Genomic DNA, 107,013 nt, shown 5'->3' on the forward strand with positions numbered 1-107,013 from the left:
CTGCAAAAGGCCAGCCTTTGCGCTTGATTAGCATCACTTTCAGTTCCCGAATGGGAAGTGTCTTCGTCACCGTCTTCCGCTCCCGCTTGGTCAAGGTGAACATAACGATATCCGCAGGAACACCATCGGGGGTACGATATTTTTGGGAACTATAAGCACGTGCTGCTTGTTCGTCGCTCTCTGCATTGAAGTGTTCGTAGTTTTCGCTCATGGGCACCACCGACTATTTTCATTTTGATAATTTCATTATGACATAATAATATCTTTTGTCAACCGCGGGATTCATGCGTTACGTTCTCGGACGTGCTATGCGGAATGTCGCCGTAGCCATGCATCCCAACGTGCCTGATACATCACGAACCTCCGATTGAGTCGTAACACTGCGTCCTGCTTGATGCAGTACCGTAGCTGTCACCGTTAACTCCCCTTGTTTCATCGGTGCAAGAAAATGCACGTTCAGATTCGTTGTCACACAGCCGTCCACTTCCATTGCTGCTGTTGCTACCATCCCCATCGCCTGATCCATCAGTGAAGTTAATACACCCCCATGAATAATCCCCATGGAGTTGGTATGATGTTCGCCTGCTGTCAACGCGATCTGTACTTCTTTGCCGTCTCCTTTAATATAACGACAGCCTAGAAATCCCCAGAATCGTCCGTCTCCGTCCCCCACCATTTTGTCCAAAATACTCATTATTCATTTCTCCTTTATTCACTGTACGTATCAAGCTCTCTTGATGTCATGTGCCTTTATCATTAAAAAATCAGCTGCCCCACACAAAATAACCCCACAGCGTGGAGCTTTGCTTGGAATTATATTCCGAGTACTTAGCGATAGTCGCTCCACGTTAACGGTTATATAATGTCAAAAAAGGCGCGGACAGCGTCCGCACCCTTCCGTCATTTAACCGCAACTGGTCGGAGGTGAATCCGTTCCAGCTTCCACATTCACTTTTTCGGAAACCGTTTCCCGGATCACGGAGATCACAAGCTGAAGCAAGTAGTTGATATCGCTCTGGCTCTGCTGGAATTCCGTAACCAATGGAATACTGTCCAGTTCGCTTTGCAGATCGTCAATTTCCTGTTCAATTTTGCTGACCATCTCCACATTTTTGAAGCTTTCAAAAGCAACAATTTCTTTTTGTTTTTTCTTGATCGTTGCTATCAACTGCTGGATGCGCTCATGATCACGAATTTTGGTTTCAGCCTGTTGAAACTGTCTAACTTCCTCACTCGTTCCGAGCATATCAGCCAATTCTTTGGCTTTTCCCATAATGTCGTCGCGTATGACCAGATTGCGCGTATCGTAGGTTGGCATTCCATAATGGTTGTACTGCACTTCTTCCTGCGCCACTGAAATCGCTCCATTCTATGAGATGATATAAGATGAAAACTCAATGTTGCATTAAGCTCAGTCGACTGCTGAGTGACCGCTGCGGTGTCGGATCGTTCTTTTGATCGCTGTTGTCTCCGAATTTTTTCGATTGAGATTGTTCAAGGTTAAAATTCGGAGACAAAGGCGAACGCTTCGCTTCTACAGAATCGATTCCGTCACCTTCGCTACGCTCGGCGTAACCCCGCTAAGTGCAAAAAATCATTCATCCTATTGGTGTGTGTATTACTATTACTGATTGGCAGCTACCGGCTCGGAGAGCAGGTTTCCCCGAATATAAAAAGTCATCGGATCGGTGATTTCCACTTGTACGAATGTACCGATCAATTCTTTGGGTCCTTCAAAATGCACCAGCTTGTTGCTGCGCGTACGTCCTGCCAGAACTTCGGAATTCCGCTTGCTCTCGCCTTCAACGAGCACTTCAACGATTTTGCCGCGTTGCTCTTCATTGCTTCGGTGGCTGTATTCGTTGATCGTTTCGTTCAAGCGCTTCAAACGTTCCTTCTTCACTTCCATCGGTACATTGTCTTCCATCACCGCAGCCGGTGTACCTTCCCGTGGGGAATAAATAAAGGTATAGGCAAAATCATACCCTACTTCACGGACAAGGGAAAGTGTATCTTCAAACTGTTCTTCCGTTTCCCCCGGAAAACCAACAATAATATCCGTTGTCAACACAACATCCGGGATGGCCTTTTTAATTTTGTCAGCCAGCTTCAGATAGTGTTCCCGGTTATACTTGCGGCTCATACGTTTGAGTACTTCCGAACTGCCAGATTGCACCGGAAGATGAATGTGCTCCACCAAATTTCCGCCCTTGGCCAGCACTTCAATCAAGCGATCATCAAAGTCACGTGGGTGACTGGTTGTAAACCGTACTCGCGGAATATCAATTTGGCGAATGGCATCCATCAAGTCACCAAAGCTGTAGTTCAAGTCGGTGAAATCCTTGCCGTACGCATTCACATTTTGACCAAGCAGCGTGATCTCCTTAAAGCCTTGTCGTGCCAAATCCCTAACTTCGGCAATGACATCTTCAGGACGACGGCTGCGTTCTTTGCCCCGCGTAAACGGAACGATGCAATATGTACAGAACTTGTCGCAGCCATACATAATGTTCACCCAGCCGCGCATACCCTCACGTTTCTTCGGCAGGTTCTCAATAATGTCGCCTTCCTTGGACCATACCTCAACAACCATTTCTTTGCTGAACAACGCTTCCTGGATTAGATGTGGCAGTCGATGCACGTTATGTGTACCAAAGATCATATCCACAAATCCATGCTTCTGCATGATTCGGTTGACGACGCCTTCTTCTTGGGACATACACCCGCATACGCCAAGTAACAATCCCGGACGTTCGAGTTTTAGCGTTTTCAGGTGACCAAGCTCACCAAATACTTTATCTTCCGCATTTTCCCGTATGGCACACGTATTGAGCAGGATAATATCAGCTTCTTTGCGATTCTCTGTAGCCTGATATCCCATAGACTCAAGCAGTCCTTTGATAGTCTCCGAGTCATGCTCGTTCATCTGACATCCATACGTATATACAATATAATGTTTGCCTTTCCCTATGTTTTTCAGTTCATCGGGAATTGCATTTTCGTAAAGCACCTGGACGTCTTCCTTGCCCCGCTGTTTCTCCTGACGATGATTGGGTTCCGATTTGATGTTAATCTCACGACCCCGGATTCTTATCTTTTTGCTGAATTCATCTTGCGAAATTACTTTGGCATCGGAGAAATCAAAATATTGGGAGTAATCCTTTTTTGAGCCTTTAGCCATTTCCTTCGGTCACTCCTTACAGCCTCTATTAATAAAAAATCGTTCATTCATCCCTGTTCCACGTGAATTTCTTGCTTGGAACATTAAAAGAGCATTACAGCAAATTATAGCATGAATTGGGCTGTAGTTCCACATCCAAAGCGCATCTCCCTTCGTCTAATCCGAAACATGCCATGCTCAGAAGAACACTCAGAAAATACAAAAACCTGAGCCTTGCCATCAGGGCTGGAATTAACCGGCCCTGTTGGCTGTGCTCAGGTTTATATGTTATTCAGACCGCCCCAATTGGGGGCTGAAGCTATTACATGTAATTAATCGATGATTTCAGCAGTGTCGCCATTACGAGCGCCAGCAGCGTTAGCTTCATCTGTATCAATATGCATGTCCAGTGCGAAAGAATCGGATACACGAGCCAGTACATTTTCCAGTACAAGACCGCGATCTCCGCCGAGGCGAACTTTCAGCATTTGTTTGTCCTCGATACCCCATTTAGCAGCATCAGAAGTATGGAAGTGAATGTGACGAGCAGCAACGATAACACCTTTATCAATCGTTACTTCGCCAGCAGGACCTTTAATTGTGATTCCTGGTGTACCTTCAATGCTTCCAGATTCACGTACAGGTGCTTTAACACCAATCGCAAATGAATCTGTCATGGAGATCTCCAGTTGCGTTTCAGGGCGAACAGGTCCAAGGATACGCACTTTATCAAACTGTCCTTTCGAACCAATTACCGCTACAGTTTCGTTAGCAGCGTATTGGCCAGGCTGGGACAGAGGTTTAAATTCAGTCAGTTCATAACCTTTGCCAAACAAAATTTCAACGTGCTCTTGGGATACATGAATGTGACGGGCAGATACGCCCACAGGTACTGTTTTACTCATTGTAAATTTCACTCCTTGTTTATCTATGGCCTGTACTCAGGCTCTTAACAATCCAATGGTATTATACCCCTTTTTGGAGTGAAATGAAAACGAACTGGTGAAAATTCATGAAATACACTTATTTCCCCATCATTCCACTCCTTTATTTGGAAAACAAGTTTCAATTCAAACCATTCAACGCACACACCAGTTCACTATTTCATGGAATTCCCCTTCATCTGCATCTTCGGATTGCTCTCTGGCAAGTGTTCCCCCAGATAACTCATTGCATTCCCCCACAACCAGCCACGAACCAGATGTTCATCATAATGTTTGAGCAGGATTTCCGTCAGTCTCGGATAATGCCCTGAATGTTCAAGTCTCTGAATATACGTTGAGATTCCATCAAAATCAGAGCCCATCATCAGGTGATGCTGCCCGCCGAGAGAACAGAATTGCTCAATATGAGGCAGCAGATCTTCTATACGTACCTCACCTTCCTGTTTTACAAACCAGGGTACAAAAGTCAATCCGATCCGCCCTTCCCGGGCAATGATAGCCTGAATCTGATCATCTTTCAGATTACGCACATGGGGACATACGCTATAACTGTTGGAGTGGGAGGCGATAAAAGGTCGTTTACTCAAGTCAGCCAATTCCCAAAATCCTTTCTCCGTCAGATGTGACACATCTAACAGCATTCCGATTTCATTACACTGGCACACCAGTTCTTTCCCCTTCTCGGTCAGACCTGCTCCACGCTTCTCCATTACTCCGTCAGCTGCCCAATTGGCATAATTCCACGTTAGTCCAATGATTCGAACGCCCATCTGATAACATAACTCCAGATAGAACAGGTTGCCCTCCAGGCCATCCACACCCTCCAGTGTGATTAATCCCCACGGACCCTCTGTTTGCCCCACCTGAGCCACCTGTTCACGCCATAACAACGTCTGTGTGCCGCCAGGCCGCTCCTGACTTCTCTCTACACGTCTACGATAAATCTCCAACTGCCCCATCACATGTTCAAACTTGCCTCTGCCAAGTACTTCGGGTAAATAGATGGCGAACGCTTGCAACCCTACATTCCCCTCTTTCAAACGTTGCAAGTTCACATCCAGTTGTGGAGCATCTTGGAATGAAAGTGCGGGCTGCATCAAAATTTTGCTCAGTGCATCACAGTGAAAATCAGCTACACGCCAATCAGACATGGACATTGTTAACCCTCCTTCTATATTTTTATGGCAAAAAAAACGCAAAAAAACCTGTCTACATCATCGTAAACAGGTTCAATGCATACTGCATGTATTATCTGGGCTCCACAATCAGCTTAATGGCCGTTCGGTCCTCGCCGTCGATCACAATGTCTGTAAAAGCTGGAATACAAATCAGGTCAACTCCGCTTGGTGCTACAAATCCCCGGGCTATTGCTACCGCTTTGATGGCTTGGTTCAGTGCTCCCGCTCCAATTGCCTGCAGTTCAGCATTTCCACGTTCACGAAGAACCCCTGCAAGAGCGCCGGCTACAGAATTAGGATTGGACTTTGCTGAAACTTTTAATACATCCATGGTAAGTACCTCCCTGGGAATGTTGAAAGTTTGTTTCCACTTACTAGATGTTATTCGCGGGAGGCAAAAAAATTCCTTCTTTTTAGACGGGTTTCCCTGCAAATTGGGACAATACCCCTATTCCATGCGCCACTCGTCCTCCATCAGACGAATTTTTTCGATGCGTGTTGCCGCACCTGTGGCTTCATCAATTTCAACAAAAACACCATGGAAGTGCCATTTGCCATCATCTACAACGAAACGTACAGGTAGCTGGGTGTAGAACTTACGCAGCACGGCCTCACGCTCCATGCCCAATATGCCGTCACGAGGCCCTACCATGCCTGCATCCGTCAAGTAAGCCGTTCCTCCAGGCAAAATCCGATCATCATTACTCTGTACATGCGTATGTGTACCTACAACGAGAGACGCACGTCCATCCAGATGCCATCCCATGGCAATCTTCTCCGACGTCGCTTCAGCATGCATATCGACCAGAATACATTTATGGTCTTGGCGCAGCTCATCTACAATTTCATCAGCTACACGGAATGGACAATCCAGAGCAGGCAGGAACGTTCTTCCTTGCAGATTGACAATCGCCAGCTCTTTCCCTTCGCCTTTGACAACCGTATATCCTCGTCCTGGTGTGCCTGGCGGAAAATTCGCTGGACGAATCATGCGGGGCTCATCATCTATAAAATCAAAAATATCCTTATTGTCCCAAGTATGATTACCAAGTGTAATACCATGTACACCCCAGTTGAAAAACTCATTTGCGATTGCACCGGTAATCCCACGACCTGCTGCCGCATTTTCACCATTCACAATCACTACATGTGGCTTATACTTCGATTTCAGGTACGGTAAATTTTCCTTTAATGCCTTACGTCCCACGTTGCCTACAATGTCACCAATAAACAAAACTTTCATTGATTACTGCCTCCTCAATTCCTGCAAAGTCCTCTTACTTCAAATGTTGAACCTTTGCAGGACTCTATCTCATCTCCATGATGTGTAGTTGCCTTTTAACAGGCTATCAACAGGAAAAGTGGCCCACTACTGCGGCCACTTTTCCGTAATGCTCTATTTTGCGTATTCAACCGCACGGGTTTCCCGGATGACGGTGACTTTGATGTGACCCGGATAGTCGAGTTCATTCTCAATCATCTTCGTGATGTCACGGGCTAAGCGGAAGGCTTCAGCATCATCGATCTTCTCAGGCTGTACCATAACGCGAACTTCACGTCCGGCCTGAATGGCGTACGATTTCTCGACACCTTCGAAGGATTCTGAGATTTCTTCCAGCTTCTCCAGTCGTTTGATATACGTTTCCAGCGTTTCGCGGCGTGCGCCTGGTCTTGCTGCGGAGAGCGCATCTGCTGCGCCAACCAACATGGCAATGACCGAAGTCGCTTCGCAATCTCCGTGATGGGACGCGATACTGTTGATTACAACCGGATGTTCTTTGTATTTCTTCGCCAGTTCCACGCCAATTTCGACGTGTGATCCTTCCACTTCGTGATCCAGCGCTTTACCGATGTCATGCAATAGACCTGCACGTCTTGCCAGAGTTACGTCTTCTCCCAGTTCGCCAGCCATCAGTCCAGCCAGATAAGCGACTTCCATGGAATGTTTCAAGACGTTCTGACCGTAACTTGTACGGAACTTCAACCGGCCCAAAATTTTGATCAGATCCGGATGCAGACCATGCACGCCCACTTCAAAGGTAGCTTGCTCACCGTATTCACGGATGCGCTCATCCACTTCTTTGCGGGATTTCTCAACCATCTCTTCAATCCGTGCCGGGTGAATACGTCCATCAGCCACCAGTTTCTCCAGGGCAGTACGGGCGATTTCACGGCGAATCGGGTCAAAGCCCGACAGAATAACAGCTTCTGGCGTATCATCGATAATGAGGTCAATCCCTGTAAGGGTTTCAAGCGCACGGATGTTACGTCCTTCACGACCGATAATCCGGCCTTTCATTTCTTCATTTGGCAGGGTAACAACAGATACCGTTGTTTCAGCTACGTGATCAGCCGCACAACGTTGGATGGCGAGTGTAATAATCTCGCGGGACTTTTTGTCCGCTTCTTCCTTCGCTTGTTGTTCAATGTCCTTGATCATTTGAGCCGTCTCATGACGAACTTCCTGTTCTACGTTGGACAGTATGATACTGCGTGCGTCTTCCATGGAGAGGTTGGATATACGTTCCAACTCTGTCACCTGGTTTTTGTAAATCATTTCGATCTGCTGCTGAGTCTCATCAATTCGTTTCTCTTTGTTAGCCACTTGCTCTTCTTTACGTTCGAGTGATTCCAATTTTTTATCCAGCGACTCTTCTTTTTGCAACAATCGTCTTTCTTGTCGTTGAATTTCATTCCGACGTTCACGAGTGTCTTTTTCAGCTTCAGCACGAATGCGATGGATTTCATCCTTCGCTTCCAGCACCGTTTCTTTCTTCAGTGCCTCTGCCTCTTTCTTCGCGTTCTCCACGATTTGTACGGCAGCTTGTTCCGCACTAGAGATTTTAGCCTCTGCAAGAGATTTGCGAATAAAATATCCTACTCCGAACCCAATGATTAGCGCGGCCACAACGAGAGCGATCGTGATTGCAGGATTCATACTGTTCACCTCCTCGTTGGTTCCTCCAAGGCATTCCTTGGGTCAATTTGCAGTTTTCAAACCTTACATATGTTTGGGAATAACGAATACTCACGGCGATCCCCCGCCGATTTTCATTTCACATGTACATGTTTCCACGTACTATTCACTGTTTCCAGCGAACCCATAATTAAGAATGGTATAAATCTTAAGAAACCGAAACCGCTTTTTTGGAAGGAAAAAGGGTTGTCCATTTCTTACAGACTCATGTCCATTTTAGTATTTGACGAAAGAAATTGTCAAGAGAATGCAGTATAGAGACTTTAGTCTGCTAATCCCATAACAACGCTTCGTCATCTTCAGAGTCCCCAGCCTCATCTTCTTCAATTAAACAATTCACGACCCGGCGCACCATATCCATTGAAAAACCACGTCTCATTAGGAAGGGAAGCGTTTTATTTTTCTTCTCTTTGACGTCCCCTTTGACCTGATTCCATTTTTTGCGTCCGGCACTCAAGGCAGTCTCAAATTCCGCATCTGTACTAATACCTTCTAGTGCCTCAACAATGAGATCATTGGCAATGCCCTTTTGACGCAGCTCTTGCCTTATCCACAGTTTTCCCTTCCGCTTGCCCTCCATACGCTGTCTTGTCCATTCCTTCGCAAATAGATCATCATCTACCAGCTTCTCTCGCTCAAGTCGATCCAGCGCCTCTTCAATCAAAGGTGCAGCAAACTCCTTCTGACGAAGTTTCTGACTTAATTCATGGCGTGTGCGCGGCTTATGCTCCAAAAAGCGCAGAGACTGTGCATACGTCCGCTGTCGCTCGTCAGCTAGAATGATATCTTCCAAATCCTGCTTCATGAACGTATTGCCTTGAGTCATCCTGTATTTAATCATCACATCTTCAAGAACCGTAATGGAGTGGATGCCAAAAGTGATTCGATAACGAGCTTGCCTGCTCTTCGTTCGTTCTACACGTGTAATAATAAGTTCTTCGTTGTCCGGAAATTGGGATAGGCCGTCCTGTTCTGCTTCTTCATATAAATCCTCGTCATGTTGATCCATTCTTGTCTCCCCTTTGGTCACATTTTATTCTGACTACGCCAAACCCATCTTTACAGAAGACAGAGAACACTAATAATACAAAAGACCGGGAACTCAGCCCGGCCTTTACTCCACAGTTAGCGTGCTAACAGCCCCTGTCCATTGGGACAGGGGCTGTTAGACAGCACGAGTATTCCCACTACAATCCATTATCCAGATTGATCCAAGCTCAATCAGATAAGTTTACGGAGTCCAGTGAGGAACACCCTCAGGGTCCTCCCTACAAGGGAGGTTTTGAGAGATTACTCGTTGATTTCAAACAATTCTTGTTCTTCGGCTGCTTCTTTTTGTTGCTCTTCACTCGTTGGCGCAGGAACTGCAGTAACCAAGTTACTAGCTACACGAATTTTTTGTTCAATGATGTCAGCAATATCTTTATGCTCTTTCATGAACTGCTTTGCGTTCTCACGACCTTGTCCTAAACGCTCGCCTTCGTAGGAGTACCATGCACCACTTTTATTAACGATGTCCAGATCTGTACCAATGTCAATGATACTTCCTTCTCTCGAGATACCCTCACCATACATGATATCCACTTCCGCTTGTTTAAACGGAGGTGCCACTTTGTTTTTCACCACTTTAATACGGGTACGGTTACCAATCATGTCATTGCCTGATTTGATACTCTCAATACGACGCACATCCAGACGTACTGTGGAATAAAACTTCAGAGCACGACCACCAGGTGTTGTTTCCGGGTTACCAAACATAACGCCGACTTTCTCACGAAGCTGGTTAATGAAGATTGCGATTGTTTTGGATTTGCTGATTGCACCAGACAGTTTACGCAGCGCCTGAGACATCAAACGCGCTTGCAAACCAACGTGTGAATCCCCCATTTCGCCTTCAATCTCTGCTTTTGGAACCAATGCAGCTACAGAGTCAATAACGACGATATCTACTGCACCACTGCGTACAAGAGCTTCTGCAATTTCCAGCCCTTGCTCACCCGTATCTGGCTGAGACAGAAGCAATTCATCAATATTAACACCAAGTTTGCTTGCGTATTGTGGGTCAAGAGCATGCTCGGCATCGATAAATGCAGCTTGTCCACCCGCTCTTTGTACTTCAGCGATAGCATGCAATGCTACGGTTGTTTTACCAGAGGATTCAGGTCCATATATTTCAACAATACGGCCTTTAGGCAAGCCGCCTGTTCCTAATGCAATATCCAAAGCCAAGGAACCACTGGGAATAATTTCCACATTCATATGAGTGGACTCACCCAGTTTCATGATGGATCCTTTACCAAATTGCTTCTCTATTTGACGGAGCGCCATATCAAGCGCGGCACGACGGTCTGACAATAAGCTCACACCCTTTACTGTTTATAAGATAATGATACCTTGTTTTAACACGTTTGCCAAGCTTTTTTTCGAACATACATTCGTTTTTTTTGTAAAGGCCGAGGCGCCTCTTCCTCAAGGAAACTTTCCATTAAACAGAAAAAAGAACCGTAAACAAGGCTGTAAAGCCTAATTCTACGGTTCTTCCGTCTTCCTTAATTATACTTGCTTGGAACTGTAAATGCAATCGAAGCTATTAACTAATCAATCCATCGCCACAAGTTTTTGCCATAAGCGATAGAGAATCGCTTTGGCTGAACGAATGCGAACAGTCTCGCGATTACCATTAATACGCAGCTCATGAATTTCCGTCTCTTTTCCACGTTCAGCAAGAGCGATGAAGACAAGTCCGGGTGGCTTGCGTTCCGAATATCCCGGTCCAGCTACACCGGTAACAGCCAAGCCAAAATCAGCATCGCCAATCATGCGGATCTGTTCAGCAAGCACTTTTGCAACCTCTGGACTTACCGCCCCAGGTGCATCTTCACCTTCCAGATAATCATGTGGCACATTCAGCAGCTTTTCTTTAATTTCATTGGAGTAACAAACAATTCCACCTTTGAGCATTGATGCACTTCCGGGTACAGAGGTCAGACTTTGCATGACAAGCCCCCCTGTACAGCTCTCAGCAGCGCTGAGCGTCAGCCCCATGTCAGACATCATGGTTACAATCGTGTACTCTATAGGCACATCCTCGTTCGCGTAGAGATGTTCTGTCAAACGTTCCCGAATCTGAATCTCCATCGCATCCAGCTTCAGCTTCGCCTCTCCCTCACTCGCAGCCTTCGTGGAGACACGTACCGTAACTTCGCCTTCGCTCGCGTAAGGAGCAATCGTAGGGTCTGTCTGCGCATCAATCAGATCCAGTAGCCGATCTTCAAGAGCAGATTCACCAATACCTGCGAATTTGAGCATTCGGGAATAGATCGGCATCTCTTCTGTGAGTACATGCTGGAACAGCCAAGGTTTGACTTCCTGTTCAAACATTGGAATCAGCTCTTTAGGTGGTCCAGGCATCACAACATAATATTTGTCATTGTCAGAAATCGCATTTCCTGCCGCAAGGCCTGTTTCGTTGGCCAGAGGTGTTCCGCCATCAATAACGATCGCCTGACGTCGGTTATTCTCTGTCATGTCCACATTACGATCTCTGAAAAAGCTCTCAATTTTGTCCATAGCCATTCGATCTGTATGCAGTTTTCGGTTAAGAACAGCTGCGAGCGCATCCTTGGTCAGATCATCTTGGGTAGGTCCGATGCCACCGGAAAATAAAATAACGTCTGCACGGCCCTGCGCAATGCGAATAGCTTCACTAAGTCGGTTCAGGTTATCCCCAACCACCGTTTGGAAATATACATCGATCCCCATCGCAGCCAATTCACGGGATAGATATCTGGCATTGGTATTGACGATTTGTCCAAGCAGTAGCTCTGTGCCAACTGCAATGATTTCTGCCTTCATTGAGCATCCTCCTGTACACGTGGTGAGTGATCAAAGGGCAATAGGATAATTTCCTATTGCCCCTGACCCAATGCTTCCTTCATGATTACCTATTTAAGAACAAACCATTATGCTTTTGTTAAATGAAGCAAATTTTTGTTTTTGATAAAGTAATCGATACCCGACCAGATGGTAATAAGCGCTGCTGCCCATACCGCGATAATATCGACGTGAATACCCGTGTATGAAAACGGGAAATTGTTCAACAGCAACAGCACAATCGCCACAATCTGCACTACAGTCTTCAGCTTGCCCCAAGCACTAGCGGCAACAACCGAACCATCCAGCAATGCAATTTGACGCAAGCCGGTAACTGCGAATTCACGACTAATAATCACAACTGCAATCCAGGAATCCAGCTTGCCCATCTCCACAAGCGAGATCAAAACTGCAGTAACCAGCAACTTGTCTGCGAGTGGATCGAGCAGTTTCCCCAGATTGGTAACCATGTTATTTTTCCGCGCAAGGTATCCGTCAATTCCATCTGTGCTTGCGGCGATGATAAAAATAACAGCAGCAATCAGTTGATTATACGGAAGCGACAAGCTTCCAAGCTGCAACGGCTCTGGATAAAATGGAAAATCCACGAGCAGGAACACCATCAAAAAAGGGATTAAGCAAATTCGTGCAAGCGTAATCCGGTTGGGTAAATTCACAAGACGCCCTCCCTCATATCCTCCATTACTCCAAACAATCATCATAATCCCGTTATCATCATCCGGAACATGAAATGTACAGTTTCAATGTCAATCCATATTAACATGATCCTACTATGTAGAAACGCAAAAAATAAAGTCAACCGCTCAAAAGCAAAACCGCTTTAAACGTTCCGGTGACTTCCAGAAGATGTACTGCTTTTCACAAAGTCAGCAAACGATGAGGACTGGACTTGATGCTTGACTGCCAGCAATGCACACTTAGTATAATATACGCCCAATACCGTGTCAAAAAACACTTTTGCTACAAAAAGGCCATATTACTTGAAATTTGTATATTGCAAATCCAGAGGTAGGTTAGCACCATTTAGCAGCTGCATGACAGCTTGCAAATCATTTTTACTCTTACCAGTTACCCGGAGTTGGTCTCCCTGAATCTGACTCTTCACCTTCATCTTGGAATCCCGAATCAGGATATTGATTTTCTTGGCGATGTCCTGATCAATCCCCTGTTTAAAATTCAAACGCTGACGGACTGTACCAGAAGACGCTGGCTCTACCTTTGCGTAATCAATGTTTTTCAATGGTAGACCACGCTTCGCCATTTTGGATTGCAGCACGTCAATGACAGCCTTAAGTTTGGTCTCATCATCAGATACGATCGTTAACGCATCCTTATCCAGTTTCAGGCTGCTCTTGCTGCCCTTGAAGTCATAACGAGTGCCAATTTCCTTCTCGGTTTGTGTAACGGCATTTGTCAGTTCTTGCAAGTCCATTTTGGACACGATATCAAATGAATTTTCTGAACTCAAACCAGTCACCCTTTCAGTTAATCGTATGTTCTGTAACATTATAGAGGATACCTTGAGCAAAAGTCTAATTTCAAGCTGTTATACAAGAAGAAAAAAAGCATTTTTGGCTTCCACTTGAAGTGGCTGCCAAAAATGCTTGCTGGTCCAGCTTCCAACTAATAGCGGCTGCGGTTGGGCTGTCTGAACATATCGAGCACACCCAAAAGTACATGTGCAAGTCCAAAACCCAATATTCCGTAACCCCAAGCACTTGGAGTCAGGTAATAACCCAGGAGGCTGACAATGATCCCTAAACCCGTTACGATCCAGCTGACTGTCACAGCCATCCACCTCACTTCACCAAAAGTTAACTGCAAGTTAAGACACGATTATTGTCTCCTGCAGTTCACCCGTTTATTCGCTACCAGTGTTACCTCCTGTAGCGTCCGTTGATCCATTTTCAACACCTGTGGAAGAAGTAGCACTACTACTGTCTTCACCAAGCTTCAAACGGATCCGATTGGTCGCCTTGCCATCCGTTACAACTTGCCCGCCAACCTCAATCGTGGTCGCTGCAGCGTAACCGGACTTAATATACATGCCTGCACTATCCAGCTCAAAGGTATAGCTGTCACCGTCGGCTGTATTACCATACTCCAACTTCTCTCCACTGGAGTTCTCGCCCTTATACACTTCCAGCCAGCTATGACCTGTGGCTTTGATCGTAACCGTTACAGGTTGTCCTGCACTTCCGTTAACTTTGAAGTTCGTAATATTACCTGATTTCCCATCTTCTGCAACCGTTACAGCAGACGGTGAATTGTCTGTCGGTTCTTCCTGATTTTCTCCCGTCTGTCCGTCCGTTTGGCCATCAGTTTGACCGTCCGTCTGTCCTTCCGTGTCTGTACCGCCACCGTTACCGCCAGCGTCGCCCTCACCAGTACCGTCAGTACCTGAATCTGTCGCAGGCGGATTAGATGCCTGTCCGTTGTCGGCAGGTTGATCCGGTTTGTCCTCAGGCTGTTGTTGACTGTCTGTAATTTTGACCTGATCAAGCCCCGGATTTTCTGACTCATCACCATTGTTATACACCACGTATACATACAACAGTACTACGATCAAAACAGGGAATGTCCACATCAGCGCGACAGACATCCACCGATTACTACGCTCAACCGGACGGCTGGAACGCTTCTGAATAACCGGTTCCATCGTTGCTTCCGTCTCTTCTTCGGGTACGTCTTTTTTGTGTCCCTCCAGCAGCTCATCAGGGTTCAGTCCCACGGTCTCCGCATAGGTTTTGATGAAAGCACGCACATAGAAGCTGCCCGGCAGCACTTTATAGTCTCCTGCTTCTATGGCCTCCAGATACCTCTTGCGAATTTTTGTCATTTCCTGTACATCGTCAAGACTCATCCCTTTTTGCAGCCGGGCCTCCCTTAACTGCTGACCCAGTTCAGACATGCCATCTCCTCCTTATGTTTATCTCTTGAGTTGTTGCTAATCTATTCCATGATTCCGTACGGTTCCTTACAATTCGTCGGTGTAGCTAGCCGTAAACGTATCATAAATAATCTCTTCATTGGGAATGTTACGCAATTCAATAATAATATCAAAATCATTAAAACCATATTCGGATTCCTGTACAAAAATATCCGGATGTTCAATAACTTTGGTGCTAGGCATGGACATAATATCCTGCAACAAATTGTAATGCCGCTCACTGGAACGAATTGTACTTACAATTCCGTCAATGATGAAGACATTGTTCGGGTTCAATTCGTCTTCGGACATTTGACTCCTTATCGTCTGACGAAGAAGTGTGGAGGAAACAAACGTCCATCGCTTCATTGCACATACGCTGCCCGCAATAATAGACTCCGTTTTGCCAACACGAGGCATTCCGCGCAAACCGATGACCTGATTGCCTTCCCTCTTAAATACTTCACCCAAAAAATCCACAAGTAACCCAAGTTCATCTCGTGTAAAACGAAATGTCTTGCGATCATCCGAGTCACGGTCAATGTATCTGCCATGACGCACGGCCAAAATATCCACCAATTTAGGTTGCCGCAAAGCCGATACGGTGATGCTGTTTACTTTGCCAAGCATTTCACCAAGCAAACGGATTTTTTCATCATCATCCGATTCAAGCAGCATGCCTCGAGTTTTGCCTTCAACACCGTTAATGGTCAATATATTCACTTCAAGCATCCCCAGCATAGAGGCAATATCGCCTAACAAACCGGGTCTGTTCTTATGTATTTTATATTCCATGTACCATTGTTTAGATTCCATTTCAACACCCCGTAATGCATTATTCCCCATTATTCGACAGCAACAGAACGTGTCCACTGGACAACAATCTGAGACATCTTCTAAAAATGGGTCACGTTAATGATATATAAAATGAAAATGAATTACAAGAACAGCTCTGTAATCCGTTTGTAATCATTAGAGAAAAGCCCCCTTGCGGGAGCTCTTCATCTGTAATCTTATGCGTTTTGTTTGGCCAATTTGACCATCAGGCACGCAATCGTACGACGCTCATCAGCATCGCCGACATCCCATAACTCTTTCAATGCCCGGTTGGAATGGTTCGCCGGATCGACTTTCTCATCAAGGAAGTCGCCGATTTCATACGCAAGTTTGTTGATGGTTTCTTCACTCATCCCCATCTTCTCTGCTTGCAGTACGCGGTCACCCAGGAACTTCTTCCATGTGTCAAAACTGGAGAGCACTGTTTTTTCTGTTGACATGATAAATCCTCCTTAGATGACGCATGAGATTTAAAATCAACAGTTGTAATATGTGCTTTCGAGGCATTTTATATACGAGCATTTTGAAAATAATCCGGAAGACGACTGCTTCTCAGCAACCTTCACTTGTTTCGTTCACAGCCAGTCAAGTTTTCTTGCTTTTTTACGTTAACCAACCGCCATTTGGACTGATGATCTGCCCATTGATATAACCCGATTCAGGGAGGGCCAGAAAATAAACCAATGATGAGATTTCATCAGGTTGAGCAAGTCTTCCTGCTGGAATTTCCTCTTCCAGCATCTTCAGTTCACTCTGATCCAGATGGTTCAGCATGGATGTCTGAACGGCGCCAGGAGCAACCGCATTTACGGTTACTCCGGAAGGTGCGAGTTCTTTCGCAAGCGCTTTGGTGAATGCATTCACCCCACCCTTGGTTGTGGAATACAGCACCTCACAAGAAGCACCAGACAGTCCCCAGATCGACGATACATTAATGATTCGGCCATACCTTTGGGAGATCATGTGAGGCATCATTTCCTGTGTACACATAAACGTACCTTTGAGGTTAATCGCCATCACTTCATCCCAGATCTCCTCTGTAACATCAGACAACATCCCATAGTGCGAGATTCCTGCGTTGTTCACAAGGATATCTGGCATGAGATTGTGCGACTCCAGCTTCTCACGCATGCGCTCAATCTGTTCCCGGCTGCGAAGATCTGCAGACACGGTCATGATTTTTCCACTGCCCTGTTCCATGCACCGTCTGGCGGCTTCATTCGCTGCTTCATGCGATTTCATATAGTGTATAACAACATTCATTCCCACTCTGGCAAAGCGTTCTGCGATAGCCGCTCCGATGCCACCGCTTGCGCCAGTTACCAGTACAGTCATTTCCCCGATTGCCTTCAATTGTCCCGTTCCCCTCTCCATATCAAGGACTCACGACTAGCGATACAGCCAGATGATCCCACCGAATATGCTCTCTCAGTCTGAGATTTACATCTTCCAGTGTAATCGATTCATAGAGCGGGAGCATATTGAAAAAATCACCGCCACGGAATTGCTGACGTGTAAATTCATGCGCAATGTTCTCCGGAGAATTGAGCATACGCAAATATCCGCCTATTTTCTTTTTGCGTGCACGTTCAAAATCCGTGGATTCGAACCCTTTTTCTACAATGGCATCCACTTCTTCACGTATACGCGCGAGCAGTTGATCCGGGTCTTTTGTATCACCACCAATGGCTGAAAACGCGTATTGCGGCGAACTGTTATACTCATGTCCAAAGCTGTCCGAGATCAGGTCTTCATCGTAGAGCTTCTGAAATAATCGTGTGCTTGAGCCAAACAAAAGATCCATCATCAGCTGCGTTGTCATATCTCGCCGTAACAATTTTTCTCCGGTAAGTCCAACGTCCGTCTCCTTGAATCCAAACAGACATTTGGGCAGTGACACAGCCAGTTTCGCTTCCCGTCTAGCTTCTCCTACCTGCTCAGGCTCCGGCTCGAAGAAACGTTGAATACTCCCCTGTGGCTTATAATCCTTCTGCTCCTGGTTCGAACGAACCATATCAATGACTTCCTGTGGATCTACACCACCCACCACAAACAAGAGCATATTACTCGGGTGATAGAAGGTGTTATAACACTCATACAACATCTCTTTGGTAATTGTACGGATGGATTCCACCGTTCCTGCAATATCGATATGCACCGGATGTTTCTGATACATGGCTTCGATCAATCCAAAATAAACACGCCAATCCGGATTATCAGCATACATGTCAATTTCCTGTCCGATAATGCCTTTTTCCTTTTCCACATTTTGATCCGTGAAGTAAGGATTTTGCACAAAGTCGACTAATGTTTGTATATTTTCATTCACATATTCGGTCGCTGAAAACAAATAAACCGTCTGATCAAAGCTCGTAAACGCATTAGCTGAGGCACCGTGAGACGCAAATGTTGCAAAAATATCGCCAGTTGGTTCTTCAAACATTTTATGCTCCAGAAAATGGGCAATCCCATCCGGAACCTTCACTGCTTCCTGTCCTTCAACCTGAAAATGATTGTCCACCGATCCATACTTGGTTGCAAACGTCGCATACGTTTTCTGGAATCCCGGTTTAGGCAAAATATAGACATGCAGTCCGTTATCCATTACTTCGTAATATAGTGTCTCCTGCAAATGCTCATACCGAATGCTCTCCACCGATTATTCCTCCTTCTCATCCCGCAAGAAATAAATCGTATCCAGGCGGAATTGTTCTGCCGCCTCACGCACATCTTCCTTGCTAATATGTTCTACTTGAGCCAACAGTTCCTCAGCCGTTCTTTCTTTGCCAGACAACTGTCGATTGAAGTCATAAGCGATCATCTCAAAAGCAGAATCCTGCATTTCCTTAAGCAGGTTACGGATCATTGCTTTGGTCTGGGACATTTCCAGATCACTGATTGTACCACTTTTCATATCTTCCAGCTGCTGCTTGATGATGGTGACGGCCTTCTCATAATTAGGGATTTCAATCCCGGATTGAATCGTTGCAATGCCCTTATGTCCGTCATATCGCGAAGACGCGTAATACGCCAGGCTTTCTTTTTCACGAACATTGACAAACAGTTTGGAATGAGGATAACCACCGAGAATCCCGTTGTACATTAGTGCTGCGGCATACTGAGGATCTCCATAAGTGATAGATGTACGGAGTCCCATATTGAGTTTTCCCTGACTCACATTCAGTTGCTCAACAACGGTCTCTACTGCCTTATCTCCTCGAACCGCTGCCTGTGTCTGGTAATCGGAGGAGGACGTTCGATCTACATTGAAATGACGCTGAACAAGGTTCTCCACCTCCTCCAGTGTCGTATCCCCCACCACATACAGATCCATACTCGCCTGTTGCAGCCACTCCTGATAAGACGCCGTCAGTGTGTCAGGCTCAATTCCGGGCAGATCCTTTCGCTCACCCAGTGGGTGAAGACGGTACGGCTCGTTCTTGCACATTTCCTCGATACTGCGTTCAGCGGCATAGCGCATTTTATCATTCACGATGGACTCCAGCTTTTTACGAACAGTCTCTCGCTCTGCTTGTACATAAGACGTCCTGAAATGTCCATTCTCCTGTGCAGGTCGTGTAAGAACCTCTCCAAGGAACGCAAATGAACGATCCAGTAGCTGTTCATCCCCTCCAACAAAGGAATCATTAATGGTATCCATTCGGAACTGTACAATCTGGTAATCCCCGCGTTTATAGACGTCAAAACCAAAACCCGCTCCATACAGATGCTCCAGTTGCTCACGAAATTGCGTTGTTTCCGGATAGGACTCCGTGCCACGTCGCAGAACAAAAGGTGCCAGCGCTACTTTGGTTACTGTATCTTCCCGTAAGGGAACTCCTGCATATAGCGATATAGCAAACGTTTTAAAACGTTTAGTCGGAAGCACATGTATACGAAACTCTCTCTTGTTACCTCGTTCGAATCCTGATGTATTCAAATGTCAAAACCCCTTTACGGCGTCATTTATCATGCAATCGTATTAAGCTAAACGTAACAACCATTTTAACCCATTCAAAAGGCAAGAAGCAACCGAAGTCACGCCTTCTGGTTGCTTCTAACATCATCACATGCAAAAAATATGCTGCCCAATTGTTTTCACCTGTGGACGGGTCCAGATCCATTTAGATGTTGCTGTCTTCGGGTTAAAATAATAGAGACATCCGCCGGATGGATCCCATCCATTCAGGGCCTGTTCAACGGCTTTTTTGGCTTGTGCATTCGGCTCCAGATAGATCTGTCCGTCTGCTACAGCCGTAAATGCACCTGGCTGAAAGATCACGCCAGAAGGCGTATTTGGAAAGCTTGGTGATTTCACGCGATTCATAATTACTGCCGCTACTGCGACTTGACCTTCAAACGGTTCCCCCCGGGCCTCACCATATACTGCGTTAGCCATAATTTTGAGTTCATTCTCTGAGAGACCGAGTGCATTGGCAGATCCCATGTTATCTTGCTCTTTATCTGCCGTATTGTTACTACTATCACTTCCACCTGAAGTTTTTTCTTTGTGCAATGGCGTTTCCGTCGGCGACCATTTGGTTGAAGCATTATACAATTTCAGTTTGGTTTCAGCTCCAACGACACCATCGGCTTTCATACCAAATTCGGATTGAAACCATTTGACGGATTTCAGCGTGCTGTTGCCAAAATTGCTATCGATTTTACCATTGTAAAATCCCAAATACTTGAGCCGGCCTTGAAGCTCATACACATCCTGACCGTAACTTCCATATTTCACAGCGTTGCTGCTGAAAGTAGGCAAGGCTTTCTCTTCAACTTGTGGTGTGCTTTGATTCGAACTTTCGGTTGCTGCATTCTCAGGAAGCAAATAGCGGATTCCCAATGCGGACATCAGCAAAATAGCAGTGAAAAGCCATACGTTCATTTTTCGCATCGACTGAGCTCTACCTTTCTCTTGTGGGATTAACAGAATCGCTAAGGTTATTATGACAAGCCTGCTTGCTTCCTATGCACCAAATCATCCGATCATTGGACATCATGGTAAAACTTCAGTCAAATTGTATGACAAAAGCCCCCAACCATTAAGGTTGAGGGCTCGAATCGCCTGAATATTCATGTGCATTACAAGCTACGAGCTTAATTTGTTTTGTTGGTACTCTTCAAGCGAGACCAATACTTCCCGTGGTTTGCTACCCTCGTAAGGACCAATTACACCCCGGGCTTCCATGGAGTCAATTAAACGCGCTGCACGGGTGTATCCTACTCGCATTCGACGTTGTAGCAGAGAAACAGACGCTTGCTTGGCCTCCAGAATAATCTGTACTGCCTTTTCGTATAACTCGTCCTGTACTTCATCTTCAGCCTGAATAGAGTCATCCACCTCAGGTACGAGGGATTCATCATACTGTGCCTCACCTTGACCACGTACATAATTAACAATATTTTCCACTTCTTCATCACTCATAAAAGCACCTTGTACACGAACCGGTTTCGATGCGCCCATTGGCATGAATAACATGTCTCCGCGACCCAACAGTTTCTCGGCCCCACCCATATCCAGAATGGTTCGAGAATCCACCTGTGAGGATACACCGAAGGCGATACGAGACGGTATGTTGGCTTTGATTACGCCAGTAATAACATCCACAGAAGGCCGCTGTGTAGCAATAATCAGATGGATACCGGCTGCACGAGCCATCTGGGCAAGCCGCGCAATCGCATCTTCAACATCTCCGGCTGCAACCATCATGAGATCTGCAAGCTCATCCACAATGACAACAATATAAGGCAGAACAGCCGCAGGATTATCTTTCATCAGATTATTGTAACCTTCAACGTTACGAGTACCTGATTTGGAGAACAGTTCATATCTTTTCTCCATCTCAACCACGATCTTTTTGAGAGCAAGTGACGCTCTCTTAGGATCAGTTACTACCGGTGCCAGCAAATGGGGAATCCCGTTATATACGTTCAACTCAACCATCTTGGGATCGACCATTAGAAACTTCACTTCATCCGGCTTCGCTTTGTACAATATGCTGGTAATAATTCCGTTAATACACACCGACTTCCCGGAACCTGTAGCACCCGCAACCAACAAATGGGGCATACGAGCCAAGTTACCAATAATCGTCTGTCCCGAGATATCTCGGCCAAATGCAATGGTCACTTTGGATTCTGCATCCTGGAACGTTGCTGTCTCCATTACTTCACGCATCGTTACAACCGATACTTCACCATTAGGTACTTCGATACCAATAGCAGACTTTCCGGGAATCGGTGCTTCCATCCGAATATCTTTTGCCGCCAGAGCCAACGCGATATCATCAGTTAGGCTGACAATTCTGCTGACCTTAACACCAATATCAGGCTGAATTTCATACCTTGTAACGGCAGGGCCCCGGACCACTTCAAGCACTTTGGCGCGAACACCGAAACTCTCCAGTGTAGCTTCCAGCTTGCGTGCTGTCTGCATATAATCCTTCTGGTCACCCGCCTTGCCCCCATTATTTGGCTTGGCAAGGAGACGGAATGATGGCAGCTTGTACGGCTTAGGAGGTGGCGGTGGTGGTTTCACCGGTTGTGTGTCCTGCCCTTCAGGAGTTGGAGTATCTGTTCCCTGCATTACATCATTAGGTACTTCTTCTCCACTCTGAATCTCATCCACAGCATTCAACCCGTTCGTACCCGCATCGGATGCAGACCACTCCGTCTCTACCAGTTCATCCGTTATTTTAATGGCATGCTCGCCCTGTTGTACTACGTTCGAATCGGCCAGATTATCCGGGAAAGGATAAGCATCGTCCAGATCATCTTCAATGCTTGCCTCTTCTGTTCTGACGTGCTCGAAAAAGTCTCGAATGATCGGCGCTGAGTTAGGTTTAGCCTGAACAGGAACACGTGATGAAGCTGATTTGTTCGCTACGTCTTCGGTTGCATCCTGCCACGCCTCTAGATTGTGATCTTGTTCGGCGCGGTATACAATCTGTTCTGTTTCTGCCGAATCGACCTCATCCATTTCACGTCCTGATGTCGCCTGTTCCCGTTTAGCTCCCCATTTTCCGAAAAGTTGGAAGAATATGGGCGATTTTCGTTTTGGCAGATGCTGTTCCTCTAATTCATCCTCATACTCGTCTTCATCATCTTCAACAGGAACAGGTACCACTTTACGAGCATTACCTTTCTTCCTGGCATCAGAAGCTGAAGCAGAACGTGCAGCGGGCCTCGACTCCAGCTTCTTGTACATCGAACTCCCAGCATCCCAGATCTTGGTTCGGAATATTCGCATCAAATCCACATAAGATAGACTCGTAATCAGCATAAAACTGATGATAAACATGACAATCATGATGAGTCTCGCCCCAAGGCTGCCGAACAGCCACAGGAAAAGAGCAAATTGCCCAGCTCCGAGATAACCACCACTGATGTCCTTGTTAAGCATGGAGTCCCTCTCACCTGGCGCAGCAGAGGTTAGCAACTCGGTTTGCATATCATTATGTACCTGCGTAATCACAGCACCAGGCTCAAGCGCACCAACCGGAATGAGCTTCTGGTGCATTGCAGAGACGGTGCTCATCAGGGTTAAGGCAAAGACCAGCAATACCAGTCCTGTTTTGCGTGTGGTCCAGCCACTCGGCCATTTCCGGTGAATCATCACCATGAGACCATAATAAATACCAACAAGTGGAATCGCAAAATAAAACTTACCAAGCATCAGTCCGAACATCTTGGAAAGCGAACGTCCAACGGTGGCTTCACCCGATAATGCTATGACAGCAAGGGTAATAAGCACAATCCCGTAAATTTCATATTTTAAAACGCCGCTAAAACCAGCGCCCTTTTTTTTCCTCTTTTTTCTTCTGGCCAAAATCAGGTCACCCCCAGAAGAATATTATACCATACAAATATAATCCGTACATATGTTCTTTTTCTGCTCAATTTGTCTGAATTCGTCGCGTTATGCTGATCCCAAGTTACCTGAAATCGGAATGGTCGAACCCGGCATATTGGCAGGATTGAGATAGGCTTCAAGCGGACAATCCAGTAAACGCACAATAACGGCTTCATTGTCATTCACAGGCCTCACCTGCATTAACAAACCATTCATTTTGATCTCCCTCGTATCTTCGCCCTCTTTCCACATTCCCGACCAGAGTTGTTCAGGAGGCATCACGGTGTATAATGTCATTGGGTATAACCTCCCGCCTGCAGGGTCTGTCTCTTGTCTCCTATGAGCTGATTTAACTGAGCAATGGCTTGTCCAATTCCGCCTACCGCATCCATCAATCCATATTTCACTGCATCTGCGCTTCCTACAGCTGTACCAATATCCCGATTCAACTCACCAGTCTTAAACATCAGTTCTTTGAACATCTCTTCAGAGATATTCGAATGAGAAGTCACGAATCGAACAACCCGTTCCTGCATTTTCTCCATATACTCAAACGTTTGAGGTACACCAATGACAAGGCCGTTCATCCGAATCGGATGGATCGTCATCGTTGCACTTCCGGCAATCAGGGAATATGTTGAAGCTACAGCAATCGGTACTCCAATGCTATGCCCGCCTCCAATGACCACAGTCACCGTAGGTTTGCTTAGAGAAGCAATCATCTCTGCAATGGCCAGACCCGCCTCTACATCCCCACCTACCGTGTTCAAAATGATCAGAATACCTTCAATACGCTGATTCTGTTCTGCGGCCACCAGCTGTGGAATGATATGCTCATACTTTGTTGTTTTATTTTGTGGCGGCAAAATCAAATGCCCTTCGACCTGTCCAATAATGGTCATACAGAAAATATTCGATTCACCTGCTGGCGACTGTGTCTGCCCAAATTGCTGAATAGTCTCTGTCACGGGTGAGATGGCCTTGTCCTCCTGGATCGGAATCTCCGGTGCTTCAACTTCCGGTTGATTGGATCTTGACGCCTGCTTGCCATTCATACGTTCATTCATTTCAATAATCCCCTTCTCCAGAAACATTTAATGTATTTCCTTAGTATGGGGATTTTTCCAACCGCCTTATACCCGCTATATCAAATTGCTTCACATATTGACCCTATTGCAGATCTTCCTGAAAACGCAAAAAAAGCCCCTTCTCTACGAGGAACCGTCCAATATTACTCGTAGAGAAGGGGCGACTGTGTGCCTGAATATATGTTTTTGTTTAGCCTATATTAAACTTCCATAATGATTGGCAAAATCATCGGTCTACGACGAGTTTGCTCATACAGGAAGCGTCCCAGGGCATCTTTAACATTCGTTTTGAGTGAAGCCCACTCGTTAACGTTCTCACTCATCAACTTCTGCAATGTGCTGCTAACGATCCGGTTGGCCTCATCCAGTAGTCCTTCCGATTCACGTACATACACAAATCCGCGAGAGATGATGTCAGGACCGGAAACAATTTTTCCATCCTGTTTGCTCAGTGTTACCACAACAACAAGGATACCATCTTGTGACAGCAATTTGCGGTCACGAAGTACAATGTTACCCACATCGCCTACACCCAAGCCGTCGATCAACACGTTACCTGCAGTAACTTTACCTGCTCTACGTGCTGCTCCACCTTGAATTTCAATCACTTCACCGATATCCGTGATGAAAATGTTCTCAGGTTCTACCCCTACAGATTCAGCAAGAACCGCGTGGCGACGCTGCATACGGAATTCACCGTGAATTGGCATGAAGAATTTCGGTTTCATCAGGTTGAGCATCAGTTTCAGCTCTTCCTGGCTACCGTGACCAGATACGTGGACGCCACTGTTAGCACCGCTGTAATGCACGTTAGCGCCCAGACGGAACAGTTCATCAATCGTACGGCCTACATATTTTTCATTACCTGGAACCGGTGTTGCTGCGATAATGACGGTGTCACCTGGCAGAATGTCCACTTTACGGTGTGTGGAACGAGCCATACGTGTCAGTGCTGACATTGGCTCTCCTTGACTTCCTGTGCAGAGAATCACGACACGATCAGCTGCCATCTTGCCTACTTCTTCAGGTTCAATGATCATGCCATCCGGAATCTCAAGATAACCCAGTTCTGAAGCAATACCAACCACGTTCACCATGCTGCGTCCGATAACTGCAACTTTACGTCCAGTCACTTCTGCTGCATTGATCACCTGTTGGATACGGTGTACGTTGGAAGCAAATGTCGCTACAACAACACGTTGACTAGCTTTACGGAAGATATCTTCCAGAACGATACCCACATTTTTCTCCGATGGTGTGAATCCAGGTTTCTCAGCGTTCGTACTGTCGGACAACAACGCTAACACGCCATTTGTTCCAATCTGTGCCATACGCTGAAGATCTGCATATTGACCATTGACTGGAGTATGGTCGAATTTGAAGTCACCTGTGTGAACAACTGCACCTTCCGGTGTTTCGACACATACACCTACAGAATCCGGAATACTATGGTTAGTAGCGAAGAACGATGCTTTCAGAACAGATCCAAGTTGGATCTCGGAATCAGCATCAATCAGAATACGTTTTGTTTCACCCAGCAAATTCGCTTCTTTCAACTTGTTTTCTACAAGTCCAAGCGTAAGTCTTGTTCCGTATACAGGAACATTCAGATGTTTGAGAACATATGGCAGACCACCAATGTGATCCTCATGTCCGTGAGTAAGAATGATTCCTCTTACTTTGTCACGGTTCTCAGTCAGGTAAGAAATGTCAGGGATGACAATATCAATACCAAGCATATCTTCTTCCGGGAATTTAAGACCAGCATCTACGACTACAATGTCGTTGGCGTATTGGATGACGTACATATTTTTACCAATCTCGCCTACGCCGCCCAAAGCAAAAATCATCAGTTTATCGTTATTATTTTTCTTAGACAAATGAATCTAAACCTCCTATGGTAGTTGGACGTCGTACCTTATTATTTATTGTAAGTTAAGAAAAGTAGTCCATACATCACATACCCACCTATCGGGATGAATGCAAAAGAACACCTTTATTCACGATATTTGGAAGAAGTTCTTCGAAGTTATTCCCTTTGACCAACAAGTTGGATTTGAAATTTCCTCTTAGCCGTTCCTTCCTTTTTCACCGCAAAGCTACACCACGAAACGATGTCGCTTTCAATTTCAAAAAAATACCGCACCCAGTCACTTGACATCATTATACATGATTAAAAACAAAAAAAACAAGTCACTCTCTCGTTAACCTGTAGGTTTCCCCTTAGCAGTGGAAAAGAAACCTCACATTACTCGTCAAAAAAAGAACCGCAGCCTCTACGAAGAGGAGCGGTTCTTTTGCTGTTCTGAAGGATATTCCCATGATTAATAAAATAGTCCATATACAACCAAAATGCTTACAAATTAAGCAGACCTTTGATATAATCCTGCTCCTCTTTCGTTGGAGGAATAAGGGGCAATCGTACGGAGCCAACGTTCAAACCACGCAATGTCAGCGCATATTTCACCGCTACCGGGTTCGGTAGAGGTTGTGGACAATCAAACAGGCCTTTAAACACAGGGAACAGCTGCTGATGAATCTGAGCAGCCTGAAGAGGTGATCCACCATAGAACAAATCAATCATTTTTTTCATCTCTGCCCCTACAACATGACTGGCCACACTGACAATTCCATGTGCGCCAACCGCAATCGCTGGTAAGCCTGAAGCATCATCACCGGAATAGACTCTGAAATGTTCTGGAGCACTTGCTGCAATCAGCGTAACCTGCTCCATAGACGCACATTCCTTCGTAGCGACGATGTTAGGAATCTGTGCAAGACGAAGCGTTGTCGCTGCTGACAGGCTGGTTACTGTACGCCCAGGCACGTTGTAGAGCATAATTGGCAGCTTGGTGGAGCCTGCAATCGCTTCAAAATGTCTGAACAAGCCTTCTTGGCTAGGTTTGTTGTAATACGGAACAACCAACAATATGCCATCCACTCCGGCACGTTCAGCTTCCTGTGTCAAATGGATGGAATGTGCCGTGTTATTGCTTCCCGTTCCGGCTATAATTTTGCACCGACCGGCCGCATGTTTCACTGCAAATTCGAATAATTGAACTTTCTCAGTATCACTAAGTGTTGGAGACTCCCCTGTTGTTCCAGAAACCACAAGCGTCTCCGACTTTTGATCTACAATCAGATAGTCGATTAGACGTGCCGTTTCCTCCCAATGAATCTCTCCTTGTTCATTGAACGGAGTGACCATTGCTGTAATCAATCTTCCAAAGTCCAATTCGATTCCTCCTTCAAAACAGGTTTGGCTCCTCTAACTTCATTTATTTACAAATGAAGTTCGAATGAGGCGTGAAGTGCCCTCAGGGCCTGAACCATATCTTCTTTTTTTACGAGTACCCAGATCGTTGTATTCGAATCTGCCGATTGCAGGATCTGAATGTCAGCCAGTGTCAAGGACTCCACGATTCGAGCCATGATTCCAGGTACACCATTAATGCCTCCGCCAATGACGGACACTTTGGCACAACCGGACAAGCTTTGTGGCTTGAGACCTATCTCCTGCAATACCTGTATGGCTTTCTCGGAATCACTGTCAAAAACCGTATAGACAACTCCCGAGGGGGTAACATTAATAAAATCAACGCTGATTGAATTCTCAGCCATGGTTTTGAACACTTTTAGTTGCAATCGATCTGCACCACCAGGCACATCCACCGTAATTTGCGTTACATTGCTCACGTAGGCGATGCCTGTTACATAACGGTCAACAATGCCTGTCTGCACATCCTGGAATCCTTCCGGATGCGTAACCAGCGTTCCTTCCGTGTCTGCAAAAGTAGATCTTACGCGCACTGGAATCTGGGATTGCATCGCAATCTCAACCGCACGTGGATGGATTACCTTGGCCCCGTGGTGGGCCATGTTACAGATCTCTGCATAACTCACAACAGTCAGTGGACGTGCATCCTCAACAATTCGCGGATCAGCGGTGAGTATCCCGTTCACATCTGTGTAGATATCCACCATTTCAGCACGTAATGCTGCACCGAGAGCTGTAGCTGACGTATCACTTCCCCCACGACCCAGTGTCGTGAAGTCTCCGTTCTCTGTCTGCCCCTGGAATCCGGTTACAACAACGACACGGCCAAGCTGAAGCTGCTCCAACACACGAACAGGACGGACATCCAATATCCGGGCATTCCCGAAATTGTCGTCCGTCACAAAACCTGCTTGTGCACCGGTCAGCACTGTAGTTGGAATGCCTTCATGTTCGAGTAAACTGCTCAAAGTTGTCGCCGATATGATTTCACCACAGCACAGCAGTAAATCCTTTTCGCGTGCGGATAGTGCGTTTCCGTTCTGTGCAGCCCAGTCCAGCAACGTATCGGTCGCATATGGCTCGCCGCGGCGCCCCATCGCAGACACAACGATGACCAGACTCAATCCTGCTTCAAGTTCACGTTTAACATGACGGAGCACATGCTCTCTCGCCTGAACAGTGGAGAGAGACGTGCCTCCGAATTTCTGTACCATGATACGCATCTTTATTCCTCCATTTGTGTACGCAAGAAGACTGGACACGGGTCAAATCAACAAATGGATCACTCTAGGGAGCGTTCTGATGCGATAATTTCAGCATTTTATACGGCATTCCATGCCGCTCCTTGTTTTTTTGTAATTGTCTGGGACAATCGCAAATCAAAGGTCGCGGTTGTTATCGAGGTCATGACGCATACATTCACAATAGACCTCTCCCGCTCGCTTAACCTGTACTGCCCGCAAGCAGGAATGCCTTATAGACAGGAACGTGGACATAGTAGCTGTTCAATCCAGCATATCGTCCCCCATGATTTTCTTTGTCTCTCGAACCCTTCTTCATTTCTCCAAGCGCATAAACGTCGTCACCAAATCATTGTTCCATCAAGCCTGTGAAGAACGCTCCACAATCATCGGCTGCAACTGTTTGCCCTCAAGAGCACTCCAGCAAGCCTCTGGAATCAATTCCATTTTGGCGACTAACGAGTTTGGTTTTTTCACTGGATCGTCCTGCCCAAATGGCACAAAATACAAGTATTTGGCCACGAGCAATTTGGCGATATTCGCAGCATTCAAGCCCAGACCGTCATTCGTGGAAATCGCGAGCACAAGCGGACGCTGATTGCGCATCTGCGCTTTGGCTGCCATTAGCACTGGACTGTCGGTCATCGCATTAGCCAGCTTGCTTGTTGTATTCCCTGTGCATGGAGCAATAACAAGCACATCAAGCAGCTTGGAAGGCCCTAATGGCTCCGCTTCAACAATTGTAGAAATGATATCATTACCTGTTATATCTTTCAACTGTTTTTGCCAATTTTGCGCCGTACCGAAGCGTGTATCCGTCGTCAGAACCGAATTCGAAATAATCGGAACAACGTTGGCACCTTCAGCCACGAAGCGGCTAATTACCGGCATAACCTCTTCAAACGTACAATGAGAACCCGTAATTGCATAACCTACCGTTTTTCCCTGCCAGTTCATGATTTAACCTCCCGTGCGTTCTGTTCTTCCAAAAGCAAACGGATCAACGCGTCGGCAATAATGCCGCCAGCCGTTTTGGGAGCAACAATGCCGGGGAGGCCTGGCGCAAGTAGCGCTTTGATACCGCGTTTGTCGGCATACCTGAAATCACAGCCGCCAGGAGCGGATGCGAGGTCGATAATGACAGCCTTTTGCGGCATTCTGGACAGGATTTGTGCTGTGATTATCATAGTCGGTATCGTATTAAAAAGCAAGTCAACTTCCCCGGTCTGAGCGGCCAAATCCGTTGTCATGAAAGGCTTCCAGCCCATTATTGTAGCGCGAGCAGCATCCTCTTCCCGCCTGATTCCCACCCGTACATTTGCTCCAAGTCCCTGCAGTGTTTTGGCCATTGTGAATCCTGTTCGACCAATGCCAAGCACAATGCATTCCGAACCATGGATTGTGAAGTCCGTCTCCCGAATAGCTATGGCGATGGCTCCCTCAGCTGTTGGAATAGAGTTGTAAAGTGCAATATCATCACGATCAAGTACTTCAACAAGTCGCAGCCCATTTTCAAGACAAAGTTCGCGCAAGAACGGCTTTGCCATACCTGTGAACACAATACAATGCTCTGGTAATGCTGCAATATGTTCCTTTTTCAAATAGATCGGTGTGTCACTGAATGAAGTACTTACTTTTCCCTGCTCATCGCAACCGACAACAGGCAGTACGAGCACATCTGCGGAAGCAAACACTTCATCCTCCAGTTCCTGGTGCTCGATCCCTGGAATGGAACGTTCTATTTTATCGAAACCCACCACACTTACCGTTGCATCCAGCTCAGCGCACTTTTGAATGACTTCAAGCTGCCGCGCATCTCCGCCCAGGACTACAATCCGGACTCCAGTCAGCATCGGGACGTCACTCCTTTCACCACATGTATGCCTTATCGTATGCAGGGGCCCACAGGGGGGTGAAAACAATAATTGTATTCCACCGTCCGTTTCTCGAATGTAAAAAAGAGCCGCCCCTGTCAGGGACGACTCTAAAGAATAGGTATATTTACGCTGCTTATTTCCCGGTATGACCGAATCCACCTTCGCCACGTACCGTTTCCGAAAGTTCATTCACTTCCGTCAATTCAACCGCAGGCACGGTCTGGAAGACGATCTGTGCGATGCGCTCTCCCCGTACAATCGTGAACGGTTCCTGACCCAGATTAATCAACAGAACTTTAACTTCTCCGCGATAATCCGCATCAATGGTCCCCGGTGTGTTGAGGCAGGTAATTCCATGTTTGAAAGCCAGTCCGCTCCGAGGACGGATCTGTGCTTCCAATCCAGCTGGCATTGCCATCGCAAGTCCGGTAGGAATCAGCGTACGCTGACCCGGCTGCAATACAACGTCTTCCTGAAGTGCAGCTACCACATCAAAGCCGGATGCGAGCTCCGACATTTTTTGAGGCAGTTTAATATCTTCATTGCCCGGCAGTTTCTGTATTTGAACGTAATGCAACAAAATCATCCCTTCTCAATCCAGCGATCGTCTTATCTGAAGCGCCAACCATAGCAAGTGCAAAAGGTTCAGCAAACATCAGATCAAGTACCGCGTTAATATCGTCCATGGTAACTTGCTCAATTTTGGTGATCATCTCATCCAGCGTATGGTGTCTGCCCAGCATGAGCTCGTTTTTACCCAGACGATTCATGCGACTGCCTGTGCTTTCCAAGCTCAGAATCAAGCTGCCTTTCAGCTGTTCTTTTCCTTTACGAAGTTCATCTTCGGACAAGCCGTTTACAGCCAGGTCGCCCAGAACCTCTTTGGTCAGGTCGAGTACTTCTTTGGTCTGTTTCGGTGCTGTACCCGCGTATATCGTGAAAAGTCCGCTGTCTGCATGAGAGCTATGATAGGAATACACGGAGTACGCAAGACCCCGTTTCTCACGAATTTCCTGGAACAGTCTGGAGCTCATGCCTCCACCAATGGCGTTATTCAGAACAACCATAGCGAATTGCAGCGGATCTCCGATTTTACAGCCCGGGAACGAGATACAGATATGATTCTGTTCCGTTTTCTTTTTGTGAAAGAGCTGTCCGCTTTGGAAGGCTGGCATCGTGACTGCTTCCGTTACTCCATTTACATCAAAAGCACCAAAATGCTTTTCCATTAGATCGATTACACTGTCATCAATATTGCCTGCGATACTAATGACCGTGTTCTCAATCGTGTAGTGCTCCTTCATATATGCACGCAAATGGCTGGAATCCATCGCTTTGAGACGTTCTTCCGTACCCAGGATTGGGTATGCGAGTGGATGCTCACCATAGGCGGCCAAGGCCATCAGATCATGAACCATATCATCAGGCGTATCTTCATACATCGAGATTTCTTCCAGAATGACGTTTTTCTCCTTGACCAATTCACCATCATCCATTTTGGAGCGGAAAAACATATCAGACAATACATCAACCGCAATCGGCAAATGTTCATCCAACACTTTAGCATAATAACACGTGTATTCTTTGGAAGTGAATGCATTCACGTTACCGCCAATCGCATCGAACTGATCCGCAATCGCCTTGGCATCATAACGATCTGTCCCCTTGAATAACATGTGTTCAATAAAATGTGATACTCCGTTACTTGCAGGTTGCTCATTGCGCGAACCTGTCTTGACCCATATTCCGAAAGACACAGAACGGCAGGTCGGTATCTGTTCCATGACAACTCTGAGGCCATTGCCCAGCTGAATTTTTTTCATGGTTGGCCCTCCTACATCTCTATAATTGCCTTGATCTCAACCTTGAAATTGAAATCGACATTTGGTTCCAACTTTTTGATATTAACAAAAAAACAACGTTCACTCAACCGCAGAGGTATTTACACGTTCAGAAGACAGCGTCTCACTTACTGTTCCGAGCACCAGACCTTTGGCCCGTATGGATTGAATCATGCCCTTTAAAGCTCCCGAAGAAGCAGCTGTAGGGTGCATTAGTATTAACGTTCCAGCCTCGGTATTTTTAGCGATTTTGGCAACAACGGCATCCGGGCTTGGCTTACGCCAATCCACAGTATCTACTGTCCATAACACAGTGTGCAGTCCCATGGATGAAGCAATGTCAACGGTCTTCTGATTAAAGTCACCGGAAGGCGGAGCAAACCAACGATTCTCTACGCCCAGTGTTTTATGGAGCAGATCCTGGGTTTTGCTAATTTCCAGCTTGGCCCGTTCTGCACTCAATCGACTCATATTAGGGTGAGAATATGCATGATTGGACATCTCATGCCCACGCTTCTGAATTTCTTTGGCCAGTTCAACATTTTTGCTTAACCAACTTCCATCCAGAAAAAAAGTAGCCTTCACTTTCTCGGCATCGAGCGTATCCAGCATCGGTTTAATGTATTCGTCCCCCCACGCCACATTAATCATAAAAGAAACCATCGGTTTGTTTGCATTCCCCCGATAGATCGGATGTGCACCCAAATCCTTAAGCTGGATCTCCGGCTCAATCTGACGGTAGACATACGCTATTTTGGTATTCAACGTTCCACTCAGCGCCTTCCGGTATGTCGCTTCCACATCAATCTCCATGCCATTATAACCAGGAATCGCTTTCCATACCCGATCCACTCTGGCATTTACCGGAGCAATTTTCGTTTCAGCCGCTTTATCCCGAATCGCAGACAACAGCGCATCTTCTCCAGTTGCCTCCTTAAACATGTCAAAAGCATTTTTTGTACCTGGCCCATCACGGATCTCCGTAATGTATGTACGTACACTGCCAACTTGTCCGATCAATATGACCGCAGTCACACCCGCCAGAACAGCCGCCAGCTTTTTGGATTGGTTTCCCACAGCTCCATCCTCCCGCCGTCTTTGTCCCCATCATATGAGGACAAGGGCGAAATTATGAATAGAAAGCCATGGTTCCATTCATGCTTATTATATTTAAACGTTAAAAAAAGAGCCAGAAATTCACATTCTGTCTCTTCATTCAATCTATCCATTTATAACCTGTCGCTTCGGTATCCTAGGATTGAGCCGGAGCTTCAACAGTCAAAACTGCTTTACGGGACAAGTTGATTCGACCTTGTGGGTCAATTTCCGTTACTTTTACCGTAATGGAATCACCGATAGCTACAACATCTTCCACTTTGGCAACACGTTCAGTTGACAGTTGCGAGATGTGTACCAGACCTTCTTTGTTCGGAAGTACTTCAACAAATGCACCGAATTTCTCTACGCGTTTTACTTTGCCGACATAAATCTCGCCGACCAATACTTCGCGCACAATACCTTCGATGATCGCTTTGGCTTTATCATTCATCTCCTGGTTAGAAGAAGCGATAAAGACACGTCCATCCTGTTCAATATCAATTTTAACACCGGTTTCTTCGATGATTTTATTGATAATTTTACCACCTGCACCGATCACATCACGGATTTTGTCCGGATTGATATGCATCGTTGTAATTTTAGGCGCATATTGTGATAACTGCTCACGTGGAGTTTTCAAAATTTCGTTCATTTTGCCCAAAATGTGCATACGACCTTCTTTGGCCTGTGCCAATGCATCAGACAAAATTTGACGATTAATACCATCAATTTTAATGTCCATTTGAATCGCGGTTACGCCTTCTGGTGTTCCTGCTACCTTGAAGTCCATGTCACCCAGGTGATCTTCCATACCCTGAATATCACTCAGAATGGATACATGATCACCATCTTTGATCAGACCCATAGCCACACCCGCAACCGGAGCTTTGATTGGAACACCTGCATCCATCATAGCTAAAGTGCTGGCACAGATACTTGCCTGAGATGATGAGCCGTTGGATTCCAGAACTTCAGATACCAAACGAATCGTGTACGGGAAATCTGTTTCGGAAGGGATCACTTTGGAAAGAGCGCGCTCACCCAGAGCACCATGTCCGATTTCGCGACGACCTGGAGCACGCAATGGGCGCGCTTCACCTACGCTGAATGGCGGGAAGTTATAGTGATGCATGAATCGTTTTGTTTCTTCAAGACTGATTCCGTCCAAAATCTGAACATCACCCAGTGCACCAAGTGTACAAACGCTAAGTGCTTGCGTTTGACCGCGCGTAAACAGTCCTGTACCATGTGCACGTGGCAGCAGAGATGTATCACATTCAATTGGGCGAATTTCAGCAAGTCCACGTCCATCCGGACGAACTTTATCATGCGTGATCAGACGACGCACTTCTTCTTTGACGATATCGTGCAGAACTTCCTTCACGTCTTTGAGCAATTCCGGACTTTCAATATATTTCTCTTCAAAGTGAGCAACGGTTTCGTCATTCACTACATCGATTGCATCTTGACGAGAATGCTTCTCGGCGATTTTAACCGCTTCGACCAGACGAGCGCTGGCGAATTCACGCACACTGCTGTTAACTTCAGCATTAACGGTACGCAACTTAACAGCCATTTTTTCTTTTCCAGCAACTTGCACAAGTTGTTCGATTACAGCAATAATATTTTGGATCTCATCATGTCCAAACATGATTGCTTCGAGCATCACTTCTTCCGGCACTTCGTTTGCTTCGGCCTCAACCATCATGATGGCATTTTTGGTTCCTGCAACGACCAGTTCAATATCACTGACTTCAAGCTGTGCAATCGTTGGGTTAATGATGAACTCGCCATCAATACGTCCAACTTTCACGCCACCAATCGGTCCGCTGAATGGAACATCCGAAATGCTCAATGCTGCTGATGTACCAATCATTGCAGCGATTTGCGGTTCGCAATCCTGATCCACACTCATAACGATATTCAGAACTTGTACATCATTACGGAAGCCTTCAGGGAACAAAGGACGAATCGGACGGTCCGTCAGACGGCTCGAAAGAATCGCTTTCTCACTTGGTCTGCCTTCACGTTTAATAAATCCACCCGGGATTTTACCTACGGCGTACAATCTTTCTTCATAGTTCACCGTTAATGGGAAAAAGTCCAGATCTTTCGGCTCACTTGATGCTGTCACGGTACACAATACCACGGTATCCCCGTATGTTACCTTAACGGCAGCATTAGCCTGCTTGGCCAAACGCCCGGTCTCAAGCGTAAGCTTTCTTCCACCAAGCTGCATTTCAACACGCTGTTCCATGAAACCCCTCCTTTTATTCGTTCCTAATTCAATGGATTCTGCATATTCACAGTATTTCCTGCTTGTCCTGCATTCATTAGCTATGTATGGAACTTTCAACATGCTAACCTGCACAACAAAAGCTCCTCACGGAGCCCCATCTACAAATATATGGCAACATGTTCATCTACAAAACAACCCGGCTGTAAGTTCCGCTTGTCCTTTTAGACAAAAGAATGACGGATAACAGCCAGGTTGGTTTTGAAAACATGTACGATAATTAACGACGCAATCCGAGTTTTTCGATCAGTGCGCTGTAACGTTTAACATCTTTGTTTTTCACGTAAGCCAAAAGCTTACGACGTTGACCTACCATTTTCAAAAGTCCACGACGTGAGTGGTGGTCTTTCTTGTGCGTACGCAAGTGGTCTGTCAAACTTGTGATGTTTTCCGTAAGGATAGCAACTTGCACCTCTGGAGATCCTGTATCGGACTCGTGAGTTTTGTGCTCGTCGATCAGTTGTTGTTTACGTTCTTGAGTCAATGCCATCCTGTTCACCTCCTTCAATATAATCGCCATTAGCCTCGTCACCGCCGGTGAGAGCAAGCAACCAAGCCAAGGTTAATGTTGTCTCATTGGACAACGTAGTACAGTATATCATAATTGCCTAGTTAAAGTAAATGTAAACATGCATTTAATCCTGAACCTTTAAGATAACAAGCGACCGGCAGTTAATGCATCTTCACGAATCTGGCTAATTAATGCATCAATGGAGTCAAACTTTCGTTCTGCACGAATATAGTGAACGAGCTCAACCTTTAGTTCCTGGTCATATAAGTGTCCATCAAAATCAAGCAGATGCACTTCGAACGTAGGTTTCATCCCGCTTTCGTGAAACGTAGGTTTCACACCGAGATTCATTACGCCATGCAGTTCCTGTTCGCCATACTGCACACGAACAGCGTAAACACCCTTCGACGGGGTAACGTAATGATCCGTGAGTTCAAGGTTGGCTGTAGGAAATCCAATCGTTCGTCCACGCTTCTCCCCGTGAATGACGGTTCCTCTGATGCTGTAAGGTCGGCCAAGCCACTGACTGGCCTCATCCATCTCCCCACGCTTCAACAGGCCACGAATAAGAGAACTGCTCACTTTTTCACCATTCAGCAAGAAAGGAGGAACGGTTTCCACCGTCATCTCTCCTTCTCCCAAAGTACGAAGAAGTTGTTCGTCCCCTGCACCCTTGTGACCAAAACGGAAGTCAAAACCCACCACCGCTGTTCTTGTCTGAAGAGGAATCAACAGGTCGTGTACGAATTGTTGCGGCATCAACCGTGAGAAATCTTCATTGAACTCCACCACATAGAGTACATCAACGCCCATTCCTGCCAAGATGTCTTCTTTATCTCTCAAGGGAGTTAAATAACCCTCGTAATCCCCTTTGCGCATAACTTCCTTCGGATGTGGATGAAAGGTCATGACCGCTGCCTGCATGCCCGTTTCCCGCGCAATGCGGACAGCTGATAAAATGACACTTGCATGTCCGAGATGCAGTCCGTCGAATTGACCAATCGCAAGCACTTGGGGCAGTGTGCTCAGCTCAGTCGAATGTAACGTCTGCGGATAGGTTAGCATTACGGTTTTCACAATCATTCACCTGCATTTCACTAGATAGGCCAAGCTTGAGCATCACCACAACTCCAAGCCCGAAACCTCTTTATTCCGGCAAAAAGACTTTAACTGCCCTCACCGTTGGTTTTAGTTCATCCCGTTCAAATATCCCCAGAAACGTACCATCCTGAGCATACAACCGCAATAAACCAGGTTGCTCTACAGGCGGTTCCAGAAGACGCGCAGACAGTTTCTGACCTTGAAGTGCTCCTGTGGCCTGTTCTTCTCCAACCTTGTGAGCCGGAATTGAAGCAATAGCCTCGTCAACAGGAATCAGCGCCTCCGCCAAAGTCCCGTCAGCCATAAGTTGTTCCACTTCTTCAATACGAAGACAACGATCTGCAGAGATACCTGCCGATATCGTACGCTCCAGTTGAACCATGGTCGATGGATATCCGAGTTGCCGGCCAATGTCTACACACAATGTCCGAATATAGGTACCTTTTGAACATAAGGCCCGGAAGGATATATCGGTGGTCTCACCCTGAGTCTCAATCCCTGTAAGTTCGAGCTCATAGATTGTGACCTCACGGCTCTTACGCTCTACCGTCTTACCTTCACGAGCAAGCTCATAAAGACGTTTGCCGTCTACCTTTACCGCAGAATACATAGGTGGTACCTGAGAGATGGTGCCCAGAAACTGCTCAAGCACCTGTTGAACCTGTTCCTGTGTTACTTCCACAGTCGTTTCAGCCCGCTCAGTGACTTCCCCTGTCATATCCTCTGTGTCAGTAGACAGTCCCAATCTGAGCGTAGCCAGATATTCCTTCGGAAGCTCCTGCATGTACTCCACCACACGTGTCGCCCGTCCAAGACAGAGAGGCAGAACGCCTGTAACTTGTGGGTCAAGTGTGCCCGTATGCCCAATGCGCTTCATTTTGAGAATGCGACGCATTTTGGCTACAACATCATGAGAAGTAAATCCCGCCGGTTTATATACCGGTAGTACACCTTCAAATGGCTTTACCATTGTGAATTCACCTGCTTCAGTACTTTTGCGACAATATCATCAAGTCTGCCTTCCAGACGACATCCGGCTGCGAGCACATGCCCGCCTCCGCCAAAGGTCTGTGCTAGTACAGCAACATCAATCTTGCCAGCTGAACGCAAAGAAACCTTGACTGCATTCTCGTTGATGACTTTGAAAAAGATACCAACTTCCACGCCCTGAATGTTGCGCGGATAGTTCACTACCCCTTCAAGATCTTCATTAGCTGCTCCACAAGCCACCATATCATCTGGTGTAATAACAACCCAGGCTATCTTTCCATCATCTGTCATCTGCAGGCTTGATAGTGCCTGATTCAAAATCCGAACTTGCGGAAGAGTCACCTGCTCCAACAAGGTCTGAGCGAGATAGGGTCCATCCACGCCATGTTCAAGCAGTCTGGAGGCCGTTGTCATTACATTTGGGCTGGTGTTGGCATAGCGGAATCCACCTGTATCCGTAAGCAATCCTGTATAAACTGCCGTCGCAACATCTTTATCCCATGTTACTTGGAAGAGGTTAAGAAAATCGAACAAAATTTCAGCCGTTGCAGCAGCATCTGACTTAATGATGTTAACTGTACCATAAGCGCCATTTGTAGGGTGATGATCAATATTCAAAATAACAGCATCTTCTTCGAAATAATGACGTGTCAAACCTACTCTGGCAAAGTCTGCACAATCCACACAGATAACAGCTTTATATTTTCGCTGCGGTGGTTGTTCGGTCATGTTCACAATGTTGTCTGCTTCCCACAAAAATTGCATGCGCCCGGGGATTTCACCTTCATTAATCATCGTGAATGTCTTACCCAGACATGACAGCAGCCAGCCCACCGTTACCGTCGAGCTGACTGCGTCACCGTCCGGCTGTACATGCGACACGACCAGGTAATCATCATGCTCCAGCAGAAATTGCTTTCCGGCCTGGAGCGCCTGTTCATAAGTGTGCATTGCCGTCTCCTCTATTCTGTTACTGGGATTCGTTCTTGTCGGAACCAATATCGCCAAGCAGCTTCTCAATTCGGCTGCCATAAGCGATGGATTCGTCAATCTTGAATATCAACTCGGGAACATGCCGGAACCGGATACGTTTGCCCAGCTCGGAACGCAAAAATCCATTTGCTTTTGCCAGAGCTTTGAGCGTGTTATCTTTTTGTTCCTGCTCACCGAAGACACTCAGATAAACTTTGGCTTGCGACAAGTCTCCTGTCACTTCGACTCCCGTTACCGTAATAAAGCCGATACGTGGATCTTTCAGTTCAGACTGGATGAGCAGACTTATTTCTTTCTTGATCTGCTCGCCCACTCTACCTGTACGAATCTTAGCCATCGTTGTTCACCTCATGCTTCCTTGCTTATCGTTGTACTGTCTCCATAATGAAAGCTTCGATAACGTCGCCTTCTTTGAGATCATTATATTTATCAAGTGTGATACCGCACTCGTAACCTTGTGCTACTTCTTTGGCATCATCTTTATAACGTTTCAGGGAATCCAGCTTACCTTCGTAAAGGACAATGCCATCACGAATCAGGCGTGCTTCCGCAGAACGCGTAATTTTACCCGAGGTAACCATACAACCAGCGATGGTACCCACTTTACTGATGGAGAACGTGCTCCGAACTTCAGCATGACCGATAACTTTTTCTTTGTAGATCGGATCAAGCATACCTTTCATCGCTTGTTCAATTTCTTCGATAACACTGTAGATCACGCGATGCAGACGAATGTCTACTTGCTCTTGATCTGCAGTTGATTTCGCCTGGTTATCAGGACGAACGTTGAAACCGATCACGATAGCATTGGATGCTGCAGCCAAAATGATGTCGGATTCTGTGATTGCACCAGCGCCGCTATGAATGATTTTCACGCGTACACCTTCAACTTCGATCTTCGCAAGAGAACCTTTTAATGCTTCAACCGAACCTTGTACGTCACCTTTGATGATTACGTTCAGATCTTTGATCTCGCCATCTTTGATGTGCTGGAACAGATCGTCCAACGTCACACGAGTATGTGTACCCAGATCGGATTCACGTTGCGTGATCGAACGTTTGTCAGCGATGGAACGCGCTTTGCGCTCATCTTCAAACACCATGAATGGATCTCCCGCACCTGGAACTTCAGTCAGACCTGTGATTTCTACAGGTGTTGAAGGTCCAGCTTCTTTCAATTTGCGACCTTTGTCATTGACCATCGCACGAACACGACCGAAGCAGTTACCTGCAACGAAAGCATCGCCGACTTTCAATGTACCGTGCTGTACGAGGATACGTGCAACTGGGCCACGTCCTTTATCCAGCTCGGCTTCAATCACTGTACCACGGGCACGTTTGTCCGGGTTCGCTTTGTATTCGTTCACTTCTGCAACGAGCAGAATCATTTCAAGCAGACCTTCCAGACCCATTCTTTGTTTCGCTGACACGTTAACAAAGATGGTATCTCCGCCCCACTCTTCCGGAACGAGTTCATAGCTGGTTAATTCTTGTTTCACTTTATCCGGATCAGCGCCCGGCTTGTCAATTTTGTTGACAGCAACGATAATTGGAAGCCCAGCAGCTTTGGCGTGGTTAATCGCCTCAATCGTTTGTGGCATAACACCATCATCCGCAGCTACGACAATAATCGTCATATCCGTAACCTGTGCGCCCCGTGCACGCATCGCTGTAAATGCTTCGTGACCCGGAGTATCCAGGAACGTGATCTTTTTGTTGTTAATCTCAACTTGATATGCACCGATGTGCTGCGTGATTCCGCCTGCTTCACCATCGGATACATTCGTGGAACGAATCGCATCCAGCAATGTTGTTTTACCATGGTCAACGTGCCCCATGATCGTAACTACTGGTGGACGAGCCTGCAAGTCAGCAGCATCATCATTCTCTTCCAGTGTTTCGAAACGGTCATCTTCAAGCACAATCTTCACTTCAACCTCAACACCGAATTCACCTGAAAGCAGAAGGATCGTTTCGATATCAAGCTCTTGGTTGATTGTTGCCATAACACCCATAGCGATGAGCTTTTTGATAACTTCGGAAGCATCCTTATGGAGCAACTTCGCTGTTTCACCAACGGTCATATCACCACGAACGATAATTTTCTTAGGTGTGTTATCAATTTTCTCACGTTGTTGGTACTGTTGCTGATTTCTGTTGCGGTTGTTCTTGCCACCACGGTTACCACGGAAGTTGCCGCCACGGTTGTCATCATAACGACGTCCACCGCCACCGCTGTTCGAGCGGTTACCACTATTGTTGTTGTTGCTGCCTGTAGTACCACCTGGGCCGCTTCTACGTTGACCTTGTCCTTGGCTCTGACCTTGGCCACCACTACGGTTGCCGCCAGTACCGGTGTTTCCACCAGTGTTAGGTCCTGAAGGTCTTGCTTGACCGCCACCACTGCTGTTTGGACGTTGTCCCGTACCTTGCGGACGGGATGCAGTACTGCTTTGTCCACTTTGAGCTGGTCTTGGACGGTTACTTGATTGTCCCCCTTGGCTTGAGCCTTGGGAAGAGTTCGTTCTGTTGCGACTGTCTTGGCCGCTGGGTCTTTGAGTGCCATTGTTATTGTTGGAATTTGGTCTATTGTTCATACCTACCTGCTTTTCCTGTTGTATTTTTGTTTGTACGGGACTACCGGATGGGTTGCTACTAATCGGCGTGTTCACTCCGCCGGCCGGTTTGTTGCTGTCCACTGTTTTGTCACTGCGCACCGCCGAAGTAGCAACTGGTTTTGTATCGTTGCCTTGTTTCGAAGCAGCAGTGGATTTTATATCTTTAAAAAATTGTTCCACCTTACCGACTGAACCATTCTCCATGACACTCATATGATTGTTTACGGGAATTTCCAGCTTTTTAAGAATGGTTATAATTTCTTTACTACTCATATTAAGGGACTTCGCATATTCATAAACTCGCAATTTGTCCTTGTTTTCCTGTTTACTCAATATACTCCACCTCCGACATTATACCGACTTGCTTGGAGATCATTTTTGCAAACCCTCGATCCGTTACTGCAAGAACAACACGCGTATCTTTACCGATACTTGAACCCAGACTATCCCGGTCAAATCCGATCAACAGAGGAACCTTATAAGTTCCGCATTTATCGCGAAATTTCTTTTGTGTATTGGCTGAGGCGTCACCCGCAACAATAACCATTTTAGCTTCGGAAGAACGGATCGCTTTAAGTACAATTTCTTCACCTGTTACAAGTTTACCTGCACGCATAGAGAGTCCCAAATAAGACAGCGTTTTAATATTAGTCATGTTCACGCTCCTGTGCCGCTTTGAATTCATCCTCAACCGCAATGAAGTCAGCTGCTAATTGCTCGTAAATTTCAGGTGAGACTTTGCCTTTTAACGCCCGATCCAAAGCCCGGTTTTTGAGTGCGAGCTTAAAACAGGACTCTTTGCCGCATAAATAGGCACCACGTCCGGATTTTTTGCCAGTCAAATCGATCAGCACTTCATCCTCTGGCGTTTTAACAATGCGAATCAGCTGCTTTTTGGGCATCATTTCTTGGCATGCCACACATTTGCGCAGCGGCACTTTTTTTGGTTTCATACGTCAGCGCCCCCCGTACTTTACTTTAGTCGACGGAGACGGAATCCTGATGCATTTCAGAAGAAGAATCTTTTTCTCTGCCGAATTCCTGTTCCGCCTGGCTCTCGCTCTTAATGTCGATTTTCCAGCCGGTTAATTTGGCTGCTAATCTGGCATTTTGGCCTTTGATACCAATTGCAAGCGACAGTTGATAGTCCGGAACGATAACCCGAGCCATCTTTTCTTCCTCAAATACATGAACTTCCAATACTTTGGAAGGACTCAGTGCATTAGCAACATATTCGTCTACCTGATCGGAGAAACGAACGATGTCGATTTTTTCACCGCGCAGCTCACCCACAATGGTCTGCACGCGTATTCCCTTAGGACCTACACAAGATCCAACTGGATCAACTTCCTCGTTGCGGGAATGAACGGCAATCTTGGAGCGGAACCCTGCTTCGCGAGCGACGGAGCGAATTTCAACTACACCGTCAAAGATCTCAGGCACTTCCAGTTCAAAGAGACGTTTCAAGAGGCCCGGATGGGTACGGGACAAAATGATTTGCGGCCCTTTCGTCGTATTCTCGACCTTGGTGATATACGCCTTAATACGGTCACCATGAACAAACTTCTCGTTCGGCATCAATTCGGTCAGCGGTAAAGCCGCTTCGATTTTGCCCAGATCGATGTAGATATTGCGCAAATCCTGACGCTGCACCACTCCCGTAACGATATCTTCTTCCTTATCTACGAAAGCGTTGTAGATCAGGCCGCGTTCGGCTTCACGAATCCGCTGGGTCACTACCTGTTTGGCAGTTTGTGCGGCGATACGTCCGAAATCACGCGGCGTAACTTCAATCTCCGCAATATCTTCCAGCTGGAAGTGTGGGTTGATTTCTCGTGCAGCAGGCAATGAAATTTCGGTACGTGAATCCAGGACTTCTTCCACGATCAATTTGCGGGCATACACCCGAATAACTCCCGTATTGCGGTTCATGTCAACACGCACATTCTGGGCCGTGTTGAAATTCCGCTTGTAGCTGGAAATTAGTGCAGCCTCGATCGCTTCAAACAGCACATCCTTGCTGATCCCTTTTTCCCGTTCCAATTCATTCATTGCTTCAATAAAATCCGTACTCATGAATGTTGATCCCCCTTTCAAACATGGCATCTCATACGTAAAACGGCGAAAGGCTCTGAACTCATGAGCACCTTGCCGTTATCGTGAGATGTGTCTTTTTCATTAATAAAGTGAACAAGGCACTTAAAACAAAATAGCTAGGCGCGCACTGGCAACCTTATCATAAGAAATGGCATGCTGTTTTTTGCCTGCTTCGATCACGAGTTCCTCGTCATCAAAGGAAAGCAGCTTGCCTTCAAATTCCTTCAATCCGTTCACCGGCTCGTAGGTTGTAACAAAAACATTTTTGCCTACAGCTTTGGTAACGTCCTCAGGTTTTTTCAGTGGACGCTCCGCACCGGGAGAAGACACTTCAAGGAAATAGATGGTTGGTATCGGATCGTTCTCATCCAGCTTGGCGCTCAGCTTTTCGCTGATCAAGACACAATCGTCGATGTCGATGCCACCCTCTTTGTCGACATACACCCGTAAAAACCAGTTGTTGCCTTCTTTGACGTATTCGATGTCAACCAGCTCGAAGCCTTGTTCGTTCAAGTAGGGTTGGATCATTTCTTCCACGGTAGATTTAATGTTCGTTGTGCTCAAAACCAATAACCTCCAACTTAGGTTACACCAGCAAAAATGCACTGGCAGATTATTCAATACCCAAGATTCTTGTATACCAAAGACTAAAGAGTGGGTTTCCCCACTCTTTAGAAATTCGTACTATCTCGTTCACTTCAAAAATTATAACATAGTCTGGTAATAGTGACAAGTAAGCGATGCTTCAGGCAGTTTACTTACTAATGAAGGAAAAATTACGTTCCCCCAACAATCGCTATGGTTAGATCCAAATTCAATCCTAGAAAAGGGAAAGCTGATTGCTCTCTGGCAAGCCACGGAAACATCCCATATTCGACAGGAGTTCAACAATGGTCTTACTTGCTTTCGACTTCTGCTGGAAGTCCTCAACGGATAGAAACTCACCATGATCTCGTGCTGCAGCAATATTGCGAGCAGCATTATCCCCGATTCCTGCCAACGCCGAAAATGGAGGGATTAGTGATTTTCCGTCAACGATGAACTTTGTCGCTTCTGAACGGTATAAGTCAATGGATTTCAGCGAGAATCCGCGTGCTGCCATTTCCAGACCCATTTCCAGGACAGGTAACATGTTTTTCTCTTTTGGAGGTGCCTGGAAACCTAATTGCTCAATTTCCGTAATTTTGCGATAGATCGCGTCATATCCCTGACACATCAGTTCGATATCAATCTCATCAGCCCGAACAGTAAAGTAAGTTGCGTAATATTCAATCGGATGATACAGCTTGAAGAACGCCGTACGTACTGCCGAAATAACATAAGCGGCCGCGTGAGCCTTCGGGAACATGTACTGGATTTTGAGGCATGAATCAATGTACCATTGAGGCACTTTACAATTCTTCATCTCGTCAATCCATTCCTGTGGCAGACCCCGTCCTTTACGAACACTCTCGGTAATCTTAAATGCCAGACTTGCGTCCATTCCCGTTTTATAGATCAGAAATAACATGATATCATCCCGACAACCAATTACCGTCTTAATGTTACACGTTCCGTTCTTAATCAGATCCTGAGCGTTTCCAAGCCATACCCCTGTACCATGGGACAATCCGGAAATCTGCAGTAAATCGGCAAAAGACGTCGGCTGGGATTCAACAAGCATCTGACGTACAAACTTCGTTCCCATCTCCGGCACGCCAAACGTCGCGACTGGCGACCTAATCTGTTCCGGTGTAACACCCAAAGCTTCGGTTGAGTTAAACATGCTCATGACTTTCGGATCATTCATCGGAATGGTTGTTGGATCGACACCTGTCAAATCCTGCAACATCCGCATCATAGTTGGATCATCGTGCCCCAGAATATCAAGTTTCAGCAAGTTTTCTTCAAAAGCATGATAATCAAAGTGTGTCGTTTTCCACTCCGCATTAACGTCGTCAGCCGGAAACTGAACAGGTGTAACGTCTTCGACCTCGATATAATCAGGTACTACGACAATACCACCGGGATGCTGACCAGTACTCCGTTTCACCCCAGTACAGCCAGAGGCCAAACGATTCAATTCAGCTCCACGCCATTTCTTCTGATGATGTTCCTCGTACTTCTTGGCAAAACCAAATGCTGTTTTCTCGGCCACCGTACCGATGGTCCCCGCACGGAAAACACTCTTCTCACTAAATAGTACTTTCGTATAGTTATGAGCATGAGGCTGATAATCACCAGAGAAGTTCAAGTCAATATCGGGAACTTTATCCCCTTTAAATCCAAGGAAGGTCTCAAACGGAATATCCTGGCCTTCTCCTTTAAGTGTGCCACCACAATCCGGACACTCTTTCTCTGGAAGGTCAAATCCACTCCGAACACTGCCGTCCAGGAACCACTCGCTGTGTTTGCATTCTGAATTCACACAAATATAATGAGCAGGTAGTGGATTAACCTCGGATATACCCAAAAATGTAGCAACAACAGAGGAGCCTACCGATCCCCGCGAACCTACGAGATAACCATCCTGATTCGATTTTTTAACCAAGCGTTCCGAGATCAGATAGTTGGCAGAAAAACCATATTTAATAATTGGAATGAGCTCTTTCTCTAGTCGTGCCACGATTACTTCTGGTAATTCCTCGCCATAGATAGACTTGGCAGTGTCATAGCAGGTATTACGGATTTCTTCGTCCGCACCTTCCAGAATTGGAGTAAACAGTTTGTCCGGGAATAACTTAATTTCCTCAAATCGGTCAGATAACTCCACCGTATTTGTAACAACGACTTCGTAAGCTTTATCTTGGCCCAGGAACTGGAACTCTTCCAGCATTTCCTCTGTCGTTCTGAAATGTGCATCCGGTTTACGTTGATCTTTGAGTGGACTAAAACCTGTAATTCCGTGAATGGTGATATCCCGATATAACTTGTCACGCGGTTCCAAATAGTGCACGTTACCTGTGGCTATGACCGGTTTATTAAGTTTTGCGCCTATATCAATGACTTTACGGATCGCTGTTTTGATTTCTTCGGGTGTAGCCACCAACCCTTTATCCACCAAATGCATATACATGGTAAGTGGTTGAATCTCCAATATGTCATAGAACACAGCGATCTCTTCCGCTTCTTCGAGTGATTTGTTAAGCACCGCTTCGAAAAACTCACCTTTTTCACAGCCCGATATAATAACAAGGCCTTCACGCAAATTAATCAGTTTCGATTTGGGAATGCACGGTACCCGCTTGAAATGTTCCGTATGAGAGAGAGATACCAGCTTGTATAGATTTTTCTTACCGACATCATTCAATGCATAGATTCCACAATGGAAAGGTCTTGTATTCGACAAGTCGACACCTACATAATCGTTCAAGCGATCAAGCCTCGTTAACCCTTTCATCTGAGCAGCATCATTTAATAAACCGATCAGTATACCCGCGAGTGCAACCGTATCATCAATGGCACGGTGATGACTTTCGAGTCCAACCTTATATTTATCCGCCATCGTATTCAGACGGTGGTTCTTATTTTTTGGAAATAGCAATCGCGCCAGTTCCAATGTGTCAAGGACTGGGTTAGGAAGTTCTGGCAATCCAATTTGCTTCAGGGAAGCCTGGATAAAGCCCATGTCAAAACGTGCATTATGCGCAACAAGCACACCATCACCAGCAAACTGCACAAAATCACGGATAACAGGCTCCAGTTCAGGTGCGTCTTTTACCATGTCATCATTGATATTAGTCAACTGCTGAATGTTGTAGGGAATGCGTTCATGCGGATTCACAAACGTTGCAAACCGGTCGATTTCTTTGCCATCTTGCATCTTCACTGCTGCAATCTCAATGATTTTGTTCTGTGTTACCGACAGACCTGTGGTCTCGATATCAAATACGATGTATGTTGCTGTTTGGAGATCCAATGGCTGAGGAGCCATTACAACGGCAACAGAGTCATTCACGACATTGGCCTCAAGGCCGTAGATCATTTTAATTCCGTTTTTCTTAGCAGCCTTGGAAGCCTCGGGATATACCTGCACCCCACCATGATCACTCACAGCAATCGCCTTATGTCCCCACTCTGCTGCCATTTTCACGTATTTGTCGATTGAAGTTACAGCATCCATCGTACTCATCGTAGAGTGCAAATGGAACTCCACCCGTTTCTCTGGTGCATTATCTTTGCGAGACGGCGGTGCTTTAACTTCAATCAGATCCGATGGAATCATGGCGAGTTCAGGAATTTGCATAAACCGGTCATATTCTACACGACCACGCACTTTTACCCATTTACCGTTAGCCAACAAACTAAGAATTTTAACGTCCTCTTTTGTTTTGGCAAACATCTTCATTTGCATGGAGTCCGTGAAGTCGGTCAGGTAGAAGGTAAACAACGTATTTCCGTTTCGCAATTCTTTACGATCCAGTCCAAACACCGAACCTTGAAGCGTGACCTTTTTCTCTTCATCCTGGATTTCCTGCATGGGTACTGCTGGCTCCTTGATGTCATAACCCATTTGCAAACGCAGATCACCCTGCTCCTCATCCACCGGGATTTCTGTGTCCACTTCACTCATCATCTTCTCGATGACCTCAAGTTCTTCTACACGTTTTTGGGCCTGGAACTGTTCCATGGCCTCTTTATTACTTCCCACTTCACCCACTTGCATCTTGATGCGAAGAGGTAGATGAAAGTATTTGTCATAGAATTTTGTAATAGCTTGATCAATCTGTTTCTTACGGGCCAATTCCATCGACGTTGCATCACTCATTGTCAGTTGTAGGAGATCCTCTTCACATTCAAAGGTTGTCCGGTTCATCCAACCATTTACAGATGGAATCTCACGGGTAACCCACTCCAGAAACAGATTCCAATATTCACTGACGATATCACCATTTTGTACTTGGTCCGTGTATTTGAAGCCAAATGAAATTTTGGCGATATGATTCATCTTCTCTTGAATATGCAGGCAAAATGTGCGATAGATTGGAGCGGGTACCAACGTATCCTTTGCAATCAGAATATTCCATTCCCGATTACTTCGATTGGTCTCTACTTGTTCAATCCATCCATCCAAAAAATAGGGCTCTAACAGACCAGCCGGAAGCTCTGCCTGTTTCATCAACAACTCAAACCGTTTTCTTTTCTCCTCGAATCCGCTCATCGTGTTCCTCCTTGTACCCCCTTAAAGCATGAAAAGCCCCTGCATTCAAAAATGTCACCGATCCGAACTCGCACCGACTCATTTTATCCGACAGAAGCTCTCCATTCATTACTTAAACGGTGAATAAGTGCTTTTCGTCAAGTGATCCTGACTTAGTATGCTCTTGCAAACACAACCGTGTGTTCTGCCTGTTCACCACAAGCCAGGCACGTATGCTTTTCTTCCGCAGGCTGGAACGGAATGTTCCGGCTTGTTGCACCTGTGACTTCTCTTACTTTATCTTCGCAAGCTTCTGAACCGCACCATCCGGCCAGTGTAAACCCGCGTTTATTTTCCATCAGTTCTTTCATCTCATCGAGTGTATCCACGGAGTAGAAGTTATCCGACATAAATGTGCGAGCACGCTCTAACATATCTACCTGAATCTGTGTCAACATAGCCTGGATCTCTTCTACCAGGTTCGCTTGTTCTACCACTTTCTTCTCACCTGTGATCCGTGATACGAGTACACAAACGCCATTTTCCATATCACGTGGACCAATCTCCAGACGAATCGGAACACCGCGCATCTCGTATTCATTGAATTTCCAACCTGGGCGAACATCGCTGCGATCATCCATTTTCACACGAACTCCAGCTTTTTTCAACTCAGTGAACAACTCATCTGCACGCCCAACAACAGCATCACGCGTTTTCGGAGGTCCAATTGGAATCATGACCACTTGCGTTGGTGCGACTTTAGGAGGAAGTACGAGACCACGGTCATCTCCGTGAACCATAATTAATGCACCGATCAAACGTGTGCTTACTCCCCATGAAGTAGTGTAAGCCAGCTCGAGCACATTATTCCGGCTAAGATACTGGATTTCAAATGCTTTTGCAAAGTTCGTCCCCATATAGTGAGATGTACCTGCTTGTACTGCACGTCCATCCTTCATCATGGCTTCGATCGAGTACGTATCCACCGCACCCGCAAACTTCTCGGACTTGGTTTTCTGACCCACAATTACAGGAATAGCCAAGTATTCCTCAACCACTTCGCGATAAATCTCAAGCATTTTCATCGTTTCTTCACGTGCTTCTTCTTCCGTCTCATGCGCTGTATGACCTTCCTGCCACAGGAACTCAGTTGTGCGAAGGAAAGGCAACGTTCTTTTTTCCCAACGAACTACGTTAGCCCACTGGTTGATCAGTACCGGAAGATCCCGATAAGACTGAATCCACTTGGAATACATGTGACCAATAATCGTTTCGGATGTAGGACGGATTGCCAGACGTTCTTCCAGTTTCTCTCCGCCAGCTTCCGTAACCCATGGTAATTCAGGGTTGAAACCTTCCACGTGCTCTTTTTCCTTTTGAAAGAAGCTCTCAGGAATGAACATCGGGAAGTATGCGTTGCGATGACCCGTTTCCCGGAAACGACGATCCAACTCATCCTTAATATGTTCCCAGATTTCAAATCCGTCTGGTTTGAACACAATACAACCGCGTACGGGTGCATAGTCCATGAGATCAGCTTTTTTGATAACATCAATGTACCAGCGTGAGAAATCCTCACCCTGTGGTGTGATTTCAGTCACAAACTGTTTATCATTTTCCTTTGACATAAGACTCCAGCGTCCTCCCATAACGACTATCTCTGAATGTCCAGAGCATAGTCCAACCGTAATTATCCGTTAATTAAACGTAATATATCATTGTATGTTACTGCCAGCATCAACACAAACAACATCGCAAATCCGATGAAATGCACCATGCCTTCGCGATTGGGATCAACAGGTCTGCCGCGCAGCGCTTCAATTCCCAAAAATACCAGACGGCTGCCGTCCAATGCAGGTATTGGTAGCAGGTTGAAAATCCCAAGGTACAGACTCAAAATTGCTGCCCATCTCGTTAACTGTTCAATCCCTTGTTTAGCAATCTGCCCTGTCACTTCAAATGTACGAACTGGGCCACCAATATCATCCATGTTGAATTGATTGATCAGATGTTTAAAACCTTCAAATATTATTTTGGTTGTATCAACCATGGCCACGCCTGAGACTTTAAATGTCTCTACAAATCCAACAGATCGGGTTGGTAACGTAGGTACGATTCCCACTTTACCGCCCTCTTGTCCTTCTACAGCACGTGGAGTAATCGTTATATTAAACGTATCCGAACCCCGGCGCAGCGTCCATTCCATCGGCTTGTCTTTGGAATCGGCAATCATCGACACCATTTTTTGTGAATCCGTACCAATAACAGTACCATTGATCGTCTCAATAATATCGCCCTTTTGCAGGTTCGCCTGATCGGCTGCCCCACCTTCAAGCACTTCACCAATTTGAAGATTTTTCGGGTTTTCCACCGGAACTCCTGCCATCTGCGCATATACAGCAAACAGCACAAAGGCCAAGATAAAGTTCATCAGAGGTCCCGCAAAAATAGCCAATGCACGCTGTCCAACGGTTTTGCTGCCGAATTGACGATCTTTCGGTGCAATCTGCGTTTGTTTACCACGACTTACCAACATTGCTTGAGGATGAATACGATACTCCTGAATCTCTCCATCTACATCGAGTTGAAGCTTCAGCGCTCTCTCCATATCAATGGAGATGACTTCACCACGTATTACATTTTTACGGTTATCCAACTGATCCAGATAGATCATCTTCACCTGGTCATCCGCTGATCTTACCGCGATGGTCTGTCCTTCCTGGATCTCTACCAGTTCCGGATCTTCCCCTGCCATTCGTGCATATCCACCAAAAGGCAACAAACGCAATGTAAACTGGGTCTCGTTTCTTTTATATGAGAACAATTTGGGACCAAAACCGATCGCAAACTCCCGTACAAGAATACCGGCGCGTTTGGCAAAATAATAATGCCCCCATTCATGAACCGTCACGATGACAAAGAACATGAGCACCGTTAGAAATACCACTTGTATGGTTTCCAATCCCTATCCATCCTCCTTCACGGCACATACCGCAGTCTGTCCCTCTAGATTATCATTATTCTCTGATGCCGCACAAGAGAATCACTTCTTCCAATTTGTTATGAAAAAAGAGATTACAGACTGGCCGCAAGCTTACGGCTCTCCTGATCACAACGCGCGATCTCCTGCAGATCAGGCTCGTCCACATTGTGGTGTGCTTCCAGCACAGAAGCAATAATATCTTCTATTTTAAGGAATGAAATCTCTTTACGCAAGAAACGGGCTACAGCAACCTCGTTGGCTGCATTAAACGCCGTTGTTGCGGTTCCTCCCATTTTACCACACTCATACGCCATTCTTAAACACGGGAACCGTTCCATATCCATCTCACGGAAATGTAATTTCCCAGCTTGAGCAAGAGACAGGCGCTGTGCCGGTGATGGCAAGCGGTCAGGGTAAGTCAGTGCATATTGAATGGGAACTCGCATATCCGGATTCCCCAGTTGTGCGATGATGCTTGTGTCATCAAATTCCACATAGGAATGAATAACACTCTCTGGGTGAAGCAATACATTAATTTGATCATATCGAAGACCAAATAACCAATGTGCTTCAATGACCTCGAGACCCTTGTTAACCATCGTTGCCGAGTCTATCGTAATTTTGGACCCCATTGACCAATTTGGATGTTTAAGCGCATCCTCTATAGTCACGCTCTTCAACTGTTCACGGGTAAGATCACGGAATGATCCACCTGAAGCGGTGAGCGTAATGCCTGCCAAGCGTTCTCTGTTTTCACCATTCAAGCATTGGAATATCGCAGAGTGCTCACTATCAACAGGCAATAAAGAGACTCCTTTTGCAGCCGCTCTTGTCGTGACGATATGACCCGCTGTAACCAATGTCTCCTTGTTGGCCAGTCCGATCTGTTTGCCTGCATCTATGGCAGCAAGTGTTGACTCCAATCCAACACTGCCCACCACCGCTGTAACAACCGTATGCGCATCGGTTCCTGCCGCAACTTCTACGAGTCCTTCTGTGCCATAAAACAGTTGCGTTCCTGCAGGCAGATGTGGAGCTACCTTCTCCGCCAGTTCTTTGGACCCCACTGATACTTTCTTCGGCCGGTAACGTTTGGTTTGTTCGATCAGCAGGTCTGTATTGCCTCCGGCAGCCAGTCCCTCCACTTGAAAGAGTTCTGGATGCATGTCAACTACATCCAGTGTCTGGGTTCCAATGGAACCGGTTGACCCAAGAATCGCAATTTTTTTCATGCTGCACCTCATTTTTAATTATCCAATGCCTACGGCGAACAATGCTGTTATTTCAGACTCATGTTCTTCTTTAGTAGGGCAGTAGCATTAGTATATGTACGAATGGAAAAACAACAATCCAGCTGTCGCACCGATCAAGAATGCCTCCATGCCCAGGGAGAAGACTGCCTGAATCCTTGATATTATATACACGTTTGTATGCAGACTGGATCAAGTCACCCATCTGACCTACAACTGCACAGGCAATTCCGATCACAATCGCTCTCTGCCAGGAAAGCAAACCATCTGATACTAATGCAAAAATAACAGAAGTAACAATTGCAATTACAATGCCACCCAGTGCACCCTCTATAGTCTTGTTTGGACTGATGGAAGGCCACAGTTTGTTTTTACCCATTAGTTTCCCTACAAAATAAGCTCCTGCATCACTGGCCCATATGGAGCCCAGTAACAGGAACGTCCAGAACAACCCATGTTGCAGATGTCTGGATTCTGCAATGTAATAGAAACCGATACCTATATACAACACACCGAGGAAAAGCATGGCCACTGTATTCACGGGAACCTTATTTTTGGTGACAACCGAAGCTGTCATCAGTACAAGCATTACTATCCAGATGACCTGAAATAAGGATAGCGGTCTTGCCTCCCAAAGCATTTCCCAAGGAAACACAATGGCAAACACACCAGCATATCCAATCAGGGCCACACCTGAAAAAGGCATCACCCCGGTCATTTTAACAAATTCATAATAACCGATGAGAGCCATAAGCAATACCAAACCATGGTACCAGGGTCCGCCCAGCATGCAAAAACCTAAAAACAACACACCTGCTATGATTCCTGTCGTTAATCGCTGTTTCAACGGCTTCATCCTCCATCTATTTCAAACCGCCGTAACGCCTTGTTCTGCGCTGATATTCGGCTACTGCTTCAAGCAAATGCTTTTTGCCAAATTCGGGCCAGTATATATCCGTAAACCATAATTCACTGTATGCAAGCTGCCAAAGCATAAAGTTGCTTAATCTCAACTCTCCGCTCGTCCGGATCAGCAGATCCGGATCGGGCATGTCAACCGTTAGCATATGTCTATCAATGAGTTCAGGTGTTATGTCCTCTGCCGATAGTTCCCCCGATTTCACCTGCAGAGCGATCTGTTTAACACAGTCCGTCATTTCACGACGACTTCCATAGTTCATTGCAAAGTTCAAAACGAGACCTGTATTATGTTCCGTAAGACGAATGGCTTCCCGCAAGGCATTAATGGTATGAGAAGGTAAATGTTCCTCTTGACCCATCATGCGAATACGCACATTTTTTTCTATAAGTTCATCCAGCTCTATGGCTAGAAATTCTTGCGGAAGTCGCATCAGAAAATCCACTTCTTCTTTTGGACGCGTCCAGTTTTCTGTCGAAAAAGCGTACATCGTCAGATATTTGATGCCCAGTTCATCCGCCGCGATGGTCGCACGTTTGACCGCCTTCATGCCATTTTGGTGCCCGGCTATACGCGGGAGTCCCAAACGTTTGGCCCATCGTCCATTGCCGTCCATGATGATGGCGACGTGCTGCGGGATATTGTCCTCGGATATAGTCAGCGTTTCCTGCTTGTCAGCCCCATTCCACCACGACCGAACCCGTTTGATCATTCCTGTTCCTCCAAAATCCCTGAAGTTTCTTTATCTGAAGCTTGGAAAAAGAGACAAAACCCCACCGTATTGGAGGGGCTGCGCTTGTCTTACACTTCCATGATTTCTTTTTCTTTGGCAGCGAGTACCTTATCGACTTCAGCAATAAACTTGTCGGTCGATTTTTGGATATCATCCTGATGTCTCCGGGATTCATCCTCGGAAATATCTGACTTTTCCATTTTCTTGATGTCATCATTCGCGTCACGGCGAATGTTACGAATCGCTACTTTACCTTCTTCACCGAACTTCTTCGTCAGCTTAACAAGTTCCGCTCTACGTTCTTCCGTCAATGCCGGAATAGACAAACGGATCATGCTACCATCATTGGCTGGAGTAAGACCCAGATCTGATTTCATGATGGCACGCTCGATGTCACCCATGGAGGATTTGTCCCAAGGCTGAATCATCAATGTACGGGAATCCGGAGTACTGATATTAGCGAGTTGATTCAATGGCGTCATTGCCCCATAATACTCTACCTGAATTCGGTCCAGAAGAGCTGGAGTTGCGCGGCCTGCACGCAAAGTAGCCAGGTCACGACGCAATGCTTGAATTGCTTTTTCCATACGCTCTTCGGCATGTTGTTTAACCGCTTGTGGCATTAATCTACACTCCCTTTAACGATTGTTCCGATACGTTCGCCCAGAACAACACGTTTGATGTTACCTTGTTCCGTAATGGCAAATACGATCAACGGGATGTTGTTGTCCTTACAAAGCGAGGATGCCGTTGAATCCATTACACCAAGGTCTTTGTTAAGAATATCCATGTAAGTCAACTGATCAAATTTCACAGCTGTACTGTCCTTAAACGGATCTGCTGAGTATACACCATCAACTTTATTTTTGGCCATCAAGATAACTTCTGCTTCAATCTCCGCTGCGCGCAGTGCTGCTGTTGTATCCGTGGAAAAGAACGGGTTACCTGTACCTGCTGCAAAAATAACGACCCGGCCTTTCTCCAGATGGCGAATAGCTCTACGACGAATATAAGGCTCTGCAATCTGTTGCATTGCAATAGATGTCTGTACACGCGTAGGCACTTCAATCTGTTCCAAAGCATCCTGCAGTGCCAGCGAGTTCATTACTGTCGCCAGCATACCCATATAATCGGCAGTTGCACGATCGATGCCGTTTTCGCTACCGGCAATTCCACGCCAGATGTTTCCGCCGCCACATACAATAGCAACCTGTACACCAAGTGCAACAACCTCTTTTACCTGTTGGGCAATCGACGAGATCGTATCTGCATCAATACCGTAGCCGTTTTGACCGGAAAGAGACTCTCCGCTGACCTTTAAGACAACACGTTTAAATACTGGCTGTTCCAATTATTCACCCTCCACTTTGAATCGAACACGCTTGGTGTTCAACCAACAAAACTTCTCGCGCATGGCCTCCTACTTAAAAAGAAAGGAACACAGTTGTGTTCCGCTCTTTTAGGAAAAACGTTTAACCGGTAAGGCACTGTTTTCCTGAGATATAAGGGAGTCTACGCTTCGAAGTTTTATCATTCTTATATCTTCGAAAATCAATTCTGCTCGCCGGTTTATAGAAACCGTCTTATTTGTTTACTTGGGACATTACTTCTTCTACGAAGTTGTCTACTTTTTTCTCAAGACCCTCACCCAGTTCGTAACGAACGAAACGACGGATGGAGATGTTTTCACCAATTTGGCTGATTTTTTCATTCAGCAATTGAGAGATCGTTTTGTCTGGATCTTTAACGAAAGTTTGTTCCATCAGGCAGTACTCTTCGTAGTATTTACCGATACGGCCTTCAACCATTTTTTCAATGATTTTCTCTGGTTTGCCTTCGTTAAGAGCTTGAGCTTTCAGGATTTCTTTTTCTTTTTCCAGCTCATCTGTAGGAACTTCTTCGCGTTTAACGAATTTAGGATTAGCTGCAGCGATTTGCATAGCTACATCTTTAACGAAATCCTTAAATTGATCCGTTTTACCAACGAAGTCAGTTTCACAGTTAACTTCAACCAAGACACCAATGCGTCCACCAGCGTGGATGTAAGATTCTACAACGCCTTCAGTTGCTGCACGGCCTGCTTTGCTTGCTGCTGCAGAAAGACCTTTCTCACGCAATAATTCAGCCGCTTTTGTTACATCACCGTTTGCTTCTTCCAGTGCTTTTTTGCAATCGAGCATACCAGCGCCCGTTCTTTCGCGAAGTTCTTTTACTGCACTCGCATTAACTGCCATTATAAATTCCCTCCAACATTAAGTATTGTACGTACACTCTAAAAAAAGGGCAGTGAGAGGTTATCCACCTGCCAACCACCCTTTTAATTTAGTTTATAACATATGTTCGAATCTATTAAGCGGAAGTTTCTTCGCCTTGGTTAGCTTCGATTACAGCATCAGCCATTTTACCTGTCAGCAATTTAACAGCGCGGATCGCGTCGTCATTACCTGGGATAACATAATCGATCTCATCCGGATCGCAGTTAGTATCAACGATACCTACAATTGGGATACCCAATTTGCGAGCTTCCGCAACAGCGATACGCTCTTTGCGTGGATCGATGATGAACAGGGCGCTTGGCAGGCCTTTCATATTTTTAATACCGCCCAAGAATTTCTCCAGACGATCTTTTTCTTTGCGAAGCAAGATTACTTCTTTTTTAGGCAATACAGCGAATGTACCGTCTTCTTCCCAAGCTTCCAACTGTTTCAAACGATCAATACGTTTTTGAATAGTTTGGAAGTTAGTCAGGGTACCGCCGAGCCAGCGTTGGTTAATGTAGAATTGACCAGCACGTTCAGCTTCTTCTTTAACAGAATCTTGAGCTTGTTTCTTAGTGCCCACGAAAAGAATTTTACCATTCTCTCCTGCGATTCCTTTAACGAAATTGTAAGCCTCTTCGACTTTTTTCACCGTTTTTTGCAAATCGATGATATAAATTCCGTTTCTTTCAGTGAAGATATAACGATCCATTTTTGGGTTCCAACGACGAGTTTGGTGACCGAAGTGTACCCCAGCTTCGAGAAGCTGCTTCATGGAGATTACTGCCATCTTCACACACCTCCTAATATGGTTTTTATTGTGTCCTCCGCCGGCATCATTTTTCGCCAAGACTCTCCATAAGGAAAGCACCCTCAACAAAATTAGCACATGCGTGTGTTTTAACACCGTTATCTAATATAGCATAACTGACTGTCCGATGCAACAGTCTTTGAAGCTAAAATCTACTTTTCGTTTTTTGCTAGTATCGAATCATTTTAAACTTGATATGTAACTCAGGCGCTAATTATTATCAGGCTTTGAAAATGTACCGTTTAATACGCAAAAACCGTCTTGTCCGAGCATGCTCAGTTTGACGGTTCTTTCGTAATTTTTGCGATAATGGATTTGAAACTTTCGCCTTTTTCAAGCGCATAGGTACCCACTTGGATTTTGGTATTGATTCGCTCAGCCTTGCCAGCCTTTATGAATGCTTGAGCATCATCTACGATTCCCGCAGTTTTTAAGTTTGCTGCAACGATCGCCAGACTGTTGCCTGAACGTACTTTGAATGATACTGTTGCGCCTTTCGGATTGCTCGGCGTTATAGGTTCTGTTGTTTTCGGCTCAGTTATCTCTTTCTGCCCTTCAACTTCACTTGTAGAAGGCTCTTGTGGCTTCTCAGGCTCTGCAGGTGTTTCCGTAGAGGTTACTGATTCAGGCGGTGTTGCTGTTTCCCCTTGCAACTCACTGCTTTCTTGCTTTTTCTTCTCTACCCACTCAGCTTCTGTGTACAATTCCTCTTCAGAACCGACCACCTTCATATCCAGGCTTTTTGCGGCTGTTTCCAGCTGTTCTTTCGTCATATTGGCGGTCTGCTCAGGGTCAAGATTACTATCAGATAATGCATTTTGTCCTACTATGGCCAGTTGAAGCAAAACTGCACCAATAATCATACCACTCCCCAGACCAATCCATAAGGATCGCTTGTCCATGACTTAGCTTTCCTCCCGTTCTGCCAGTTGCAGTATTAACTGTACCTCACCACGCTGAATGCCTGTCTGCTTGGATATGGCATCCATCGACTTACCTTCAGCATGTAGATTAAAGAGTTCTGCATATCGATCTTTAATCGATTCACGCCCAGGCAAAGATTCGACTTCACTGGTCTGTAGGTCTGCTTCTAACGCCTGCTGGGCCGCCTCTGCTTGTACACTTTTCACGAGTGCTTGTGCTTGCAAACCTTCGGAAGATTGTACGGATACATCACCGGAATGTGGAACAGGTGATGCGACAGCTTCGTTCTTTTTGCTCTGTTCCAGCTGATCCAACCGCTGCTGTAATTCCTGAAGTTGCAATTGCATACGTTGATCAGCTGCTGTCGCTTCTCCCTTCATTTCAGCCACTCGTTGAATAAGAGCATCATTATCATTTTCGATCTCGGTCATGTAGTGTTCAAGCGTAGATTCCATCTCCTGCACCAGTTGATGCCCAGGCTCTTGCGCCTTGTTTTTCCGAGGCATAATATAAGCGTAGGCGATGGCGCAGGCCCCTAATATGACAATAATGATCCATGGTGACAAATTGGGTTCTCTCCTTCTGATTCAACCATCGGTGCGCAAGACTGCATGTCCATAACAACCATTTATTATAAAGACAGATCTATGTGTTTTCCTTTGTACGGGTGCTCTGCAGGTCTGACAATTTCTTGACCCTGAGCAGTCTCCTGTCCATCCGAACCACTCTGCTGATTCCCATCATTGGTATGACCATCACGCACCGAAGTCTGTGAAGTTTCGTCCATTGCTTCACTACGTTGCCTTGCTTCATTTGCTTCTTTCGCCGTTTGCTCTGCCAAAAGATTCTGATCCGTAATCGGTCGCTGCTGGGCTTCACTTTGATAACGTCCCGCTTCGCTTGTTCGTGGTACCGCAATCTGCAACTCCACTGCTTTGAAACTCATACGCTCACCTCACGGTTTCGAATGGATTTCTTCCTGTGCCTGAATGCTGAACTTAATCGTATGGAACCATCGTAATATCCCCATCATGATAATAAAATGAAATTCGACTCACTGGATCTTTAATAAATTTCGTATATCTGCCGATAACTATTTTAGAGCCTCCATAAATCATCTTCAGAATATCAATACGAGCCTTACTTGTATCTTCAAGTGCCTTTTCAATTTCAAAGATACGCATTTTCGTTTCTTCACTTATACGAAGAGCAGATTTCTGCGTAGCATTCAGCTTGATCCGCATCGACATCTTATCTGGACTTAGTTGTCCAGCGGCAGCTAACTGGTCTAACAATGTCAAAGCCTTCTTTGTCTTGTCCAAGGAGTCCATCTGTTCTCTGGCTTCCTTACGCAAATCATTCAGTTCGTTACGCAGCTTCGGAAGCACACCAACTTCAATGGAAGTGACCGTGGACATGCTGTTGCCCACAACACGCGCCGAGACGTTCTGACCAGCCTGAATCGAGCCACCAACGATAAGACCCTTGGTTCCTGCACAGATGACACCATGGCCAGCACGAATATTGGAATGCATAATACTTTGAGAAACCAGCACATCTTCACCGGCATCCACGTTGCCTTCTTGAATGAAAGTACATTTAACATTATGGCCTGCTTGTACCAGTCCTTTGTTATAACCAATAATACCACCGGTAATTTCGATTGAGCCGCCTGCTTCCAGTTCAGCTCCTTCGACACCTCCGACGACCCGAATGTCACCTGCTGCTTTTACTTTAAATCCGGTAAGTACATTGCCTCGTATGACAACTGTGCCTACAAAGTCGATATTACCGTTATTGTAGTCAACATCACCATTGACTTCATAGACCGGAAACACATTCAGTTTGTTACCGTCCGTTTTGGTAACCAGCCCATCCAGTGCAGCATACATCGCAGAACCATCCGGGTTAATCACAACGTTTTTCCCAACTTTAAATCGAACTTCTTTTCCGGGACGATAAGGAATTTCCTCACCCGTTACTGCCCTGCCTGGTATGCCCTCGCCAGGAGCAATTCGCTCCGCAATGATCTGACCACTACGAACATTGTTTAGCCGGGTCACTTCTTTGTAATCGACGGTTCCATCTTCCGATTCCAGCGGTCGTCGTTCGTTCGTATCGTCCATCCCTACCAGGATCTTGATGAATCCATCTGTTCCCTGAATAGGAGCGATACCTTCGGCAATCTTGTATTTATCTTTTAAATAGGTTTCAGGGTTGCTCACAAAAAGTAATAATGCCTCTCGCGATACACCTTGTTTGATGCCCTTGTTCGCCACAAATTGTTCAAGTTCATCAATCGTGCAGGCAAAGCCTTCTTCCTCTTTGGAAAATTCAAGGTAGGCTGTGCATTTGTCGTCCGATAAAACAATGTTTAAACATTGTTCCAAAGCATTCCGTTGTGTCACTCCGGTTCTTCCCCCTTTTAGACTTTCCACTCCCCAAACTCCAATGATATTACTTCTCTCTATTAATCTTTACGCATCAACAAATCTTTCTGTTTGTCCAACGTGCCGCGTAATCGTAATATTGCCTTGGAATGTAACTGGGATATACGAGACGGAGAAAGAGACATAACCTCAGCAATTTCACTAAGAGAAAGATCTTCGTAATACAAGAGTGAAACAACCGTTCTCTCTTTTACCGTCAACTTGTCAAGCCCTTGCACCAAAGCTTCTTTCAAATAAAACTCGTTCACTTTATAATCCGGATTTTTGGCTTTCTCATCCACCATCAAAGACAGACGAGTCTCAGACTCTTCCTCACGAATTGGGTCCTCCAGCGAGCAAAGTGACATGACTGCCACTTCCTGAAGCATATGTTGAAAATCTTTAGTGGATACGTCCAGATATTCGCTCATTTCCTCATCACTAACGGACCTGAGATAACTTTGTTCCAGCTGTTGATAGGCGTCTTCAATTCGCTTGGCCTTCTCCCGCACAGAACGCGGAACCCAATCACCTTGACGGAGTCCGTCAAGAATGGCTCCGCGGACCCTCCATGATGCATAAGTTTCAAATTGCAGACCACGTTCATAGTCGAACTTCTCCAATGCATCAATTAACCCCATAACGCCATTGCTCTCCAAGTCATCCTTGGGAACATTTTTGGGCAAACCAACAGCCAGTCGACCGGATACATAATTTACAATATGAAGATACTTTTCAATCAAAGTTTTCTTGGCTTCAAGATCTCCATGTTCTTTCCACTTTTCCCACAGATCAGAATGGTTCAAATGTGAAGCTTTACGCTCGTTCAATTGCTTTCACCCTCCTTATTTGTCTGTCAGGTGACGAACGGCCTGCGCCAATTCCTCCGGATCCTTGGTCCGGACAAGTTTAGGCGGATCCAAAGGGGCGAATCCCGTTGGAGCTTTCGTCTCAGATGGCGGAAGATCGTCCCCAGATGAAGCGTTCTGTCCACTCTTGAGCAAATCATTCAGCTCTTGTCCATCGTCTTCGATTTTAATGTCCACCTGTGAACCTCTTTGATCTTGAGCACTTGGTGAATCATAACCATACCCATTTCCCTCGATTTGAGGGTTCAGCAGCAATCCCAATCCCCAGCGTAAACCATATGCAAGGACAAACCAGGCTACGAATCCGATCAATCCGCGAATTAAACTGGTCATCAGCACATTGCTGCTGTATGCTACAAAAAAAGTAAGAATAAACCCAACGATGCCTGCTCCAAGATTAATGCGGTAGTTTCCTATCATAGTCTTATAGTTCCTTTACACCCATTTGTACGCTTCGAATAGTCAAAAGTCCAGTTTCACAATCCATCTCAATCGTTCGTCCATAATTCCCACCCGTATCTTCTGCTAGAAGAGGGATATTGAGTTTTTGAAGCCACTCTCGACAAGAATCTGCATTCCTTGGTCCAATGCGCATTGTATCTCCAGCGCCAGCAAAGGCAAACATCTGAGAGCCTCCGGCCATTTTAGACACAATACGTGAGTGAGAAGCGCCCAGTTTTATCATCTTTTCCAAAAGCTCAGGCAACGCCGTATCCGCATATTTCGCAGTGTTCAGTTTCCCTTCACGGGCGATCTCTGAAGTAGGAAGCATGACATGCGCCATTCCAGCCAGCTTCAAATGTGGGTCATACATTGTTAATCCCACACACGAACCCAAGCCAGTCGTACGGATTACACCAGGAAGATGAGCGATGTTTAAATCCGCCATACCGACTTTAACGACGCTTTTGTCCTCAATCATGGCTCAGTGGCACCCCTAGCGATTCAAATATCTTTGCAAAGGATGGTGGATCCGGAATGAGGAAAAACTGACCCTCAACTTGATCTTCACCTTCAAAGAAAGATGTGTCAATCAACAATGCACTGTCACCCATCTCGCCAAATTGCAGCAAGCCATAACTTAGAATGGCACCTGCCATGTCGATGGCAAGTCCAGGGACAGTTGGATACATAGACAACTTCGTGAAATCTGCCAAAGAAGAAAGATAGGATCCAGCCAAAATATTTCCAATCTCGGAAAGCGCTGATTGTTCCATATCTGTAAAAGCGAGTCCTTCTTTCAGATCAAACCCGGCAAGTCTATTCAACAACATTTTAGCAGCCTCTGGTGTCATCATAAAGAAAAGATTTCCCGGTGCTTCGCCTTCTACACGAAGAAACACGGTAACCACGATGCGTTCACCTCCGCCCACTTTTTCGGCAACTTCTTCAAAAGGGAGCATTTGTACTGTAGGTACACCCATGTCAATCGGTCTGTTGAGGAGTTGAGACAACGCCGTTGCGGCGTTGCCTGCTCCAATGTTACCGACCTCTTTGAGCACATCCATCTGGAATACCTCAAATCGGTTGAACATCTCCACGGTACTAGCCCTCAACACTTTCCAGCTGTACAATCTCGCTTTTATTTAATACTTCGTTTAGGTTGAGCATAATCAACAAGCGTGAATTCTCCAATTTAGCAACACCTCGCAGGTATCTCGCTTTGACGCCGCCAACCACTTCTGGTGGGCTATCGATCGCACTGCTCTTGATATCAATAACATCATTAGCAGAATCTACGATAAAGCCAACTTGCATGTCGTCTACACCTACGATAACAATACGAGTCTGATCCGTGTATTCCGTTTCCGGAAGGGAGAAACGACCGCGTAGATCAATGACCGGAATTACAACACCGCGTAGATTAATAACTCCTTTTACAAAGGAAAGTGTCTTGGGAACACGGGTAATTGGCATCATTCGCTCAATCGTCTGAACCTTGTCTACCTCAATACCATACTCTTCGGAACCCAATTTAAAGACGATGACTTTCAACTCTTCTTCCATGTAAAAAACCTCCCTATTAAATGTAAGACTTAGCTCTATGCTTATTTAATAAATGCATTAGGATCAAGAATCAGGGCTACTTGTCCATCTCCGAGAATGGTTGCTCCAGAGATTCCTTCAATAGCGGGAAGATAGGTTCCCATTGATTTGAGAACAATCTCACTTTGTCCAATAAATTCTTCAACAGCTACGGCTGCAAGACGGTCGCCTTTGCGAATCACAACTATTTCTGTTTCTTGCTCATCAGCGTCATTGAAATCCGGAACGGAGAAAACTTCGCTCAAAGACAAGTACGGAATCAGTGACTCACGGAACGTGATCATTTTATTGCCGTGAATATTACGAACTTGCTCACGTTGTACAATGGCCGTCTCTACAATGGAGGACAACGGAACAGCGTATTTCTCTGAACCAAGTCGTACAAGCATTGCAGCAATAATGGATAGAGTCAACGGAAGCTGAACAGAGAAGTTTGTGCCTTTGCCTGGAGTTGAATGAATCGTTACATTACCGCCAAGCGAAGTGATCTTCGATTTTACTACATCCAAGCCAACGCCTCGGCCAGAGATATCCGAGATAATATCAGCAGTACTAAAACCAGGTGCGAACAACAGTTGATTCACTTCATCGTCACTCATCTTGGCACCTTGTTCTTCGGTTACAACACCACGTTTGATCGCGGTTTTCAAAAGCTTGTCGCGATAGATACCTTTACCATCATCTTCAATCTCGATAAATACGTGATTTCCACTGTGGAAGGCGCGCAGGTTTACTGTACCCATCTCTGGTTTACCTGCAGCTACACGCTCTGCAATGGATTCCACACCATGGTCAACCGCGTTACGCAGTAAATGCACAAGCGGATCACCAATCTCATCAATTACCGTACGATCCAGTTCCGTCTCAGCACCTGTAATCACCAGATCGATTTTTTTATCAAGTGTCTTAGCCAAATCACGGATCATACGCGGGAATCGATTAAATACGGTATCTACCGGAACCATACGCAATTTCAGTACAATATTTTGCAAATCTGTGCTAACTCGACTTAAATGAGCTACTGTATCGGATAAATCATTGTTGCCTGTTTCACTGGCCAGTTGTTCCAGACGTGAACGGTCAATCAACAATTCACTGAACAGGTTCATCAATACGTCGAGACGTTCAATATCCACACGAATGGTACGTGAAGGTGCAGCAGCTTGCTTCGGTGCAACTGTTTTAGCTGGTGCCGTTGTCGCTTCTTCTTTGGGTACAGAATTCTTATCCGGCGAAGCAACCACAGCTACAGCTGTTGGTGCGGGTGGCGCTTCAACTGTAGCTGCTACCTGATTGGCCATCTGCTGAAGAGTCTCCTGATCCAGTTGAATGAGCTTCGCACTTTCAATTTCAGAGATACTCATGATGCCTTCTTCCAGTTCGTGCGCCTCTTTAGTTGTTATGTAATACAACGAGAAACTGCGCTCAAACTTCTCCTGCTCAATATCCTGAACGGATGGGTAAGCCTTAACGACTTCACCTGAACGTTCCAGCATATCAAAGACCATATAAGCCCGTACACCTTTTAACTGGCTATGCTCGCTAACAAGCACATCCACGTAGAACACACGATGACCTTCGGCGATCGACTGATCCAGCACTGAATATTGGAATTCATCCAGCTCCACAGCCGAAGAGATTGAAGCGTTAGCCGGCTTGTTTGTTTCTGTAGCAGGTCCATTTCCGTTTGTCATTTCACCATTTTCAATTGCTTGAAGTGAAGCTACGATTGACGACACATCTGCTTTACCTTTTCCACCTTCGGTAATATCCTGAACCATGGTTTCCAAAGCGTCCAGACTCTTGAACATGGTATCAAAAATGTAATCCTGCATTTTCAACTTCTCATTACGAACCAGATCCAATACATTTTCCATTTTATGTGTCAGTGATGCCAAATCTTCAAAGCCCATAGTTGCTGCCATACCCTTCAAGGTATGAGCAGAGCGGAATATAACCTGAACTATACCCAGGTCTTCCGGATTGCCTTCAAGTTGAAGCATGTTTTCGTTAAGCGATTGCAGATGATCATTAGACTCATCAATAAACATGGATAAATATTGGTTCATGTCCATTGTGAGGCACCTCCTCCGTGAGTTACACTCCGTTATTTCACTGCTTGAACAAGTTTAGACGCAATCTCCTGCAATGGCAGAAGATGACGAACGCATTGCAGCTCTACAGCAGAACGCGGCATACCATATACAACACATGTTTCTTCATTCTCGGCAAAGGTTGATGTAACTCCAGCTTCGTATAATCTCTTCATCATACGTGCTCCATCACTTCCCATTCCCGTCAGCAAAACAAGATGCCTTTGTAAAGATGTAAACGGCAGAAGTGACTCAAACATCGTATCCACTGAAGGTCTATGGCCATTCACTGGTTGATCTTCAGTCAGCTTCACGATAAACTTCCCGTCTGCTGTTTTGTTAACTTTCACATGGAATCCGCCGGGTGCTATATAGGCGGTTCCTTTTTTCAGAACCATGCCTTCTTCAGCTTCAACCACATGCAGTGGACTGAATGTATTCAATCGTTGAGCCAGAGAACGTGTGAAATTGGGCGGCATATGCTGCACAATAATGACCGGTGCAGGCAAATCAGCAGGCAACTGCTCAAGCAATGTCTTGAGAGCCCTCGGTCCACCCGTAGAACAACCTATTGCCACAAGTTTGTTGAATGGTCCTTCCAGCCCCCCTCCACCTTTGGGAACAGGATTAGGCTTGATTACATCCTTGGCTTTTGCAGAGGCAGAGGTTGCCGCTATTTGATCAGCTGCCACTCTAGCTGCATTAGGTAGTCGAACTTCCTTTGGAGTCTGTACTGGATTAGCTGACCTCACTGCTTTTTCTGCCTTCGTCTCCGAATTACGCTCAGCCTTTGGCAAAGGCTCCGGTTTATTCTCTACGCGACCTGGTTTTGAAGGTGACAATGGTTCAATTGGTTTCTTTGCTTTGGCCTGAAAGGCTTCAGTCCGCTCTCGAAGAGAACGTTGACTCGTCTCGACAGGTTCGATCGTTTTTTTCACAGGCTCCGCTCGATCCCTGGCCGGCATTTCTTTCTGCACTGGCTGAGTTGGGGGAACAACTGCTCCTCGCAACATGTCTCTATTTTTCATGGATAACTCACGATCAGCTTTTCTTTTGATCTCATTCATCGCAGCACGCATGCGCTCAACCAAGGCTTTACCAACTTGAGCAATATCCTGGTCATGTGAAATAGATGGTTTGCGAATGAAGTCAAATGCCCCGGCTTCAAGCGCCATAATGGTTTCTTTCATGCCTTGTTCATTGATACCAGAGAGCATAATCACAGGAACGAAGGATTCCTTCATAATTGATTTTAATGCATCCAACCCATTCATTTCGGGCATCTCAACGTCCATTGTAATAATATCGGGTTTCAATTCTAGTGATTTTTGAATCGCTTCTCTACCGTTTGATGCCGTTGCCGTAACCTTGAATTCCGAATCCGCTTGGATCAAATCCGTAACAATCTTACGCATAAAAGCGGAATCATCGACAACCAATACTTGATACGCCGCCATGTTGTGTCACCCCTGTTTCCTTTATTCAGAAATCATGTTGTCCGTTTAAGCCACTTATTCATAAATCCCCTGATTCCTGTCAAGGTTCCGGATCCCGGAGTTGCAGGTACAGCCAGATAACGAAGAGCAAGTTTCTCTATATCTTTGGAGGCTTTGGCATTCGGATAAGCCAGACTATAGGGCATTTGCCTTTTAACCGCCTTGACTACCTGGGCGTCTTCTGAAATATACCCAAGCAGCGGAATATCCGTCTGCAAAAACCGCCTCGCCACTCCAGCTATTTTTTCTGCCACCCGTTCCGCTTCTCGTTCGTCTTCCACCCGGTTAACGATCATCCGAAAGGGCGTAGCATTTTCCTGGCCGTGCATAACTTTGACTAAAGCATAAGCATCGGTTATTGAAGTCGGTTCAGGTGTGGTTATAATCAGGCATTCATCGGCAGCACCGATGAACTTCATATTCTCTCTGGAGAGTCCTGCCCCAGTGTCAAAGATGACATAATCCATCTCCTGGGCAATATCCTCGACTTGACTGGCGAAGAACTCCAGATCACGATCAGACAATGAGAACAACTCTTTCATGCCCGATCCTCCAGCAATGTAAGGCAAGCCACTGGCACCCAGTTGTATGATTTCCCTTATGGATTTTTGTCGGTACAACAGGTGGTAAAGATTATAGGAAGAAGACGTACCCATAAGAACATCAATATTAGCCATTCCAATATCGGCATCAAATACAAGTACCTTTTGCCCCAAAGCCTGCAATGCCAAGGCAAAGTTCAGTGTGAAATTGGATTTACCAACACCTCCCTTACCACTGGCCACAGTAATGATTTTCGAGGATCGAATATCTCGCTCAATGCCTTCCAATTCCAATGGCGCGGAGACCATACTTCGAAGTGCAGCTGCCTGATCCTTCATTGTGAGCATTCTCCCAGCAACTGTTTAGACAACGAATCTGCATCTGGCTCCAACAAATCGTCCGGAACATTTTGTCCATTTGCCACATATGCGAGCTTGAGTGGAAAACGGTGCAACAAGTTAAATAGCGGACCGCAGCTCCCAGTCTCATCCATTTTGGTGAAAATCACCTTATCCAGACCATATTTACTGAAATGTTCCGTGATCTGAACCATATCAGCACTTTTGGAAGTCATGCTCATGACCAGAAAGGTTTCGCTATTCTCTACAGGAGCAAGCAAACTTTGCAGTTCCGAAACAAGTAATTCATTTCTGTAGTTTCTACCCGCTGTATCCATAAAGATCAAATCACAATTCTCTAATCGAGAAATGGCACGTTGTGTATCACCGGGCGATTGCACCACCTCAAGTGGAACATTCAGTATAGATGCATACGTTCTAAGCTGTTCTACTGCCGAGATCCGATACGTATCTGATGTAATGAATCCAACTTTACGCTGTTTTTTGAACATTTGTTCAGCAGCCAATTTTGCAATTGTCGTGGTTTTCCCTACACCGGTTGGTCCAGCTACATAGACGATTCGCGTGGTAGGAAGAATGCCTTCTTCAATACGTTGCTCCAAAAAGTGCATGACCTCAAGCTTCACCACTTGTTCTACATCCTGTTCTTTCAATCCATCCTCAGACCATTTTGCTTGAATTGAATCAAACCAGTATTCCCATACTTCAGGCCAAACCTCTTGTTCTGTCAATCGTTCTCGGATCGTATGCAATTCCTCTGGCACAGGGTCCGCAGAAGTACCTTGCTTTGAAAGCCTGGTCACCATCTGTTTAAGATCCTGCAATTCAGTCATCAACTTATCCTGCTGCAGGTCTGAACCTGTTGGCTTCGGACCAGTTGTTGAACCCGAAAAATCCGCCCCTTGCGGTCGCGGTTTATGATCCGTGCTCGAAGAACCTGAGCCGCTGTCTATGTTTGAACCGATATTACGCGATTCAAACACAGACGGCGCAGCCGTAGATTGGTCCTGTACACTTTGATCAGCTGTATTCGTTGTCGCCGACTCATCTGAAGCCGCAACAAACGAACGAGCTGTTTGCCGATAAGCCTCAGGTACAAATGCACGAGGTACAGGTGTAAATTGATTTTGTACTGGCTTTGTTGTTTGCTTGTTTTTTTCCTTATCCACTGCAGCTACAACTTCGATCCGTTTTTTGCGAAACATTCCCATCACACCGCCCACCTTAATCTCTTTGGTGGACAGAATAACGGCATCACTTCCCAGGTCTTTGCGAATTTGAAGCATAGCTTCGGGCATGGTCTCAACAACGTATTGTTTTACTCTCATAAGTTCACCACCCCGATACTTTGAATTTCAACATTCGGCTCCAACTCGCTGTAGGAAAGCACAGGAATGTCCTGCATTGTACGTTCAATAACCTGACGCAGATACATCCGAATGGTTGGAGAAGTTAATACAACAGGTTGTTGACCTGATTGAATCAAACGGTTTACTTGTTCACTGAGCTTCTGATATACACTTTGTGTAGATACAGGGTCTAGCGCAAGATAACTGCCTTGATCCGATTGTTGCACACTTTCAGCAATTTTCTTCTCAAGACCAGGTCCAACCGTGATCACTCGAAGTGTCTCACCTTTCTGTGAGAACTGCTGAGTAATCTGACGTGAGAGGGATTGTCTGACGTATTCAGTCAGCACATCAGGATCCTTCGTATACGTACCATAGTCAGCCAGTGTCTCGAAGATGGTAACCATATCCCGAATAGATATTTTCTCACGCAATAACTTGGCAAGCACTTTCTGCACATCACCAATGGAAAGTAGAGAAGGGATCAGTTCATCCACAAGCGCAGAATAGTTCTCTCTGAGATTATCCACAAGTGCTTTTGTCTCTTGTCTTCCAAGTAACTCATGCGCATGTTTCTTAATCAGTTCCGTCAGATGTGTAGCCACAACGGAAGGCGGATCAACGACCGTATATCCTGCAAGTTCCGCTCTGTCTTTGGTTACTTCATCAATCCATAGTGCTGGAAGTCCAAAAGCAGGCTCCGTCGTTTCAATACCTGTCACAGACTCCTCATCATAGCCAGGACTCATGGCAAGGTAATGATTCAACAACAGTTCTCCGCCACCTACCACATTACCCTTGATTTTGATAACATACTCATTGGGTCTGAGCTGGATATTATCTCGAATCCGTATGACCGGAACGACCAACCCCAGTTCAAGTGCACACTGCCTCCGAATCATAATGATCCGATCCAATAAGTCCCCACCCTGCTGATTATCAGCAAGTGGTATTAAACCATAACCAAATTCAAACTCAATAGGGTCCACCTGAAGCAGGTTAATTACACTTTCAGGACTTCTAACCTCTTCAATCTGCTGTTCTTCTTCCAACTGTTCTTCCGCTACTTGTTTCAAATTCAGATTATTCTGCATACGCCACGCGGCATATGCCAACACACCTGCCAACGGAAGCGTAGTAATAACATGAATTGGTGTGAAGAAACCGAGCATGGCAATAACGAAAGCTACGATATAAATTAGTATTGGATATGTAAACAGTTGCCCCGTAATATCATCTGCCAAGTTTCCTTCTGATGACGCTCTGGTGACGATAAGTCCTGCTGCTGTGGAAATAAGCAGAGCAGGGATTTGGCTTACCAATCCATCTCCGATAGTCAATACAGAGTACGTTGACATTGCATCTGCGAAAGCCATCCCATGCACAGTCATACCGATAATAAATCCACCAATGAGATTGATCAGGAGGATGATAATACTTGCAATTGCGTCACCTTTTACGAATTTACTTGCTCCATCCATCGCTCCATAGAAATCGGCTTCACGTTCAATTTTGGAACGACGCTCACGAGCTTGTTGCTCGTTGATGAGACCCGCATTCAGATCCGCATCAATACTCATTTGTTTACCAGGCATCGCATCGAGGGTGAATCGGGCAGCAACTTCAGCTACACGCTCAGACCCCTTTGTAATAACGATAAACTGAACGACAACGAGGATCAAAAACACGATAAATCCAATCGCAATTTGCCCTCCAGCAATCCAGCTACCAAAGGTAGCAACTACGGCTCCGGCATCCCCATCACCAAGGATTAGCTTGGTTGTCGATATGTTCAGAGCCAGTCGGAATAGTGTAGTGATCAGCAGCAAAGCTGGAAAAATAGAAAACTGTAACGCTTCTTTGCTGTTCATGGCAACAAGCAGGATCATCAGAGCAATTGAAATATTGACGACCAGCAACAAGTCCAACAGCCAGGTTGGGATCGGAAGAATCATCATCAACACAATGCCAATGATACCCGCAAGGACAGCTATATCTTTAATCTTCAATGAATGTACGGCCTCCGATCCCCTTTTATTTCGTTCTGCCCTTTAGTTTATATACATAAGCCAGCACTTCAGCTACCGCTTGAAACAAATCGGCCGGTATAGCGTCACCAATCTCGGCTCTCTGGAACAATGCCCGTGCTAATGGCTTGTTTTCCATCGTAATAACACCGTTTTCTTTGGCAATTTCCTTAATACGCAAGGCGACATAATCCTGACCTTTGGCAATAATCTGCGGTGCTTCCATCTCGGAACCTTCATACTTTAGCGCAACCGCAAAGTGGGTAGGGTTCGTGATGATTACATCCGCATTCGGTACTTCCTGCATCATACGCTGCATAGCCATACGACGCTGGCGTTCCCGGATTTTACCTTTGATCAGCGGATCACCTTCCATTTTTTTGTACTCGTCCTTAATGTCTTGCTTGGACATACGGATCTTCTTCTCATGATCATACTTCTGATACATGTAATCAAATATCGCAAGTATCATCAATGCCGCTGCAATCTTGATACCAAGACTTAAAGTGATCGACGCAGCGAAATGTAAAATAGCATCCAATGAAAAATGAGAAAGTGAAGCAATATCTGACTGGTAGCCCTTAATTGTACTGTAAACGAGATAGCCGATAATCGACATTTTCAAAATGGATTTAGCAAATTCCACTAATGAACGGAGAGAGAAAATATTTTTGAAACCTTTAATCGGGTCCAGTTTCTCAAGTTTTGGCTTCAAACCTTCCCCTACAAGAAGAAAACCAACTTGCATGTAGTTAACGATCAAAGCAACCAGTACCGCACCCAGCAAAACGGGAGCGATCAATAACAAAACTTCAATGCCATAGCGCATCATAAGCGCCATCACATTCTCTCCGTTGATTTCCATACTCAATCGATTGATAAAGATATCTGTAAACAGACGAACTATTCGTTCTTTATAGAAATTGCTGAATACCATCATGATTAAAAACGCGAACAGGAGAATGGATGCGCCAGATAGTTCAGCGCTTTTGACAACCTGTCCTTTTTTTCGTGTATCCTGTCTCTTTTTCGGGGTAGCTTTCTCCGTCTTCTCCCCTGAAAACAACTGGAGGTCGAGTTGAAGTTTCATCCGTGTCTTTTCCTCCGTTTCACTCAGCCGGGCCTTTGTCCAATGGTTCCAAGCAATTTTTCCATCGATCTGAATATCGCTTCGAACAATTGACTAAATACAAAGGAGAAACTGGGAACCAGCAAAAGCAAAATAGCAAGACCAACGAGTAACTTAAGCGGCAACCCAACTGCAAATACATTAAATTGAGGAGCAGTTTTGGCCAAAAAACCCAATCCAACATCCGTCAAAAACAACGCAACTACAATCGGAGCCGACATCTGAAAAGCCAGCATAAATGATTGACCTAAGGTCTGAATCAAAAATTCAGCGATACTTCCATCTGCCAACCGTAGGAAAAACACATTAGATAATGGTACCCACCGGTAACTGTAAACTATCGCATCCAGCAAATAATGGTGTCCATTCATCGTCAGAAACAGAAGCATAGCAAATGCATACTTCAAGTTACCCGTAAGTGGAGCTGAAGCACCTGTCATTGGATCGTATACATTGGCCATACCAAAACCGATCTGTAGATCGATAAAGGTCCCAGCAGTCTGAACAGCCGTCATCAACAGATAAGCCACAAAACCTAAAAGCAGGCCAATTAGAATCTCTCTGATGATCAATAAAACATAGCTCAGATCGGTGGGTACGGTCTGGTCTATTCCGTAGATCAGATAGACAGACAATGTGACAAATGCAGAGATTCCAATTTTAACTGAAGTTGGAACATTTCGAGCCGAAAAAACCGGCGCAGTTACAAAAAATGATGTGATTCGACAAAACATAAGCAGAGCGACAGGGAAACTTTGCAACAATGTCTCCATCTGCTAAAGCCTACCCTATGTATCTGTATAGATTATCGAGAATGTTAAACGTAAAATCGACCAAGATATTCAAGATCCAAGGTCCAAACAAAAGTACTGACAGAAGTACGGCAACAATCTTGGGCACAAAAGCTAATGTTTGTTCCTGAATTTGAGTTGTCGCTTGAAAAATACTGATTGCAAGTCCTACAACCAGAGCTAGTATGAGCATGGGTGCACTGGCCAGCAATGACGTGTATACCGCTTTCCCGGCCAGACCGATAATAAATTCCGAAGTCATGACCGTCCTCCTTTAACTTTCCGGATCAAGTATTAAAACTCAGCAACAGTGACTTGACTACCAGGTACCACCCGTCCACAAGGACAAAGAGCAGTATTTTGAAAGGTAATGAGATCATGACCGGCGGAAGCATCATCATCCCCATTGCCATGAGTGTACTCGCGACAACAATGTCTATAACCAGAAACGGAATAAAAATCATAAACCCCATCTGGAATGCTGTCTTCAACTCACTGATTACATATGCCGGTACCATTACAGTGATTGGAATATCCTGGTAGGTCTTCGGTTGTTCAGTCTGATTGTACTTCATAAACAGCAACAGATCTTTTTCTCTGGTGTGACTAAACATAAATTTCTTTATGGGATCCGCTGCTTTTTCAAGTGCCTCGGTTTGCGTAAGTTCTCCCTGGAGATAGGGCTGAAGCGCTACCTGATTTATGGAAGACAACGTCGGCGACATAATGAAAAGTGTCAGAAATAGCGCCAAACCAACCAGCACCTGATTGGGTGGCATTTGTTGTGTACCCAAAGATGTACGTATAAAACCGAGCACAATCACAATCCGAGTAAAACTGGTCATCAGTACAAGCATTGCTGGAGCAATACTAAGCACCGTAATTAACAGAATGATGGACAGTGAACTCGTGCTTGGTGTCCCTCCGTCACCGTTTCCGATTTGAATATCAATATTCGGAATGGGCTCGGCAAAGGCAACTGTAACAGAAGCTAGACTGATAAGTCCTAGCAAACAACACGCTAACCAAATCTTTTTCTTCATGAATCCCTCGACCGATCTGTAGTATTGTCTTTATCCAGGAGCTTTTCCATCTTCTCTTTACGGTTAGGCATCTGCCGAAGTTTGGATTCAAACATTTCGTGAAAAGAAGTTGTGTCCTCCAGTTCCATTTCCCGCGGCGGTTCTTCTCTACGGAAACGTTTTGTGAGCTTGGCAATGAGAGGTGAGAGATTCCCTTGTTGTGCAGCAGCATCTCTTTCGAAGGAATCAATGATTCTTTGCGCCTCTTCCAGATCTGAAACCTTATCTACCAACTGAATGTCTTCACCTACACCAAGCAGATATACACTTCCACCAATTTCAATAATTTGCAGCGACTTGTTTTGCCCCAGTCCAATCCCGCCCAGGGTACGAATTGTGCCGTGCCGGAACATTTGCTGATTCCGTTTGTTTAAGAACCGGATCAGATAAACAATAAGGACCAGGATGACGGCCAGGACAACAATCACCCATACAAGCTGTAAATAATAATTGGCTCCTGCGTCAGCTGCTTCTGGAAAATCACCCTGAGCCATCATCATGTCTCTTAAACGCCCAGTGTCTTGCTGATCGCTTCGATAACCCGGTCAGATTGGAACGGTTTAACGATAAAGTCTTTAGCACCTGCTTGAATAGCGTCGATTACCATCGCTTGTTGACCCATCGCGGAGCACATAATTACTTTAGCGTTAGCATCAATCTTCTTGATTTCTTTCAAAGCTGCAATGCCGTCCATCTCAGGCATCGTGATATCCATTGTGATCAGATCCGGACGAAGCTCTTTAAATTTCTCAATTGCTTGTGAGCCATCCTGTGCCTCACCAACAACCTCATATCCATTTTTGGACAAAATGTCCCGGATCATCATTCTCATAAATGCTGCGTCGTCTACGACTAAAATTCGGTTTGCCATCTTGATTCAAGTCCTCCCTAAATTGTGCTTATTGTAATTTCTGAATTCGGTCCCATTGGCTAACGATATCTATAACACGAACACCAAAGTTTTCGTCAATAACGACAACTTCTCCCTTGGCGATCAGTTTGTTATTCACCAAAATATCGACAGGTTCCCCGGCTAACTTATCCAGTTCGACAATCGAACCCTGTGACAGTTCCAAAATATCTTTAATTTGCTTCTGGGTCCTCCCTAATTCTACGGTGACCTTAAGGGGAATGTCCATCAATAAATTCAAATTGTTTTCGTCTACCTGACCATACGCCCCATTTTGCAAATTGGCGAATTGAACTGGTTGTACGTTAACATTCCTATTTGGCATTCCACCGTAATGTTGAGGTGTACCATAAGGTTGCTGCGGTGGCATGCCATACGGCTGCTGTGGCGGCATTCCTTGAGGCATACCCATCGGGGCCTGTCCATATCCGTTATAGTCCTGAGCAGGCTGTTGTGGAGCCTGTGGAGCCTGTTGGTGTTGAACGGGTGGCTGCTCCGCCACTGGTGGTGGCGTTGCTGGCACTGCTACTGGTGCAGGTTCAGGTGTTGATGCCACTGGTGCGCTCGCAGTTGACTCCTGAGCGCCTCCAATCAGCATGTCTACCATGCTTTTAGCAAAATGTACTGGGAGCAACTGCATCAGATTGGAATCGATCAGATCCCCGATTAACAAACGAAATGAAACTTGGATAAGGGTCTCATCTGCTGGAAGATTACTTACACCCTCTCCACTCTCCAGATTGAGAATATCGATTCCCGGAGGGGAAATATTCACAAAACGATTAAAAATCGTGGACATTGAGGTTGCAGATGAACCCATCATCTGGTTCATCGCTTCCTGTACCGCACTAATATGGATTTCATTCAGTTCTTCATCGACCGGATTTCCTTCGCCACCCAGCATCAAATCAGCGATGACTTGAGCATCTCTCTTCTTGATAACAAGTGAGTTAATACCTTCGAATCCATCCACATAATTCACATGAACAGCAACATGCGGCTTAGGAAAAGCTTCTTCAAACTGCGTTCGACTAATGATAGAAACTTTAGGTGTTGTAATATCTACTTTGAGGCCTAATAGCGTGGATAAGGCTGTTGCCGCGCTACCAAATGTAATGTTACCAATCTCCCCCAAGGCATCCTGCTCCAGCTCGGTCAAAAAATCATCAACCGTCTTTTCAGCGGGTTCCGAGCTGTTTATCGATTCCGATTGCCTGAGCAAAGCATCGATTTCTTCTTGTGATAAATAATCCTTACTCGTCAAATTCTTCAACTCCTTCGGTGACAATCTTGTCTATTTGCACAGCCACACGGTCTTTGATTGTCCCCGGACTGCCCATGTATTTCAGTTTGTCACCCACTTTAATGGAAAGTCCCTCATCAACTGGTTTGTTCAACGTAATGACATCGCCAACGGACAGACCCAGAAATTCTGCAATTGAAATTCTCGATTCTCCCAATTCCGCAACGATGGGTAACTTGGCTTTGTTCACACGCTCTTTTAGAGCATCATACTCCTCTGGAGCTCTCGTTTTCTTCTCCGAAACAAACCACTGATGAGTTGACAACCGTGACATAATAGGTTCAAGAACGACATGCGGTATACATAGATTGATCATGCCTGTCGTGTCACCAATTTTGGTACTGAGCGAGATCAGAGCAATGGTCTCATTGGGAGATACAATCTGCATAAATTGCGGATTGGTCTCGAGCGCTTCCATCCTTGGGGTAATATCCAACACGGTCTTCCATGCTTCTTGCAAACTTTCAAATGCACGACTGAATATTCGTTCCATGATGGTCGTTTCAATCTCCGTCATGGATGCAATCTTTGTTGGAGCACTCCCGGTTCCACCAAGGAGGCGATCCAACATCGCATATCCCACGTTTGGATGGACTTCCATCACCATTCGCCCCTGTAGTGGCTCCGCTTCAAAAATGTTCAATATCGTCATCTTAGGAATAGAACGGATAAACTCATCATAAGGCAACTGTTCGACCTGAACGACATTGATTTGAACGAACGTCCGCAGTTGGGCTGAAAAATAAGTGGTGAGAAAGCGTGCAAAGTTTTCGTGAATACGAGTCAAGCTTCTAATATGGTCTTTGGAAAAACGCACTGCCCGCTTAAAATCGTACGATCTAATTTTCTTCTGAGTTTCTTCCTTCTTCAATTCTTCTGCGTCCATTTCACCAGAAGAAAGGGCTGCTAATAGGGCGTCAATCTCATTTTGTGATAATACATCCACCATGTTCTCACCCCCTTACAGGTTTACAGCGTGTTCTGTTCATTACATTGGCGCTATAACAACGTCTGAAAAACTAGTGCTTTTCAATTTCGGCTCAGGCAATGCCTCATTAATTAGACCTGTCAGTTTCTCATTGAATTGTTTCATACCCTTGGCCGAACTCAGTTCCTCAGCCTTGGTGTCTGCAAGTGCCTGAATAATAATGGGCTTCACCGTAATGCTTTTGATTTTTTCAAAATCTTCTTTGGCTGTTTTGTCAGATAACCTGAAAGAAAAACTAACCATAATAATACGATCCGGATCGGCCAGATTCGTTTTAATCTGTGCAAGCTCTGACGATACCTCTACAATTTCATCCGCAGTCATTTTTTTTTCTTCAGCAGCTGCCGCTGTATGTGTGTCGTCCTTATTCCCGTTCTGTCCTTGCATAAATACAAACACAACCACCACAATGAGTGTTATCGCCAGCAACATTGTTGCAAGCCAGGGCATCATTTTTTTCATCAGGATTCCTCCGTTTGCTGCACTTTAATAGTGGCTGCTTGAACCCCGATTTCACGGTTGTAATCTTTAATCTTGGAAATAACGTCAGCGGCTTTTTCAAGCACAATCAGTCTCTTTCCAGTTACCAGAGTAATATACGTATCCGGCGTCTCTTCCACAATTTCAACCATCAGCGCATTTAACCACATGGGAGAACCATTTAACCGCGTAACCGAAATCATGCTAAGCCCCCTTAATCAGAGTGGGAGGAGCAAACTCCCCCACGTTTTAAAAATTCATTAATCAGCTATTAACGTTTCAGGTTAACAACTTCCTGAAGTATTTCATCCGACGTTGTAATGATCCGGGAGTTTGCCTGGAATCCACGTTGAGCTACGATCATCTCAGTAAACTCTCCAGTCAGATCCACGTTAGACATTTCGAGCTGTCCTGTGATAATAGAGCCAGTTCCATTTTCGGCATCATTCGCTGTCAAAATTTCAAGCTCACCATCGGGATTAGCATTTGCTGTCATACGGTATAGATTACCGCCGATCTTCTCTAAACCTTCCGGATTGACCACTTTTCCGATACCAAGTTGTGCTCCCGCTTCAACTGTTCCATCCGCCATAGTTTGATTGATCGTACCATCCTGACCAATCGTGAAGGAAACAACATCATCAGGTATCGTGATATTTCCACCACCGTTATCCAGAACAAACAATCCATCCGATGACAAAAGGTTACGTGCAGCATCCACATGGAAATCCCCAGCACGAGTCAGGTAAGGTACTTCCTGATCTTCACTCAAACGTACCAAGAAGAATCCATCTCCATTAATCCGCATATCTGTTGGGTTGTTTGTTGTCATTGGGCTTCCCGCCAAATGTAATGTATCAATAGAGCCTACAGATACACCTAGACCAATTTGTTTTGCATTCACACCACCGGTTGCATCACCAGGTGCAGTCACACCTGAAGTGGTTTGGCTCATAATATCTTTGAACATAACCCGACTACCTTTGAAGCCAACCGTGTTTACGTTCGCAATATTGTTACCAATTACGTCGAGTTTTGTTTGGAAACCCCGCATCCCGGAAACGCCTGAGTACATTGATTTCAACATTTTTAAAAATCCTCCCAGTCTTCATTTGGTTACCGCATCAGTCGGTCAGCGGCATTCCGGCTCCCGAGAAGGGCCAGCCGGTCAAGAAATGATTACGGCACTATCAATCTGAGTGAACACATTATTCTTCATGCTTTCACTATCCATAGCTGTAACCACAGTACGATTTTTGACATTGACGATAAAAGCCATATCCTGCATTAAAATCAATGACTCTTTGGCTCCTTTGGCAGCAGCTTTGTCCAAAGCAGAACCAATCTGTTCCATTTGCTCGGTCTTGAGTTCAATACCACGCTGTTCCAATCGTTTGGCAGCATGATTGCTCAATTTCAGAAGATTATCTTCCAGCACTTTTGCAAAAGGTTTTTCGGGTATAGTCGAAGCTTCTCCCGTTTTGGGTCTTTGAAGCATATTCGGTGTAATCGGGCCTGCGTATAATTGTCCAACCGTTATGCGATCACTCATATCGTTTTCCCGCTATCTTCCGTATCACCCGTTTCAGCGGATGATTCAACTTCCTGGCTCTCGTTCGTTTCAGGAGTTACATCCTGAACGTTCTGTACCGGAGTTTGACTCTCTTCTGCCTGTTTTGGATAATTCACCTGAATGATCTCATCCAGCTTAATCTCGTCGTTGCCCACTTTTGCGTATTGAACGCTATCTCTTACAATGATGGAATCTACAATACCCTGACGAAGAGTTCCGTTATCATCTTTATTAGAAGAAAGCCAACTTACCTCCATGCCAATCATACCGGATACAGCACCAAGGGACTGGTTCAATGTTTTAAGCTGCGTAGAAATATTGACTAGTTGTTCCACTGAGCTGAACTGTGCCATTTGAGCGATAAATTCCTTATCCTCCATTGGCTGCATCGGGTCTTGATTTTGCAGCTGGGTAATCAGGATTTTTAGAAACTGATCTTTACCCAATTCTTTTGTTGCAGCACTTGTGGTTGCTTTATTGGCTGCCGAATAGTTCGGCCAGGTATTATTCATTGAAACATTTTCATTAGCCATTTGCTCACCTCATTTCTGTTTAAGCCTTAGCACTAAACGTATCTCTCTGTAATTCATTTCCTTCGACTTGCTCGCTACGCCAGTTACGCAATTCTTCTTGAATCCCAGCTGTAGCTATAGCATCATCCGATTGTTCCTCACGCTCACGCGAACGGCGTTGTTGCTGAGAGTTACTTCCCGGCTGACGGCCTCCGTCCTGATACATCTGTGATCCGATTGAACTGTTCTGGGTAACCTCAAGTCGTTCCACTTGAATTCCCTGGGCTTGAAGTGAAGAACGCAGCTGCGTCATTTGTTGTTCAAGCATGTCTTTGGCCATCGTATGCTCAGTCATAAACCGTGCAACCAACTGCCCGTTCTGCAAGGTAATTTGAACATCCAATTTACCTAGATGCTCAGGCCGAAGTGAGATGGTCGCCTCGGAAAATCCTTTTTGCTGGACAATATCCAGCTTGTTAACAACAAACTGTGTCATTTCCTTGGCAAACTGTGATGTTTGCATTACAGGTTCAGCCGGTTTTCCTGCTGTAGTACCTGATGAACGCAAGGACAGCTCTCCTGCAGTAATGATGGTGGAGTGTTCCACTTCTCCACCTGCATTTGAAGCAGATGTTGTCTCAGCCTCAGCTTTCACCTGGGTTCCAGAATTCGCCACTGCCGCAACAAGAACTTGTGGTACGACCGAATCCTGTTTGGATGTTTGAAACGAATTACTTGGAGCGACCTGTGCAGTCTGATCCTTAACTGCAGTCAATGTATCCAGTATGGATTTCAGTTCAGTCCATCCTTTGTTACTCGTAGTATCTACTCCAGCCTCTTGAAGCTGACTCTGCAGAGATTGTAACAACTGTTTGAATTCAGGAGCGTTCTTCGCAACGTTTCTCTCAGGATCATTCATTCCAGCTACTAATTGTGTAAGCATATCTTGCAGAACAAACCGTACGGCTGCCGGATGCTGCGACAGTTCAATTGCGGGTACTGTTTTTACGCTTTCCGCTCCGTTCGAAGACTCGTCGGAACCTTCTGCATTAGTACCTGAAGGATTACTTAATTGTGTATACATCTGTTGAATCAGAGTTTGCAAACCTGCAAGTAGAGCTGGGTCATTTTCCAAAGCTTCGTCAAGCACATCCAAGTCCGTGAACAACGAATTCAGTATAGCCGTGATTGATGCCGCTTCTCCTTCTTCACTTGTAGCAAAGGAAAACACCAACGGATTGGCAGTTAAGCTTCCAGTAGCGCTTGAACTATCACCTTCTGTGTTTCCTCCAGATAGCGATTGTGCAAGAGTTTGGAGAAATTCACCACTAGCACCTGCAGCTGAACCTTTCGATTGTGCTCCGGTTGTCTGACCTGCTCCTGTTGCTTTTGCAGATGCTGTGGATGCCATTTGATATACAATCGACATTTATTTTCACCTCCTCTCGGTTATACAGTGTAATCAGCTCTACTTGTTACCCATTAATCTGTTCAAAATTTTTGCAGTTTCAACCGAGTCCTCTGAAGACATGTTCTCAAGCAATTGAGAGCGTGTTGCATCATCTACTGAATTCAGGATGGTCAATGTTTTGTCAGGACTTAACTTGTATGTTTCCAATAATAGCTTGGCACCACTTGAAGCAGACATCGAAGCAAATGTTTGACTAAGCTGGTTTTTATCCAGGTTTTTGCTTGTGGTTGTGGATGCAGTTGAAGTTGCTGCGGTTTCTTTCTTCAATCTGGATTGCAGCGCATCCAGTGCCAGATCCCCGGACGGTTTAGCATCCTTCATCATCATAGTGACATCGGCTGCTGTTTTCGGGTCCATCTTTTCAAGCACCTTGGTCCGAGCAGATGACTGCATGGAATTCAACAACAATACCATTTCCTCATTCGTCATATTTTGCAAAATCGGTGCAGCTTTGCTTGGGCTCATGTCAGCATACATTTTAGCCAAATCTTTGATTTGTTTTTGATAATCAGATTCCGTTTCCGGCGTTGCTGCTGTAGCCGTTTCAGCCGCTTTTTCCGCATCATCCAACTTTTTCTGAAGGTCCGTGGCCTTCTTTGCTTCGGTTGTTGTCGCTTCCTGTGCTGCCTTGAGCTCTGTTTCTTTGGCAGTTACTTGGGATTTCAGCTTTTCGATTGTGGCTTCAGCACTTTCAACCTGCTGCTCACTCTTCTCCAGCTTCTCCTTCTCCGGATCCAGTACAGGATCAGGTACCCATTCCTTGACTACCGGTATCTTGTTGGCGAATTCAAACAAATTATTACGAATATCTACATTAAATAGCGTAAGTAGTACGCCTAGCAGTACTACGGTGAATACAATCGGGATTGAAATCATGAGAAATTTTTCCCAACCGCCTCCCGACTCTTTTTCCATGTCGCTATCATCTTTAACAGCCATCGTTCATTCCTCCTTCACGAGACAACTTCGCGTCCGGCTCACATCAATTCGCGCGTCCGGCTTTGGCAGCGAAGCGTACAGTAGCCATCTCGTCCAGATCGTTCTGTTCCCGGAGGAGCATCTCCTGCTGAAATGTGATCTTGGCCTTGTCTCTCGCTCCAAGCCATACTTTTTCATCAACCATCTTACCGTTCAGAAACGTCTGATTCCGTTGCACATTGACCTGAGCATGTTTAACATCACTGTTTTTGCGTGAAATGCACTCGTCAAGGTGATGTACATAACGCTGCATCTCCTGCAGACTGTTTACAGACGCTGTATTTTCCGTAGCAGATTGGATAATGCCGATCAGATTACTTCTATCATTAAGAAGTTGTATCAGATGTTCTTCCTCCGTCTGAAGTTTACCGATCGCTGTGGATAACATCCACTCTGCCTGTGTTTTTTCATTACTCTTCAGGTCAACAACTTTCTGGAAATGATATCGAAATTTCATCGTTTACCCATTCATCTCCTTGCAAATTCAAGAATCAAACGTTCCTGTACTTCACTTAAAGTGACTTTCTCGTCGACTTTCTGCTTGGTAAAGTTCCATATACTATCAATCTGGTCTATCGATTCATCTATGGCTGCATTTGATCCCCGCTGGTAAGCTCCAATATTGATCAAATCTTCCGATTCTTTGTACACAGCCATCAAACGTTTCATATTATTAACGGCTTCCAACTGCTCTTCCGGAGCAATATCCTTCATAACACGACTTATGCTGGCTAACACATCAATCGCTGGAAAATGACCTTTATTTGCAATGGATCGATTTAACACAATGTGCCCATCCAGAATACCCCTTACCGCATCCGCGATCGGTTCATTCATGTCATCCCCATCGACCAGAACGGTGTAAAAGGCTGTAATCGAACCGGTAGGTCCTGTACCCGCCCGTTCAAGCAGTTTGGGCAAACTTGCAAATACCGATGGCGTATATCCTCTCATTGCCGGAGGTTCACCTACGGCCAGACCAACTTCCCTTTGTGCCATCGCATATCGGGTTACCGAATCCATCATGAGCATCACGTTCATTCCACGATCTCGGAAATACTCTGCAATAGTGGTTGCGATAACCGCTCCCTTAATCCGAATCAGGGCAGGCTGATCTGATGTTGCAACAATAACTACGGAACGTTCCAATCCTTCTGGACCCAGATCCCGTTCGATAAAGTCGCGAACCTCACGTCCACGTTCACCCACAAGCGCGATGACATTGACATCTGCTGCTGTATTGCGAGCAATCATGCCCATCAATGTACTCTTACCAACACCTGAACCGGCGAATATACCTACACGCTGTCCCTTACCTACGGTCAACAGTCCATCGATAGCTCTGACACCGACACTCATGGTTTCAAGTACACGTGGACGATCCATTGGATTAACCGGTGTATTGGATGTGGAGTACATCGGCATTCTGGATGGAAGGAGGGAACCGTCCAGCGGTTGTCCAAGTCCGTCCAGCACTTTACCGAGCAACTCGGAACCCACCTGAACCCCAAGTGGTTTACCTGTACCTACTACATCGCAACCAGGACCGATGGATTGAAGTTCACCCAGTGGCATAAGCAACACTTTGTTATCTCGAAACCCAACGACCTCAGCCTGAAGAGGTTTGGCCGATTTACCAGGATAGATATAACATACGTCACCGATACTTGCATCTGGCCCTTCAGACTCCACCATAAGACCGATGACCTGAGTAACTTTGCCGTTAATACGAACAGGATCGAATTGGCGCAAATGTTCCATATATCGCTGTGAACTAAGAACCTTCATGTTGATTTTTTCGCTCCTCATCCTCAAGTGCTATGCGGACCAGTTCTTTTTTAATCTCAGCAAGCTGTGTATCAATTCTCGCATCTACACTTCCGAACGATGAACGAATGACACATCCCTTATCTTTGACCGTTGAATCAGGCAAAATCTGCAATTCTGCCTGAGAGTCAATGGACAGAGATAATTCTTCACGAGCTGCCTGTACAAATGTAAACTGATCAGGAGCTACACAAAGTGTAATTAAACCCTGCTCCCGTTTACGTGCCAAACTCTGACGAATCAGTTCCAATGTATGATCGGGTTCAATGGTAAGTTGCTTATCAATGACTTTCTCAGCGATCCCGCAAGCGAGCTCCACGAGAAACGGTTCGGCTTCCTGAATGATCTGATCTTTAGCTACATAAGCTTCCTTGAGCACTTCCTGGGCTTCAATCATCATCTTTTCGATCTGCACCTGGAGATCCAGTTCAGCTTGTACTTTGCCTTCTTCAAAACCCTGTTGGAAACCTTGTGAACGAAGCGCTTCGGTCAGATGTTCATCCTGTTGTCGTTGTTCCTGCCACCAGCTGTCGATCTGTTCACGGGCCTCTTGAAGCATGCGCTCTGCCTCTTCTGAAGCTTCACGTACTTGCTTTTCTGCAAACTCCTTGGCATCTTCCAGCATTTCTGCGGTAAGACGTTGTGTTTCTTCGTCCACGCGTGCTTGAAGCGTTTCTGCTTCAGAACCTTCAGCACTATCACCGTATAATTCCGTTTCAGACTCCTCAGCACCACCATAATGATGATGATTTTCAAGCCGTTTACGGTCATCAACGGGTACATACTGGAAAGATTTAATCAAATTAGACAATGATATCATCTCCTCCACCGCGTGCGATAATGATCTCACCGGCTTCTTCCAATCTGCGTATCGTTCCTACGATACGTGTCTGAGCTTCCTCAACATCACGCAATCGCACAGGCCCCATAAACTCCATCTCTTCTTTGAATGTTTCGGACATCCGCTTTGACATGTTCCGGAACACAGCATCCCGAACCTCTTCGCTTGCCACCTTGAGGGCGAGTTGCAAATCTGCGTTGTCGATATCCCGAATAATACGCTGGATCGAACGATCATCCACATTGACGATATCTTCGAATACAAACATGCGTTTTTTGATTTCCTCCGCAAGCTCCGGATCCTGAATCTCGAGCGAGTCCAAGATGGTACGCTCTGTACCCCGATCGACGCCGTTCAGAATCTGAACGATCGATTCGATACCACCCGCATTGGTGTAATCTTGCGTTACGGTAGAAGATAACTTCTGTTCCAGTACCCGCTCCACTTGAGAGATAACTTCTGGCGAAGTACTATCCATAATTGCCACCCGGCGAGCGACTTCTGCCTGTTTCTCTTGTGGCAAGGATGACAGAATCGCCGCAGCCTGTTCAAACTGAAGATAAGACAGAACCAGCGCGATCGTTTGCGGACTTTCATTCTGAATAAAGTTCAAGATTTGATTTGGATCCGCTTTGCGTGCAAAGTCAAACGGTCTGACTTGCAGCGTAGCTGTCAAACGGTTAATGACTTCAAGTGCTTTTGAAGAACCCAGAGCTTTCTCCAGGATTTCTCTCGCATAATTGATACCGCCCTGAGAAATATATTCCTGCGCCAGACAGATCTGGTGAAACTCGGCCATGATCATGTCCTTTTCGGAAGAATCAACCTTGCGAACGTTGGCAATCTCCAACGTAAGTTGCTCAATCTCCTCATCACGCAGATGTTTGAAGATCTGAGCCGATACTTCCGGACCTAATGTAATCAATAAAATTGCTGCTTTTTGTCTCCCAGTCAAACCTTGACTGCTTGCCTTCGCCAATGCGTTCACCTCTATTCGTCAGCCAGCCATGTACGCAGCAGATTGACGAATTCGTCTGGCTTTTTCTTGGCCAAACTCTCCAATTGTTTGCGCACCTGACTTTCGTTCGTTACACTGTCCAGCGTAATGGACGGGAACTCTGTTGCTATTGGAAGAGGAATCTCTTCTTCTTCGACTTCGTTTTGTTTGCGGCGACGGCGTACTAACAAAATAACAACCGCTGCGATCAATGCCGCTATGAGTGCGCCTCCACCCCACATCATCGTTGAGGAAAGCTGGAAACCTGTATTGTCTGCAGAGGCAGTCTGGAATCCTTGTGACATGACTGAAACTTTCTTTGTCAGATCGGCGTCACTTATTACAGTGCCTGAGTCTGCCAGTGAAGCACGAACAATGTTAACCAAAATGTTCTCAATTGCGTCCTGAACCGGTCCCTGTAATTCTGTTTCTCCATTCGGTGGTTCAACTGCAACGTTAATGGTTAAGTCTTTTACAGTATACGGACTGGAAATAATATCCTTGGCAATTCGATTAACATCGTAGTTTATCGTGCTTGATGATTCTTCTGAGGTGGAGTTACCTGTTGCATCAGATGATGGATAACCCGGAACTTCCTCTTGTCCTGTACCAGCAACACCACCTGTTGGGTTGCTTGCGCCAGTGTAGCTCTTTTGAATCTCCTGCACACTGATCTCGATGCCTTTCATATTATCTACATCAACAGGTGTGACCAGATTTTCCTTACGTGTTTCTTTGTCAAAATTAAGCTTGGAGGCTACCAAAACATTAACTTTGTCTTCGCCTACAATCTGGGAAAGGAATTGCTTTACGTTATTACGGACATCGTTTTCAAACTTTTTCTGTAATGCCATGTTCTCTTGAACTTCGGAAGACAACCCGCCACTGCCACCTCGGGCAGTTGGAATCAATTCTGCTTCATCTGTGTTTGTAATTGTGATGTTCTCAACAGGCAGATTAGGAATTGCAGTCTTGACCAAGTTAAAGTAGCCATCTACCGCTTGCTGATTTGGGTGATAACCCGGTTTGAATTGGAGAGCTACCGATGCTGATGCTTTGTCTTGTTCTTCTAAACCAGCAAAAATGTTATCTTTCGGCATATTAACCAGTACTTTAGCATCCTGTATCCCTTGCATCCGCTGAAGTAACTGTTCAACTTCTCCGTTTATAGCGTTGTTGTACTTTACATCAAACTCTTTATCCGTCATCCCGATGGGGGATGATGACTCCTCGAATGACTTATACCCTAATGAACCATTCTGAATAATCCCTTGAGATCCAACATTCACCTTTGCAATTGCAACACTTGTACTCGGTACGGATATGGTCTTGCCATCTGAACTTAATTTGTATGGAATGCTAGATGAATCGAGATAACTGATCACGCCCGCTGAATCACTTGCATTCAAATCTGTAAAAGCAACTTCATATTCCGTTTTGGACAATTGCATCGTGAGTACAACAGCAGCCAAAATCAGGAACAGGAAGGTGGATATAAATAATACTTTTTGCTTTTTGCTAAAACTATTCCAATACTGGAATGCCTTATCCCTGTACTGGGCGATTCTCTCATTCACTCTGTCACCCCATCCGAAACTTTGCTTAGTCTGTCCTTACTCAACCCTGGCCGTTTCATAGGTTGACGATCAGGAGCAGCATCGCAGCTGCTTTGTTGTAATGATCAGCGCTATTATCGAAGCGCAAGTAGGTTATTTTATAACTGCGTTCGCATAACTTCCTGGTATGCTTCGACCACTTTGTTTCGGACTTGAGTTGTGAGTTGTAGACTTAACAAGGCCTGTTCTGAAGCAATCATCACTTGATCCACATTCGCTTTGCCGACCAAAAATTGATTCGACATTTCATGCGATTGAGCCTCCTGTGCTGCGACGGACCCTAATGCATTCTGTAAGTATGTACCGAAGCTCTGAATGGTTTCGGCTGGTGTAGAAGGCTTACTTTCGGTTGCACTCTTCATCTGTAGCGGTTGTATCCCCTGTGTGCTAAACATGTTGTTCTGAATCATTAATGTCCCTCCCCTTCATCCCTGGTTTGTATTTTTCTTATTTTCATTTCAAAGCAGATTATCTTCCAATCTCCAAAGCTTTGGAGATCATCGCTTTGGTTGAATTCAGTGCTGTTACGTTTGCTTCATAGGAACGGGAAGCAGAAATCATGTCGACCATTTCTTTCGCAATATCCACATTAGGCATAAATACATATCCTTCTGCGTTGGCATCCGGATGAGAAGGGTCATACACAGGTTTCAAAGGTGACTGATCCTCGCGAATCTCCGTTACCCTTACCCCATCTCCTGAACCGCTACCTCTCATCTGATTTTGCAGCATCGTACCAAATGACGTTTTATTCGGCTCAAGCACAACCATTTTACGTTTGTAAGGGACCGCTTCACCATTGGATACGCTCGCGCGCGTCGTCTCTGCGTTGGCAATGTTGGAAGATATAACGTCCATCCGCAACCGTTGGGCTGTCAGAGCTGAGCTACTGATGCTAAAACTATTACTAATGTTCAATTTAGGTTATCTCCCTTCCACGCCAACACGCATGATTTTAATTTGTTCGTTCACTTGCTGAATATAAGCGTTATAACGCAACTGATTCTCCGCCAGAAGACTCATTTCTCTGTCGATATCGACATTGTTTTCGTTGTTATTCATAGAGGTTGACTGGTCCATATTAACTACTGGCGTTGGTACGGAAGAGGAAGGACCTATGACAAAATGCCTTGCATCAGTCACTTTACCTTTAAGAACAGGCATATCTCCATTCATTTGCCTTTGCAACATTTCTTCAAAAGAAACGTCCGAGCGCTTGAAATACGGGGTATCGGCATTTGCGATGTTGTCAGCAATCGTTCCTTGCCTGATGTTGGACGCATCGAGTGCACCTTGCAATCTTTTAAAGCTAATATCATTTAAAAGATTCACAATCCCCCTCCTCTCTTTTAGAAGTTATGGAAAAAGATTGAATCTTTTTCCATGAAAATTCTTATTGTTTTTCGACAAAAACATTCGATTTTACACGGTTTTCTAGGACTTAAGTAGAATTAACTCTGATGTTGTCGTATAACATAAGTTTCTTCGAGTTTGGGATATATTACAATAAGAAAAAAGCCCTATCTTTTCTGAAAGACATGGCTTTTTGTGTATTTTCTGCAAATTATGAATTTTTCCGTAAATGTTCGGGCCCAAAACAAAAGTATGTTAATACTCTCCCTTATTGTTCTTAAACATTCTTAAAATTAAAAAAAACTTTCGAGTCTCAACATGAGCGTATAACGCCTGTAATTATGTATATTTTCGAATATTTAATAGTTGATAATGTTAGAATTTTTTGCCGTTACACTAAGGGTTTATGGACAATTTGATAGGTATACATATAAAGCTGTATCTTAATCAATTGACAAGTTATCTTTCAAGAATGAAGAAAATTCCCCTTTCCTACACAACACTTTCTTAACAATTAAGTGGGGTCTATATATTTTAATATCAAGAAAACAATTAGTGGCTTCACACTTTTCTATAATTCATCCTTTTGCGCATTTACGCAACATTTACCAATCTATCGACTAAACCGATGACCAGACTTGGAATAAGGAAAAGTCTTTTATTGGGAATAATTGGATGTGGAAAAGAGGAATAACTACCACTCCGATAGGTTTTAACTTCGATTTCATGCGGCACAAGTCCTAGGTTTTGTCGATCCGTATAACAACCCCACATCTTTTATCGGTTATAACATCGAAATCCTTTAGATAGAAACAAAAATAAACGATATGCGTCAAGTAAGAGGACCCTTGTGATTCGCTAAAGGATTGCTACCCTTTGTCGATCACACAAATGTTCTCTACTCTCGTGCATACCGTTCATTTATAGCATCATTTTAACAACTACATTGCTATCCGCATGTTACAGGATATACTGACTCAGATCACGATCAAGCGCAATATCATTTAATTTCTCCCGGACATACTCCGGAGTAATCACCATACGTTCCAGTGTAAGCTCAGGTGCCTCAAAGGATAAATCCTCCAAAAGCTTTTCAAGAATCGTATGCAATCGACGTGCACCTATATTTTCTGTATTTTGATTGACGGATTCAGCCAATTTGGCAATCTCGCGAATGGCCTCATCCGAGAACTCAATCTCAATATTCTCTGTCCGCAACAGATCAACATACTGCTTGGTCAGTGCATTTTGGGGTTCAGTCAGAATGGATACAAACTCCTCCAGTGTTAGACTGCTTAGTTCCACACGAATCGGGAAGCGTCCCTGAAGCTCAGGAATCAGATCAGAGGGTTTGGCGACGTGGAATGCGCCAGCTGCCATAAACAGAATATAATCCGTTTTGACAGGACCATACTTCGTCATTACTGTAGAGCCCTCTACGATAGGCAGAATGTCACGTTGCACACCCTCACGGGATACATCGGGTCCACTACCGCGTCCTTGACTGGCAACCTTGTCGATTTCATCTATGAAAATGATACCTGTCTGCTCCGCCCGGCGAATGGACTCCTGAGTAACATCATCCATGTCGATCAATTTTCCTGCTTCTTCCTGGATCAACACTTTACGCGCTTCTTTGATGACGAGCTTGCGCTTTTTCGTACGACGAGGTAAGAGGCTACCAAACATCTCCTGCATGTTCATGCCCATCTGATCATTACCTTGTCCAGCAAACATGTCCATCATGTTAGGCGCAGTGTCCTCCACATCAATTTCAATGATGTCATCCTCCAACTTGCCAGATAACAGATCAAACTTGATCTTACGGCGGCGTTCGGCAACCCCAGTGTCCGGTTCTGGCTCATCCTGTTCCTGAACGTTGTTGCCATTATTCCCAAAGATCATCTCAAAGGGATTACGCTGACTTTTGGACTTCGACTGTGAAGGAGCCAAAATATGTACAATTCGCTCATTGGCAGCTTCTTCAGCTTTGTCCTTCACTTTTTCAGTCCGCTCCAGCTTCACCATACGCAGTGATGTCTCAATCAGATCACGCACCATCGATTCAACGTCACGGCCAACGTAACCTACTTCGGTGAACTTGGTAGCTTCCACTTTCACAAATGGCGCACCTACCAGTTTAGCAAGGCGACGGGCGATTTCCGTTTTACCCACACCGGTAGGTCCAATCATCAAGATATTTTTAGGCACAATGTCGTCCTGAGTGTGCTCAGGCAAAAGGCTACGCCGATAACGATTACGAAGGGCTACGGCTACCGATTTTTTAGCTTTCTTTTGACCTACAATATACTTGTCAAGCTCTGCAACAATCTGTCTCGGTGTTAACGCTTGAGTATTCATATTGCTTCCCTCCTACCAGTATGTTGAATTTATTTTTCCTAACAAGGACAAAGAATCCCCTAGACGTCCTGGAGCAGATTACAGAATCATGCTCCACTACGGGAGATTTCTTTGGCTTATAACTCTTCTACAATAATATTATTATTGGTATATACACATAGCTCCGAAGCAATCTGAAGCGATTCACGCGCAATATCTTTTGCTTCCAGGTTTACTGCATGACGTTTCAACGCACGCGCAGCAGATAAGGCGAAGTTTCCACCTGATCCGATAGCAATAACGTCATCATCCGGTTCAATAATCTCCCCGCCGCCTGAAATGAGCAGCATACCTGATTTGTCCATTACAATCAAGAGTGCCTCAAGCTTACGCAAGATCCGATCCTGACGCCAATCCTTGGCAAGCTCTACAGCAGCACGCTGCAAGTTACCATGGTGCTCCTCCAGCTTACCTTCGAATTTTTCAAACAGGGTGATCGCATCCGCCACAGAACCAGCAAAGCCAGCAACAACCTGTCCGCGGTACAAACGTCTTACCTTCTTGGCTGTATTCTTCATCACAACACTTTGGCCCATGGTCACTTGACCATCTCCGGCTATTGCAGCCTTACCATTATGACGAACAGCACAGATCGTTGTAGCATGAAATGACATATCCATGATATCAGCATCCTCCCACGAATAATTTATACGCGTTCCGGAACAGTTAGACCTTCTGCCGCAGCAAAACTAGTAATGCCATCCAGTGCACGCTGTGCAAGAGCTTCATTTTTTTCCTTTTTGTTACGAATCTTTGTTTCAAGCTTCGGCAACAAACCAAAGTTTGCGTTCATTGGTTGGAAATGCTTGAAGTCAGCAGTTGTAATATACTGAGCCATACTGCCAAGTGTTGTTTCTACCGGCAATACCACCAGTTCCTGCCCAAGTGCTACTTTGGCTGCGTTCATGCCGGCAATCAGCCCTGATGCAGCAGATTCCACATATCCTTCTACACCCGTCATCTGACCTGCAAAGAACAGGTTTGGACGCTCTTTAAACTGATACGTCGGAAGAAGCAGTTTAGGAGAGTTAATAAATGTATTACGGTGCATTACGCCATAACGAACGAACTCTGCATTTTCAAGTCCAGGAATAAGGGAAAAGACACGTTTTTGTTCTCCCCATTTCAGATGCGTCTGGAAGCCCACCAAGTTATACAAGGTTCCAGCTGCATTGTCCTGTCTAAGTTGAACAACCGCATGTGGCAACTCTCCTGTATGAGGGTTAACCAGACCTACTGGTTTCATGGGACCAAACAGAGCTGTCTGTTTTCCGCGTTTCATCATCACTTCGATTGGCATACAACCTTCAAAGTAGATTTCTTTCTCAAACTCTTTTAATTGAGCGACTTCAGCAGTAATGAGAGCTTCATAGAAGACATCAAACTCTTCTTCTGTCATCGGACAGTTCAGATATGCCGCTTCGCCTTTATCATAACGGGAAGCCAGATACACCTTATTCATATCAATTGAATCTTTTTCGATGATCGGTGCAGCTGCATCATAGAAGTAGAAATACTCTTCCCCCATAAGTGCCTTGATTTGCTCAGACAATGCAGGTGAAGTCAGTGGCCCCGTTGCAACAACAACGATGCCATCTTCCGGCAGAGAAGTTAGTTCCTCATTCACCACTTCGATGAGCGGATGCTGGTGCAACGTGGATGTAATCTCACCTGAAAATCCATCCCGGTCCACAGCAAGTGCCCCACCTGCGGGAACTGCATGTTTGTCTGCTGCTGACAATACAAGAGAATTGAGCATTCTCATTTCTTCTTTTAGCACACCCACTGCATTCGTCAATCCATTCGCACGCAGCGAGTTGCTACATACCAGTTCTGCAAATTTATCCGTATGATGAGCTGGCGTTTTCACAACAGGTCTCATCTCGTATAATTTAACGCGTACGCCGCGACTTGCAATCTGCCAGGCCGCTTCTGTTCCTGCCAGCCCGGCACCAATAACGGTTACTTGTTGTTCATATGTCAAAATCATTTACCCCCATAAAACAATTTCAAAATTCACTAAAATTGATTCGCATATATATTAATCCGCTGATTCGTCATCCGGTTCATCCACCGGCTCCTGATGATCACATGAAGTACACTGCAATCGTGCTCCCTTTTTGTTCCGCTTTTCAATCATTAGCGATCCGCAACTTGGACATGGTTTGGCTGAAGGTCTGTCCCATGAGACAAAATCACATTCAGGATATTTGTCACAACCGTAGAAAATACGTCCTTTTTTGCTACGACGCTCAACAACATGACCTTCCTTACACTTCGGACAAGTCACGCCGATATCCTTGATAATCGGTTTGGTATTTCGGCAATCAGGGAAGCCAGAGCACGCAAGAAACTTGCCAAAACGTCCGAGTTTATAAACTAGCGGTTTGCCGCACTTCTCACAGATCTCATCCGATACTTCGTCTTCAATCTCGATTTCTTTCATTTCTTCTTCCGCAAACTCAAGGCGTTTCTCAAAAGTTTCATAGAATTCTGCGAGTACTTTGACCCAATCCTCGGAACCTTCCTCCACATGGTCAAGATCACCTTCCATGTTTGCGGTAAACTCTACATTCAGAATTTCCGGGAAAAACTCTTCCATCTGTTCGATGACCAGTTCACCAAGCTCCGTTGGCATGAATTTCTTTTCCTCTATCGCAACATATCCGCGCTTCTGAATGGTCTCCAGTGTTGGCGCATATGTACTCGGACGCCCTATACCCAATTCCTCAAGCGTCTTAACCAACCTTGCCTCCGTATATCGGGGTGGCGGTTGTGTAAAATGCTGTTTTGGCTCAATCTCCTGCTTCTCAAGCACATCTCCACTTTTCAACGGAGGCAGCAGACGATCTTCATCGGTTGTACCATCGTCGTTTCCTTCAACATATACCTTCATGAAACCTTGGAACCGCACCTTCGAACCTGCTGCACGGAAAATGGTGTCCCCCGCAGCAATATCTACAGAGAGTGTATCCAGAATAGCCGAAGACATCTGGCTCGCTACAAAACGTTCCCATACCAGTTTATACAACCGGAATTGATCGCGACTCATGAATGACTTGATTGAGTCAGGGTCACGCAGAATTGAAGTTGGACGAATCGCTTCATGCGCATCCTGAGCATTAGCTGCTTTTTTGGAATAGTTTCGTGGAGTCTCAGGTGCAAATGGCTCACCATACTTACCAACGATATATTCTTTGGCTTCTTCTTGTGCAGATGCCGCAATTCGTGTGGAGTCCGTACGCATATACGTGATGAGACCTACTGTGCCTTCTTTTCCAAGGTCTACACCTTCATATAGTTGTTGGGCGACCGACATCGTCTTGGAAGCTCTGAAATTCAATTTACGCGCCGCTTCTTGTTGTAGAGAGCTCGTCGTAAACGGGGCAGAAGGGTTACGGCTCCGTTCTTTCTCTTTAACTTCCTTGATCGTAAAGTCTGCACCTTCGATCTGTTTCAAGATCGCTTGCACTTCCGCTTCACTGCCCAGCTCTGTTTTGGCCCCGTTCAGTTTATGAAACTTGGCTTCAAACGGATTGCCGTCTGCTGTCAGTTTGGCGGTAATGCTCCAGTATTCTTCCGGCTCAAAATCATCAATTTCATTTTCGCGATCTAAAATGATTTTAACAGCCACGGACTGAACCCGGCCTGCAGACAAACCTTTTTTCACTTTCTTCCATAATAACGGACTAATTTTATATCCAACAAGCCGATCCAGAATACGTCTTGCCTGCTGCGCATTAACCAAATCCATATTGATTTTCCGCGGCGTTTTGAACGCATCTTTGACCGCCTGTTTAGTAATTTCATTAAATACAACCCGACAATCTGCCGTTTCGTCCAGATCCAGAGCATGGGCTAAATGCCATGCAATAGCCTCGCCTTCGCGATCCGGGTCAGCTGCGAGATACACTTTTTTCACTTTCTTTCGTGCATCCTTCAGTTCTTTCAAAATTGAACCTTTGCCGCGAATCGTAATATATTTCGGATTAAAATCATTCTCCACCTCAACGCCGATCTGACTCTTTGGCAAATCGCGAACATGTCCCATCGAAGCTTTCACGATGAACTTGCTGCCTAAATATTTGCCTATCGTCTTCGCCTTTGAGGGCGACTCCACGATTACGAGTGCATCCGCCATAGGTTCATCCTCCTCTCAGTCATGAAACTGTCATGAAACTGTTTCTGTAAGCTTATGCATAGTTAATAACTTCTGCTAATTATATATTTCCACACACTGCGTAGGTTGTAGCTTCGTCATACCCTCGCGTATTTAGTGCCTGGTAATTGGCTAATCTGCTTTTTTATGATTAAAGATAACAGAACTGAATGCAAATGTCCAAAATCCCAACCAAGCAGTTCAACCAGTTGATCCAATGATTGTTCTCCCTGTTCCAACAGATAAATCACGCGTTGTTCATCTGGAGAGAGCTTAACCTCAGCGAATATCCCTCGCCCGGAAGGCTCAGTTGTTTCAGTCGAACGTCCTCTATTGTAAGGAAGTTGTTCTGCATTTGGCAAGCCCAATCGATACTCTTCCAATACATCTGCTGCACAAGTGACCAATTTGGCCCCTTGACGGATAAGATTGTGTGCCCCCCGACTCTTCGGCGATGTAATAGGTCCAGGGACTGCAAATACATCCCTGCCTGCTTCAAGCGCAGCATCTGCTGTAATGAGTGAACCACTGCGAATGTCAGCCTCAACAACCAATGTTCCCAGTGTCAGACCGGCAATGATTCGATTCCGTTCCGGAAATAATCCCTGGCGCGCTCTCGTACCTGGTGGATATTCCGACAAAAGTAGCCCCGTCTCCGCGATTCGCTCAGCGAGACTTGTATTTTCGGGTGGGTATATATTATCAATCCCTGTTCCGAATACTGCAATCGTCTTTCCTTTAGCACGTAGTACTGCATCATGACACACGCTATCAATACCGCGGGCAAGCCCGCTTACAATCGTCAGTCCTGCATTGCATAATTGCTCTGCCAGCTTCTCACCGACTTTGCGCCCATAGACGGTTGGCATACGAGTTCCCACCATTGCAATGGACGAGTTGTGTAGCAAACTTATATCCCCTCGACCATACATTACCCAGGGAGGCTGAACGGTTTCCTTCATTAATATGGGATAATTCTGATCCAGATAAGTAATAACCTCTATCCCCTGATTGTAAACGTGTTCTCTTTGACTCTCAATCCAATCGATAGTAAATTGGCTAGTCAAACGTGCAGCCTGATCTTTGCGCAAGCCTGCTGCGACCCAGTCGCTTTCCCCATAATTCAATAGTTCCGGTAATTCATGTTGTCCCAGAATCAGTTTCGAGATTGTTTTCTTGCCAATGCCCTCCATCTCATGTAACCCAAACAAGATCCATCGTTCTTCCATACCATAAACCTCCCAAAGCGGGAAGAGATCTTCCCTCATATTGTGTGTTAAGTGACCACGGAATGCAAGCGTTTACGCAGACGAGAGACAATTCCTCCCCCTTTTCCCGTAAAAAAAACGCAAAAAAGCAACCCTTCGCCCTGTTCAAGGACAAAAGGTTGCTTACCTTTTCCGTAACCATAATAGTCGGTCTACCAGAAATAAATCATTTCCGAGCCGTTTCTTCTATTATAACGAAAAAGAATTAATGTGTCGTGCACAAATTCAAAATACCGCGTTCCTCAAGTACACTCACCAAAGTCGAACCCATCTCAGCAGGAGTTGGTGCTACTTTGATTCCACATGATTCCAGCTTCGCAATTTTCTCTTTGGCTGTACCTTTACCGCCAGAGATAATAGCTCCAGCATGGCCCATCCGTTTGCCTGGAGGCGCTGTTACGCCACCGATAAAGCCAACAACCGGTTTGGTCATGTTTTCACGTACCCAATCTGCAGCATCCTCTTCAGCTGTACCACCAATCTCACCAATCATGATGACCGCATGAGTCTGTGGATCTTCATTGAACCGTTTGAGGATATCAATGAACTCGGAGCCTTTTACAGGGTCTCCCCCGATTCCTACAGCAGAAGATTGTCCAATGCCACGTGTCGTCAGTTGATGAACGGCTTCATAGGTAAGTGTTCCACTACGGGAAACAACGCCCACGTGCCCTGCCATATGGATATAACCAGGCATGATACCGATTTTACATTCGCCTGGTGTAATGACACCTGGACAGTTTGGTCCGATCAGGACAGTATCTTTACCTTCCATGAAGCGGTCAACCTTGATCATGTCAAGAACCGGAATACCTTCTGTAATACAGATTACGAGGTCCAGCTCAGCATCAACAGCTTCCATAATGGAATCTGCTGCAAATGCAGGAGGAACGTAAATGACGCTCGCTGTTGCGCCTGTAGCTTCCTTCGCTTCCTTCACAGTGTTGAACACCGGCAGACTAGCTACTGTACCGTCTTCCAACGTGATATCCACATTAGTTCCGCCTTTACCCGGTGTAACTCCGCCTACCATCTGGGTTCCGTAGTCCAATGCGCCCTTCGTGTGGAACATTCCCGTTGAACCCGTAATGCCTTGCGTAATGACTTTTGTATTTTTATCGATCAAAATACTCACGTTGCTTCACATCCTTACGGTTATTTTTCAATTCCCGGACAGCTCCGGTACTAAGGAATGAACTTATTTTACGAGGGCAACAATTTTCTGTGCACCATCGGCCATGGAATCAGCAGGAACGATATTCAGGCCAGATTCACCCAGAATACGTTTGCCAAGCTCCACGTTAGTTCCTTCAAGACGAACAACCAGCGGTTTGGTCAGGCCAAGCTGCTTCGCGGCTTCAACAACACCATTGGCGATAACATCACAGCGCATGATGCCACCGAAAATGTTAACAAAGATCCCAGCTACTTTGGCATCGGACAAGATGATCTTAAATGCTTCAGTCACCTTCTCCGTTGTCGCACCGCCCCCAACGTCAAGGAAGTTGGCCGGGTCTCCACCGTAGTATTTGATAATGTCCATCGTTGCCATCGCAAGTCCCGCACCATTGACCATACAGCCGATGTTGCCATCAAGTGCTATGTAGCTGAGGTCGTATTTGGAAGCTTCGATTTCTTTTTCATCCTCTTCATCCAGGTCACGCAGTTCCAAAATGTCTTTGTGACGGAACAGGGCGTTGGAGTCAAAGTTCAATTTCGCATCTAGCGCGATAACGTTTCCATCTCCGGTAACAACGAGAGGATTGATCTCGGCAATAGAGCAATCTTTTTCGACAAATGCAGTGTACAGCGCGAGCATGAACTTAACAGCTTTGTTCACCAGTTCATTCGGAATCTTAATGCTGTAAGCCAGTTTACGGGCCTGGAACACTTGCAATCCAATGGCAGGGTCAATGATTTCTTTGAAAATTTTCTCAGGTGTAGCTTCAGCTACTTCTTCAATCTCAGTACCGCCTTCTTCGGAAGCCATCATAACTACACGGCCCGTGGCACGGTCCACAACAACACCCACATAATACTCTTTGCGGATATCGCATCCTTCTTCAATCAGAAGACGTTTTACTTCTTTTCCTTCTGGTCCAGTCTGGTGTGTTACCAATACTTTGCCCAGAATTTCGGAAGCATAGGCACGAACTTCATCCGTGCTCTTCGCCACTTTTACGCCACCGGCTTTACCCCGGCCACCTGCGTGAATCTGTGCTTTGACAACAGTCACTGAACTGCCCAATGCCTCAGCGGCCGCGACCGCTTCATCTACTGTATAAGCAACCTTTCCGTTTGGAACGGTAACTCCATACTGTTTCAGTAATTCTTTTCCTTGATATTCATGGATATTCATTCTCGAATCCTCCTATCAACATGACTGCAACAAGGCGGGTTGGTAGACTAACGAAAGACAAATGTTGACTATTTTCACTCAAGCCCAATTCATTGTAACACGTTTTTAAAACGCTTTCCTTAAAAAACTAATGGTTAATAGACAGTATTTTGATATGAGTATGATCCCATATTGTGAATGCTTGGGTATATATGGAAAAAAACCTCAGCTAAAAGCTAAGGTTTCCTTGATGTAAAACTCATTTTATTTTTTGGCTGCGTTAGTGTTGGTTTCGTGAACTTTCTCCAGCAACCCTTTGAACTGACCCAGCAATGCTTCAAACTCTGTACTGTTCAAACACGCATCTCCCTGAATGGATTCAGGTATGGACAATGCCTTGTTCCGCAGCTCACGGCCGGAGTCGGTTAATGTAATTAATACTTTTCGTTCATCCTGAGCAGAGCGTTCGCGATTAATAAGTCCTGCTGACTGCAACCGTTTGAGAAGTGGTGTCAACGTTCCCGAATCGAGATAGAGAGCCTCCCCGATCTCCTTAACCGTACATTCTTCACGTTCCCACAATACCATCAGAACCAGATACTGTGAATACGTTACGCCGAGCACCTCCAGATAGGGCTGGTACATCTTCGTAATCTCACGTGAACAAGCATATATGGCAAAGCATAATTGGTTATCCAGCTTCAAACTGTCAGTCTGCATATGTCTTTCTCACCTGCCTATTGTGCATTCTATTCCTTATAAAAAAGGAACTATAAATCTATCTTATCACAAATTAGAAAAAAAACAGAATAATTGAGCACAAATGATTTTACTATTCAATTTAATAATGATAAATTATATTGTGTAAAATATAAATACGAATAGATGACCAGTAAGTACATCTCATAATTCGATAAAAAAAATACATAAGGTCCATGGAATAAAACCGCGTTTTCTCGGGCCAAATTTGAAAATCATAATGAAAGTTTATACGTAACCATTTTCGCCAAAGCTATTCAATGATTTCCTTCCAGAAATAAAATTCAGGGATCAGGAAAGATAACTACAGCAATGATAAGACAGGTTGACTCCATGATTCCTTTTATATAAAATGCTTAATAGAAGCTGAGGAAGCACCTTAATTCGTAGACTGGCCCGTGTTATGCGGAGTCAAGAATCGAGTGAGGTGTTTCTTTGTCATGTACGGAAAATTACACAGTGCGTGTTTATACGGAATTGATGGCGTTCTGATTGAGGTGGAAACCGATTTATCCAATGGTCTGCCACAGACATCCATCATCGGTTTACCGGATTCAGCCATTCGTGAGGCCGTTGAACGTGTCCGTGCAGCGATTAAAAACTGCGGATATCAGTATCCTTTACAGCGGATCACAATTAATCTGGCCCCCGCTGATCTGCGCAAGGAGGGATCTTCCTTTGATCTAGCCATTGCTATTGGTTTACTTATGACAAGCGGCCAGCTTGTACTTCCTCCCCAGGAACGGACACTAGTCGTTGGCGAACTGGCATTGGACGGTTCGATCAGGTCTGTGCCCGGCATTTTATCTATGGTGGATCTGGCCAAACGACAAGGCTTTACGTCCGTGCTCCTGCCTTTGGATAACGTGGAAGAAGCGTCACTGATTCGAGGTATCCAGGTGTTTGGCATTCGTCATTTGCAAGATATCGCACCGGAAAACTTAGATCAATCTGCGAGTTCGGTTGGAGTGCCAAATAAAGCTAGTGCAGGACCGGTCGTATTAAAAAATTATGCTCACCTCGCTGTTCCTATAACAGATAAGACTCAAAGGGTGGCGGATAGAAGGCCGGAACAAACGTTATTTTGCGCAGATGACTATAGCGATGTTCTGGGGCAACATCATGTAAAACGCGCGCTTATGATTGCTGCAGCCGGCATGCATAACATACTGCTCGTTGGACCGCCAGGCACGGGCAAAACGATGTTAATCAAACGTCTGCCTTCCATCCTTCCTCCCTTGTCAGAAGATGAAGCGTTGGAAGTCACCAAAGTATTAAGTGCCGCAGGCAAGTTGAAAGAAGCGCCTCAAGGCCTAATTGCAGACAGACCTTTTCGTTCCCCGCATCACACGATATCCACCTCTGGTCTGATTGGAGGCGGTGGTATCCCAAAACCGGGTGAAGTAAGCCTTGCCCATCGGGGTATATTGTTTCTGGATGAATTACCTGAATTCCAGCGCCAAGTGCTGGAGGTATTAAGGCAGCCGTTAGAGGATCGCACAGTGACAATTAGTCGGGCTCGTGCTGCATTCACCTTTCCGGCCCAGTTCATGCTTGCATGTTCCATGAATCCCTGTCCCTGCGGATATCTGTCCGCTCATTCGGAGGAGCAGCGCTGTATATGCAGTCCCGCCCGTGTTGCCGCGTATCGGGCCAAAATTTCAGGACCATTGCTGGATCGTATCGATCTTCAGGTCGAGGTTCCTCCACCAGGCGAGTGGCGTAAATCAGCTGCCTCACCTTCCTCTGCAGAAATGCAGGCAAAAGTCATCCATGCTCATCAAATTCAGGCTACACGTTATGCCAAAAGTTCGGTTCGTTGGAATAGTCAGCTTTCGGGCACGCTTTTGCGACGGACGATCCATCTCCCCCAAGAGGCAGAGCAACTGTTAGAGCAAACGCTGCAAACGTTAAACCTGAGCATGCGTGCACATGATCGGATTATCAAGATGGCACAGACAATTGCCGATCTGGACCATGAAGGTGAAATTGTGACAGCTCATGTGGCTGAAGCCATCCAGTATCGTCAATTGGATCTTAATTTATTTTGAAGCTATTTTAGAAGCATATGGAGAAAAGAACAGGCCGATTTACCCAAAGGCAGTGAAATGGGCATGAAACTGTAGACAGCAGAGGAAGATCGAGAAGGATTCCTTATGCAGATTCTACAATGCGGATACACCAACATGACAAAAAAACGTACAAGCCCTTCTCTTCTGTGAAGAAAGGAACTTGTACGTAGATTTCCCTGTAACATAAGGGGATCGTATATAGCTAAGGTCTACAATAATTTATTATTCAAAAAGAGTGATTTTGTCCTTGGCTGGTGTGCGTTCTTTGGCAGAAGGAATAACATCAGGGTATCCCATATAAATCATGCCTACAATCTTCTCTCCCGCCTCTATTCCAAGCGGTTTGCGGAATTTGGGAGCGTACAAGAATGGCTTCGTCACCCAGAACGTTCCAATCTCTTCACTCCAGGCTGCAAGCATAAAGTTCTGAACCAATGCACTGACCGCAGCGAAGTCTTCGTCCCAGATATTCTGTCTTGGATCTTCTTCCAGCACGACAAGCATAACGGATGGAACTTGCATAATATTGGCTGAGAATTTGTTGTCTTCTCCCATTTCTGCGTCAATAGCCTCAGCCAGTTTCTTCCGTCCATTTCCGGTAAACAACAAAAATCTCCAAGGTTCACGCAGTTTATGGTTAGGAGCCCAGACTGCGGTGTCCAGCAATTCTATAATCTGCTGTGTAGGAACAGCTTCTTTTTTAAATTTTTTCACCGTACGACGGTTTTGAATCGCATTTCTGACTTCATTTGTTGTTTTCATAGCTTTACTCATCGGCCGTACCTCCCTGTTTATAAAATCATTCGCAACCGCAATAGTGATTCGCGGCCTAGTACATTCAATATAATTTCTTTATGATATAAAAAAATACCAGTTTACCTTCTTGATTATACACCCATCTGATCGCGAGATTCAAAGGGGCGGCAGAGATCATTACCGTTAAGGTCATTACGAATAGAAAAGACGACTCTGAATCTTGATTCACCACGAGGGATCATCAAGTCAGAACCGTCTTTTATTCTCATGTTATTCATTCACATATCATATCAACGAGTAATCAATCGTCGTAACTCTCCCCTTCAAACGTGCCATTAACAAAATCCATTTTGTTGTACTTGATACACTCGTCTGGCTAGACGGATCGGCTGCATAAGAAACTCCAGAATACATGATTCCAAACAAAATGAAACATAAAGATAGTGACTTAGTCGAATTATCCATTTGAACCTTGTCTGCATCTTCTCACTACACCTCACCATTTATTTTTATGGATCAAACATTCCTCTTTAGCCTCTTAAATTAACTGACCATAAGTTCAAGCTTCCAGAATTCTCCGTCCCAAACATATTGCCAAATCCCCTGTCCACCGTTCATGGTCTCGCTGATATCCAGCACTTCCATCCGAGGGCACTCCCATACTTTTTTATAAATGATACATTTTGTATCTATAAATTTCTGAAATAAAATGATTTTATTATTGATGCTCTGTCCTCTGTTTGGTGATTTCATAGTTAAATCAAAAAAAGCCGCAGATCCTGTATAAATAGGAACTACGGCTTTAGTATATTAACTAATTTTAAAACTAAAACGAATGCAAAGATAAGACATAATTAAACTTGTACTTCGAAATCACTGACCGACTCACATTAAAAAGATACATAGCAATAACTTCTAGTGTCATGCTTAAAAAGCATTAACAATATGATTCACAGAGACAATCTCTCCTGCTCGATCAAGCATTACGGCAATTACATCAAAACGGATCTGAAGTTCCGTCTCTCCCGTCATTTGCAAATACAAGGATGCGGTTGAACGTACCTGTTGCATTTTTCGCATATCAACCGATTCCTGAGGTGTGCCGTACTGAGCAGCTCCACCTCTGCTTCTTACTTCTACAAAGACAATCAGGCCCTCGCAGGAAGCTATGATGTCAATCTCACCGCTACGACAACGCCAGTTCTGTTTAATGATTCGGTAATCGTTATCTCGCAACCATTGACAGGCAGCCTCTTCACCTAATCGGCCTTTCTGCTGTCGTGTGAGCTTTAACCCTGGCTTCTGGCTCAATCTACGTTCTACCATGACTCATTTTCCTCACGTCCTGAGGCCAGTCGATCTGCACGGTAGACATACGTTAGCACCTCCGCGACTAGTTGATACAGTTCAGATGGAATCTGTTCATCCAGATCCAACTTGGAGAGTACCTCCACAAGTGCTGCATCCTCCTGAACAGCCACGCCGTTTTCTCTGGCTTTATCCAGAATGGCTTCTGCCACTTTGCCGCGCCCTTTGGCTACAACAACAGGTGCTTCACTCTCTCCAGGGACATATTTTAGGGCAACCGCCTTTTTGGAAAGCAGGTCCGGTTGTGACGACTCGTCTTTCATACCTTCAAGTCCACCCCTTTGTATCGTTCAGGACTATAGTCCGAGGCCCTCGTTTTTCGTTCCGCGCCCGGTTCCTGCCCCACAGGCCACGGTTCCGCCTTGAAGGTTAGCAGTTGATAGCCCAGCTTGTCCAATGCCTGATGGATTACCTCTCGTCCGCTCTCCAGGAGCGGTCCCATTCCTTCGCGATCATTTAATACACGCAGACTGACAATGTTATTAACCACATGGACATCTACCAGAGTAGGCCCAAGACTTTTCATGTCAAGATCGAACCATAGACGGCAGTTGGACGCATCCAGCTCTCCACGAGGTCCACGACGTGATTGAATCTGAACAGACGCCGTTTCTTCCCCGTCCGGTCCAGTGATCGGAATAAACCAGTGCATCTGTGCAAATGTAGCACTGCGATCTGTCGTCAGCAATAACTGCTGACCTGTCAGATATTGCACGGCCTGTCCGGCGGCATCCTTAAGGGCCGCCGGTGCACCTTCGCTGCTGGCAAGCTGCAGCAGCAAGCCCTTCAGCGTGTCCGCATTCGCCGGACTCGCCGCATCCCCCACGCGCGGCTGCGCTGCCGCGCCGTGAACGGCCTGCTGCTCGTGCTCCGCACCGAGCAGCTTCAGCACGCGCCCCACCCACGGGTCCCCCTCGTGGGTGACAGGCGCGGGCACTGCCGCAGCTCCCGCAGGTGCTGCGGCACTACCGCCAGCCGGCGGCGCATCAGCGCCGGCTGGCAAACGCCGCCGGACCCCCCCCCCCCCCGCGC

The 107,013-nt window shown here is 45.5% G+C and carries 104 protein-coding genes and 1 pseudogene (1 of these 105 cut by a window edge); 1 reads left to right on the forward strand and 104 read right to left on the reverse strand.

Features of this window, described 5'->3' with window-relative positions; translation table 11 throughout:
- The 99 genes from D829_RS0111820 to D829_RS0112315 form a co-directional block, all read right to left on the reverse strand.
- Positions 1-211, reverse strand: the beginning of a protein-coding gene (locus D829_RS0111820) for an NUDIX domain-containing protein (protein WP_017689103.1). The gene continues 593 nt to the left of window position 1, outside the view; the window shows 211 of its 804 coding nt (coding positions 1-211); it begins with the start codon at positions 209-211; its stop codon lies beyond the left edge, outside the window.
- A gap of 78 nt (positions 212-289) precedes the next feature.
- Positions 290-694 (reverse strand): PaaI family thioesterase, encoded by a 405-nt coding sequence (locus D829_RS0111825; RefSeq protein WP_017689104.1) that lies wholly within the window; start codon positions 692-694, stop codon positions 290-292.
- A 210-nt stretch (positions 695-904) separates the two neighbouring features.
- The gene (locus D829_RS0111830; RefSeq protein ID WP_017689105.1) at positions 905-1,354 is read right to left on the reverse strand and encodes a YlbF family regulator; all 450 of its coding nucleotides are present in this window, start codon (positions 1,352-1,354) and stop codon (positions 905-907) included.
- Positions 1,355-1,624: 270 nt separating this feature from the next.
- Positions 1,625-3,181 carry a tRNA (N6-isopentenyl adenosine(37)-C2)-methylthiotransferase MiaB gene (gene miaB / locus D829_RS0111835; protein ID WP_017689106.1) on the reverse strand — a complete coding sequence of 519 codons (1,557 nt, stop codon included), beginning with the start codon at positions 3,179-3,181 and terminating at the stop codon, positions 1,625-1,627.
- Positions 3,182-3,492: 311 nt separating this feature from the next.
- Positions 3,493-4,065: a phosphate propanoyltransferase gene (locus D829_RS0111840; protein WP_017689107.1), complete on the reverse strand. Its 573-nt coding sequence runs from the start codon at positions 4,063-4,065 to the stop codon at positions 3,493-3,495.
- A gap of 194 nt (positions 4,066-4,259) precedes the next feature.
- Positions 4,260-5,255 carry a dipeptidase gene (locus D829_RS0111845; protein WP_036660843.1) on the reverse strand — a complete coding sequence of 332 codons (996 nt, stop codon included), beginning with the start codon at positions 5,253-5,255 and terminating at the stop codon, positions 4,260-4,262.
- 97 nt (positions 5,256-5,352) lie between these two features.
- Positions 5,353-5,613, reverse strand: a complete 261-nt coding sequence (locus D829_RS0111850) for a stage V sporulation protein S (protein ID WP_007430104.1) — start codon at positions 5,611-5,613, stop codon at positions 5,353-5,355.
- 117 nt (positions 5,614-5,730) lie between these two features.
- Positions 5,731-6,525 (reverse strand): TIGR00282 family metallophosphoesterase, encoded by a 795-nt coding sequence (locus tag D829_RS0111855; RefSeq protein ID WP_017689109.1) that lies wholly within the window; start codon positions 6,523-6,525, stop codon positions 5,731-5,733.
- 153 nt (positions 6,526-6,678) lie between these two features.
- Complete coding sequence (gene rny / locus D829_RS0111860; protein WP_017689110.1) at positions 6,679-8,220, reverse strand: ribonuclease Y; 1,542 nt, start codon at positions 8,218-8,220, stop codon at positions 6,679-6,681.
- Positions 8,221-8,530: 310 nt separating this feature from the next.
- Positions 8,531-9,268 carry a regulatory protein RecX gene (locus D829_RS0111865; RefSeq protein ID WP_017689111.1) on the reverse strand — a complete coding sequence of 246 codons (738 nt, stop codon included), beginning with the start codon at positions 9,266-9,268 and terminating at the stop codon, positions 8,531-8,533.
- A gap of 281 nt (positions 9,269-9,549) precedes the next feature.
- On the reverse strand, positions 9,550-10,614 hold the full coding sequence (recA, locus tag D829_RS0111870; RefSeq protein ID WP_017689112.1) for a recombinase RecA: 1,065 nt from the start codon (positions 10,612-10,614) through the stop codon (positions 9,550-9,552).
- 243 nt (positions 10,615-10,857) lie between these two features.
- A complete protein-coding gene (locus tag D829_RS0111875; RefSeq protein ID WP_017689113.1) occupies positions 10,858-12,114 on the reverse strand; it encodes a competence/damage-inducible protein A in 1,257 nt (418 codons plus the stop codon).
- A gap of 107 nt (positions 12,115-12,221) precedes the next feature.
- The gene (gene pgsA, locus D829_RS0111880; RefSeq protein ID WP_017689114.1) at positions 12,222-12,809 is read right to left on the reverse strand and encodes a CDP-diacylglycerol--glycerol-3-phosphate 3-phosphatidyltransferase; all 588 of its coding nucleotides are present in this window, start codon (positions 12,807-12,809) and stop codon (positions 12,222-12,224) included.
- Positions 12,810-13,129: 320 nt separating this feature from the next.
- Entirely contained in the window at positions 13,130-13,621 is a 492-nt protein-coding gene (locus D829_RS0111885) for a YajQ family cyclic di-GMP-binding protein (RefSeq protein WP_017689115.1), read from the reverse strand.
- 155 nt (positions 13,622-13,776) lie between these two features.
- The gene (locus D829_RS33390) at positions 13,777-13,941 is read right to left on the reverse strand and encodes a hypothetical protein (protein WP_167350848.1); all 165 of its coding nucleotides are present in this window, start codon (positions 13,939-13,941) and stop codon (positions 13,777-13,779) included.
- A gap of 73 nt (positions 13,942-14,014) precedes the next feature.
- Complete coding sequence (locus D829_RS0111895; RefSeq protein ID WP_017689117.1) at positions 14,015-15,064, reverse strand: RodZ domain-containing protein; 1,050 nt, start codon at positions 15,062-15,064, stop codon at positions 14,015-14,017.
- Positions 15,065-15,130: 66 nt separating this feature from the next.
- On the reverse strand, positions 15,131-15,898 hold the full coding sequence (locus D829_RS0111900; protein WP_017689118.1) for a DUF3388 domain-containing protein: 768 nt from the start codon (positions 15,896-15,898) through the stop codon (positions 15,131-15,133).
- Between the two features lie 197 nt (positions 15,899-16,095).
- Positions 16,096-16,359, reverse strand: a complete 264-nt coding sequence (locus D829_RS0111905; protein ID WP_017689119.1) for a DUF3243 domain-containing protein — start codon at positions 16,357-16,359, stop codon at positions 16,096-16,098.
- Between the two features lie 163 nt (positions 16,360-16,522).
- Complete coding sequence (fabG, locus tag D829_RS0111910; protein WP_026081137.1) at positions 16,523-17,293, reverse strand: 3-oxoacyl-ACP reductase FabG; 771 nt, start codon at positions 17,291-17,293, stop codon at positions 16,523-16,525.
- Position 17,294: 1 nt separating this feature from the next.
- Entirely contained in the window at positions 17,295-18,575 is a 1,281-nt protein-coding gene (locus D829_RS0111915) for a pitrilysin family protein (protein WP_017689121.1), read from the reverse strand.
- A 3-nt stretch (positions 18,576-18,578) separates the two neighbouring features.
- A complete protein-coding gene (locus D829_RS0111920; protein ID WP_017689122.1) occupies positions 18,579-19,859 on the reverse strand; it encodes a pitrilysin family protein in 1,281 nt (426 codons plus the stop codon).
- Between the two features lie 126 nt (positions 19,860-19,985).
- A complete protein-coding gene (gene sleB, locus D829_RS0111925; RefSeq protein ID WP_017689123.1) occupies positions 19,986-20,816 on the reverse strand; it encodes a spore cortex-lytic enzyme in 831 nt (276 codons plus the stop codon).
- Positions 20,817-21,011: 195 nt separating this feature from the next.
- Complete coding sequence (locus tag D829_RS0111930) at positions 21,012-23,750, reverse strand: DNA translocase FtsK (RefSeq protein ID WP_017689124.1); 2,739 nt, start codon at positions 23,748-23,750, stop codon at positions 21,012-21,014.
- 90 nt (positions 23,751-23,840) lie between these two features.
- Positions 23,841-24,071: a YlzJ-like family protein gene (locus D829_RS0111935; RefSeq protein WP_017689125.1), complete on the reverse strand. Its 231-nt coding sequence runs from the start codon at positions 24,069-24,071 to the stop codon at positions 23,841-23,843.
- On the reverse strand, positions 24,068-24,841 hold the full coding sequence (locus D829_RS0111940) for an ATP-dependent Clp protease proteolytic subunit (protein WP_223869123.1): 774 nt from the start codon (positions 24,839-24,841) through the stop codon (positions 24,068-24,070). The genes D829_RS0111935 and D829_RS0111940 overlap by 4 nt, the downstream gene beginning before the upstream one ends.
- 221 nt (positions 24,842-25,062) lie before the next feature.
- Entirely contained in the window at positions 25,063-26,742 is a 1,680-nt protein-coding gene (locus tag D829_RS0111945) for a ribonuclease J (protein ID WP_017689127.1), read from the reverse strand.
- Between the two features lie 476 nt (positions 26,743-27,218).
- The gene (dapA, locus tag D829_RS0111950; protein WP_017689128.1) at positions 27,219-28,097 is read right to left on the reverse strand and encodes a 4-hydroxy-tetrahydrodipicolinate synthase; all 879 of its coding nucleotides are present in this window, start codon (positions 28,095-28,097) and stop codon (positions 27,219-27,221) included.
- Positions 28,098-28,144: 47 nt separating this feature from the next.
- Complete coding sequence (gene dapG / locus D829_RS0111955; protein ID WP_017689129.1) at positions 28,145-29,362, reverse strand: aspartate kinase; 1,218 nt, start codon at positions 29,360-29,362, stop codon at positions 28,145-28,147.
- Positions 29,363-29,740: 378 nt separating this feature from the next.
- Complete coding sequence (locus D829_RS0111960) at positions 29,741-30,337, reverse strand: dipicolinate synthase subunit B (protein ID WP_017689130.1); 597 nt, start codon at positions 30,335-30,337, stop codon at positions 29,741-29,743.
- Positions 30,334-31,233, reverse strand: a complete 900-nt coding sequence (dpsA, locus tag D829_RS0111965) for a dipicolinate synthase subunit DpsA (RefSeq protein ID WP_017689131.1) — start codon at positions 31,231-31,233, stop codon at positions 30,334-30,336. The genes D829_RS0111960 and dpsA overlap by 4 nt, the downstream gene beginning before the upstream one ends.
- A 157-nt stretch (positions 31,234-31,390) precedes the next feature.
- Positions 31,391-31,837 (reverse strand): dUTP diphosphatase, encoded by a 447-nt coding sequence (gene dut, locus D829_RS0111970; RefSeq protein WP_017689132.1) that lies wholly within the window; start codon positions 31,835-31,837, stop codon positions 31,391-31,393.
- Positions 31,797-33,080, reverse strand: a complete 1,284-nt coding sequence (locus D829_RS0111975) for a pitrilysin family protein (protein ID WP_017689133.1) — start codon at positions 33,078-33,080, stop codon at positions 31,797-31,799. Before D829_RS0111975 ends, dut begins: the two co-directional genes overlap by 41 nt.
- 99 nt (positions 33,081-33,179) lie before the next feature.
- Positions 33,180-34,175, reverse strand: a complete 996-nt coding sequence (locus D829_RS0111980; protein WP_017689134.1) for a polysaccharide deacetylase family protein — start codon at positions 34,173-34,175, stop codon at positions 33,180-33,182.
- A 175-nt stretch (positions 34,176-34,350) separates the two neighbouring features.
- Positions 34,351-36,453, reverse strand: a complete 2,103-nt coding sequence (gene pnp / locus D829_RS0111985) for a polyribonucleotide nucleotidyltransferase (RefSeq protein WP_017689135.1) — start codon at positions 36,451-36,453, stop codon at positions 34,351-34,353.
- 259 nt (positions 36,454-36,712) lie between these two features.
- On the reverse strand, positions 36,713-36,982 hold the full coding sequence (gene rpsO / locus D829_RS0111990) for a 30S ribosomal protein S15 (RefSeq protein WP_017689136.1): 270 nt from the start codon (positions 36,980-36,982) through the stop codon (positions 36,713-36,715).
- A gap of 159 nt (positions 36,983-37,141) precedes the next feature.
- Positions 37,142-38,068 (reverse strand): bifunctional riboflavin kinase/FAD synthetase, encoded by a 927-nt coding sequence (locus D829_RS0111995; protein WP_152417018.1) that lies wholly within the window; start codon positions 38,066-38,068, stop codon positions 37,142-37,144.
- Positions 38,069-38,150: 82 nt separating this feature from the next.
- The gene (gene truB, locus D829_RS0112000) at positions 38,151-39,074 is read right to left on the reverse strand and encodes a tRNA pseudouridine(55) synthase TruB (protein ID WP_017689138.1); all 924 of its coding nucleotides are present in this window, start codon (positions 39,072-39,074) and stop codon (positions 38,151-38,153) included.
- A complete protein-coding gene (locus D829_RS0112005; RefSeq protein WP_017689139.1) occupies positions 39,068-40,045 on the reverse strand; it encodes a bifunctional oligoribonuclease/PAP phosphatase NrnA in 978 nt (325 codons plus the stop codon). The genes truB and D829_RS0112005 overlap by 7 nt, the downstream gene beginning before the upstream one ends.
- A 19-nt stretch (positions 40,046-40,064) precedes the next feature.
- Complete coding sequence (gene rbfA / locus D829_RS0112010; protein WP_017689140.1) at positions 40,065-40,424, reverse strand: 30S ribosome-binding factor RbfA; 360 nt, start codon at positions 40,422-40,424, stop codon at positions 40,065-40,067.
- Positions 40,425-40,449: 25 nt separating this feature from the next.
- Entirely contained in the window at positions 40,450-43,038 is a 2,589-nt protein-coding gene (gene infB, locus D829_RS0112015) for a translation initiation factor IF-2 (RefSeq protein ID WP_017689141.1), read from the reverse strand.
- Positions 43,031-43,360 carry a ribosomal L7Ae/L30e/S12e/Gadd45 family protein gene (locus D829_RS0112020; protein WP_017689142.1) on the reverse strand — a complete coding sequence of 110 codons (330 nt, stop codon included), beginning with the start codon at positions 43,358-43,360 and terminating at the stop codon, positions 43,031-43,033. Before D829_RS0112020 ends, infB begins: the two co-directional genes overlap by 8 nt.
- Positions 43,353-43,658: a YlxR family protein gene (locus tag D829_RS0112025; protein ID WP_017689143.1), complete on the reverse strand. Its 306-nt coding sequence runs from the start codon at positions 43,656-43,658 to the stop codon at positions 43,353-43,355. Before D829_RS0112025 ends, D829_RS0112020 begins: the two co-directional genes overlap by 8 nt.
- A 25-nt stretch (positions 43,659-43,683) precedes the next feature.
- Positions 43,684-44,781 carry a transcription termination factor NusA gene (nusA, locus tag D829_RS0112030; RefSeq protein ID WP_017689144.1) on the reverse strand — a complete coding sequence of 366 codons (1,098 nt, stop codon included), beginning with the start codon at positions 44,779-44,781 and terminating at the stop codon, positions 43,684-43,686.
- Between the two features lie 123 nt (positions 44,782-44,904).
- Complete coding sequence (gene rimP / locus D829_RS0112035; RefSeq protein ID WP_017689145.1) at positions 44,905-45,366, reverse strand: ribosome maturation factor RimP; 462 nt, start codon at positions 45,364-45,366, stop codon at positions 44,905-44,907.
- Positions 45,367-45,622: 256 nt separating this feature from the next.
- The gene (locus D829_RS0112040) at positions 45,623-49,942 is read right to left on the reverse strand and encodes a PolC-type DNA polymerase III (protein WP_017689146.1); all 4,320 of its coding nucleotides are present in this window, start codon (positions 49,940-49,942) and stop codon (positions 45,623-45,625) included.
- Positions 49,943-50,094: 152 nt separating this feature from the next.
- Positions 50,095-51,549, reverse strand: coding sequence for a proline--tRNA ligase (gene proS / locus D829_RS0112045; protein WP_017689147.1), 1,455 nt, complete (start codon positions 51,547-51,549; stop codon positions 50,095-50,097).
- 62 nt (positions 51,550-51,611) lie between these two features.
- Positions 51,612-52,883 carry an RIP metalloprotease RseP gene (gene rseP, locus D829_RS0112050; protein ID WP_017689148.1) on the reverse strand — a complete coding sequence of 424 codons (1,272 nt, stop codon included), beginning with the start codon at positions 52,881-52,883 and terminating at the stop codon, positions 51,612-51,614.
- Positions 52,884-52,996: 113 nt separating this feature from the next.
- Complete coding sequence (locus D829_RS0112055) at positions 52,997-54,136, reverse strand: 1-deoxy-D-xylulose-5-phosphate reductoisomerase (RefSeq protein ID WP_017689149.1); 1,140 nt, start codon at positions 54,134-54,136, stop codon at positions 52,997-52,999.
- 70 nt (positions 54,137-54,206) lie between these two features.
- Positions 54,207-55,001 carry a phosphatidate cytidylyltransferase gene (locus D829_RS0112060; RefSeq protein ID WP_017689150.1) on the reverse strand — a complete coding sequence of 265 codons (795 nt, stop codon included), beginning with the start codon at positions 54,999-55,001 and terminating at the stop codon, positions 54,207-54,209.
- Between the two features lie 16 nt (positions 55,002-55,017).
- On the reverse strand, positions 55,018-55,785 hold the full coding sequence (locus D829_RS0112065; RefSeq protein WP_017689151.1) for an isoprenyl transferase: 768 nt from the start codon (positions 55,783-55,785) through the stop codon (positions 55,018-55,020).
- Between the two features lie 89 nt (positions 55,786-55,874).
- Entirely contained in the window at positions 55,875-56,429 is a 555-nt protein-coding gene (frr, locus tag D829_RS0112070; protein ID WP_017689152.1) for a ribosome recycling factor, read from the reverse strand.
- Positions 56,429-57,157: a UMP kinase gene (gene pyrH, locus D829_RS0112075; protein WP_017689153.1), complete on the reverse strand. Its 729-nt coding sequence runs from the start codon at positions 57,155-57,157 to the stop codon at positions 56,429-56,431. The genes frr and pyrH overlap by 1 nt, the downstream gene beginning before the upstream one ends.
- 232 nt (positions 57,158-57,389) lie before the next feature.
- Complete coding sequence (gene tsf, locus D829_RS0112080) at positions 57,390-58,040, reverse strand: translation elongation factor Ts (protein ID WP_017689154.1); 651 nt, start codon at positions 58,038-58,040, stop codon at positions 57,390-57,392.
- 115 nt (positions 58,041-58,155) lie between these two features.
- The gene (rpsB, locus tag D829_RS0112085; protein ID WP_017689155.1) at positions 58,156-58,854 is read right to left on the reverse strand and encodes a 30S ribosomal protein S2; all 699 of its coding nucleotides are present in this window, start codon (positions 58,852-58,854) and stop codon (positions 58,156-58,158) included.
- 296 nt (positions 58,855-59,150) lie between these two features.
- Positions 59,151-59,777, reverse strand: coding sequence for an endolytic transglycosylase MltG (locus D829_RS0112090; RefSeq protein WP_017689156.1), 627 nt, complete (start codon positions 59,775-59,777; stop codon positions 59,151-59,153).
- A 3-nt stretch (positions 59,778-59,780) separates the two neighbouring features.
- Complete coding sequence (locus tag D829_RS0112095) at positions 59,781-60,365, reverse strand: hypothetical protein (RefSeq protein ID WP_017689157.1); 585 nt, start codon at positions 60,363-60,365, stop codon at positions 59,781-59,783.
- A 65-nt stretch (positions 60,366-60,430) separates the two neighbouring features.
- The gene (locus D829_RS0112100; protein ID WP_017689158.1) at positions 60,431-60,745 is read right to left on the reverse strand and encodes a hypothetical protein; all 315 of its coding nucleotides are present in this window, start codon (positions 60,743-60,745) and stop codon (positions 60,431-60,433) included.
- A 52-nt stretch (positions 60,746-60,797) separates the two neighbouring features.
- Entirely contained in the window at positions 60,798-62,207 is a 1,410-nt protein-coding gene (locus tag D829_RS0112105) for a FapA family protein (protein WP_017689159.1), read from the reverse strand.
- Positions 62,208-62,269: 62 nt separating this feature from the next.
- The gene (locus D829_RS0112110; RefSeq protein WP_017689160.1) at positions 62,270-63,058 is read right to left on the reverse strand and encodes a FliA/WhiG family RNA polymerase sigma factor; all 789 of its coding nucleotides are present in this window, start codon (positions 63,056-63,058) and stop codon (positions 62,270-62,272) included.
- Between the two features lie 15 nt (positions 63,059-63,073).
- The gene (locus D829_RS0112115; protein WP_017689161.1) at positions 63,074-63,517 is read right to left on the reverse strand and encodes a hypothetical protein; all 444 of its coding nucleotides are present in this window, start codon (positions 63,515-63,517) and stop codon (positions 63,074-63,076) included.
- 4 nt (positions 63,518-63,521) lie between these two features.
- Positions 63,522-64,019: a chemotaxis protein CheD gene (locus D829_RS0112120; RefSeq protein ID WP_017689162.1), complete on the reverse strand. Its 498-nt coding sequence runs from the start codon at positions 64,017-64,019 to the stop codon at positions 63,522-63,524.
- Positions 64,012-64,632 carry a chemotaxis protein CheC gene (locus D829_RS0112125; RefSeq protein WP_085981448.1) on the reverse strand — a complete coding sequence of 207 codons (621 nt, stop codon included), beginning with the start codon at positions 64,630-64,632 and terminating at the stop codon, positions 64,012-64,014. The genes D829_RS0112120 and D829_RS0112125 overlap by 8 nt, the downstream gene beginning before the upstream one ends.
- 10 nt (positions 64,633-64,642) lie before the next feature.
- A complete protein-coding gene (locus tag D829_RS0112130) occupies positions 64,643-65,104 on the reverse strand; it encodes a chemotaxis protein CheW (protein WP_017689164.1) in 462 nt (153 codons plus the stop codon).
- Positions 65,105-65,145: 41 nt separating this feature from the next.
- Complete coding sequence (locus D829_RS0112135) at positions 65,146-67,218, reverse strand: chemotaxis protein CheA (RefSeq protein ID WP_017689165.1); 2,073 nt, start codon at positions 67,216-67,218, stop codon at positions 65,146-65,148.
- A 32-nt stretch (positions 67,219-67,250) separates the two neighbouring features.
- A complete protein-coding gene (gene cheB, locus D829_RS0112140) occupies positions 67,251-68,693 on the reverse strand; it encodes a chemotaxis-specific protein-glutamate methyltransferase CheB (RefSeq protein ID WP_017689166.1) in 1,443 nt (480 codons plus the stop codon).
- A 32-nt stretch (positions 68,694-68,725) separates the two neighbouring features.
- Positions 68,726-69,613 (reverse strand): MinD/ParA family protein, encoded by an 888-nt coding sequence (locus D829_RS0112145; protein WP_017689167.1) that lies wholly within the window; start codon positions 69,611-69,613, stop codon positions 68,726-68,728.
- Positions 69,610-70,962 (reverse strand): flagellar biosynthesis protein FlhF, encoded by a 1,353-nt coding sequence (gene flhF, locus D829_RS0112150; RefSeq protein WP_017689168.1) that lies wholly within the window; start codon positions 70,960-70,962, stop codon positions 69,610-69,612. The genes D829_RS0112145 and flhF overlap by 4 nt, the downstream gene beginning before the upstream one ends.
- Positions 70,959-72,992 carry a flagellar biosynthesis protein FlhA gene (gene flhA, locus D829_RS0112155; protein ID WP_017689169.1) on the reverse strand — a complete coding sequence of 678 codons (2,034 nt, stop codon included), beginning with the start codon at positions 72,990-72,992 and terminating at the stop codon, positions 70,959-70,961. The genes flhF and flhA overlap by 4 nt, the downstream gene beginning before the upstream one ends.
- 25 nt (positions 72,993-73,017) lie before the next feature.
- Entirely contained in the window at positions 73,018-74,100 is a 1,083-nt protein-coding gene (flhB, locus tag D829_RS0112160; protein WP_017689170.1) for a flagellar biosynthesis protein FlhB, read from the reverse strand.
- Positions 74,101-74,123: 23 nt separating this feature from the next.
- Complete coding sequence (gene fliR, locus D829_RS0112165) at positions 74,124-74,912, reverse strand: flagellar biosynthetic protein FliR (RefSeq protein WP_017689171.1); 789 nt, start codon at positions 74,910-74,912, stop codon at positions 74,124-74,126.
- A 10-nt stretch (positions 74,913-74,922) separates the two neighbouring features.
- Complete coding sequence (fliQ, locus tag D829_RS0112170; RefSeq protein ID WP_017689172.1) at positions 74,923-75,192, reverse strand: flagellar biosynthesis protein FliQ; 270 nt, start codon at positions 75,190-75,192, stop codon at positions 74,923-74,925.
- Between the two features lie 25 nt (positions 75,193-75,217).
- Complete coding sequence (gene fliP / locus D829_RS0112175) at positions 75,218-75,973, reverse strand: flagellar type III secretion system pore protein FliP (protein ID WP_017689173.1); 756 nt, start codon at positions 75,971-75,973, stop codon at positions 75,218-75,220.
- Entirely contained in the window at positions 75,970-76,506 is a 537-nt protein-coding gene (locus D829_RS0112180) for a flagellar biosynthetic protein FliO (RefSeq protein WP_017689174.1), read from the reverse strand. Before D829_RS0112180 ends, fliP begins: the two co-directional genes overlap by 4 nt.
- Before the next feature lie 11 nt (positions 76,507-76,517).
- Complete coding sequence (locus tag D829_RS0112185; RefSeq protein ID WP_017689175.1) at positions 76,518-76,883, reverse strand: response regulator; 366 nt, start codon at positions 76,881-76,883, stop codon at positions 76,518-76,520.
- 28 nt (positions 76,884-76,911) lie between these two features.
- Positions 76,912-78,186 (reverse strand): flagellar motor switch phosphatase FliY, encoded by a 1,275-nt coding sequence (fliY, locus tag D829_RS0112190; protein ID WP_017689176.1) that lies wholly within the window; start codon positions 78,184-78,186, stop codon positions 76,912-76,914.
- Positions 78,176-79,174 carry a flagellar motor switch protein FliM gene (gene fliM, locus D829_RS0112195; protein WP_017689177.1) on the reverse strand — a complete coding sequence of 333 codons (999 nt, stop codon included), beginning with the start codon at positions 79,172-79,174 and terminating at the stop codon, positions 78,176-78,178. Before fliM ends, fliY begins: the two co-directional genes overlap by 11 nt.
- 39 nt (positions 79,175-79,213) lie before the next feature.
- Entirely contained in the window at positions 79,214-79,675 is a 462-nt protein-coding gene (locus D829_RS0112200; protein WP_017689178.1) for a flagellar basal body-associated FliL family protein, read from the reverse strand.
- Positions 79,675-79,896, reverse strand: coding sequence for a flagellar FlbD family protein (locus tag D829_RS0112205; protein ID WP_017689179.1), 222 nt, complete (start codon positions 79,894-79,896; stop codon positions 79,675-79,677). Before D829_RS0112205 ends, D829_RS0112200 begins: the two co-directional genes overlap by 1 nt.
- Positions 79,897-79,964: 68 nt before the next feature.
- Positions 79,965-80,780, reverse strand: a complete 816-nt coding sequence (gene flgG / locus D829_RS0112210) for a flagellar basal body rod protein FlgG (RefSeq protein ID WP_017689180.1) — start codon at positions 80,778-80,780, stop codon at positions 79,965-79,967.
- Between the two features lie 81 nt (positions 80,781-80,861).
- Positions 80,862-81,245 (reverse strand): TIGR02530 family flagellar biosynthesis protein, encoded by a 384-nt coding sequence (locus tag D829_RS0112215; RefSeq protein WP_017689181.1) that lies wholly within the window; start codon positions 81,243-81,245, stop codon positions 80,862-80,864.
- A complete protein-coding gene (locus tag D829_RS0112220) occupies positions 81,242-81,799 on the reverse strand; it encodes a flagellar hook capping FlgD N-terminal domain-containing protein (protein WP_017689182.1) in 558 nt (185 codons plus the stop codon). The genes D829_RS0112215 and D829_RS0112220 overlap by 4 nt, the downstream gene beginning before the upstream one ends.
- A 19-nt stretch (positions 81,800-81,818) precedes the next feature.
- Complete coding sequence (locus D829_RS0112225; RefSeq protein WP_017689183.1) at positions 81,819-83,207, reverse strand: flagellar hook-length control protein FliK; 1,389 nt, start codon at positions 83,205-83,207, stop codon at positions 81,819-81,821.
- A gap of 39 nt (positions 83,208-83,246) precedes the next feature.
- Positions 83,247-84,188, reverse strand: a complete 942-nt coding sequence (locus D829_RS0112230) for a DUF4088 family protein (protein WP_017689184.1) — start codon at positions 84,186-84,188, stop codon at positions 83,247-83,249.
- 43 nt (positions 84,189-84,231) lie between these two features.
- Complete coding sequence (gene fliJ / locus D829_RS0112235) at positions 84,232-84,684, reverse strand: flagellar export protein FliJ (RefSeq protein WP_017689185.1); 453 nt, start codon at positions 84,682-84,684, stop codon at positions 84,232-84,234.
- 11 nt (positions 84,685-84,695) lie between these two features.
- Positions 84,696-86,015 (reverse strand): flagellar protein export ATPase FliI, encoded by a 1,320-nt coding sequence (gene fliI, locus D829_RS0112240; RefSeq protein WP_017689186.1) that lies wholly within the window; start codon positions 86,013-86,015, stop codon positions 84,696-84,698.
- Positions 86,002-86,865, reverse strand: coding sequence for a FliH/SctL family protein (locus D829_RS0112245; protein WP_017689187.1), 864 nt, complete (start codon positions 86,863-86,865; stop codon positions 86,002-86,004). Before D829_RS0112245 ends, fliI begins: the two co-directional genes overlap by 14 nt.
- On the reverse strand, positions 86,858-87,874 hold the full coding sequence (gene fliG / locus D829_RS0112250) for a flagellar motor switch protein FliG (RefSeq protein WP_017689188.1): 1,017 nt from the start codon (positions 87,872-87,874) through the stop codon (positions 86,858-86,860). The genes D829_RS0112245 and fliG overlap by 8 nt, the downstream gene beginning before the upstream one ends.
- 11 nt (positions 87,875-87,885) lie before the next feature.
- On the reverse strand, positions 87,886-89,469 hold the full coding sequence (gene fliF, locus D829_RS0112255) for a flagellar basal-body MS-ring/collar protein FliF (RefSeq protein ID WP_017689189.1): 1,584 nt from the start codon (positions 89,467-89,469) through the stop codon (positions 87,886-87,888).
- 137 nt (positions 89,470-89,606) lie between these two features.
- The gene (gene fliE, locus D829_RS0112260) at positions 89,607-89,918 is read right to left on the reverse strand and encodes a flagellar hook-basal body complex protein FliE (protein ID WP_017689190.1); all 312 of its coding nucleotides are present in this window, start codon (positions 89,916-89,918) and stop codon (positions 89,607-89,609) included.
- Between the two features lie 58 nt (positions 89,919-89,976).
- Entirely contained in the window at positions 89,977-90,426 is a 450-nt protein-coding gene (gene flgC, locus D829_RS0112265; RefSeq protein WP_017689191.1) for a flagellar basal body rod protein FlgC, read from the reverse strand.
- Positions 90,427-90,432: 6 nt separating this feature from the next.
- The gene (gene flgB / locus D829_RS0112270) at positions 90,433-90,840 is read right to left on the reverse strand and encodes a flagellar basal body rod protein FlgB (RefSeq protein ID WP_017689192.1); all 408 of its coding nucleotides are present in this window, start codon (positions 90,838-90,840) and stop codon (positions 90,433-90,435) included.
- 981 nt (positions 90,841-91,821) lie between these two features.
- Positions 91,822-93,222, reverse strand: coding sequence for an ATP-dependent protease ATPase subunit HslU (gene hslU, locus D829_RS0112275; RefSeq protein ID WP_017689193.1), 1,401 nt, complete (start codon positions 93,220-93,222; stop codon positions 91,822-91,824).
- 116 nt (positions 93,223-93,338) lie between these two features.
- The gene (hslV, locus tag D829_RS0112280; protein WP_017689194.1) at positions 93,339-93,881 is read right to left on the reverse strand and encodes an ATP-dependent protease subunit HslV; all 543 of its coding nucleotides are present in this window, start codon (positions 93,879-93,881) and stop codon (positions 93,339-93,341) included.
- Positions 93,882-93,907: 26 nt separating this feature from the next.
- Positions 93,908-95,245 (reverse strand): FADH(2)-oxidizing methylenetetrahydrofolate--tRNA-(uracil(54)-C(5))-methyltransferase TrmFO, encoded by a 1,338-nt coding sequence (trmFO, locus tag D829_RS0112285; protein ID WP_017689195.1) that lies wholly within the window; start codon positions 95,243-95,245, stop codon positions 93,908-93,910.
- A gap of 57 nt (positions 95,246-95,302) precedes the next feature.
- The gene (topA, locus tag D829_RS0112290) at positions 95,303-97,402 is read right to left on the reverse strand and encodes a type I DNA topoisomerase (protein ID WP_017689196.1); all 2,100 of its coding nucleotides are present in this window, start codon (positions 97,400-97,402) and stop codon (positions 95,303-95,305) included.
- Between the two features lie 116 nt (positions 97,403-97,518).
- A complete protein-coding gene (dprA, locus tag D829_RS0112295) occupies positions 97,519-98,649 on the reverse strand; it encodes a DNA-processing protein DprA (RefSeq protein ID WP_017689197.1) in 1,131 nt (376 codons plus the stop codon).
- A gap of 244 nt (positions 98,650-98,893) precedes the next feature.
- Positions 98,894-99,823: a succinate--CoA ligase subunit alpha gene (gene sucD, locus D829_RS0112305; RefSeq protein WP_017689199.1), complete on the reverse strand. Its 930-nt coding sequence runs from the start codon at positions 99,821-99,823 to the stop codon at positions 98,894-98,896.
- Positions 99,824-99,886: 63 nt separating this feature from the next.
- A complete protein-coding gene (sucC, locus tag D829_RS0112310) occupies positions 99,887-101,047 on the reverse strand; it encodes an ADP-forming succinate--CoA ligase subunit beta (RefSeq protein WP_017689200.1) in 1,161 nt (386 codons plus the stop codon).
- A 243-nt stretch (positions 101,048-101,290) separates the two neighbouring features.
- Positions 101,291-101,746, reverse strand: a complete 456-nt coding sequence (locus D829_RS0112315; RefSeq protein WP_017689201.1) for a MarR family transcriptional regulator — start codon at positions 101,744-101,746, stop codon at positions 101,291-101,293.
- A 479-nt stretch (positions 101,747-102,225) separates the two neighbouring features.
- Between D829_RS0112315 and D829_RS0112320 the strand changes: the two genes are divergently transcribed.
- Positions 102,226-103,836 carry a YifB family Mg chelatase-like AAA ATPase gene (locus D829_RS0112320; protein ID WP_017689202.1) on the forward strand — a complete coding sequence of 537 codons (1,611 nt, stop codon included), beginning with the start codon at positions 102,226-102,228 and terminating at the stop codon, positions 103,834-103,836.
- A gap of 243 nt (positions 103,837-104,079) precedes the next feature.
- Here the strand turns inward: D829_RS0112320 and D829_RS0112325 are convergent, their stop codons facing one another.
- The 5 genes and pseudogenes from D829_RS0112325 to D829_RS30920 all read right to left on the reverse strand — a co-directional run.
- Positions 104,080-104,631: a nitroreductase gene (locus D829_RS0112325; protein ID WP_017689203.1), complete on the reverse strand. Its 552-nt coding sequence runs from the start codon at positions 104,629-104,631 to the stop codon at positions 104,080-104,082.
- 525 nt (positions 104,632-105,156) lie between these two features.
- Positions 105,157-105,366 carry a paeninodin family lasso peptide gene (locus D829_RS34265; RefSeq protein ID WP_152417016.1) on the reverse strand — a complete coding sequence of 70 codons (210 nt, stop codon included), beginning with the start codon at positions 105,364-105,366 and terminating at the stop codon, positions 105,157-105,159.
- A gap of 174 nt (positions 105,367-105,540) precedes the next feature.
- Entirely contained in the window at positions 105,541-105,939 is a 399-nt protein-coding gene (locus D829_RS0112335) for a YraN family protein (protein ID WP_017689205.1), read from the reverse strand.
- Positions 105,933-106,244 carry an EscU/YscU/HrcU family type III secretion system export apparatus switch protein gene (locus D829_RS0112340; protein WP_017689206.1) on the reverse strand — a complete coding sequence of 104 codons (312 nt, stop codon included), beginning with the start codon at positions 106,242-106,244 and terminating at the stop codon, positions 105,933-105,935. Before D829_RS0112340 ends, D829_RS0112335 begins: the two co-directional genes overlap by 7 nt.
- Positions 106,241-107,013: pseudogene (locus D829_RS30920) on the reverse strand (DNA ligase); the annotation flags it as partial. The pseudogene D829_RS30920 and the gene D829_RS0112340, both read right to left, overlap by 4 nt.

Origin of the sequence: Paenibacillus sp. PAMC 26794 (genome assembly GCF_000316035.1) — a bacterium.
In the GTDB taxonomy this organism is placed as follows: Bacteria; Bacillota; Bacilli; order Paenibacillales; family Paenibacillaceae; genus Paenibacillus.

What these genes read in the sequence shown, in the direction of transcription:
- D829_RS34265 (WP_152417016.1), bottom strand. Translation starts at nt 105,366, where the DNA reads ATGAAATCACCAAACAGAGGACAGAGCATCAATAATAAAATCATTTTA.
- D829_RS0112340 (WP_017689206.1), bottom strand. Translation starts at nt 106,244, where the DNA reads ATGAAAGACGAGTCGTCACAACCGGACCTGCTTTCCAAAAAGGCGGTT.
- D829_RS0111905 (WP_017689119.1), bottom strand. Translation starts at nt 16,359, where the DNA reads ATGTCAACAGAAAAAACAGTGCTCTCCAGTTTTGACACATGGAAGAAG.
- nusA (WP_017689144.1), bottom strand. Translation starts at nt 44,781, where the DNA reads ATGAGTACGGATTTTATTGAAGCAATGAATGAATTGGAACGGGAAAAA.
- D829_RS0111865 (WP_017689111.1), bottom strand. Translation starts at nt 9,268, where the DNA reads ATGGATCAACATGACGAGGATTTATATGAAGAAGCAGAACAGGACGGC.
- D829_RS0111840 (WP_017689107.1), bottom strand. Translation starts at nt 4,065, where the DNA reads ATGAGTAAAACAGTACCTGTGGGCGTATCTGCCCGTCACATTCATGTA.
- frr (WP_017689152.1), bottom strand. Translation starts at nt 56,429, where the DNA reads ATGCCACAAGCGGTTAAACAACATGCCGAAGAGCGTATGGAAAAAGCA.
- D829_RS0112325 (WP_017689203.1), bottom strand. Translation starts at nt 104,631, where the DNA reads ATGAGTAAAGCTATGAAAACAACAAATGAAGTCAGAAATGCGATTCAA.
- fliR (WP_017689171.1), bottom strand. Translation starts at nt 74,912, where the DNA reads ATGGAGACATTGTTGCAAAGTTTCCCTGTCGCTCTGCTTATGTTTTGT.
- D829_RS0111855 (WP_017689109.1), bottom strand. Translation starts at nt 6,525, where the DNA reads ATGAAAGTTTTGTTTATTGGTGACATTGTAGGCAACGTGGGACGTAAG.
- D829_RS0112025 (WP_017689143.1), bottom strand. Translation starts at nt 43,658, where the DNA reads ATGAAACCAAAAAAAGTGCCGCTGCGCAAATGTGTGGCATGCCAAGAA.
- flhB (WP_017689170.1), bottom strand. Translation starts at nt 74,100, where the DNA reads ATGAAACTTCAACTCGACCTCCAGTTGTTTTCAGGGGAGAAGACGGAG.
- fliJ (WP_017689185.1), bottom strand. Translation starts at nt 84,684, where the DNA reads ATGAAATTTCGATATCATTTCCAGAAAGTTGTTGACCTGAAGAGTAAT.
- rbfA (WP_017689140.1), bottom strand. Translation starts at nt 40,424, where the DNA reads ATGGCTAAGATTCGTACAGGTAGAGTGGGCGAGCAGATCAAGAAAGAA.
- D829_RS0112100 (WP_017689158.1), bottom strand. Translation starts at nt 60,745, where the DNA reads ATGAGTTTCAAAGCAGTGGAGTTGCAGATTGCGGTACCACGAACAAGC.
- rny (WP_017689110.1), bottom strand. Translation starts at nt 8,220, where the DNA reads ATGAATCCTGCAATCACGATCGCTCTCGTTGTGGCCGCGCTAATCATT.
- D829_RS0112185 (WP_017689175.1), bottom strand. Translation starts at nt 76,883, where the DNA reads ATGGCAAACCGAATTTTAGTCGTAGACGACGCAGCATTTATGAGAATG.
- D829_RS0112320 (WP_017689202.1), top strand. Translation starts at nt 102,226, where the DNA reads ATGTACGGAAAATTACACAGTGCGTGTTTATACGGAATTGATGGCGTT.
- flhF (WP_017689168.1), bottom strand. Translation starts at nt 70,962, where the DNA reads ATGAGAGTAAAACAATACGTTGTTGAGACCATGCCCGAAGCTATGCTT.
- D829_RS0112220 (WP_017689182.1), bottom strand. Translation starts at nt 81,799, where the DNA reads ATGGCTAATGAAAATGTTTCAATGAATAATACCTGGCCGAACTATTCG.
- D829_RS0111940 (WP_223869123.1), bottom strand. Translation starts at nt 24,841, where the DNA reads ATGAATGAACGTATGAATGGCAAGCAGGCGTCAAGATCCAATCAACCG.
- D829_RS0112120 (WP_017689162.1), bottom strand. Translation starts at nt 64,019, where the DNA reads ATGATTGAGGACAAAAGCGTCGTTAAAGTCGGTATGGCGGATTTAAAC.
- dprA (WP_017689197.1), bottom strand. Translation starts at nt 98,649, where the DNA reads ATGGAAGAACGATGGATCTTGTTTGGGTTACATGAGATGGAGGGCATT.
- rpsB (WP_017689155.1), bottom strand. Translation starts at nt 58,854, where the DNA reads ATGGCAGTAATCTCCATGAAGCAGCTTCTCGAAGCTGGGGTACACTTC.
- D829_RS0112005 (WP_017689139.1), bottom strand. Translation starts at nt 40,045, where the DNA reads ATGCACACTTATGAACAGGCGCTCCAGGCCGGAAAGCAATTTCTGCTG.
- sleB (WP_017689123.1), bottom strand. Translation starts at nt 20,816, where the DNA reads ATGCGAAAAATGAACGTATGGCTTTTCACTGCTATTTTGCTGATGTCC.
- D829_RS0112020 (WP_017689142.1), bottom strand. Translation starts at nt 43,360, where the DNA reads ATGACTAATATTAAAACGCTGTCTTATTTGGGACTCTCTATGCGTGCA.
- fabG (WP_026081137.1), bottom strand. Translation starts at nt 17,293, where the DNA reads ATGGAGAGGGGAACGGGACAATTGAAGGCAATCGGGGAAATGACTGTA.
- D829_RS0111975 (WP_017689133.1), bottom strand. Translation starts at nt 33,080, where the DNA reads ATGAAAAAAATTCAGCTGGGCAATGGCCTCAGAGTTGTCATGGAACAG.
- D829_RS0112055 (WP_017689149.1), bottom strand. Translation starts at nt 54,136, where the DNA reads ATGAAAAAAATTGCGATTCTTGGGTCAACCGGTTCCATTGGAACCCAG.
- D829_RS0111845 (WP_036660843.1), bottom strand. Translation starts at nt 5,255, where the DNA reads ATGTCTGATTGGCGTGTAGCTGATTTTCACTGTGATGCACTGAGCAAA.
- flgG (WP_017689180.1), bottom strand. Translation starts at nt 80,780, where the DNA reads ATGTTGAAATCAATGTACTCAGGCGTTTCCGGGATGCGGGGTTTCCAA.
- pnp (WP_017689135.1), bottom strand. Translation starts at nt 36,453, where the DNA reads ATGGAACAGCGTGTTGAAATGCAGCTTGGTGGAAGAAAGCTTACGCTT.
- hslV (WP_017689194.1), bottom strand. Translation starts at nt 93,881, where the DNA reads ATGGATATGTCATTTCATGCTACAACGATCTGTGCTGTTCGTCATAAT.
- miaB (WP_017689106.1), bottom strand. Translation starts at nt 3,181, where the DNA reads ATGGCTAAAGGCTCAAAAAAGGATTACTCCCAATATTTTGATTTCTCC.
- topA (WP_017689196.1), bottom strand. Translation starts at nt 97,402, where the DNA reads ATGGCGGATGCACTCGTAATCGTGGAGTCGCCCTCAAAGGCGAAGACG.
- D829_RS0112180 (WP_017689174.1), bottom strand. Translation starts at nt 76,506, where the DNA reads ATGGCTCAGGGTGATTTTCCAGAAGCAGCTGACGCAGGAGCCAATTAT.
- dapG (WP_017689129.1), bottom strand. Translation starts at nt 29,362, where the DNA reads ATGCGTATCATGGTACAGAAATTCGGAGGCACGTCTCTCTCCACTGTT.
- D829_RS0112335 (WP_017689205.1), bottom strand. Translation starts at nt 105,939, where the DNA reads ATGGTAGAACGTAGATTGAGCCAGAAGCCAGGGTTAAAGCTCACACGA.
- fliQ (WP_017689172.1), bottom strand. Translation starts at nt 75,192, where the DNA reads ATGACTTCGGAATTTATTATCGGTCTGGCCGGGAAAGCGGTATACACG.
- D829_RS0112145 (WP_017689167.1), bottom strand. Translation starts at nt 69,613, where the DNA reads ATGAAGGATCAGGCAGCTGCACTTCGAAGTATGGTCTCCGCGCCATTG.
- rpsO (WP_017689136.1), bottom strand. Translation starts at nt 36,982, where the DNA reads ATGGCATTGACTCAAGAACGTAAACAACAACTGATCGACGAGCACAAA.
- D829_RS0112065 (WP_017689151.1), bottom strand. Translation starts at nt 55,785, where the DNA reads ATGATCAAACGGGTTCGGTCGTGGTGGAATGGGGCTGACAAGCAGGAA.
- D829_RS0111850 (WP_007430104.1), bottom strand. Translation starts at nt 5,613, where the DNA reads ATGGATGTATTAAAAGTTTCAGCAAAGTCCAATCCTAATTCTGTAGCC.
- cheB (WP_017689166.1), bottom strand. Translation starts at nt 68,693, where the DNA reads ATGGCGGCGTATCAAGTATTGGTTGTCGATGATTCCGCTTTTATGCGT.
- D829_RS0112040 (WP_017689146.1), bottom strand. Translation starts at nt 49,942, where the DNA reads ATGAGCGGATTCGAGGAGAAAAGAAAACGGTTTGAGTTGTTGATGAAA.
- D829_RS0112135 (WP_017689165.1), bottom strand. Translation starts at nt 67,218, where the DNA reads ATGGACATGAACCAATATTTATCCATGTTTATTGATGAGTCTAATGAT.
- D829_RS0111995 (WP_152417018.1), bottom strand. Translation starts at nt 38,068, where the DNA reads ATGCTAACCTATCCGCAGACGTTACATTCGACTGAGCTGAGCACACTG.
- D829_RS0112090 (WP_017689156.1), bottom strand. Translation starts at nt 59,777, where the DNA reads ATGGACAAGCGATCCTTATGGATTGGTCTGGGGAGTGGTATGATTATT.
- D829_RS0111825 (WP_017689104.1), bottom strand. Translation starts at nt 694, where the DNA reads ATGAGTATTTTGGACAAAATGGTGGGGGACGGAGACGGACGATTCTGG.
- fliI (WP_017689186.1), bottom strand. Translation starts at nt 86,015, where the DNA reads ATGAAGGTTCTTAGTTCACAGCGATATATGGAACATTTGCGCCAATTC.
- dpsA (WP_017689131.1), bottom strand. Translation starts at nt 31,233, where the DNA reads ATGCTGACTGGAGTCCGGATTGTAGTCCTGGGCGGAGATGCGCGGCAG.
- D829_RS0112315 (WP_017689201.1), bottom strand. Translation starts at nt 101,746, where the DNA reads ATGCAGACTGACAGTTTGAAGCTGGATAACCAATTATGCTTTGCCATA.
- fliM (WP_017689177.1), bottom strand. Translation starts at nt 79,174, where the DNA reads ATGGTGGATGTATTATCACAAAATGAGATTGACGCCCTATTAGCAGCC.
- D829_RS0112115 (WP_017689161.1), bottom strand. Translation starts at nt 63,517, where the DNA reads ATGATAGGAAACTACCGCATTAATCTTGGAGCAGGCATCGTTGGGTTT.
- truB (WP_017689138.1), bottom strand. Translation starts at nt 39,074, where the DNA reads ATGGTAAAGCCATTTGAAGGTGTACTACCGGTATATAAACCGGCGGGA.
- D829_RS0111900 (WP_017689118.1), bottom strand. Translation starts at nt 15,898, where the DNA reads ATGGAATCTAAACAATGGTACATGGAATATAAAATACATAAGAACAGA.
- fliP (WP_017689173.1), bottom strand. Translation starts at nt 75,973, where the DNA reads ATGAAGAAAAAGATTTGGTTAGCGTGTTGTTTGCTAGGACTTATCAGT.
- sucC (WP_017689200.1), bottom strand. Translation starts at nt 101,047, where the DNA reads ATGAATATCCATGAATATCAAGGAAAAGAATTACTGAAACAGTATGGA.
- tsf (WP_017689154.1), bottom strand. Translation starts at nt 58,040, where the DNA reads ATGGCAGTTAATGCGAGTGCAGTAAAAGAACTTCGCGAAAGAACGGGC.
- D829_RS0112225 (WP_017689183.1), bottom strand. Translation starts at nt 83,207, where the DNA reads ATGTCGATTGTATATCAAATGGCATCCACAGCATCTGCAAAAGCAACA.
- D829_RS0112200 (WP_017689178.1), bottom strand. Translation starts at nt 79,675, where the DNA reads ATGAAAAAAATGATGCCCTGGCTTGCAACAATGTTGCTGGCGATAACA.
- D829_RS0112230 (WP_017689184.1), bottom strand. Translation starts at nt 84,188, where the DNA reads ATGGCTGTTAAAGATGATAGCGACATGGAAAAAGAGTCGGGAGGCGGT.
- D829_RS0111960 (WP_017689130.1), bottom strand. Translation starts at nt 30,337, where the DNA reads ATGAACTGGCAGGGAAAAACGGTAGGTTATGCAATTACGGGTTCTCAT.
- hslU (WP_017689193.1), bottom strand. Translation starts at nt 93,222, where the DNA reads ATGAATACTCAAGCGTTAACACCGAGACAGATTGTTGCAGAGCTTGAC.
- D829_RS0111875 (WP_017689113.1), bottom strand. Translation starts at nt 12,114, where the DNA reads ATGAAGGCAGAAATCATTGCAGTTGGCACAGAGCTACTGCTTGGACAA.
- D829_RS0112205 (WP_017689179.1), bottom strand. Translation starts at nt 79,896, where the DNA reads ATGATTTCGGTTACGCGGTTAAATGGTTCTCCCATGTGGTTAAATGCG.
- D829_RS0112215 (WP_017689181.1), bottom strand. Translation starts at nt 81,245, where the DNA reads ATGAGTGATCGCATAACGGTTGGACAATTATACGCAGGCCCGATTACA.
- D829_RS0111895 (WP_017689117.1), bottom strand. Translation starts at nt 15,064, where the DNA reads ATGTCTGAACTGGGTCAGCAGTTAAGGGAGGCCCGGCTGCAAAAAGGG.
- D829_RS0112130 (WP_017689164.1), bottom strand. Translation starts at nt 65,104, where the DNA reads ATGGAAGAAGAGTTGAAAGTCATCGTCTTTAAATTGGGTTCCGAAGAG.
- proS (WP_017689147.1), bottom strand. Translation starts at nt 51,549, where the DNA reads ATGTCAAAGGAAAATGATAAACAGTTTGTGACTGAAATCACACCACAG.
- D829_RS0112125 (WP_085981448.1), bottom strand. Translation starts at nt 64,632, where the DNA reads ATGTTCAACCGATTTGAGGTATTCCAGATGGATGTGCTCAAAGAGGTC.
- fliE (WP_017689190.1), bottom strand. Translation starts at nt 89,918, where the DNA reads ATGATTCAGAACAACATGTTTAGCACACAGGGGATACAACCGCTACAG.
- D829_RS0111935 (WP_017689125.1), bottom strand. Translation starts at nt 24,071, where the DNA reads ATGACATTATACACCGTGATGCCTCCTGAACAACTCTGGTCGGGAATG.